At 68.7% G+C, this 114222-nt stretch carries 109 protein-coding genes, 3 tRNA genes and 2 pseudogenes (2 of these 114 running past the window's edge); 57 read left to right on the forward strand and 57 right to left on the reverse strand.

Annotated features, from left to right (window positions below):
• The 3 genes from QE454_RS06045 to sfnG form a co-directional block, all read right to left on the reverse strand.
• Positions 1-529: the start of an ABC transporter permease gene (locus QE454_RS06045; RefSeq protein WP_210075490.1), read on the reverse strand. 545 nt of this gene lie to the left of the window's left edge; the window shows 529 of its 1074 coding nt (coding positions 1-529); it begins with the start codon at positions 527-529; the stop codon falls past the left edge of the window.
• A gap of 119 nt (positions 530-648) precedes the next feature.
• Positions 649-2280, reverse strand: a complete 1632-nt coding sequence (locus tag QE454_RS06050; protein ID WP_307456976.1) for an ABC transporter substrate-binding protein — start codon at positions 2278-2280, stop codon at positions 649-651.
• Between the two features lie 230 nt (positions 2281-2510).
• The gene (gene sfnG, locus QE454_RS06055; protein ID WP_210075494.1) at positions 2511-3641 is read right to left on the reverse strand and encodes a dimethylsulfone monooxygenase SfnG; all 1131 of its coding nucleotides are present in this window, start codon (positions 3639-3641) and stop codon (positions 2511-2513) included.
• 123 nt (positions 3642-3764) lie between these two features.
• Here sfnG and QE454_RS06060 point away from each other — a divergent pair, with 123 nt between their 5' ends.
• Positions 3765-4826: an LLM class flavin-dependent oxidoreductase gene (locus tag QE454_RS06060; protein ID WP_307456971.1), complete on the forward strand. Its 1062-nt coding sequence runs from the start codon at positions 3765-3767 to the stop codon at positions 4824-4826.
• Positions 4827-5337: 511 nt separating this feature from the next.
• On the opposite strand, the gene QE454_RS06065 is transcribed toward QE454_RS06060, so the two are convergent.
• Both QE454_RS06065 and QE454_RS06070 read right to left on the reverse strand, forming a co-directional pair.
• Positions 5338-6651, reverse strand: coding sequence for an O-acetylhomoserine aminocarboxypropyltransferase/cysteine synthase family protein (locus QE454_RS06065; protein ID WP_210075498.1), 1314 nt, complete (start codon positions 6649-6651; stop codon positions 5338-5340).
• Positions 6644-7585, reverse strand: coding sequence for a RimK family alpha-L-glutamate ligase (locus QE454_RS06070; protein ID WP_307456967.1), 942 nt, complete (start codon positions 7583-7585; stop codon positions 6644-6646). The genes QE454_RS06065 and QE454_RS06070 overlap by 8 nt, the downstream gene beginning before the upstream one ends.
• A gap of 102 nt (positions 7586-7687) precedes the next feature.
• On the opposite strand from QE454_RS06070, the gene QE454_RS06075 reads away from it, so the two are divergent.
• The 5 genes from QE454_RS06075 to QE454_RS06095 all read left to right on the forward strand — a co-directional run bounded on the left by QE454_RS06075 (position 7688) and on the right by QE454_RS06095 (position 12079).
• Positions 7688-8518 (forward strand): bifunctional 2-polyprenyl-6-hydroxyphenol methylase/3-demethylubiquinol 3-O-methyltransferase UbiG, encoded by an 831-nt coding sequence (locus tag QE454_RS06075; RefSeq protein ID WP_210075502.1) that lies wholly within the window; start codon positions 7688-7690, stop codon positions 8516-8518.
• 130 nt (positions 8519-8648) lie between these two features.
• Positions 8649-9554 (forward strand): ABC transporter ATP-binding protein, encoded by a 906-nt coding sequence (locus QE454_RS06080; RefSeq protein ID WP_396652982.1) that lies wholly within the window; start codon positions 8649-8651, stop codon positions 9552-9554.
• Entirely contained in the window at positions 9551-10348 is a 798-nt protein-coding gene (locus QE454_RS06085; RefSeq protein WP_307456959.1) for an ABC transporter permease, read from the forward strand. The genes QE454_RS06080 and QE454_RS06085 overlap by 4 nt, the downstream gene beginning before the upstream one ends.
• A gap of 19 nt (positions 10349-10367) precedes the next feature.
• Complete coding sequence (locus QE454_RS06090) at positions 10368-11477, forward strand: sensor histidine kinase (RefSeq protein WP_307456956.1); 1110 nt, start codon at positions 10368-10370, stop codon at positions 11475-11477.
• Positions 11474-12079 (forward strand): response regulator transcription factor, encoded by a 606-nt coding sequence (locus tag QE454_RS06095; protein ID WP_307456953.1) that lies wholly within the window; start codon positions 11474-11476, stop codon positions 12077-12079. Before QE454_RS06090 ends, QE454_RS06095 begins: the two co-directional genes overlap by 4 nt.
• 353 nt (positions 12080-12432) lie before the next feature.
• On the opposite strand, the gene QE454_RS06100 is transcribed toward QE454_RS06095, so the two are convergent.
• From QE454_RS06100 to QE454_RS06130, 7 genes are all read right to left on the reverse strand, one after another.
• Entirely contained in the window at positions 12433-12825 is a 393-nt protein-coding gene (locus QE454_RS06100) for a DUF779 domain-containing protein (RefSeq protein ID WP_307456949.1), read from the reverse strand.
• 160 nt (positions 12826-12985) lie between these two features.
• Positions 12986-14536: an aldehyde dehydrogenase family protein gene (locus QE454_RS06105; protein ID WP_141377086.1), complete on the reverse strand. Its 1551-nt coding sequence runs from the start codon at positions 14534-14536 to the stop codon at positions 12986-12988.
• Positions 14537-14812: 276 nt separating this feature from the next.
• The gene (locus QE454_RS06110; RefSeq protein ID WP_307456945.1) at positions 14813-15337 is read right to left on the reverse strand and encodes a hypothetical protein; all 525 of its coding nucleotides are present in this window, start codon (positions 15335-15337) and stop codon (positions 14813-14815) included.
• 78 nt (positions 15338-15415) lie between these two features.
• Positions 15416-16702 carry a GAF domain-containing protein gene (locus QE454_RS06115; protein WP_307456941.1) on the reverse strand — a complete coding sequence of 429 codons (1287 nt, stop codon included), beginning with the start codon at positions 16700-16702 and terminating at the stop codon, positions 15416-15418.
• A 123-nt stretch (positions 16703-16825) separates the two neighbouring features.
• Positions 16826-17386 carry a hypothetical protein gene (locus QE454_RS06120; protein WP_210075515.1) on the reverse strand — a complete coding sequence of 187 codons (561 nt, stop codon included), beginning with the start codon at positions 17384-17386 and terminating at the stop codon, positions 16826-16828.
• A gap of 200 nt (positions 17387-17586) precedes the next feature.
• Complete coding sequence (locus QE454_RS06125; RefSeq protein ID WP_307456934.1) at positions 17587-19014, reverse strand: CCA tRNA nucleotidyltransferase; 1428 nt, start codon at positions 19012-19014, stop codon at positions 17587-17589.
• A 49-nt stretch (positions 19015-19063) separates the two neighbouring features.
• Complete coding sequence (locus tag QE454_RS06130; RefSeq protein WP_307456931.1) at positions 19064-20578, reverse strand: methyltransferase; 1515 nt, start codon at positions 20576-20578, stop codon at positions 19064-19066.
• A 107-nt stretch (positions 20579-20685) separates the two neighbouring features.
• On the opposite strand from QE454_RS06130, the gene QE454_RS06135 reads away from it, so the two are divergent.
• The 4 genes from QE454_RS06135 (at position 20686) to trxA (ending at position 25974) form a co-directional block, all read left to right on the forward strand.
• Entirely contained in the window at positions 20686-22932 is a 2247-nt protein-coding gene (locus QE454_RS06135; protein ID WP_307456929.1) for a DUF6049 family protein, read from the forward strand.
• The gene (gene murJ / locus QE454_RS06140; RefSeq protein WP_210075523.1) at positions 22929-24527 is read left to right on the forward strand and encodes a murein biosynthesis integral membrane protein MurJ; all 1599 of its coding nucleotides are present in this window, start codon (positions 22929-22931) and stop codon (positions 24525-24527) included. The genes QE454_RS06135 and murJ overlap by 4 nt, the downstream gene beginning before the upstream one ends.
• Before the next feature lie 74 nt (positions 24528-24601).
• A complete protein-coding gene (gene trxB, locus QE454_RS06145) occupies positions 24602-25588 on the forward strand; it encodes a thioredoxin-disulfide reductase (protein WP_210075525.1) in 987 nt (328 codons plus the stop codon).
• A gap of 62 nt (positions 25589-25650) precedes the next feature.
• Positions 25651-25974, forward strand: a complete 324-nt coding sequence (trxA, locus tag QE454_RS06150; protein ID WP_056225032.1) for a thioredoxin — start codon at positions 25651-25653, stop codon at positions 25972-25974.
• Between the two features lie 252 nt (positions 25975-26226).
• On the opposite strand, the gene QE454_RS06155 is transcribed toward trxA, so the two are convergent.
• The 3 genes from QE454_RS06155 to QE454_RS06165 all read right to left on the reverse strand — a co-directional run bounded on the left by QE454_RS06155 (position 26227) and on the right by QE454_RS06165 (position 28543).
• The gene (locus QE454_RS06155) at positions 26227-26574 is read right to left on the reverse strand and encodes a tryptophan synthase subunit alpha (RefSeq protein ID WP_210075527.1); all 348 of its coding nucleotides are present in this window, start codon (positions 26572-26574) and stop codon (positions 26227-26229) included.
• Between the two features lie 80 nt (positions 26575-26654).
• Positions 26655-27626, reverse strand: a complete 972-nt coding sequence (locus QE454_RS06160; protein ID WP_210075530.1) for a ParB/RepB/Spo0J family partition protein — start codon at positions 27624-27626, stop codon at positions 26655-26657.
• A complete protein-coding gene (locus QE454_RS06165) occupies positions 27626-28543 on the reverse strand; it encodes a ParA family protein (protein WP_307456925.1) in 918 nt (305 codons plus the stop codon). The genes QE454_RS06160 and QE454_RS06165 overlap by 1 nt, the downstream gene beginning before the upstream one ends.
• A gap of 2689 nt (positions 28544-31232) precedes the next feature.
• Here QE454_RS06165 and QE454_RS06170 point away from each other — a divergent pair.
• The gene (locus tag QE454_RS06170; RefSeq protein ID WP_307461143.1) at positions 31233-31607 is read left to right on the forward strand and encodes a VOC family protein; all 375 of its coding nucleotides are present in this window, start codon (positions 31233-31235) and stop codon (positions 31605-31607) included.
• Between the two features lie 141 nt (positions 31608-31748).
• Positions 31749-31868 (forward strand): annotated as a pseudogene (locus QE454_RS17250) (transposase); the annotation flags it as partial.
• Positions 31869-32128: 260 nt separating this feature from the next.
• Here the strand turns inward: QE454_RS17250 and rsmG are convergent.
• Genes rsmG through rpmH form a run of 6 tightly spaced genes read right to left on the reverse strand, consistent with a single transcriptional unit; the run spans position 32129 to position 35199 of the window.
• Positions 32129-32758, reverse strand: coding sequence for a 16S rRNA (guanine(527)-N(7))-methyltransferase RsmG (rsmG, locus tag QE454_RS06180; protein WP_210075536.1), 630 nt, complete (start codon positions 32756-32758; stop codon positions 32129-32131).
• Between the two features lie 8 nt (positions 32759-32766).
• The gene (locus QE454_RS06185) at positions 32767-33270 is read right to left on the reverse strand and encodes a R3H domain-containing nucleic acid-binding protein (protein ID WP_307456922.1); all 504 of its coding nucleotides are present in this window, start codon (positions 33268-33270) and stop codon (positions 32767-32769) included.
• 15 nt (positions 33271-33285) lie between these two features.
• Positions 33286-34359 (reverse strand): membrane protein insertase YidC, encoded by a 1074-nt coding sequence (gene yidC / locus QE454_RS06190; protein ID WP_210075540.1) that lies wholly within the window; start codon positions 34357-34359, stop codon positions 33286-33288.
• Between the two features lie 2 nt (positions 34360-34361).
• Positions 34362-34718 carry a membrane protein insertion efficiency factor YidD gene (gene yidD, locus QE454_RS06195; protein WP_307314125.1) on the reverse strand — a complete coding sequence of 119 codons (357 nt, stop codon included), beginning with the start codon at positions 34716-34718 and terminating at the stop codon, positions 34362-34364.
• Positions 34715-35053 carry a ribonuclease P protein component gene (gene rnpA, locus QE454_RS06200; protein WP_115916435.1) on the reverse strand — a complete coding sequence of 113 codons (339 nt, stop codon included), beginning with the start codon at positions 35051-35053 and terminating at the stop codon, positions 34715-34717. The genes yidD and rnpA overlap by 4 nt, the downstream gene beginning before the upstream one ends.
• Before the next feature lie 8 nt (positions 35054-35061).
• A complete protein-coding gene (rpmH, locus tag QE454_RS06205; protein WP_013584598.1) occupies positions 35062-35199 on the reverse strand; it encodes a 50S ribosomal protein L34 in 138 nt (45 codons plus the stop codon).
• A 295-nt stretch (positions 35200-35494) separates the two neighbouring features.
• On the opposite strand from rpmH, the gene dnaA reads away from it, so the two are divergent.
• The 9 genes from dnaA to QE454_RS06250 all read left to right on the forward strand — a co-directional run bounded on the left by dnaA (position 35495) and on the right by QE454_RS06250 (position 45651).
• On the forward strand, positions 35495-36916 hold the full coding sequence (dnaA, locus tag QE454_RS06210) for a chromosomal replication initiator protein DnaA (RefSeq protein ID WP_210075544.1): 1422 nt from the start codon (positions 35495-35497) through the stop codon (positions 36914-36916).
• Positions 36917-37367: 451 nt separating this feature from the next.
• Positions 37368-38519 (forward strand): DNA polymerase III subunit beta, encoded by a 1152-nt coding sequence (gene dnaN, locus QE454_RS06215; RefSeq protein WP_141377057.1) that lies wholly within the window; start codon positions 37368-37370, stop codon positions 38517-38519.
• A gap of 47 nt (positions 38520-38566) precedes the next feature.
• On the forward strand, positions 38567-39721 hold the full coding sequence (gene recF / locus QE454_RS06220; protein ID WP_307456916.1) for a DNA replication/repair protein RecF: 1155 nt from the start codon (positions 38567-38569) through the stop codon (positions 39719-39721).
• Complete coding sequence (locus tag QE454_RS06225; protein ID WP_246078171.1) at positions 39714-40202, forward strand: DUF721 domain-containing protein; 489 nt, start codon at positions 39714-39716, stop codon at positions 40200-40202. Before recF ends, QE454_RS06225 begins: the two co-directional genes overlap by 8 nt.
• 119 nt (positions 40203-40321) lie before the next feature.
• Complete coding sequence (gene gyrB, locus QE454_RS06230) at positions 40322-42361, forward strand: DNA topoisomerase (ATP-hydrolyzing) subunit B (protein WP_210075551.1); 2040 nt, start codon at positions 40322-40324, stop codon at positions 42359-42361.
• Positions 42362-42397: 36 nt separating this feature from the next.
• Entirely contained in the window at positions 42398-45028 is a 2631-nt protein-coding gene (gyrA, locus tag QE454_RS06235; protein WP_307456913.1) for a DNA gyrase subunit A, read from the forward strand.
• Positions 45025-45426, forward strand: a complete 402-nt coding sequence (locus QE454_RS06240) for a DUF3566 domain-containing protein (RefSeq protein WP_103207439.1) — start codon at positions 45025-45027, stop codon at positions 45424-45426. The genes gyrA and QE454_RS06240 overlap by 4 nt, the downstream gene beginning before the upstream one ends.
• Before the next feature lie 65 nt (positions 45427-45491).
• Positions 45492-45565 (forward strand) — tRNA-Ile (locus tag QE454_RS06245).
• Between the two features lie 13 nt (positions 45566-45578).
• Positions 45579-45651: transfer RNA gene (locus QE454_RS06250), tRNA-Ala, on the forward strand.
• 60 nt (positions 45652-45711) lie between these two features.
• On the opposite strand, the gene QE454_RS06255 is transcribed toward QE454_RS06250, so the two are convergent.
• A complete protein-coding gene (locus QE454_RS06255) occupies positions 45712-46974 on the reverse strand; it encodes an acyltransferase (RefSeq protein WP_307456911.1) in 1263 nt (420 codons plus the stop codon).
• Positions 46975-47050: 76 nt separating this feature from the next.
• Here QE454_RS06255 and QE454_RS06260 point away from each other — a divergent pair, with 76 nt between their 5' ends.
• Positions 47051-47482 carry an NUDIX hydrolase gene (locus tag QE454_RS06260; protein ID WP_210075556.1) on the forward strand — a complete coding sequence of 144 codons (432 nt, stop codon included), beginning with the start codon at positions 47051-47053 and terminating at the stop codon, positions 47480-47482.
• Positions 47483-47485: 3 nt separating this feature from the next.
• Here QE454_RS06260 and QE454_RS06265 read toward each other — a convergent pair whose 3' ends face one another.
• On the reverse strand, positions 47486-47959 hold the full coding sequence (locus QE454_RS06265) for an aminoacyl-tRNA deacylase (RefSeq protein WP_210075559.1): 474 nt from the start codon (positions 47957-47959) through the stop codon (positions 47486-47488).
• Positions 47956-48528 (reverse strand): hypothetical protein, encoded by a 573-nt coding sequence (locus QE454_RS06270; protein ID WP_056225083.1) that lies wholly within the window; start codon positions 48526-48528, stop codon positions 47956-47958. Before QE454_RS06270 ends, QE454_RS06265 begins: the two co-directional genes overlap by 4 nt.
• 100 nt (positions 48529-48628) lie before the next feature.
• Between QE454_RS06270 and QE454_RS06275 the strand changes: the two genes are divergently transcribed.
• Together QE454_RS06275 and QE454_RS06280 are read left to right on the forward strand one after the other, a co-directional pair.
• Positions 48629-49186 carry a peptidylprolyl isomerase gene (locus QE454_RS06275; RefSeq protein ID WP_210075561.1) on the forward strand — a complete coding sequence of 186 codons (558 nt, stop codon included), beginning with the start codon at positions 48629-48631 and terminating at the stop codon, positions 49184-49186.
• An 18-nt stretch (positions 49187-49204) separates the two neighbouring features.
• Positions 49205-50131 carry a rhomboid family intramembrane serine protease gene (locus tag QE454_RS06280; protein WP_307456907.1) on the forward strand — a complete coding sequence of 309 codons (927 nt, stop codon included), beginning with the start codon at positions 49205-49207 and terminating at the stop codon, positions 50129-50131.
• Between the two features lie 51 nt (positions 50132-50182).
• Here the strand turns inward: QE454_RS06280 and QE454_RS06285 are convergent, their stop codons facing one another.
• Positions 50183-50422, reverse strand: a complete 240-nt coding sequence (locus tag QE454_RS06285; RefSeq protein ID WP_210075563.1) for a cell division protein CrgA — start codon at positions 50420-50422, stop codon at positions 50183-50185.
• 54 nt (positions 50423-50476) lie between these two features.
• Here QE454_RS06285 and QE454_RS06290 point away from each other — a divergent pair, with 54 nt between their 5' ends.
• The 3 genes from QE454_RS06290 to QE454_RS06300 are packed head-to-tail and all read left to right on the forward strand — an operon-like array spanning position 50477 to position 52079.
• Positions 50477-51271, forward strand: coding sequence for a class E sortase (locus tag QE454_RS06290; protein WP_307456902.1), 795 nt, complete (start codon positions 50477-50479; stop codon positions 51269-51271).
• Positions 51271-51426, forward strand: a complete 156-nt coding sequence (locus QE454_RS06295) for a hypothetical protein (protein ID WP_210075565.1) — start codon at positions 51271-51273, stop codon at positions 51424-51426. Before QE454_RS06290 ends, QE454_RS06295 begins: the two co-directional genes overlap by 1 nt.
• Complete coding sequence (locus QE454_RS06300) at positions 51423-52079, forward strand: aminodeoxychorismate/anthranilate synthase component II (protein WP_307456899.1); 657 nt, start codon at positions 51423-51425, stop codon at positions 52077-52079. The genes QE454_RS06295 and QE454_RS06300 overlap by 4 nt, the downstream gene beginning before the upstream one ends.
• Here QE454_RS06300 and pknB read toward each other — a convergent pair.
• From pknB to QE454_RS06335, 7 genes are read right to left on the reverse strand one after another with little or no spacing between them, the layout of a single operon-like run.
• Positions 52051-53751 carry a Stk1 family PASTA domain-containing Ser/Thr kinase gene (pknB, locus tag QE454_RS06305; protein WP_210075569.1) on the reverse strand — a complete coding sequence of 567 codons (1701 nt, stop codon included), beginning with the start codon at positions 53749-53751 and terminating at the stop codon, positions 52051-52053. The genes QE454_RS06300 and pknB overlap by 29 nt on opposite strands.
• A gap of 32 nt (positions 53752-53783) precedes the next feature.
• A complete protein-coding gene (locus QE454_RS06310; RefSeq protein WP_267788848.1) occupies positions 53784-55559 on the reverse strand; it encodes a protein kinase domain-containing protein in 1776 nt (591 codons plus the stop codon).
• Complete coding sequence (locus QE454_RS06315; RefSeq protein WP_307456893.1) at positions 55556-57010, reverse strand: penicillin-binding protein 2; 1455 nt, start codon at positions 57008-57010, stop codon at positions 55556-55558. The genes QE454_RS06310 and QE454_RS06315 overlap by 4 nt, the downstream gene beginning before the upstream one ends.
• Before the next feature lie 49 nt (positions 57011-57059).
• Positions 57060-58463, reverse strand: coding sequence for an FtsW/RodA/SpoVE family cell cycle protein (locus QE454_RS06320; RefSeq protein ID WP_307456890.1), 1404 nt, complete (start codon positions 58461-58463; stop codon positions 57060-57062).
• Positions 58460-59698, reverse strand: a complete 1239-nt coding sequence (locus tag QE454_RS06325) for a PP2C family serine/threonine-protein phosphatase (RefSeq protein ID WP_210075575.1) — start codon at positions 59696-59698, stop codon at positions 58460-58462. Before QE454_RS06325 ends, QE454_RS06320 begins: the two co-directional genes overlap by 4 nt.
• 9 nt (positions 59699-59707) lie before the next feature.
• A complete protein-coding gene (locus QE454_RS06330) occupies positions 59708-60247 on the reverse strand; it encodes an FHA domain-containing protein (protein ID WP_309668555.1) in 540 nt (179 codons plus the stop codon).
• Positions 60244-60981 carry a DUF3662 and FHA domain-containing protein gene (locus QE454_RS06335; protein WP_210075579.1) on the reverse strand — a complete coding sequence of 246 codons (738 nt, stop codon included), beginning with the start codon at positions 60979-60981 and terminating at the stop codon, positions 60244-60246. The genes QE454_RS06330 and QE454_RS06335 overlap by 4 nt, the downstream gene beginning before the upstream one ends.
• 154 nt (positions 60982-61135) lie before the next feature.
• On the opposite strand from QE454_RS06335, the gene QE454_RS06340 reads away from it, so the two are divergent.
• A tRNA-Leu gene (locus QE454_RS06340) sits at positions 61136-61219 on the forward strand.
• A 62-nt stretch (positions 61220-61281) separates the two neighbouring features.
• Here the strand turns inward: QE454_RS06340 and QE454_RS06345 are convergent.
• Positions 61282-62691, reverse strand: coding sequence for a ferric reductase-like transmembrane domain-containing protein (locus tag QE454_RS06345; protein ID WP_307456886.1), 1410 nt, complete (start codon positions 62689-62691; stop codon positions 61282-61284).
• Between the two features lie 226 nt (positions 62692-62917).
• Between QE454_RS06345 and QE454_RS06350 the strand changes: the two genes are divergently transcribed.
• Together QE454_RS06350 and QE454_RS06355 are read left to right on the forward strand one after the other, a co-directional pair.
• Positions 62918-63184 (forward strand): GlsB/YeaQ/YmgE family stress response membrane protein, encoded by a 267-nt coding sequence (locus QE454_RS06350; RefSeq protein WP_210075605.1) that lies wholly within the window; start codon positions 62918-62920, stop codon positions 63182-63184.
• An 83-nt stretch (positions 63185-63267) separates the two neighbouring features.
• Positions 63268-64266 carry an endonuclease/exonuclease/phosphatase family protein gene (locus QE454_RS06355; protein WP_307456882.1) on the forward strand — a complete coding sequence of 333 codons (999 nt, stop codon included), beginning with the start codon at positions 63268-63270 and terminating at the stop codon, positions 64264-64266.
• Here the strand turns inward: QE454_RS06355 and QE454_RS06360 are convergent.
• From QE454_RS06360 to QE454_RS06380, 5 genes are all read right to left on the reverse strand, one after another.
• Positions 64253-64585 (reverse strand): hypothetical protein, encoded by a 333-nt coding sequence (locus QE454_RS06360; protein ID WP_307456879.1) that lies wholly within the window; start codon positions 64583-64585, stop codon positions 64253-64255. The genes QE454_RS06355 and QE454_RS06360 overlap by 14 nt on opposite strands.
• 214 nt (positions 64586-64799) lie before the next feature.
• Entirely contained in the window at positions 64800-65477 is a 678-nt protein-coding gene (locus QE454_RS06365) for a response regulator transcription factor (protein ID WP_307456875.1), read from the reverse strand.
• Positions 65474-66778 (reverse strand): sensor histidine kinase, encoded by a 1305-nt coding sequence (locus tag QE454_RS06370; RefSeq protein ID WP_307456872.1) that lies wholly within the window; start codon positions 66776-66778, stop codon positions 65474-65476. The genes QE454_RS06365 and QE454_RS06370 overlap by 4 nt, the downstream gene beginning before the upstream one ends.
• Before the next feature lie 4 nt (positions 66779-66782).
• Positions 66783-67211, reverse strand: coding sequence for a GNAT family N-acetyltransferase (locus tag QE454_RS06375; RefSeq protein ID WP_210075616.1), 429 nt, complete (start codon positions 67209-67211; stop codon positions 66783-66785).
• 49 nt (positions 67212-67260) lie between these two features.
• Positions 67261-67869: a GntR family transcriptional regulator gene (locus QE454_RS06380; RefSeq protein WP_210075618.1), complete on the reverse strand. Its 609-nt coding sequence runs from the start codon at positions 67867-67869 to the stop codon at positions 67261-67263.
• A gap of 320 nt (positions 67870-68189) precedes the next feature.
• Here QE454_RS06380 and QE454_RS06385 point away from each other — a divergent pair, with 320 nt between their 5' ends.
• On the forward strand, positions 68190-68396 hold the full coding sequence (locus QE454_RS06385; RefSeq protein ID WP_056225145.1) for a cold-shock protein: 207 nt from the start codon (positions 68190-68192) through the stop codon (positions 68394-68396).
• A 63-nt stretch (positions 68397-68459) separates the two neighbouring features.
• Here the strand turns inward: QE454_RS06385 and QE454_RS06390 are convergent, their stop codons facing one another.
• From QE454_RS06390 to QE454_RS06410, 5 genes are all read right to left on the reverse strand, one after another.
• Positions 68460-70523: a bifunctional lysylphosphatidylglycerol flippase/synthetase MprF gene (locus QE454_RS06390; RefSeq protein ID WP_307456867.1), complete on the reverse strand. Its 2064-nt coding sequence runs from the start codon at positions 70521-70523 to the stop codon at positions 68460-68462.
• A 52-nt stretch (positions 70524-70575) separates the two neighbouring features.
• Positions 70576-71769 carry a hypothetical protein gene (locus QE454_RS06395; RefSeq protein WP_307456864.1) on the reverse strand — a complete coding sequence of 398 codons (1194 nt, stop codon included), beginning with the start codon at positions 71767-71769 and terminating at the stop codon, positions 70576-70578.
• On the reverse strand, positions 71762-72466 hold the full coding sequence (locus tag QE454_RS06400; protein WP_210075624.1) for an HAD hydrolase-like protein: 705 nt from the start codon (positions 72464-72466) through the stop codon (positions 71762-71764). Before QE454_RS06400 ends, QE454_RS06395 begins: the two co-directional genes overlap by 8 nt.
• Positions 72467-72509: 43 nt before the next feature.
• Complete coding sequence (gene nucS / locus QE454_RS06405; RefSeq protein ID WP_103208530.1) at positions 72510-73205, reverse strand: endonuclease NucS; 696 nt, start codon at positions 73203-73205, stop codon at positions 72510-72512.
• Positions 73206-73406: 201 nt separating this feature from the next.
• Complete coding sequence (locus QE454_RS06410; protein WP_307456857.1) at positions 73407-74648, reverse strand: sugar MFS transporter; 1242 nt, start codon at positions 74646-74648, stop codon at positions 73407-73409.
• Between the two features lie 77 nt (positions 74649-74725).
• Between QE454_RS06410 and QE454_RS06415 the strand changes: the two genes are divergently transcribed.
• From QE454_RS06415 to mnhG, 7 genes are all read left to right on the forward strand, one after another.
• Positions 74726-75775: a LacI family DNA-binding transcriptional regulator gene (locus QE454_RS06415; protein ID WP_307456855.1), complete on the forward strand. Its 1050-nt coding sequence runs from the start codon at positions 74726-74728 to the stop codon at positions 75773-75775.
• 95 nt (positions 75776-75870) lie between these two features.
• Positions 75871-78798, forward strand: coding sequence for a Na+/H+ antiporter subunit A (locus tag QE454_RS06420; RefSeq protein WP_210075630.1), 2928 nt, complete (start codon positions 75871-75873; stop codon positions 78796-78798).
• Entirely contained in the window at positions 78795-79376 is a 582-nt protein-coding gene (locus QE454_RS06425) for a Na(+)/H(+) antiporter subunit C (protein ID WP_210075632.1), read from the forward strand. The genes QE454_RS06420 and QE454_RS06425 overlap by 4 nt, the downstream gene beginning before the upstream one ends.
• Entirely contained in the window at positions 79373-80929 is a 1557-nt protein-coding gene (locus tag QE454_RS06430; protein ID WP_115916378.1) for a Na+/H+ antiporter subunit D, read from the forward strand. Before QE454_RS06425 ends, QE454_RS06430 begins: the two co-directional genes overlap by 4 nt.
• On the forward strand, positions 80926-81540 hold the full coding sequence (locus tag QE454_RS06435; protein WP_210075634.1) for a Na+/H+ antiporter subunit E: 615 nt from the start codon (positions 80926-80928) through the stop codon (positions 81538-81540). Before QE454_RS06430 ends, QE454_RS06435 begins: the two co-directional genes overlap by 4 nt.
• Positions 81537-81803 (forward strand): monovalent cation/H+ antiporter complex subunit F, encoded by a 267-nt coding sequence (locus QE454_RS06440; RefSeq protein WP_103207366.1) that lies wholly within the window; start codon positions 81537-81539, stop codon positions 81801-81803. Before QE454_RS06435 ends, QE454_RS06440 begins: the two co-directional genes overlap by 4 nt.
• The gene (mnhG, locus tag QE454_RS06445) at positions 81800-82180 is read left to right on the forward strand and encodes a monovalent cation/H(+) antiporter subunit G (protein ID WP_115916374.1); all 381 of its coding nucleotides are present in this window, start codon (positions 81800-81802) and stop codon (positions 82178-82180) included. The genes QE454_RS06440 and mnhG overlap by 4 nt, the downstream gene beginning before the upstream one ends.
• Positions 82181-82187: 7 nt before the next feature.
• On the opposite strand, the gene QE454_RS06450 is transcribed toward mnhG, so the two are convergent.
• Positions 82188-82730: an SRPBCC domain-containing protein gene (locus QE454_RS06450; RefSeq protein WP_115916372.1), complete on the reverse strand. Its 543-nt coding sequence runs from the start codon at positions 82728-82730 to the stop codon at positions 82188-82190.
• A 410-nt stretch (positions 82731-83140) separates the two neighbouring features.
• Here QE454_RS06450 and QE454_RS06455 point away from each other — a divergent pair, with 410 nt between their 5' ends.
• Positions 83141-83542, forward strand: a complete 402-nt coding sequence (locus tag QE454_RS06455; RefSeq protein ID WP_210075638.1) for a hypothetical protein — start codon at positions 83141-83143, stop codon at positions 83540-83542.
• A gap of 155 nt (positions 83543-83697) precedes the next feature.
• Positions 83698-84255, forward strand: coding sequence for a hypothetical protein (locus QE454_RS06460; RefSeq protein WP_307456850.1), 558 nt, complete (start codon positions 83698-83700; stop codon positions 84253-84255).
• A gap of 47 nt (positions 84256-84302) precedes the next feature.
• Here QE454_RS06460 and QE454_RS06465 read toward each other — a convergent pair whose 3' ends face one another.
• The 3 genes from QE454_RS06465 to QE454_RS06475 all read right to left on the reverse strand — a co-directional run bounded on the left by QE454_RS06465 (position 84303) and on the right by QE454_RS06475 (position 87025).
• The gene (locus tag QE454_RS06465; protein ID WP_210075642.1) at positions 84303-84491 is read right to left on the reverse strand and encodes a hypothetical protein; all 189 of its coding nucleotides are present in this window, start codon (positions 84489-84491) and stop codon (positions 84303-84305) included.
• A 328-nt stretch (positions 84492-84819) separates the two neighbouring features.
• A complete protein-coding gene (locus QE454_RS06470) occupies positions 84820-85527 on the reverse strand; it encodes an ABC transporter ATP-binding protein (protein WP_210075644.1) in 708 nt (235 codons plus the stop codon).
• A gap of 31 nt (positions 85528-85558) precedes the next feature.
• Positions 85559-87025, reverse strand: a complete 1467-nt coding sequence (locus QE454_RS06475; protein ID WP_267788881.1) for an ABC transporter permease — start codon at positions 87023-87025, stop codon at positions 85559-85561.
• A gap of 133 nt (positions 87026-87158) precedes the next feature.
• Here QE454_RS06475 and QE454_RS06480 point away from each other — a divergent pair, with 133 nt between their 5' ends.
• A complete protein-coding gene (locus QE454_RS06480; RefSeq protein ID WP_267788883.1) occupies positions 87159-87881 on the forward strand; it encodes a response regulator transcription factor in 723 nt (240 codons plus the stop codon).
• Complete coding sequence (locus QE454_RS06485) at positions 87881-89323, forward strand: cell wall metabolism sensor histidine kinase WalK (protein ID WP_307456841.1); 1443 nt, start codon at positions 87881-87883, stop codon at positions 89321-89323. The genes QE454_RS06480 and QE454_RS06485 overlap by 1 nt, the downstream gene beginning before the upstream one ends.
• Positions 89324-89395: 72 nt before the next feature.
• Here QE454_RS06485 and QE454_RS17255 read toward each other — a convergent pair.
• From QE454_RS17255 to QE454_RS06520, 5 genes and pseudogenes are all read right to left on the reverse strand, one after another.
• Positions 89396-91335, reverse strand: a pseudogene (locus QE454_RS17255) (YhgE/Pip family protein).
• Positions 91332-91946 carry a hypothetical protein gene (locus QE454_RS06505; RefSeq protein WP_307461140.1) on the reverse strand — a complete coding sequence of 205 codons (615 nt, stop codon included), beginning with the start codon at positions 91944-91946 and terminating at the stop codon, positions 91332-91334. The pseudogene QE454_RS17255 and the gene QE454_RS06505 overlap by 4 nt, the downstream one beginning before the upstream one ends.
• The gene (locus QE454_RS06510; RefSeq protein WP_309668558.1) at positions 91943-92548 is read right to left on the reverse strand and encodes a helix-turn-helix domain-containing protein; all 606 of its coding nucleotides are present in this window, start codon (positions 92546-92548) and stop codon (positions 91943-91945) included. Before QE454_RS06510 ends, QE454_RS06505 begins: the two co-directional genes overlap by 4 nt.
• A 181-nt stretch (positions 92549-92729) precedes the next feature.
• Positions 92730-94172, reverse strand: coding sequence for an argininosuccinate synthase (gene argG / locus QE454_RS06515; protein ID WP_210075656.1), 1443 nt, complete (start codon positions 94170-94172; stop codon positions 92730-92732).
• 84 nt (positions 94173-94256) lie between these two features.
• On the reverse strand, positions 94257-94844 hold the full coding sequence (locus tag QE454_RS06520; protein WP_210075658.1) for a TetR/AcrR family transcriptional regulator: 588 nt from the start codon (positions 94842-94844) through the stop codon (positions 94257-94259).
• A gap of 65 nt (positions 94845-94909) precedes the next feature.
• On the opposite strand from QE454_RS06520, the gene QE454_RS06525 reads away from it, so the two are divergent.
• Complete coding sequence (locus QE454_RS06525) at positions 94910-96148, forward strand: alpha/beta hydrolase (RefSeq protein ID WP_307456832.1); 1239 nt, start codon at positions 94910-94912, stop codon at positions 96146-96148.
• Between the two features lie 48 nt (positions 96149-96196).
• On the opposite strand, the gene QE454_RS06530 is transcribed toward QE454_RS06525, so the two are convergent.
• Entirely contained in the window at positions 96197-96868 is a 672-nt protein-coding gene (locus tag QE454_RS06530) for a peptidylprolyl isomerase (RefSeq protein ID WP_307456829.1), read from the reverse strand.
• Between the two features lie 40 nt (positions 96869-96908).
• Positions 96909-97661 (reverse strand): DeoR/GlpR family DNA-binding transcription regulator, encoded by a 753-nt coding sequence (locus QE454_RS06535; RefSeq protein ID WP_307456826.1) that lies wholly within the window; start codon positions 97659-97661, stop codon positions 96909-96911.
• Between the two features lie 114 nt (positions 97662-97775).
• On the opposite strand from QE454_RS06535, the gene QE454_RS06540 reads away from it, so the two are divergent.
• The 6 genes from QE454_RS06540 to QE454_RS06565 are packed head-to-tail and all read left to right on the forward strand — an operon-like array spanning position 97776 to position 103392.
• Positions 97776-99014 (forward strand): extracellular solute-binding protein, encoded by a 1239-nt coding sequence (locus tag QE454_RS06540; RefSeq protein ID WP_307314236.1) that lies wholly within the window; start codon positions 97776-97778, stop codon positions 99012-99014.
• Entirely contained in the window at positions 99014-99961 is a 948-nt protein-coding gene (locus QE454_RS06545; protein WP_307456823.1) for an ABC transporter permease, read from the forward strand. The genes QE454_RS06540 and QE454_RS06545 overlap by 1 nt, the downstream gene beginning before the upstream one ends.
• Positions 99961-100782: an ABC transporter permease gene (locus tag QE454_RS06550; RefSeq protein ID WP_307456820.1), complete on the forward strand. Its 822-nt coding sequence runs from the start codon at positions 99961-99963 to the stop codon at positions 100780-100782. Before QE454_RS06545 ends, QE454_RS06550 begins: the two co-directional genes overlap by 1 nt.
• Positions 100783-100793: 11 nt before the next feature.
• Positions 100794-101864, forward strand: coding sequence for an ABC transporter ATP-binding protein (locus QE454_RS06555; RefSeq protein WP_307456817.1), 1071 nt, complete (start codon positions 100794-100796; stop codon positions 101862-101864).
• Positions 101861-102583: a glycerophosphodiester phosphodiesterase gene (locus QE454_RS06560; protein ID WP_307456814.1), complete on the forward strand. Its 723-nt coding sequence runs from the start codon at positions 101861-101863 to the stop codon at positions 102581-102583. The genes QE454_RS06555 and QE454_RS06560 overlap by 4 nt, the downstream gene beginning before the upstream one ends.
• A complete protein-coding gene (locus QE454_RS06565; protein ID WP_307456811.1) occupies positions 102580-103392 on the forward strand; it encodes an inositol monophosphatase in 813 nt (270 codons plus the stop codon). Before QE454_RS06560 ends, QE454_RS06565 begins: the two co-directional genes overlap by 4 nt.
• Positions 103393-103421: 29 nt before the next feature.
• Here QE454_RS06565 and QE454_RS06570 read toward each other — a convergent pair whose 3' ends face one another.
• Positions 103422-104168, reverse strand: coding sequence for a Pr6Pr family membrane protein (locus tag QE454_RS06570; protein ID WP_307456808.1), 747 nt, complete (start codon positions 104166-104168; stop codon positions 103422-103424).
• 191 nt (positions 104169-104359) lie between these two features.
• On the opposite strand from QE454_RS06570, the gene QE454_RS06575 reads away from it, so the two are divergent.
• The 4 genes from QE454_RS06575 to QE454_RS06590 all read left to right on the forward strand — a co-directional run bounded on the left by QE454_RS06575 (position 104360) and on the right by QE454_RS06590 (position 108283).
• A complete protein-coding gene (locus tag QE454_RS06575; RefSeq protein WP_307456805.1) occupies positions 104360-104902 on the forward strand; it encodes a hypothetical protein in 543 nt (180 codons plus the stop codon).
• Positions 104903-104905: 3 nt separating this feature from the next.
• Complete coding sequence (locus tag QE454_RS06580) at positions 104906-105490, forward strand: TetR/AcrR family transcriptional regulator (RefSeq protein ID WP_307456802.1); 585 nt, start codon at positions 104906-104908, stop codon at positions 105488-105490.
• 304 nt (positions 105491-105794) lie between these two features.
• Complete coding sequence (locus QE454_RS06585) at positions 105795-107081, forward strand: adenylosuccinate synthase (RefSeq protein WP_210075679.1); 1287 nt, start codon at positions 105795-105797, stop codon at positions 107079-107081.
• Positions 107081-108283: a beta-propeller fold lactonase family protein gene (locus QE454_RS06590; protein WP_307456799.1), complete on the forward strand. Its 1203-nt coding sequence runs from the start codon at positions 107081-107083 to the stop codon at positions 108281-108283. The genes QE454_RS06585 and QE454_RS06590 overlap by 1 nt, the downstream gene beginning before the upstream one ends.
• Before the next feature lie 537 nt (positions 108284-108820).
• Here the strand turns inward: QE454_RS06590 and QE454_RS06595 are convergent.
• On the reverse strand, positions 108821-109945 hold the full coding sequence (locus QE454_RS06595; RefSeq protein ID WP_307314252.1) for an AI-2E family transporter: 1125 nt from the start codon (positions 109943-109945) through the stop codon (positions 108821-108823).
• Between the two features lie 80 nt (positions 109946-110025).
• Here QE454_RS06595 and QE454_RS06600 point away from each other — a divergent pair, with 80 nt between their 5' ends.
• From QE454_RS06600 to QE454_RS06615, 4 genes are all read left to right on the forward strand, one after another.
• Complete coding sequence (locus tag QE454_RS06600) at positions 110026-110331, forward strand: chorismate mutase (RefSeq protein WP_210075684.1); 306 nt, start codon at positions 110026-110028, stop codon at positions 110329-110331.
• Positions 110332-110716: 385 nt separating this feature from the next.
• Positions 110717-112036 carry a glycine betaine/L-proline ABC transporter ATP-binding protein gene (locus tag QE454_RS06605; RefSeq protein WP_307456795.1) on the forward strand — a complete coding sequence of 440 codons (1320 nt, stop codon included), beginning with the start codon at positions 110717-110719 and terminating at the stop codon, positions 112034-112036.
• The gene (locus tag QE454_RS06610) at positions 112036-113040 is read left to right on the forward strand and encodes a proline/glycine betaine ABC transporter permease (RefSeq protein WP_210075688.1); all 1005 of its coding nucleotides are present in this window, start codon (positions 112036-112038) and stop codon (positions 113038-113040) included. Before QE454_RS06605 ends, QE454_RS06610 begins: the two co-directional genes overlap by 1 nt.
• A gap of 137 nt (positions 113041-113177) precedes the next feature.
• Complete coding sequence (locus QE454_RS06615) at positions 113178-114083, forward strand: glycine betaine ABC transporter substrate-binding protein (RefSeq protein WP_307456791.1); 906 nt, start codon at positions 113178-113180, stop codon at positions 114081-114083.
• A gap of 118 nt (positions 114084-114201) precedes the next feature.
• Here the strand turns inward: QE454_RS06615 and QE454_RS06620 are convergent, their stop codons facing one another.
• Positions 114202-114222: the 3' portion of a YqjF family protein gene (locus QE454_RS06620; protein WP_307456788.1), read on the reverse strand. It continues 711 nt past the right edge of the window; only the last 21 of its 732 coding nucleotides appear in the window; its start codon lies off the right edge, out of view; its stop codon occupies positions 114202-114204.

The following is a 114222-nucleotide window of genomic DNA, read 5'->3' on the forward strand; positions in this document are numbered from 1 at the left end:
ACACCGAGAAGACGAGCTTGAGCAGGAGCCCGACGAAGAAGATGGGCGTCGCATACCCGAGGATCGCCCCGATACGCAGGGTCGCGTCGGGCCAGCGGTCTCGCTTGTAGGCGGCGAGCAGGCCGAACGGGATGCCGATGAGCAGCGCCACGAAGAGCGCGTAGATCGCGAGCTCGAGAGTGGCGGATCCGTACTGCAGCAGAATCTCGATCACCGGACGGTTGTCGGTGAGCGTGGTGCCGAAGTCGCCGCGGAGGATCCCGCCGATGTACTCGAAGTACTGCACGATCAGCGGGCGGTCGTACCCGGCCTGCGCGATGCGCTCCGCGAGCTGATCGGGGGGAAGACGGCCGCCGAGGGCGGCGGTGATCGGGTCGCCGGTGATGCGCATGAGCACGAACACCACGGTGACGAGGATGAACACCGTCGGGATGATCAAGAGCAGACGGACCAGGATGTATCGCCAGAGTCCTCCGCCCTTGGGAGCGACGGGTTTGGCGATGTCGGCAGCGTCGACGGCAGTGACCATACGGGAGAGACCTCACTCACAGGGGGAACGGCGCCTCATCGCTCCGCTCTCGCCCGGCGACCGAGGGTACGTGACCCTCGGTCGCCGGGCGCGCGATCGCGCGAGGCGCCGCTTCGGTCTTACTTGTGCAGCGGTGCGTAACGGAACTTGAAGGAACCGTCGAGGACGGCGCCCTCGACGCTCGAGCCCACGATCGCGACCTGCTTGCCCTGGAGCAGCGGCAGCGTCGAGAGGTCGGCGGCCACCTTGTCCTGGATCTCGCCGATCTCCGACTCACGCGTGGTCTTGTCGGTCTGCGTCGCCTGGTCGACGAGCAGCTTCTGGACGTCCGCGTTGTCGTAGTGGTTCAGCAGGAAGTTGTCCTTGGAGAAGAACGGTGTGAGGTAGTTGTCGGCATCCGAGTAGTCGGGGAACCAACCGAGCTGGTAAGCGGGGTAGGCGTCCGCCTTGCGGTCCTTCGTGTACTGCACCCATTCGGTCTGCGCGAGGTTGACCGTGAACAGGCCGTCCTTCTCGAGCTGTGCCTTGACCGCGGCGTACTCGTCACCCGACGAAGGGCCGTAGTGGTCGCCGTTGTACTGCAGGTTCAGCGTGACGGGCGTCGTGAGCCCTGCGGCCTCGAGGGTCGCCTTGGCCTTGGCGGCGTCGGGCTTGCCCTGGCCGTCGCCGTACATGTCCTTCAGCGCCTCGTTGGCACCCGCGAGACCCTGCGGCACGTAGGAGTACAGCGGCGAGTACGTGTCTTTGTAGACGTCGGTCGCGATGGCCTGGCGGTCGACGAGGTCGGCGGCGGCCTGGCGGATCGCGAGCGACTTGGCGGGGTCGGCGTCGGCCGTCTTCGTGCCGTACGGCATGGTGTCGAAGTTGAAGACGATGTAGCGGATCTCGCCGCCGGGGCCGTCGACGACCTTGACCGCGTCGTCCTTCTGCAGGTCGGCGACGTCGGTCGCGCTCAGGCTGCGGTAGGCGACGTCGATCGCACCCGACTGCACGTCGAGCTTGAGGTTCGAGGAGTCGGCGTAGTACTTGGTCGAGATGCCGCCGTTGGCGGCCTTGGGCAGCGACCCCATGTAATCGGCGTACGGCTTGTACGAGATGAGCTCGTTGGGCTTGTACGAGTCGATCGTGTACTGACCGGCGAACGCCTTGCCCTCGACGATGGTGTCGTCGGAGGTGACGGCGGTGGCCGAGAAGACCTCTTCGTCGACGATCGGCGCGGCGGGGCTCGAGAGGATCTGGGGCCAGACCTGGTCGTTGCCGTTCTTCAGGGTGAAGACGACCGTGGTGTCGTCGGGGGTGGCGACGCTGTCGAGGTTGCCCAGCAGCGATGCGGGACCGTTCGGGTCGTTGATGGCGACCTGACGGTCGAACGAGAACTTCACGTCGGACGAGGTCAGGTCATGACCGTTCGCGAACTTCAGGCCCGACTTGAGCGTGACCGTGTACTCGGTCGGCGAGGTGAACTCGGCCGACTCGGCGATGTCGGGAGTGACCTCCGACGTGCCGTACTGGCTGTTCATGAGGAAGGGGTAGATCTGCGTCATGACGGCGAACGAGCCGTTGTCGTACGAGCCGGCCGGGTCGATCGAGGTGATCTTGTCGGTGGTGCCGATGACGAGCGGGTCGGTCGAGCCGCCGTCGGAGGAGCCGCCTCCGGTCGTGGTCGTGCAGCCTGCCAGGACGAGGGTCGACGCACCGAGCGCGCCGAGAGCGAGGCCGAGTCGGCCGCGGCCACTGTTGTGCAGTGTCATGTTGTACCTCTGCTCTGAAGTGTTGATTGCGACAAATGCCGCATTCCTTCGGACATCTAAGTCCGATTCCCGCCACTCACAAAGCCCTTGCGCGCATATTTACGAGACCGAAACTCAACGAACGTGCGACTGAGTTCCGGCCCGCGGGGAAAAGATGCACTCATCGCCTCGCCGCCGACCCCGTCACCCACCGTGACGTCCAGCGCCGTATACGCCTTACGGAATACGCGTTATCGCGCCGCGGTCACGGGGTCGCCGCTCCTGATCAGATCCGCCTCGAGCTCGCGCACGATCGGGATCACGGTCTCGCCGAAGAGCTCCAGCTCCTCCTGGAAATGAAGGAACCCCAGCAAGAACAGGTCGACGCCGCGCTTCTTGTACTCGATGATCCGCTCAGCGATCTGCTGCGCGTCGCCGAAGAGCTGCGTGCGGAAACCGTCGTTGTACTGCACGAGGTCGTCGACGCTCGAGTCCGCCCACATGCCCTTCTTGTCCGCGGTAGCGTTGCCCGCCTCCTGCACGCTCTTGCGGAACCCCTCGACCGCGCCCGAATCGGCGTGGGCGATGATCTCACGCAGCTGCGCCTCCGCCTCGGCACGGCTGTCTCGCTGAATGACGAACCCGTTCAGGCCGAACCGGGTGCGCCGACCGTGTTCCGCCGCGATGCGGGTGACGTCGTCGTACTGCTCGGTGAACCCGTCGAAGTCCTTGCCGTTCGAGAAATACCAATCCGAGAATGCGCCACCGTTGAAGCGAGCGGCCGTGGAATTGCCGCCCTGGAAGATGTCGGGGTGCGCCCGGCCCGGCACCTCGTACGGGAACGGCCGCAGCGTGAAATCGGTGATGTCGTAGTACTTGCCGTGGAACGAGAATTTCTCCTGCGTCCACAAGCCGCGAAGCACCTGGATGAATTCCGCCGCCCGCTCGTAGCGCTCGTCGTGCTCGAGCCACTCGAGTCCCAGGTCGGTGTACTCGTCCTTGAACCACCCGCTGACGACGTTGACGGCGGCCCGGCCGTGCGAGAACTGGTCGGCGGTGTTGATGAACTTGGCCAGAACCGCCGGATGCCAGATGCCCGGGTGGATGGCCGAGATGACCTTGAGCTTCTCGGTCGCGAGCAGCAGAGCGAGGCTGATCGAGGTGGACTCGTGCTGCTGAGCAGCGCCGTAGCTCGAGGCGTAGCGCACCTGACTGAGGGCGTACTCGAATCCCACGCGCTCGGCCGTCTGCGCGAGCTTCACGTTGTAGTCGTAGCCCCAGTCGGTGCGCTGCTCGATCGAACTGATGACGAGCCCGCCGCTGACGTTGGGCACCCAGTAGGCGAACTTCAGCGGCTCGTGGGTGGGAGTGGAATCGGTCATGGGGTCCTCCTCGCGGATCGGAACCCGGCCAACCTCGCATCGCTTCGGGCATCGGTCAACGACATATGACGGACCGTTTCGTCGCGTGACGCCGGGCGACGGTCGCCGGGTGAGGATGGAGCCATGACCTCCCCCCAGCGCGTGCGTTTCGGCTACTGGACCCCCATCTTCGGCGGATGGTTGCGCAACGTCGACGACGAGCAGACCCCCGTGTCGTTCGCCCACATCGCCGAGATCGCGCGGGCTGCGGAAGAGGGCGGGTTCGACCTCACGCTCATTCCCGAGCTCAACCTCAACGACATCAAAGGCGTCGAAGCTCCGTCGCTCGACGCGTGGGCGGTGACGGCGGGACTGGCCGCGGTCACGTCGTCGCTGGAGCTCATGACGGCCGTGCGTCCGGGTTTCCACAACCCGTTCCACACCGCGAAGCAGGCCGCGACGATCGACGAGATCAGCGGCGGCCGTTTCACCCTCAACGTCGTGTCGGCGTGGTGGGCAGAAGAAGCCAAGCAGTACGAGGGGCTCTTCAGCGCGCACGACGACCGGTACGCCCGCACGATCGAGTGGGTGGAGGTGCTGCGCGGTCTCTGGTCGCAGACGCCCTTCGCGTACGAGGGGGAGTACTACCGCACCGAGGGCACGTACACCGAGCCCAAGCCGCAGGTGCAGCCGCGCTTGTACGCCGGCGGCGAGAGCGAGGCCGGCCGCACCGCGATCACGCGCTTCGCCAACGCGTACCTCACGCACGGCGGAACCCTCGAGGAGCTCGAGACGAAAGTCGCCGACATGCGCCGCCGGCGCGCCGAGGCCGGAGCGACGCCATTCGAGGCCTTCGGCATGGCGGCGTATGCCGTGGTGCGCGACACCGAAGACGAGGCGCAGGCCGAGATCGACCGCATCACCGACGTGCGCGGGGGAGCGGCCTACGGCTCGTACCAGGACTTCGTGAGCAAGTCGAAGCTCGACACCCAGGTCGACCTCAAGGAGTACTCGGTGTCGAACCGCGGCCTGCGCCCGAACCTCGTCGGCACGCCCGACCAGGTCGCCGAGCGCATCGTGGAGTTCGCAAACGTCGGCGTCTCGACGCTGCTGCTGCAGTTCTCGCCGCACCTGCCCGAGATGCAGCGGTTCGCCGCCGAGGTGATTCCGCGCGTGCGCCGGCTCGAGGCGCAGCGCGACGCCTGACGCGGGGGCGTTACGGCGCGAACGTCCGGCGCAGGTCGGGCGGGGCCTGGCGCGGGCCGGGCCCGGGTCTGCGCACCCCCTGTTGAGTGTCCAAAACACCCGGACGGATTCGAAAAACCTCCGGGTGTTTTGGACATTCAACCCGGTGGAGGTGGCGCATTCCGTTCACCGTCCCTGCCCGGGCTTTGCTCGGCGGGCGATGCCGACACGCCCGCACCCCGTGGGTTGGCACGCCGCCCCCGCACGTCGGCGCGGCAATGCGTCGGCGCGCCCGTGCGTCGGCACGCCGGGCCGGCACCAGGCCGCCGGGCATGTGAGTGTCCAAAAGACCCCGAGCGCGCCGGCGCCTTCGCGGGGTGTTTCGGACACTCGAGGGGAAAGTGCACCGCCTGGGATGGCCGCACGCCTGTTGAGTGTCCAAGAAACCCGGACGGATTCCGAAACTCTCCGGGTGTTTTGGACACTCAACGGGGCAGACGGATGGATGCCGTCACCCGCGCGACCGTGCGATCTACGCCACGGCGCGAAGGGCCTGCTCGAGATCGGCGATGAGGTCTTCCGCATCTTCGAGGCCGATCGACAGGCGGATGAGGCCGTCGCCGATGCCGAGGCGGTCGCGCGTCTCTTGCGTGAAGCCCAGGTGAGTGGTCGTCGCGGGGTGGAGCGCCATCGACCGGGTGTCGCCGATGTTCGTCATGCGACTGAAGAGGCGTAGGGCGTCGAAGAAGCGCTCCGCGGCGGGACGGCCGCCACGCACGGTGAACGAGAACACCGAGCCAGAGAGACCGTCGTAGTCGCGCACGGCGAGCGCGTGCTGCGGGTGAGACGGGAGTCCGGCGTAGTCGACGCTCTCCACCTCCGCGTGACCCTCGAGCCACTCGGCGATCGTGCGCGCCGTGGCGAGGTGCTGGCGCATGCGCACCGACAGCGTCTCCATGCCCTGCTGCAGCAGAAAACCGTTCAGTGGCGAGAGCGCGGGGCCGGTGTCGTTCGCGATGCCGAACCGCAGTGACAGCTCGAACGCACGCGGCCCGAATGCCTCGACGAACGAGGCGTGACCGGCGATGGCGGTGTCGGTGAGGGCGGGGTACGAGCGGTCGGATGCCACCCAGTCGAACGTGCCGCCGTCCACAACCGCCCCCGCGAGGTTGGCGCCATGCCCCGAGAGGAACTTCGTCGCCGAGTGCACGACGATGTCGGCCCCGTGCTCGATGGGGCGGATGAGGAACGGCGTCGCGATGGTGTTGTCGACCACGAGAGGGATGCCGTGGCGCCGCGCGACCCGGGCGACGGCGTCGATGTCGACGACGTCGTTCTTGGGGTTCGGCAGGGTCTCGGTGAAGATCACCTTGGTCTCGGGGCGGATGAGGGCGTCCCACTCCGCTTCGTCGGTGGGGTCCCAGACGTACTCGACGGTCACGCCCATGCGGGCGAACGTGCGGTCGAAGAGCACGCGGGTGCCGCTGTAGATGCTCGCGGTCGAGACGATGTGCTCGCCGCTGCCCGCGAGACCCAACAGGGCGATAGTGATCGCCGCCTGGCCTGAGCCGACGACGATCGCGCCCGACCCGCCCTCGAGGGAAGCCAGGCGGGCTTCCGCTACCTGGTTGGTCGGGTTCGCGTTCCGCGAGTACAGGTGGCCCAGATCGGCGCCGGCGAACCGATCGGTCGCCTCCTGGAAGGAGTCGAATCGGTAGGCCGCCGACAGGTGCACCGGCGTGATGCGCGAGCCGTGCGTGAGGTCTTCGATCTCGCCCGCGTGCACCTGCCGCGTGGCGAAGCCGAAGCCGTCCCACTCGGAGTGCGGGGGAGCGGCCTCAGCCACGCGAACCGACCACTTCCTGCGGGAGCAGCGAGCCGAGCCAGCGAGCGATCTCGCGCGGTCCGGAGCGAGGCGCGGTGGCCTCGACGTCGGGGTTGTAGTTCGTGTTCGTATTCACGTCGTAGGTCACGGTGCGGCCGTCGCGCGTCTCGATGAACTCGATACCGGCGATACCGACGCCCTCGGCCGCCAGGAAGGCGAGGAAGCGATCGATCAGGACGGGATCGACGTCGTCGCGACGGCGGAACAGCGGCTCGGGCTCGACTCCGTCGGCACCCGGAACCGCGCACGCCTCGGCGGGGCACAGCTCGAAGCTGCCCGCGCTGGTGTCGACCCGCACGGCGTAGACGAATTCGCCGGCGACGAACTCGGCGCGCGTGATGAACGGGGCCTGGGCGACCAGCAGCTCCTGCAGCAGCGTGATGCCGTCGGGGGAGGGCTCGAAGTCGGAGCTGCCGACCCACGCAGCGAACTCGTCGACCGAATCCCAGCGCCGCACGCCGAGGCCCTTGCCGCCCTGATTGTGCTTGCTGATGAAGGGCTCACCGAAGTCGCGTGCCGTGGCAACGAGGTCGTCGGTGCCGAACACGGCGACCGTGCGCGGAACGTCGATGCCGGCGTGGCGGAGAGCCGCATGCTGAGCGACCTTGCTGACCTCGAGCTCGAGAACGTCTGCGCCGTTGATCACGGTCCGATCCCACGATGCCAGCCAGCGCAGAACGGCGCGGCCGAACTCCTTGCTGTGCGCGTGATCGCGCGTGTGCGCCGATGCGCTCAGACGCGACCAGAACACGCCCTCGGGAGGCTCGACCGCGAGGTCGATCGACCCGTCGGTGAGGAGCCACTCCTCGAACGGCACCCCTTCTGCCTCGAATGCCGCCGCGAACGGCGGGATCCACTGGGGATTCTCGTGGATGACATAGACCTTGCCCGACATGCCGCCAGGCTAACCCGCACCCCCGACATCGCGCCCACTCCGCGTCACGTAGCGACACCGGGTCGTGGCATCCCTAGGCTCGTCTCTCGGAAAGGGGATGCCATGACCTCCGACTACATCGACGCCAACCGCGCCAACTGGGACGAGCGCGCGACGCTGCACGCTGCCCGGGATGGCTCAGGATACGGAATCGCACGCTACATCGACGACACCGAAGCGCTGTCGGACGTGGTGCGTTTCGACCGGCCACTGCTGGGCGACATCGCGGGAAAACGAACGGTGCACCTGCAGTGCCACATCGGCACCGACACCCTGTCGCTCGCCCGCCTCGGCGCGAAGGTGACGGGACTCGATTTCTCCGAGAACGCCGTCACCGAGGCCCGTCGGCTGGCCGCTGAGGCGGGCGTCGAGGTCGATTTCGTCCGATCGGATGTTCGGGATGCCGCTGACGTCCTTCCCCGTGGAGCCTTCGACCTCGTCTATACGGGCATCGGCGCTCTGTGCTGGCTGCCGTCGATCTCCGAGTGGGCCGGAGTCGTGGCCGACCTGCTCGCACCGGGCGGGACGCTCCACATCCGCGAGGGGCACCCCGTCCTGTGGGCGATGAACGAGGACCTGCCGGGCTTGTCGCTGGCGTTCCCGTACTTCGAGCAGGCCACCCCGTTGGAGTGGGACGACGACAGCACGTACGTCGAGGTGGCCGCACCGCTCACGTCGACGAAGACCTACGAGTGGAACCACGGCCTGGGCGAGATCGTCACCGCGCTGCTCGAGCGCGGCCTGCGCCTCGACACCTTGGTCGAGCACGACAGCGTGCCGTGGGAGGCGCTTCCCGGCCGCATGAACCAGCGCCCCGACGGCGAGTTCGCGTTGACCGAGCAGCCGTCGGTCGTGCCGCTGAGCTACACGATCAGGGCCACGAAGGTGGCGTGACCGCTGGTGCTGGCGAGAACGCCACCCATGACGAACGTCACCCCCGAATAGTGACGGGCGACGGAAGTGCCGCGGACCGCCCGAGGTCAGCATGAACACATGACCTCCTCCACCCCCCACCCCCGCCGCGATCAACGCGCGGGGCGTCGTCAAGAGCTTCGGCTCCGTCCACGCCGTTCGCGGCGTCGACCTCACCGTCCGACCGGGCGAGATCGTGGCATTCCTCGGCCCGAACGGCGCGGGCAAGACCACCACGATCGACATGATCCTGGGACTGACCGATCCCGACGCCGGCAGCATCGAGGTGTTCGGTCACACCGCTCGCGGCGCCGTCGCCCGCGGTCTCGTCTCGGCCGTGCTCCAGTCGGGCGGACTGTTGAAAGACCTGACCGTGCGCGAAACCGTCGAGCTCACGGCGAGCCTGTTCGCCGAGAAACGTCCCGTCGACGAGGCGCTCGAGCGTGCCGGCATCCGGAATCTGGCACGACGCAAGGTGGGACTGTGCTCGGGCGGCGAGCAGCAGCGACTGCGCTTCGCGATGGCGCTGGTGAGCGACCCGGCCCTGCTGATCCTCGACGAACCGACCACCGGCATGGATGTCGAAGCGCGCCGCTCTTTCTGGAGCGCGATTCGAGCGGATGCCGCGCGCGGACGGACCGTGATGTTCGCCACGCACTACCTCGACGAGGCCGACGAGTACGCCGACCGCATCATCCTCATGCGGGGCGGTCAGATCGTCGCCGACGGCAGCACCACCGAGATCAAGAACCTCGTCTCGGGTCGTGTGGTTCAGGCGACGCTTCCGGATGCCGACCTCACGGCGCTCGCGGCGCTGCCCGGCGTCGACTCGGTCGAGGCCAACGGCGAGCGCGTCTCGGTGCGCACGCGGGACTCCGACGCCCTCGCCCGCCACCTGCTCAGCACGACCACGGCGTGCGATCTGGAGATCACCGCGCAGAACCTCGAGAGCGTCTTCTTGACTCTCACCGCCGAGCCCTCGGCATCCGACCTCGCCTTGAATGGACCACTTCGATGACCGCCATCGCCCTCGACCGCCCGGTCCCCGCCTTCGGCGGCTTCACCCTGACCTATCTGCGCATCGAGCTGGTGCGCAAGCTGCGGAATCCTCGGAGCATCCTCTTCACCGTCGCGTTCCCCGTGCTGATGTTCTTCATCGTCGGGTTCCAGACGCTCGACGTGCCCCTCACGGACACCCCGCTGGCGGCCGGGGGAGTGTCGGTGGCCGCGTACATCATGGTCTCGATGGCGATGTACGGAACCATGATGTCGGCGACCCAGACCGGGGCATCGGTCGCGGTCGAGCGCGCGCAGGGCTGGTCGCGCCAGCTGCGGCTCACGCCCCTCAACCCCGTCGCGAACGTCGTGGTGAAGATGCTCGCGGGCATGATGTTCGGCCTCATCGCCGTGATCGCGACATACGCGGTGGCGGCGGGCGCCGGCGTGCAGCTCGCCCCGATGCAGTGGATCGTCACGGGCCTGGCAGCCTGGGTGCTCGCCGGCGCCGTCTTCACGACGCTCGGTCTCATGGTCGGGTACATGGTGCCGGGCGAGAACGCGGCGCAGATCACGAGCCTCGCGGTGGTGCTGCTGTCATTCCTCGGCGGTCTGTTCTTCCCGCTGTCTTCGATGCCCGACTTCCTCCAGGTCATGGGCAAGCTGACGCCGGTGTACGGCATCGGCGAGCTCGCCCGTTCGCCCCTCACCGGTGACGGATTCGATCTCGGCGCCCTGATCAACGCGGTGGTGTGGCTTGCGGTGTTCGTCGCCGGAACCGTGTACTTCTTCCGTCGCGACACGCGTCGCGGCTGACGCGCCTAGGGTGAACGACGTGAGCACGACGACCGGCCCGGAACGCACCCGCGTTCCGGGCCGCCGTCCGTTCCGACGGGGCTGGTTCATCGGGGCGTCGATCTCGTTGATCTGGACCTTTCCCGTGCTCGTCGAACTGTGGGAGGGTCCGAGCGTCGCGGGTCACCTCGTCGGCACCGCGATCGTGGTCGTGTTCGCGGCCGCGTTCATGGCGACTGTTCCCTACGCCCGTGTCACCGCGTCGCGCCTGCGTCGGGTGGCGCCGACCGTGGTGCTGTTCGCACTCAGCCTCGCGCTGCTGCCGTGGCTCGGCGCCGACATCCGTTGGATGTGGACGTTCGTCGGCGTCGCGTTCGCCGTCTCGGCGATGGGCCGACGGACGACCTGGCTGTTCGTCCCGGGCCTCAGCGCTCTGTCGTTCGTCGTCGGCGAGGCGATGGACGCCGACGCGTTGTCGAACGTCGTGAACTCGGCGATCATCCTCTCGATCTCGATCATGATGTTCAGCTTCGTCGAGAACATCTCGACCCTCGAGCGTCTCCGCGACGCGCAGGAGCAGATCGCCGAACTCGCCGCCGAGCGCGAACGCGGACGGGTCGCCCGCGATGTACACGACATCCTCGGACACTCGCTCACCGTGATCACCGTCAAGGCCGAATTGGCGGGACGACTAGTGGATGCCGGCTCCCCGGCCGCCCGTGACGAGATCGCGCAGATCGAGGGTCTGTCTCGCGGCGCCCTCGCCGACGTTCGCGCGACCGTGCACGGCTACCGCGGGGTGAGCATCAGCGGCGAACTCGCCGCGGCGCGAGCGGCTCTCGAGAGCGCGGGGGTCTCCGCAGACCTCCCCGGCTCCACCGATCAGGTCCCCGCCGACCGGCGCGAGCTCGCCGGATGGGTCGTGCGCGAAGCGGTGACCAACGTCGTCCGCCACTCCGGCGCGACCGCGTGCCGGGTGCGCCTCGATGGCCGGTCGATCGAGGTCGCCGACGATGGGTGCGGCCCGGCGTCCACGGCATCCACGGGCTCGGGACTGACGGGGCTCCGCGAACGCGTCGAGACCTCGGGGGCGCGGTTGACGATCGGTCGCAGCGACCTCGGGGGGTTCAGAGTGAAGGTGGCGTGGTGATCCGACTGCTCATCGCCGACGATCAAGCTCTCGTGCGCGGGGCCCTCGCCGCCCTCCTGGGACTCGAGCCTGACATCGAGGTCGTCGCCCAGGTCGGACGCGGAGACGAGGTCGTCGAGGCCGCGCGGTCGTCGGACGCCGACGTCGCCCTGCTCGACATCGAGATGCCCGGCCTCGACGGGATCGCTGCGGCATCCCTCCTGCGTTCGGAGGTCCCCGGATGCCGCGCCCTCATGGTCACGACCTTCGGGCGCCCCGGGTACCTGGCGCGGGCCATGCAGGCCGGCGCCTCGGGCTTCGTCGTGAAGGACACCCCCGCGGCCGAGCTCGCCGATGCTGTGCGGCGGGTGTCGCAGGGGCTGCGCGTGGTCGATCCGCAGCTCGCGGCGGAGTCGCTCGCCCAGGGCGACTCACCGCTGACCGAACGCGAGACCGACGTGCTCGCCGCGGCCCGTGACGGCGGTTCGATCGCCGACATCGCGCGGACTGTTCACCTCTCGGAGGGAACGGTGAAGAACCACCTGTCAAGCGCCATCGGCAAGACCGGCGGGCGGAATCGGGCGGATGCCGTGCGGGTGGCGGTGGAGCGGGGGTGGCTGTAGCGGGCCGGGCCGCGACAGGACGGGTGAATACCGTCCGCCCGAAGGTGATTCTCCCCGCCGAGGACGGACACGGTATGCCACATTGACCTCTCCACGGACCTGGAGAATCCACGTGCACGAGACCCCCGACCTCAGTCTTATCGTCACCGTCTTCGCGGCTCTGCTCGGAATGGGCTGGGGATACCTCATCGACCCGGCTCGGCATTCCACTCACTGGATCGCGGTGGCTTGCGCTTCGGCAACGGGGTTTCTGGTGTCCTACCTCGTTCCGGACGCGGTGCTCGCCGTCCCGGTTCTCGTCCTGACCCTTGCCTCGGTGACGGCCCTGCGTGACAAGCGCTGGCGGGCAAGCCTCATCCGGACGGAGTGCCCACCCCGAACGCCACCGCCTCCTCCTCCGTCAGCATCCGGGAGCGAATGAGGAACCGCATGCCCGTCGGGCCCTCGACCGAGAAGCCGGCCCCGCGTCCCGGAACGACATCGATGGTCAGGTGCGTGAACTTCCAGTACTCGAACTGCGACTCCGACATGTAGACCTCGACGGGGTGGTCGAGTCCGACCTCGATGTCGCCGAGGTGCACGTCGCTAGGACCGGTCAGGAACATGCCCACGGGGTAACACATGGGGGAGCTGCCATCGCAGCACCCGCCGGACTGGTGGAACATCAGCGGCCCGTGCTTCACCGTCAGCTCGCGCAGCAGCGCGGCAGCGGCATCCGTCACGTCCACGCGGGAGAGTTCTGGCATCCGTTCCCGTCCTTCGTTGAGGCCTGTCCCACTTCGTGCGGAGATCGGGGACCCGATCCGCACAAAGTGGGACATGCATACCGTCCGCCACGCCGCGTGTCCCACTTCGTGCGAGTTCAGTCCGTCGAGCTCGCGCGAAGCGGGACATTCCGGAGGAAGCTCAGAAGAAGCCCATCGCCCCGTCGGCGTACGACACGAGCAGGTTCTTCGTCTGCTGGTAGTGGTCGAGCATCTTGAGGTGGTTCTCGCGGCCGATGCCCGACTGCTTGTACCCACCGAACGCCGCGTGCGCGGGGTACTGGTGGTAGGTGTTCGTCCAGACGCGCCCGGCCTCGATGGCCCGGCCCGCGCGATAGGCGGTGTCGCCGCTGCGGCTCCAGACACCGGCGCCCAGGCCGTACAGCGTGTCGTTGGCGATCGAGATCGCATCATCGAAGTCGTCGAACGACGTCACCGACAGCACCGGCCCGAAGATCTCCTCCTGGAAGATGCGCATGTCGTTCGTGCCCTCGAACACCGTCGGCGCGACGTAGTACCCGCCCGAAAGGTCGCCGCCCAGGTCGACCCGCTCGCCGCCCGTGAGCAGCTTCGCACCGCCCTGCTTGCCGATGTCGATGTACGACAGGATCTTCTCGAGCTGGTCGTTCGAGGCTTGCGCGCCGATCATCGTCTCGGGGTCGAGCGGGTTGCCCTGGCGCACTTTCTTGACGCGCTCGAGGCCGTCGCCGAGGAACTGGTCGTAGATCGACCGCTGGATCAGCGAGCGCGAGGGGCACGTGCACACCTCACCCTGGTTCAACGCGAACATCGTGAAACCCTCGAGCGCCTTGTCGTAATAGGCGTCGTCGTTGTGCAGAGCGACGTCTTCGAAGAAGACGTTGGGGCTCTTGCCTCCGAGCTCGAGCGTGACGGGGATGAGGTTCTGCGAGGCGTACTGCATGATCAGGCGGCCGGTCGTGGTCTCGCCGGTGAAGGCGATCTTGCGGATCCGCTTGTGCTGGGCGAGCGGTGCTCCCGCCTCGATGCCGAAGCCGTTCACGATGTTCACGACACCCGCCGGCAGGAGGTCGCCGATGATGTCGAAGAGGAACAGGAGAGATGCCGGGGTCTGCTCGGCCGGCTTGATCACGACGCAGTTGCCCGCGGCGAGGGCCGGGGCCAGCTTCCACGCAGCCATGAGGATCGGGAAGTTCCACGGGATGATCTGACCCACCACACCCAGCGGCTCGTTGAAGTGGTACGCCACGGTGTTCTCGTCGAGCTGGCTAAGCGATCCCTCCTGCGCCCGCAGCACGCCGGCGAAGTAGCGGAAGTGGTCGACGGTCAGGGGGATGTCGGCCGCGAGCGTCTCACGTACCGGCTTGCCGTTCTCCCACGTCTCGGCGACGGCGATCTTCTCGAGGTTCTCTTCGATCCGATCGGCGATCTTGTTCAGGATGACGCTGCGCTCGGCCGGGGTGGTCTTCTTCCACGACGCGAACGCCTTCCACCCCGCCTCGACCGCGCGGTCGATGTCGTGCGCGTCGCCGCGAGCGACCTCGCAGAACGGCTTGCCGGTGACGGGGGTGATGTTCTCGAAGTACTCGCCGCTGTGCGGTTCGACCCACTCGCCGCCGATGTAGTGCCCGTACCGCGAACGGTACTCGGCGACGGCCCCACGGGTTCCGGGAGCGGCGTAGACGCTCGAGACGCCTTCTTCGACGATGGTCATGCGTGTCTCCTTCGACGGTCATGAGTCGCCGCGTCGGCTTCGGGCGGCGATGCGCCGACGGTACGCCGGGAGAGGTTGCATCGGGTTGCACGGGGTCGTCGTGGCCGCGGAGGGCGCGAGATCACGTGACCTGGACGAAAACACACGACAAGACGGGTGATGTCGGCGAGATCACGTGATCTCGCGACCTCACCGCACCCCGCGAAACGACGGATGCCACGACCCCGAGGCCGTGGCATCCGTTCTGCGCGTCGAAGACTAGGCGCAGCCGCGCGACTACGCGTCGGCGTCGGCGAGCACCGAACGCAGCGGCGGGACGTTGACCTCGTGCAGGTCGACGTCGTCGAGGCGCTCGATGCTCTGCACGCGTGGCGCGATCGCGCGGTCGTCGGCGACGATCCAACTGCCGACGAGGAGGAAGCGGTCGTTGCCCACGGTGATAGGACCCGTCAGCGCGAAGGTCTGGTGGGTCGGGGTGAGAAAGGTCACTCGCACCGGCGTGCCGTGGGGGAGCGTCGAGGGGTCGACCACGTCGGCCTCGAGCGCGGGCTGCGGGGCCTCGATGCCGAGGTCGATGCGCTGGATCTCGGCGCTCGTGGCCAGGATGACGTCGCCGACGAGCGGCTGCCCGCCGACGCCGATGCGCACAGTGCCCTCAAGCGCGTAGAGCCCGTAGCGGGGCGAGCGGACGATGACGCGGGCGACGTCGCCCGCCTTGACCTCGGCGAGTGCCTCGCGGATGCGCCCCACGTCGCGACGGGCGCGAGCTGCCGAGAAGATGTCGAGAGCTTTTTCGTCCATACGGTCAGCGTAACGAGGGCCTCCGACATCGGGGAGGCTCTCAGCAAATCCCCTGGTGGCGCGGGGGAGCACGGAGTGTCACGCGCTTTCGAGGCTCGCCAGCCGGGCCACGAGACCCGCGCGTTTGGGTGAGCGGGCAGGCACCAGCTTCAAACACAAGCGCAGCACCTCCTCGTCGTCGCGCGCGTCGGCGGTCTCGGCGTAGGTGAGCAGCACATCCACCCCCGCTTCGGCGATCAGCGCCTCACGCAGCGTCGAGCGCACCGACTCACGCACCTCGACCACCCCCGGAGCCTCGGAGTCGGGGAGCACCGAGCCCGCATAGGCCGCGAGCGCCACCCGGTGCGCCCCGCGATCGAGCAGCGACAGCACGTGCTGCGCGTCCGTCTCGAGGCCCACAGGAAGCCGGTAGGGCCGCGAGGTGGGGACGAGGCGCGGCGCCACCGGGGCGAGCACGCGCCGCAGCCTCACCATTTCGGGCCGCAGCGTCTCGACGGCAGCGTGGCCGTACACCGCCTCACTCAGTGCCTCGGCGGACAGACCCTCGCGGTGGACGGCGAGCAGTAGCAGGATCTCCGCGTGCCGCGCGCTGAGTTCGACGGACGCGCCGCCGACCTCCAACAGGGCACGGTCTCGACCCAGGATGCGCAGCAGGGCCCTCGCCGGCGCCGATCGACGCGGGGGAGGAGTCTGCCGCGCGCGCAGTCTCGCCACGAGGATCTCGCTCTCGATCGCCCGAGCCGTGGCATCCACCAGTAACTGGGCTTGAGGAGTCACCGCCTCGGGCCCTCCGGTGACGTCGATCACGCCGAGCAGCCGGCGCGTCTCGGGGTCGTGGACGGGCGCCGCGGTACACGACCAGGGCTGCACGAGCCGGTTGAAGTGTTCCGCGCCGCGGATCTGCACCGACCTGTCGAGGGTCAGGGCCGTCCCCGGGGCCGAGGTGCCCACGGCATCCTCCGCCCAATTCGCCCCCGCCACGAACCCCATGTCGCCGGTCAGGGCACGGATGTGACGATCGCCCTCGACCCACAGCAGCCGGCCCGCGGCGTCTCCCACCGCCACGACCACTCCCGATTCCTCCGCAGTCCCGGGCAGGAGCAGCGAGCGCACCATGTCCATGACCCCGGCGAGCGGGTGAGCGCGGCGGTACGCGTCCAGCTCGCCGCTGGGCAGATCGAGCGGCGGAAGACCCTCGGGCCCGACGAGGGATGCCAAAGACCTTCGCCACGACTCCTGCACGAGCGGTCGAACGTCAGCGAGTCGGCGGTCGTCATTGCCGGCGATGAGCTCCTCGTGAGCACGCGCGATCAGCAGCCCCGAGGTCTCGGGGGATACGGCCGGTCGCGACCACGGAGAGGGCACGGGACTCCCATCGGCGGTGACGGAGGTGTGTCCCAGTGTAGGTCGGGTGGTCCGCGATCGGGAGGGTCCGATTCAGGGGGGCGCGCTCGATCCTCCGGGGCGGTCGTCGAGTGCCCCGCCCCGTTACGGCGCCATCTCCCACGACACGAGGTGCGCGCGATCTAGCGGAACCGGCCCCGGCGCCAGGACATGCGGGATGCCATGAAACCACGCCCCGCTCACCCCTCGGCGCGCGCATTCCTCGAGCCAGGCGCGATTCTTCCGGGTCGTCGTCAGAGCAGCTCGATGGGACGCACGATCGAACGGCAGGACCTCACGCGGGTCGATCGGATCGCCCGTGGCGGTGAGCGTGCGGTCCACCACGACGCTGCCCTCGGGGAGATCGGCGGCCGGAATGGCCCAGAACTCCGCCGGCGGCCGACGACGACCCCGGATCTCGAGCCAGGCCTGCCAGATCGCATGCGGGTGGACGGGGGAGAGGAAGACGACCTCTGTCCACGTCCGGTCGAGGCCGGGAATGACGGTGTCGCGCAGCCGCTGCCGCTCCGCGGTGTCGTCGTACTTCGCGAGGGCGTCTCGGTGAGCCTCGGGGGCGATCTTGGCCAGATCGCTCAGCGGGAGGAGCGTCGAAGTCCCCTCCGCGAGACCTACCCGCGCGTGGAACACGTAGCTCGTGGCATCCATCGCTCCAGCCTGCCGAGGGAAACCGTCCCCGACGCCCGGAAAACGCCGTCAATCCCAGAGGAACGGACGAGTCGCCCGCGGCCCGCACCGTCGCGCGGACCGCACGACCGACCCGCCGCCGGCGGTCCGTCGCCGTCGGCGTGTCACCGACGAACTCCGCGCGACGGTCCCGCCCACCGGCGAAAACCCCGAACGCGGCTTCAGCCCCGCGCCGCCCACCACTCCCGCAGGCGCTTCTCGGCCTCGGCCTCGCCGAGCACGCCCTCGTCGAGTCGCAGGTCGAGCAGAAAGCGATACGCCTCGCCCACCTCGCGACCCGGCTTCAACCCGAGCACCTCTTGAATGCGGTTGCCGTCGAGCTCGGGGCGGATCGAGTCGATTTCCTCCTGCTCGCGGAGCGCCGCGATGCGGGCCTCGATGTCGTCGTACGCGGATGCCAGGCGCTGGGCCTTCCGCTTGTTGCGGGTGGTCACGTCGGCACGCGTGAGGATGTGCAGACGCTCGAGCTCATCGCCCGCGTCGCGCACATAGCGGCGGACCGCGGCATCCGTCCACGCCCCCTCGGCGTAGCCGAAGAATCGCAGGTGCAGCTCGACGAGGCGCGAGACGACGGTCGTGGTCGCGGCGTCGAAGCGCAGGGCCTGCAGGCGCTTGCGTGCCATGCGCGCGCCCTTGATGTCGTGGTGGTGGAAGGTCACACCGCCGCCCGCCTCGAGTCGTCGGGTGGCGGGCTTGCCGATGTCGTGCAGCAGCGCTGCCAGGCGCAGGGGCACGTCGGGCGCGGCATCCGGGTGTCGTTGCTTCTCGAGCGCGATGGCCTGGCGCAGCACCGTCAACGAGTGCTCGTAGACGTCCTTGTGGTGGTGGTGCTCATCGACCTCGAGGCGCAGCGCGGGCACCTCGGGCAAGAACTCCTCGATCAGACCGGTTTCGACGAGCACCCGGATGCCGCGGACCGGATCATCGGTCTGCATGAGTCGCACGAGTTCGGCCTGTACCCGCTCGGGACTGACGATCTGCAGGGAACCGCGCAGCTCGCGGATGGCATCGAGGGTGTCGGGGTCGACGGCGAAGTCGAGCTGCGACGAGAAGCGAGCCCCGCGTAGCATGCGCAGCGGGTCGTCGCCGAAGCTCACGGCCGGGTCGATGGGGGTGCGCAGGCGCCCCGCGACCAGGTCTTCGACGCCACCGGTGGGGTCGACGAGCGTGCGGGCGGGAACCCGCAGGGCCATCGCGTTGACCGTGAAATCACGACGGCTGAGGTCGGCCTCGAGGGTGTCGCCGAACTCGACGGTGGGCTTGCGGGTGACGCCGTCGTAGCTGTCCGCGCGGTAGGTGGTGATCTCGACCTGTTCGCCCTTCACCCGGGCGCCGATCGTGCCGAAGGCCCGGCCCACGTCCCACTGCACCGACGAGACGGGCTTGACCAGCGCGAGGATCTCGTCGGGGCGGGCGTCGGTCGTGAAATCGAAGTCGTGGGTGACGCGGCCGAGCAGGGCGTCACGCACGGGACCCCCCACGATGGCCAGATCACGACCGGCCTCGGCGAAGACGCGAGCGAGCGTGGCGACCACGGGATGCGCGGCGAGCTCCTCGAGGCGCGCGAGACCCTCAGCCATGTTCAGCATGCCTTCGAGCCTATCCGGGGCCGCGGAACGCCACCGAGCGGGGGCCGGATCAATCGTCGGCGAAACCCAGGAAGCCCGTCACCAGCAGCTCGCGCACGCGCGGCAGCAGATCCGCGCGCAGGGCCACGGCATCCACCTCCATCAGCTGGGCGATCGCGTCGATGAGGGAGCCCACCGGCAGGTCACCGTCGCAGGCGCCGACGAGCGCCGCCAGACCCGGGTCGACCTCGAGCGTGCGCGCGAAGCCGCCGCCCTGACGCAGCTCGATGACCGACGGGTCCTCCTCGCCCGGGCGGTGGTGGCGTGCCTCGGTGACGTCGGGGGCGACGCGCAGCACGCTCGCCGCCAAACCCTCGTCGTCGAGCAGCGCAGCTCGGTCGTGCGCGGCGAGGGATGCCGACAGGTGCGGCCCGAACGCCGATTCCCCCCCACCCGAGACGCGCTCGTAGCGCGCGAGCGTGGGTCCACCGGCGAGAGGTCTGCGCAACAGCACGTACCCGAACCCGACACCCGTCACCCCGCGACTCGCGAAGTCCTCGAGCCACGCGTCGATGAGCCGCGCGTAGGCGGGGGTCCCGGGCACCGTACCGCCGTCGCGCACCCACAGCTCGGCGTAGGCGAGGGGGTCGAGCACCTCGCGCTCGATGACCCACGCGTCGAGCGACGGTCCGACCCATCCGCGCACGCGATCGAGCCCCGACTCGCCCCAGCGGTACTCCCAGTTGCCGAGCGATTGCGCCACGGCGCCGGGCGCGAGATGCTCCCCGACGCCCGAGATGACGGACGCGACGAGCGAGTCGCCCTCCATTCCGCCGTCGCGGTACTCGTACGCGGGAACCCCGGCGACACGCGGTGTGATGACGAACGGGGGATTGGATGCCACCCGGTCGAAGGTCTCGCCGGCAACGGGATCGAACAGCGATCCCCGGCGGGTCTCGATCCCGTCCACACCGTTCACGAGGGCGTTGAGCCGGGTGAAGCGCAGGGCGCGCTCGGAGATGTCGGTCGCGACGACGTGGTCGACGAGCCGGCGAAGGCGGAGGGCCTGGATGCCGCAGCCGGTGCCGATGTCGAGGGCCGTGCGCGCTCGACGGGTGAGCTGGAGGCGCGCGACGGTCTGGGACGCCCCGCCGACACCGAGCACATGGTCCTCGGGAAGGGGACCCTCGAGGGCCGCCTCATCGAGGTCGCTGGCGATCCACCACTCGACCTCGCCCTCGTCGTCGGCGAAGGCCTGGGGCCGCACGAGCGCGGCGGGGGTCACGGCATCCCCCGAGATCTCCAACAGCCCGAGAGCCGCCGCGCCGTCGACGCGAAGAGTGGGGAGGGCCGCTTCGGCGTCTCCGCGGGGTACCGGCAGCCCGAGACCCCACAGGCGCCCCAGCACCGCGAGGGCGTCACCGCGCTCGCCCAGAGCCCGAGTGGCGGGGCGGCGGAGCCCGCGGGCGACGGCGTCGTCGGCCTGCACCCCCCACGCGTCGCGGAGGGCCGCACTGGTGTAATCCGCCGCGCGAAGGTCGTCGGCGAGGGCCTGGCACAGCTGAGGATCGGGTTCGGGAAGCACCGGTCCATTCAATCGTCTGCGCGAGGCTATCGGGGGGCTTGTAGGTACGCGGGCCTAGACTCGCAGGCGGTGCGAGGCCCCCTCGTTCCGCCGACGCTCGTATGACCGTGACCTCCCAGCCTTCGGGCGCACCCGTGCCGCGGCGCTCCTTCACGCGCCGGCTCCTGGCGACCCTGGCCGCCGGGGCCCTCGTCGCGGGCATCGCACTCCCGGCCACCGCCGCCTCCGCGGCCACGCCCAGCCCGTCGCCGTCGGCCTCGACCTCTCCGTCGGTGCTCACCGCGGCGCCCTCGGCGAACGGCATCCTGCGCCCCGGCGATGCCCTGTCGGTCGTCGTCACCGTCGCGGCCGGCACCTCGCCCGCAACCGCCGGGCCCGTCACCCTCTCCCTCGGGTCCGCCCCCCTCGCCGACGACGCGTCGATCGACCGCTGGCTCAGCGGTGATGCCTCGGGCATCGCTCTTCAGCAGATCGCCGTGGGAACACTGGATGCCACCGCCTCCGGCGCCCAGTCGACCACGACGCTCACGGCACCGGGCACCGATCCGGCTCTCGCCAACCGCGGGGCGGGGGTCTACCCCGTGCTGGCGACCAGTGCGGGACTGACCGCCCCCAGCGTGGTCGTCGTCCCCGCCGAGGCCGGCGCGCAGACGCCGATCGCGCTCGTCGTGCCGATCACCGCGGCGCCCCTCACCCGAGGGCTGCTGACGGCGAACGAACTGGCCGAGCTCACGGCCGTCGACGGCGCTCTGTCGGCGCAGCTCGACGCGGTCGACGGCACCGCCGCGACCCTGGCCGTCGACCCCGCCATCCCCGCCGCGATCCGCGTGCTGGGCTCGGCGGCCCCGCCCACCGCGGTGTCGTGGCTGCAGCGACTGCTGGCCCTGCCCAACGACCGGTTCGCCCTGCAGTTCGGCGACTCCGATGTCGCGGCCCAGCTGCACGCCGGTCTGACGGCCCCGCTGACGCCCACGTCGCTGCAGAACTACATGGCCGCAGCCGACTTCGTGCAGCCGGCTCCGGCCGTCTCGGCGGTATCGACCCCCGCACCGGCTGCGAGCTCGACACCGGGTCAGCCGACGTTCCCGTCGCTGTCGACGCTGCTCGACATCGGGGTCGCCACGCCCAACGTCTACTGGCCCGCCACCGGATCCGCGGGTTCGGACACCGTCGCCGCCCTCGGCACCCTCGGCAGCGCCGACGACCCCGCCCACGTCCTCGTCCCGTCCACCAGCGTCTCGGGAGGCGGTCGTCAGGCCTCCGCCCGCGTCGGAGGGGTGTCCACCCCCGTCTACGACGCCGAGGTCTCGCGCGCCCTCGCCGACGCGGCCGGACAGAACGACAGCACCCGCCGCGGCGCCTCGCTCGCGGCCGCCCAGGCGTACCTCTCCATCGCGCGCGCCGCCACCGGCGATCAGCCGGTCCTGGCCGTCCTCGACCGGGGCACCGATCGCTCTCGCGTCAGCCTCCGCGCGACCCTCGGCCTCGCGGCGACCGCCCCGGGCTTCACCGCATCGACTCTGCGCGCGGTGGTGGCCCTCCCGGCATCCGAGGTCTCCCTCAGCGCCCCCACCATCGACACGGCTCGGGTCGACGAGGTCCGCGATCTGCTCGTCGACGAGCAGAGCATCGACCGCTTCGCCTCGATCCTCGATCAGCCCGAGCTCCTCACCGGCCGCGAACGCGCCGAGCTCCTCCAGGTCACGAACGTGTCCTGGACGGGGGATGCCGCCCGTCAGGCCGTCTCCGATCACCGCGCCGCGACGCGCACGACGCTCGACTCCGTCGGCATCCTGTCGTCCGACTTCCGGCTGGTGAGCTCCAGCGCCCCCCTGCGCCCGTGGGTCCGCAACGATCTGCCCTGGCCGGTCACGGTCGTCATGGCGGTGCGCACCAACGACGTGCGCCTGCGCGTGCAGGATCACACGACCATCGACGCCCAGGCCTCCGCCAACACCCGCGTCGAGGTCCCCGTCGAAGCCCGCATCGCCAACGGAGAGGTCAGCGTCGACCTCCAGCTCTACAGCCCCACGGGCGTACCGATCGGCTCGCCCCAGGCCGTCGACGTCGAGGTGCGCGCCGAGTGGGAGAACATCGGCATCGTGGTCGTCATCGCGCTGATCGTCGGCTTCCTCAGCCTCGGGGTGATCCGCACCATCGCCCGTCGACGCCGGCTGCGTGCCGAGGAGGCCTCACCTCAGACCTCTCACGACGACGAGCCCGCGGACGGGATCGTCCTGAAAGATCCGGATGCCGACGGCCGCAGCCCCGCGGAGGACGCCGACGACAACGAGACCGACGAGCAGACACCCCGCGCGATCGCGTCGGACACCGAGCAGGAGACACGCCCGTGAGCAGCATCGGCCGAGCCAGCGTGCTCATCGGAGCCGGGACCATCGTGTCCCGCGTCAGTGGCGTGCTGCGCACCGTCGTGCTCGTCGCGGCCATCGGGTCGATCAGCAGCGCGGGTGACGCTTTCGCGGTCGCCAACCAGCTGCCGAACAACATCTACGCGATCATCTCGACCGGCCTGTTGACGGCCGTCGTCGTCCCGCAGATCGTCAAGGCCGCCGCGCACGCCGACGGGGGACAAGCCTTCATCTCGAAGCTGTTCACGCTCGGAACCGTCGGACTGCTGGGCGCCACCGCTCTCGCCATGATCGCGGCGCCTCTTCTGGTGCATGTCTACGCGGGCAAGTTCACCGACGACCAACTGGCCCTCTCGACCGCTTTCGCCTACTGGTGTCTGCCGCAGATCTTCTTCTACGGCCTGTACGCACTGCTGGGGGAGATCCTCAACGCTCGCCGCGTCTTCGGCCCGTACACGTGGGCGCCGATCGTCAACAACATCGTCTCGATCGCCGGATTCGGAGCGTTCGTCCTGCTGTTCGGCGGGCCTCAAGAGAACGTAGACGCCTGGACGCCGTCGATGATCGCCCTCCTCGCGGCCACCGCCACGGGCGGAATCGTCGTCCAAACGGCTGTCCTGATGTTCTTCTGGCGACGGGCGGGCCTGACGCTCCGACCCGATTTCCGCTGGAAAGGTGTGGGGCTCCGGCACATCAGCCGGCTCGCCGGCTGGACATTCCTGATGGTCGTCGCCGGCCAGCTCGCGGGCATCGTGCAGTCCAATGTGCTCTCGGGTGCATCCGGCGACGACCCCGCCATCTTCGCCTCGCAGAACGCCTGGCTGCTGTTCATGCTGCCGTACTCGATCATCGTGCTCTCGATCGGGACGCCCTACTTCACGCAGCTCAGCGAACACGCCGCCGCGGGACGAGACGACGAGGTACGGGCAGACATCACGCGCAGTATCCGCACGCTCGGGTTCTTCATCGTGGCGGCCACCGCCGCCCTCGCCGTGGCCGCCGTTCCCGCGAGCCGGATCTTCACGAAGAGTCCCGAACAGGCCCTCGCGGCCGCACCCGTGCTCTGGTGCTTCCTGGTCTGCCTCGTGCCCCTCGCCGTGCTGTTCGTCGTACAGCGCACGTTCTATGCCTACAACGACACGCGCACCCCCTTCTTCTTCACGCTGCTGCAGTGTGCGCTCGTCGCGGGCGGCGCCATCGCGGCAGGCGCGGTCATCGACCGGTCGGAGCTCGCCGCCGGGGTCGCCCTCACTCAGTCGTTCGCGAGCATCGTGCAGGTGATCGTGGCGACGGTCCTGCTGCGCCGTCGGCTTTCGGGAATCGGCACCGGTTCCTGGCTCCCGGCGCTCGGGCGTTTCGCCCTGGCCGCGATTCCCGCGGCGGCCGCCGGATGGGGAGCCCTGATCCTTCTGGGCGGACCCGAGGGATGGATGACGAGCAGCGTCCCGGCGGGAATCGCCGGTGCCGCGGTGCTGGGCATGGTCGTCCTCGCCGTGTACATCGGCATCCTGGCCCTCTTCCGCACCCCCGAACTCGCACCGGCGCTCGCGCTCGGTCGGCGGTTCCTCCCCAAGCGCTAGCCCCGGGGGCTGCGGAATACCCCGCGGCTACCATGGGTTTCATCCGACGGAATCAACGAGAGGAAGGCGCAAACGTGCGTCACGTCATCATCATCGGATCGGGCCCGGCCGGATACACGGCCGCCATCTACGCTGCCCGAGCCAACCTCGAGCCCCTCGTCGTCGCGAGTTCCGTCGAAGCCGGCGGCGATCTCATGAACACGACCGAGGTCGAGAACTTCCCCGGGTTCCCCGACGGCATCCAGGGTCCCGACCTCATGGCCAAGATGCAGGCGCAGGCCGAGCGCTTCGGCGCCCAGGTCCTGTACGACGACGTCGTTTCGCTTGAGCTCGACGGCCCCGTCAAGAAGATCACCCTCGGTAGCGGCAAGGTCGAAGAGGCCGTCTCTGTCATCTACGCCACCGGATCGGCCTACCGCAAGCTCGGCCTCGAGGGCGAAGACCGCCTGTCCGGCCGCGGCGTCTCGTGGTGCGCCACCTGCGACGGCTTCTTCTTCCGTGACCGCACCATCGCCGTAGTCGGCGGTGGCGACTCCGCGATGGAAGAGGCCAACTTCCTGACGAAGTTCGCGTCGAAGGTCTACATCATCCACCGCAAGGACTCCCTCCGCGCCTCGAAGATCATGCAGGAGCGCGCGTTCGCGAACCCGAAGATCGAGTTCATCTGGAACAGCGCCGTCGACGAGATCCTCGGCGACGAGGCCGTCAACGGCGTGCGCCTGCGCTCGACCGTCGACGACTCCACGCGCGAGCTGCCACTGGACGGCCTGTTCGTCGCGATCGGAAACGACCCCCGGACGCACCTCGTCCACGACAAGCTGCAGCTGACCGACCAGGGCACCATCTGGGTCGACGGCCGTTCGTCGCGCACGTCGGTCGAGGGTGTCTTCGCCGCCGGCGACGTCATCGACCCGACCTACCGGCAGGCCATCACGGCCGCGGGCAGTGGAACCGTCGCCGCACTCGACGTGGAGCACTTCCTCGCCGCGCGCGGTGAGGCCGGCGAGCCCGCCGTCGCCGAGAGCCCCATCGAGGGCCTCCCCGACGCCGCGGTCGTCTGAGGAACAAAACCGAGCTCACCGGCGTTTTCACCAACTGACGCTTTCATCTAAGGAGAAATGCAATGACTGCCAAGGCGACGACCTCCGCAACGTTCGAGCAGGACGTCCTGCAGGCCGACGGACCCGTTCTCGTGGACTTCTGGGCCGAGTGGTGCGGACCGTGTCGCATGGTCGCCCCCGTTCTCGACGAGATCCAGAACGAGAACGCGGGCAAGATCACCGTTCTCAAGCTCAACGTCGATGAGAACCCCGACCTCGCGATGAAGTACCAGATCACCTCGATCCCCGCGATGAAGGTCTTCCAGGGCGGCGAGGTCAAGACGACCATCATCGGTGCGAAGCCCAAGTACGCGCTCGAGCAGGATCTCGCCGCCTTCCTCGGCTGAGATCTCTCGTCTGAACGTCCCCGGCGCCTTCTGGTGTCGGGGACGTTTGCGTTATGGGTGCAGGGTTGTCGAAGAAGGGCGCCTGTAGCAGGGGCATCGAGCGTTCAGACGGCGAGACACGACACTCACACCGCTGCGGGTCGCCGCGCGATCACCCTCGGACGAGATCAGGATGCCAGGACTCCTGGGGTGCGGAGCACGTCCGCGTGGGTCAGATGATGGGTGCGGCCCACACGGGCGCCTGAGCGCCCCTCAGGAGGCGTCGAGACGGGCGCTGGCATCCCAGCGCCGATGCGGCTCTTCATCGCCCAGGATGCGCCACACGGCCTTCGTGAGAGCGGGGTAGTCGAGAGCGATCTGCCGGAGCACACGGTAGTTGCGTGCGCGGGTCGGTCGGACGCCGCCGTTCTCCGAGATGTTGTCAGCCCGCAGAATGAGCACGACCAGCTCGTCGACGCTCGGTAGGTCTTCCATGAAGTCCCACGGGTCTTCACCCCCGCGCAGGCGCTCGTGGATCAAAACCGCGAGTTCGTCGGAGGCCTCCGCGCGCAGAAGCTCGAGGCTGGCGCGACGGCGCGGGTTGTCGTCGTTCGCTGTCACCGTTCCAGCGTACGTCGAGCCGCTGACATCGGGCCTCGGAACCCGTTCGCTGACCGCGAGAGAAGCACCCGAGCGAGCGCTCAGCCCGTGTAGCCCTCTTCGCCCCACGTGGAAAGAATGCGATTGAGATCCTGAATGCTGGCAAAATCAATGCTGATCTGGCCTTTTTTTGCACTCAGCGAGACCCGCACCTTGGTATCGAAGCGATCACCGAGCCGATCGGCGATGGCGTCCAGACCCAGTTGCTGCGACCCGGCCCGGGGCTTCTGGCGCACGGGTGCAACACCGGGCATCTTGGCCGCGGCTTCGGCCGCCCGCACCGAGAGATCCTCGTTGACGATCTTGTCGGCGAGCTTCTGCATTTCTTTGGGGTCGTCCAGCGAAAGGATGGCACGAGCGTGCCCAGCGCTCAGGACACCCGCAGCGACGCGTTGCTGCACGGGCACCGGCAGCTTCAGCAGACGGATGGTATTGCTGATCTGCGGGCGGGAGCGACCGATTCGCGTCGCGAGCTCCTCCTGCGTGATGCCGAAGTCCTCCAACAACTGCTGGTAGGCGGAAGCTTCTTCCAGCGGATTGAGCTGCGACCGGTGGAGGTTCTCCAAGAGGGCATCGCGGAGGAGGTACTCATCCTCGGTCTCGCGCACCACAGCCGGGATCGTCTCGAGCCCCGCCTCGCGAGACGCTCGAGTACGGCGCTCACCCATGATGAGTTCGTAGGTGCCGTCGCCCTTGTCCCGCACGACAACGGGCTGCAGAACTCCGAACTCACGGACGGAGTGGATGAGCTCCGCCAGATCGTCGGCGTCGAAGTGCGTACGTGGTTGGCGCGGGTTGGGAACGATCGACTTCGGGTCGATGTGGACGAGGCGCGCACCGGGCACCGTGACGAGGGACGAGTCGGACGTCTGATCGCCGACGGTCTCAACGGGGGCGTCCTTCCCTTTGACGTTCCCGTCGGGGAAGAACACGTCGACGGGACGCGCCTCCGACGGCTCCATGGTGGGGATGAGGGCGCCGATACCGCGGCCCAGACCGGTCCTCTTGGCCATCAGGAACCCTTCTTCGTGGTGTCGCGAGCGACGATCTCCACCGCGGCCTCGCGGTAGGCAATGGCGCCCGCTGACTGGCCATCGTACGCGATGACGGTCTGTCCGAAACTCGGAGCCTCCGAGACGCGTACCGAGCGGGGGATGACGGTGTTCAAGACCTCGTCCGTGAAGTGCGAGCGGACTTCCTCGGCGACCTGTTGCGCCAACCGAGTTCGTCCGTCGTACATCGTCAACAGAATGGTCGAGACATGTAAGCCCGGGTTCAGATGCTTCTGGATCATCTGCACGCTACCGAGTAGCTGACTGAGTCCCTCGAGCGCGTAGTACTCGCACTGGATGGGAATCAGAACCTCGTCGGCGGCCGTGAAGGCGTTGATGGTCAGGAGCCCGAGAGATGGGGGGCAATCGATGATCACGAAGTCGAGGTGACTTTCGTCGCGATCGAGGTAATCACGTAGTGCTCCGCGGAGGCGATGCTCTCGCGCGACCTGCGACACGAGCTCGATCTCGGCGCCGGCGAGATGGATAGTGCTGGGTGCGCACAAGAGGTCGGGGGACTCTGGGCTGGTCTGAATGATGTCCGCGAGAGGGAACTCATCTATGAGCACGTCGTACACGCTCGGAGTATCGGCACTATGCGCAACGCCGAGTGCCGTCGACGCGTTGCCCTGAGGATCGAGGTCGACGACCAGAACACGAGCTCCGACCGACACCAGTGCCGCCGCGATGTTAACAGCCGTCGTGGTCTTACCGACCCCGCCCTTTTGATTCGACACCGTGAACACGCGCGTACGACCCGACAGCTCAACGGACGTCTCTTCGAGAGTCCGTCGACGGGCGGAGAGATTCGCGATCTCTCGTGCGATCGGGGAGTCGTCGAACGAAGACGACGCGGGCGCCTCATCGGACTGTTTCACGTGAAACGCACCTCTCCGTCGGCAACTCGCCCAGTCTACCCGCGCGCCCGGTGTGTGATGGCAGGGGCGGGGACTAGAGATCCCGGGCCCTTCACCGCTGCACGTCCACCCATCAGTCCCGGGGTCCTCGTCTCGCGAGCTCACGAGGGGCGCTCGGTGCACGACATCCGTTCTTAGCGCGATTTCCTGCCACACGGTGTCGTCATGTTTCACGTGAAACACTGAGTCCGTCCTACTCGTCCAACGTTTCGCGCCATCCGGGTCGGTGACGAGAGTCGTCTGAGGGTAGTTCAGGCTTCTGCCGACTCGAGTTCGTTGCTGGGTCAGCTAGCTACGCTTCAGCCGCTTACGCTCCGCCGCCAGGGGCTAGCGGTTGTGTTTCACGTGAAACCGTCCCACGAAGATGCAAGCGGGCTCAGCGCGTGTCCACGCCCCAGTGATGCGACCCTGGGAAGTTCGCCGCTCACCAACGACGCACCGAAACGAAGGCTGATCATCGAATGGCGGCGCTCGCGGGCGGTCCAAGATGCGAACTAGTGCGTCATAGCACCATCCCACGAGCCGGTGGTCGGAGGGTCTGCATGACTGCGCAGCTGGCGTGCGCGCACCCCTCAGCTGGGGCGCGCTTTGAAAGTAAGGACCAGTCTCAGGACTGCATTGGATCGACTGGGGACCGAATGCGCACGGGCGTCGGCGAGCGAGACAGGGGAAACGGGAGACGATACCTCTTCGTCAGTGATTGATCGAATGACCGCACTCGTCCGCTCCCGCTCAACTCCCGCCCCAACCGGCGGCGAATGACTGACCAACCGTGCGCACCCAGCTGTTCAGTCCACACATGCGCGCTCCGCTCACCCCTTAGTGCACAGTGAAGGACGCAGCGCCGCCCACCCCTCTGTAACGCCCCCGCGGTCGGCCCTCTGTCGCTGGACCCCCAAGGCACCGTCAGAGCCGCAGCGGTTGCCGGGTCAGGTTCTGCATACCAGCGAGATTGCGGATGGAAGCCCCTCCCTTTGGCGGCGGCGCAGGAACAACAGCCGGATAGCCACACGGAAGACTCCCGCAGTCACCAGCGAGTGCCGGCAGCCCGCGCACACCGCTACTCCCGCGGCGACTCCCGGCGAAATGCGCATCCGCCTACGCCTACGGGACTTTGCGCGAAATCGTAAGCGCCGCATCTACGGAACATTCCCGTCAAACGTGCATATCTTTGACAACTGTCGGGGCATCCGACCGCCATGGTCGACCGCAGGGGAATGACCCGGTGGTCCCCATCGATGACCGGACGCCATCCTTCCCAGGGCAACCGAGCAGCATGTCGAACTTGTGTCACCGCCGCGGAGCTCGTTCGATGTGTTCGCTTGCAGCAGCCTCGGCATCCTCTTTCGAACGCGTCACCCGTCCCTGCAGAACCAGGGCGATGACCAGTTCTCGGAACGGGATCCGATGGCGCTCGAACCTCCCTCACGGCAGCTCCGCGCTCTAACTCCACGCGTATTGCAGCAATCCGTGCGGGCGTCGGGTTCACGAGCCCACTGCCCTGATCACACGGCCTGTTTCACGTGAAACATCTCCGAGGAGTTGCGACGCGGTGAACTCAGCGACAACCTGGCGGGGGAGGGGGAACCGGGCCACCGCCCGTAGTGTTGCAGTGCACCGTCGGTGACACTGCTCGCGATCACAGCTCTCGTTCGGCACCGTGAGTCGACCCCACGAACGAGTTACACCGGATTCCCGCTACCCAGGTGCGGCGGTGCCGATGTTTCACGTGAAACAGCGCGAAAGAGTGGGGCCGTCTGATCAACTCTTCCATCCGCAGTCAGCATAGAAACTCGATGTAGAAGCCAAGCACTGGAGCGGAGTGAGCGAACGCACATGCCACGAATGGCGTGGAACCTTCACTCAGCCGAACTATAAAGACGGACAACCCCGCGATCTCCATCTCACCGCTCATAGCCAATCAGGTCCAGCTGACGTTTCACGTGAAACACCTTGCGCGCCTCAAGCACCCCGATCCTCTCCCGGATACGTCGGGTCAGATCATGGCGCGCCAGTGACCCTGCACCGCACCTGGCGGCACCTCGCCACTTCCGCGGTGCTACCACCTAGCGCCCACTGCCATACGTACCAACCACTTAACGTGACACCAAACGACACCGGAGCATCGGAAAGTCCGACCGACCGCGCGCCGGGGGGGGGGGAGCCCGCTTCGCCGCAGTATCGCAATCCCCGCCGTCGACCACCGATAGCCTCCGAGTCCGAGCCAGGCTGCTGCTACGGGTGGGGGCGACTCGCCTGCCCCATACGAATCGTCGCCGAAACCAGTCAATGGCCCTTTCCCTCACCCACGGAGGGGCTTGAGCCGATTCACCCGAGCGGGTCGAATGGCCCAGCTCCTCACCCGAGGAGGCGCGACGGGTCGGCGTGGCTGATGCCGATCGCACGCCCTACGCCTCGTTCCCGCAATCGCCGCCGGCTGCGAACCATTTGCGGCGCCGTGAAGAGGCCGCCGGACACAATGGCAGGCAGATTGCCACGGCGTGGCGGCCGCTCTCTCCGCGACAGCGGCAGAGGAACCGGTTGACGACGAGGGCGGGTCTGATAGGCGTTTCGCGGTGCGGCATCGGGTGGGCGCCTCCGTGCGATCACGCTCGGCCAGCGCCTGGTTGCTTCCACTATGGTCGTGGGCATGACCAGGGTTCACGTAAGAGCGACGTACGTTGAGATCCCGGCAGAGGATTTGGAACGTGCGGAACGCTTCTACCGCGGTCTCTTCGATGCCTCGGTGCGGCGGACGGTCGTTGACGGTCATCAGTGTTGCATCCTCGATGACGATTCGGACGCAGCGGGCGCGGTCATCGCTTTGATGCAGGGCAAATCGTACGTTCCATCCATCGATGGCACTCGCGTCTACGTGTCGGTGGACGACGTCGAAGCAGTGGTAGCGAGAGCGCAAAAGCTCGGTGGATCGATCCTGTACCCCGTTACAGAAGTCGCAGACGGCCTGATTGTCGCAGAGCTGGCTGACAGCGAGGGGAACCGAATCGCCCTCAGCAACCAGTAGTGCGGCGTGACGTATCGGTAACGGGGCGAGCCCATCGCGATCCGTTGGGGATGTCTGAGACCCTCGGCTAATGTCGCGGACTCACGTGCTTTCGGATGCTCTGTGGTCGTCGATTGAGGACATGCTTCCCCGCCCCGCCGGTCGGCCGGGCGGAAGTTCTCCGACGCGAGGCTGATGGTCGAGGCGATCATCTACCGGTACCGGTGCGGGATCGCCTGGCGGGACCTATCGCAACTGTTCGGCTCATGGCAGACAGTGTGAACCTGGCATCATCGGAGGGCTGCCACCGGCACCTGGGACACCGATAAAACGAGAACACCGCGGAACCCAGACGACCCCGCAAGCAAGACTTCGACCGTCATTCACCTGCATCTACTCGCGGCGCAAACGCACACGACACGGACGAGACAGCCGGCGGAAGTCAGGCCGCCGGTGAGGCGAGAGGGCAAGTATCCATAGGATTTACATAGGAAACAGCATGAGCCGATGCCGCTCGCTGAGGTGAATGACGAACTGGAAGGTCAGCGACTGACGGTGGCGAGAAAGACCCGGGTCGGCTCCTCGAGGACACCCTCGCCGACGACTTCGACAGAGACATCGCTGAGGCCGTACTTGCGCACCTGCTTCGAGGCGGCCTCGACCTCGGCACCGACATTGGCGCCCTTGAGAAAGACCAGACGACCGCCGGGACGCACCAGGGGAGCGGTGAACGGCAAAAGGGTCCGCAGAGCGCTCACCGCACGGGCTGTCGCGACGTCGAACACTCGACCCTCAGCCCACTCCTCGCCGCGCATACGCGCGACGGTGACGTTCTCCAATTCGAGCTCGGCCACCTGCTCCGACAACCACGCCGTACGGCGCTCCATGGGCTCGATGAGCGTCCACTCGACGTCCGGTCGGGCGATGGCGAGCACGAGCCCGGGCAGGCCGGCACCAGAGCCCACGTCGACGGCACGACCCTCGAAGAACGGCGCCGCGATAGCGCTGTTCAGAATGTGACGCGTCCACAGTCGCGGCACCTCGAGCGGGCCGATGAGCCCACGTTCCTCGCCGTGGACCGCGAGATTCTCGGTGAAGCGACGAGCCTTCTCGAGATTCACACCGAAGAGCGTCGATGCAGCACTCGGCTCACTTTCGAGCTGTTCCGGCATCCTGAGGCTCAGCCGCGGCGGAGCACGGTGTGACGATCGGCGCCCTCACCGAAAGACTCGGACGAGAAACCGCGATCGGCCGCGATGTCGTGCACCAGCTTGCGCTCGTAGCTCGACATCGCCGGGAGCGATGCCTGAGACGCACCCTCGTCGAGACGAGCGATCGCCCGATCGACGAGGTTCTCGAGCTGACGCTGGCGCGCGTCCCGGGATCCACCGATATCGAGGATGAGCCGTGAGAACCGGCCCGTCGCATTCTGCACCGCGAGACGCGTGAGCTCCTGAAGAGCCTGCACCGTGTCGGGGTGCGAGAGGGTCGACAGAGCCGCCGCATCCTCGGCCTCGACAGAGACGTAGGCGCGTCCTGCGCGCACGTCCATGGCGAGGTCACCGTCGATATCGGCGATGTCGAGAAACCCCTCGAGGTAGTCGGCGGCGATGTCGCCTTCCTGCTCGAGCTGTTCCTCGGTGGCGGCAGTCTGCTCGGGTGCGATCTGATCGGACGTCGTCATCGTGATCTCCGGTTCTCAGGAGGCGGGTGCGGAACCGGCGTTGCCAGCGGATCCACCCGCGGCGCCGGTGTTCTTCGTGGACTGCTGCTTCTTCGCGCGCTGCTTGCCCACCGGCTGCTGGCGCTTCGGCTGGGCGGCACGAGCCTTCTCGGTCTCTTCGAGCAGTCGCTGCTGCTCAGCGCGGTACTTCTCGATGGGAACGACCTTGCCCGACGAATCGATGGCCTTGCCCTTGCGTGCCAGGCGCTCCTCGCGAGCCTTCGCGGCGTCGGAACCGGGAGTCGGCATCTCGCGGATGACCACGAACTGCTGAACCATCGTCCACAGGTTGCTCACGAACCAGTAGATGACGACACCGAGCGGGAAGAACACACCCGAGAAGATGAACGCCAGCGGCAGGATGTAGAGCATGATCTTCTGCATCTGGTACGCCTGACCGGTCTTGGCCTCGGGCGACAGGTTCTTCGAGATGATCTGCAGCTGCGTGAAGAACTGCGAGCCGATCATGAGCACGACGAGCGTCAGCAGAATCGCGACAGTGACCTGGCCATCGGCCTGCCCCCATGCGGTGACCAGGTTGACGTGCATGGATGCCACATCGAACAGGCGCGCGTCGTAGAACTCGGTCGTGAGTTCGGGAGTCAGCAGACCCACACCGCCGATACCGCTCGCGGCGTGCTTCGACACGTCGTTCAGCACGCTGAACAGCGCGAAGAAGATCGGCATCTGCACGAGCAGCGGCAGGCAGCTCGAAACCGGCGTCGTCCCGTGCTTCTTGTACAGCGCCATGGTCTCGCGGCTCATCGCCTCGCGGGACAGCTGGTCGCGCTTGCCCTTGTACTTCTCCTGCACCTTGCGCAGCTCGGGAGCGATCTCCATCATCTTGCGCTGGCTCTTGATCTGCTTCACGAACAGCGGGATCAGTGCGGCGCGCACGATGAGCACGAGGCCCACGATCGACAGAACCCAGGTGAGGCCGGCCGCGGGAGCCATGCCCAACGCGGTGAAAAGGGCGTGCCACCCCACCAGCACGAGTTCGACCACCCATTTCAGTGGCCAGAGGATGGTCCCAATGAGATCGAATTGCACGATCAGTCCTTTCGGGAGGGCACGACGAATCCGTGCCGAGTGAGTTCGTGGCGGAAGGCCCGATGAGGACGGACGTCGTCGATGCCACCCTGAGCCCAGGGATGACAGCGTGCGAGACGGGCCGCGGTGAACGCGATGCCCTTCACGAGTCCATGCTGCTGCACGGCACCCACCGAATAGGCGGAGCAGGACGGGTAGTACTTGCACACGTCGCCGTAGACGTGCGAGATCGTCGCTCGATACGCGTGCAACAGCGCCAGCCCCGCATTGCGGGGGAGGAGCGGGATGGATGCCATGACACCGTCGGCCGTGAGCCGACCGGCCCCGGTGGACGAGGTCGGGAGAGTCGAGGCACTCATACCGATGCTTTTCGTTCGAGGCATCGCACCACTTCGGCGCGGAGCGTCGGATAGTCGACGGTCGCGGCCGAGGGCAGCGCACGGATGACAATCGAGGCGCCCCCGCGAACAGACGGGAGCGCCTCGGCGCACACCGCCTTGAGGCGGCGGCGAATGGTGTTGCGGGTGACTGCGGAGCCGACCTGTCGACTCACGATGAAGCCGAACCGGGGCGAATCGGTCTCAGCCGAGGTTCCGACGTAGGTCACGGTGTGCGCTCCGGCACAGCGAGTGCCCCGTCGGACCGTGGCTTTGTAGTCCGATCCGCGGGTGAGTCGGTTCGGCTTCGCGAGCACCGGGTCCGTCAGGCCGAGAGCTCGGTGCGGCCCTTGGCGCGACGAGCGGCCAGGATGCCACGGCCGGCACGCGTACGCATGCGGGCGCGGAAGCCGTGCTTCTTGGCGCGGCGGCGGTTGTTGGGCTGGAAGGTGCGCTTGCTCATGGGTCACTCCGGAGGTGATGTCGCCCGATGCTCTTCTGCCGGGGACGGGGGTCGGGACTGCCGTATAGGCATAAGTCAACCGACTAAGGCTACGTCGAGCGCGGCGTTAACTCAAACCGAGAACGCGACCGCCCATTATCCCCAGGCGTTGTACACAAGCGTGGAAAAGACACGCGGCCGCGTCCTACAGTGGATTTTGCTCCGACAGGGCCTCGAACTAGCGTGGCCCCGGAAGTTATCCACAGGTTCGACGCGACACGTCGATCACCCGTCGCGTCAAGACCCCGGAGGGGCTATGTCTCTGCACGAAGCACCGGATGTACCCGTCTGGTCATCCGTGTTGGACCAGCTTCTCACCGACGACCGCGTCACCCCGCAGCTGCACGGCTTCCTGAACCTCGCCGTTCCGCAGGGCGTCATGGGGGGCACCCTCTATCTCGACGTGCCGAACGACCTCACGGCAGCCCAGTTCAACAAGCGCATGCGCACGCCGATCCTCGAGGCACTCGCCCACGTGCAGGGAGAAGATCCTCAGATCGGCACGTTCCGCGTCGTCGTGAACCCCGATGTGATCGAGACGCAGCGCAGCTCCTCCGCCGCTCCGCGAGAAGAGCGCCCGCAGGCGGCACCCGCGCTCTCGACCACCAACGAGCAGGCTCCCGAGCCGATCGTCCCGGCGTCGCGGAACGACACCCGCCTCAACCCGAAGTACACCTTCGACAACTTCGTCATCGGGCAGTCCAACCGTTTCGCGCACGCCGCGGCGGTCGCTGTCGCCGAAGCGCCGGCCAAGGCGTACAACCCCCTCTTCATCTACGGTGACTCGGGGCTCGGCAAGACGCACCTCCTGCACGCGATCGGCGACTACGCCGCGAGCATGTACGCCGGCATCCGGGTCCGCTATGTCTCGAGCGAAGAGTTCACGAACGACTTCATCAACTCGATCGCCAACAACCGGGGCTCGGCTTTCCAGGCGCGCTATCGCGACGTCGACATCCTGCTGATCGATGACATCCAGTTCCTGCAGGGCCGCGCCGAGACGCAGGAAGCCTTCTTCCACACGTTCAACACGCTGCACGACCATGACAAGCAGGTGGTCATCACGAGCGACCTGCCGCCGAAACAGCTGACCGGCTTCGAAGACCGCATGCGCAGCCGCTTCGAGTGGGGTCTGATCACCGACGTCCAGGCGCCCGACCTCGAGACGCGCATCGCGATCCTCCGCAAGAAGGCGCAGAGCGAACGACTTCTCATTCCCGACGACGTGCTCGAATACATCGCCACGGTCGTCTCGTCGAACATCCGCGAGCTCGAGGGCGCCCTCATCCGTGTCTCCGCGTTCGCCAGTCTGAATCGCTCGACGCTCGACATGTCGCTCGCCCAGACGGTCCTTCGAGACATCATCGACCAGGACGACGCGAACGTGATCTCGCCGACGGACATCATCACGGCGACCGCGCAGTACTTCAAGCTGTCGGTCGACGACCTCTACGGTTCGAGCCGCTCGCAGGCGGTGGCCACCGCGCGTCAGATCGCGATGTACCTCTGCCGTGAGCGCACGAGCCTCTCGCTCCCCAAGATCGGGCAGCTGTTCGGGAACCGCGATCACACGACCGTGATGTACGCGTACAAGAAGATCAGCGACCTCATGAAGGAGCGTCGATCGATCTTCAATCAGGTTTCGGAGATCACCAGCCAGCTCGGCCGCATGCGCTGAGCGCCTGTCTCCCGAAGGGGCCCGACCACCACCGGTGGCTCGGGCCCCTTCGCTTTTTCTGCCCCTGACCGGGCGTGGAGCGTCTCTCACGGGGTGTTTCCGGGGTGGTTCTACACAGTGTGGAAAACCTGTGGATAACTCGATTTTCCTCGGGATGATCTGTGCACTGAGGCGTTAACGCTGTGGAGGAGCAGGAGACGGTCGTCGCGACGACCGGGTGTTAACTCGACAGGCTCTCCGCAGCTCGTCCACAGTTAACAGACCCTGGTTCCCTGCTGTTAACAAGCGTGTCGCGAGTTATCCACACTCTCCACAGCTGTTAACAAGATGAAGATCCAAGTTCTTTGTTAAGAGAGATTCGATGACCTTGCCGTGGGGACGTCGCTCGGCGGGCGTCACCGCAAGGGGGCACTAGCATGGGTAAGCCATACCCGCCGTCAAGGGAGCACCCGTGAAGTTCCACGTCAATCGCGATGTGTTCAGCGAAGCCGTCTCGTTCGTGGTCAAGCTCCTGCCCCAGCGAAACCCGCAGCCGATCCTGGCCGGTGTGCTCATCGAGGCCAACGAACAGGGACTGACCCTGGCCGCCTTCGATTACGAGGCTTCGGCGCGCACGACGATCGAGGCGACCGTCGACGAGCCCGGCACGATCCTGGTGCACGGCCGACTCCTCAGCGACATTGCGAGCCGTCTGCCCAACGCTCCGATCCAGATCACGGTCGACGACGACGGTGGCATCCTGCTGACCTGCGGCTCCGCGCGCTTCACGCTCGCCTCCATGCCCGTGCAGGAGTACCCGGCCATCCCCGAGGTCACGGGCGAGTCCGGTCTCGTTCCCGCGGACGAGTTCGCCACGGCGATCGCACAGGTCGCGTTCGCGGCCTCGCGCGACGACGTGACCCCCGTCCTCACCGGCGTGCAGCTCGAGGTCTCCGGTACCCGCTTGAGCCTGGTCGCAACCGACCGCTACCGCGTCGCGCTCCGCGAGATCCCGTGGGATGGCGGAGCCGTGGCATCCGATGAGACCACTTCCGCTCTCGTGCCCGCGCGTACGCTGCAGGAAGTCGGCAAGACCTTCGCTCACAGCGGCGACATCTCCATCGCCTTCTCGGGGTCGGGCGACCGCGAGATCATCGCTTTCTCGTCGGGCAACAAGACCGTCACGTCGTTGCTCATCAAGGGCAACTTCCCGCCCGTGCGCCGGCTCTTCCCCGCGCAGACCGAACACCACAGCGTGGTCAACACCGCCGAGCTCGTCGAAGCGGTCCGTCGCGTGGCCCTCGTGCTCGATCGCTCCGCGCCGCTGCGTTTCACCTTCGGCCCCGACGGTGTCTCGATGGACGCGGCCGGTACCGAGCAGGCGCGCGCGACCGAGTCGGTCGACGCGACGCTCGTGGGCGACGAGGTCACTCTCGGCCTGAATCCGCAGTACCTCATCGAATCGCTCGGTGCCGTCCGCAGCGAGTTCACGCGCATCACCTTCACCTCGAGCGACAACGCGAACAAGCTCAGCCCCGTGCTGGTCACCCCGCAGACGTCGGTCGAGAAGGGCGGCGAGGGGACGTTCAAGTACCTCCTGCAGCCCAACCTGCTGTTGCGCTGAGCGGCAACCCACGCTGCCGTGTCGGAGGCGGCGGGTAGTCTGACTCGGTGATCGTGGAGCAGCTCGGACTGAAGGACTTCCGCAATTACGCGGAAGCCGATGTCCTGCTCTCCCCGGGGGCCAACGTGTTCGTCGGCCGCAACGGCCAAGGCAAGACGAACCTGGTCGAGGCGGTGGCGTATCTTGCGACTCTCGGCTCGCACCGCGTCTCCAACGACGCCCCTCTCGTGAAAGACGGGACGGATGCCGCGATCGTGCGCGCCCGGCTCGCCCACGGTGAGCGCAGCGTCCTGCTCGAGCTGCAGCTCAACCGCCAGGGCACGAACAAGGCCCGCGTCAACGGCGTCAACGTCCGCACTTCCGAGCTCCCCCGGTACGCACAGGTGGTCCTCTTCGCCCCCGAAGACCTGCAGATCGTGCGAGGCGACCCCTCCGCCCGCCGCCGGTTCGCCGATCAGCTCATCGTCCAGCGCACCCCGCGCATGGCCGGAGTCCTCGGCGACTACGATCGCGTTCTCCGCCAGCGCAGCGCCCTGTTGAAGTCGGCGCGCGCTCGGGGACTTCGCGGCGAGGCGCTGAGCACTCTCGACGTCTGGGACGACAAGCTCGTCACCCTGGGCACCGAGGTGATCGAGGCGCGAAGCGCGCTGGCATCCGACCTCTCCGATCCCGTGGCCACGGCCTATGCGGCGATCGCCGGCGCCGACCACGAACCGCGGCTGTCGTGGGCGCTCTCCGTGGGCGGCGGCGACCCCGAAGAGGGGGATGCCGTCGACGGCGCGCGATCGGGCGAGCCCCTGGCCGATCAGTTCCGAGCAGCCCTCGCGGCGAAGCGTTCGGCCGAGCTCGAGCGCGGTCTGACCCTCGTGGGCCCGCACCGCGACGATCTGGTGCTGCGCGTTCGGGGTCTGCCGGTCAAGGGCTACGCCTCGCACGGGGAGTCGTGGTCGGTCGCGCTCGCTCTGCGCCTGGCATCCGCCGAACTCCTCCGCGCCGAGTCGCGTCTGGGCGACCCGGTTCTCATCCTCGACGACGTGTTCGCCGAGCTCGACGCCGGCCGCCGCACCCGACTGGCCGAGCTGGCCGGTGGCTACGAGCAGGTCATCGTCACCTCGGCCGTCGAAGAAGATGTGCCCGATGTCCTGCGGGCACACGTCGTCCGCGTCGAGGCGGGCCGCATCGAGGAGCCCCGCGGTGAGTGACGACGCCGAGATCCCCGAAACGATGTCGACCTACTTGCGGCTTCGTGGGCTCGAGCCCTCTCCGTACCGCAAGAAGAAGCGTCGTCGTCGGGCGGACGACGGCGAGAACGCTCCTTTCAGCCCGGGCCGCGACCCGCGCGGTCTGGGGGATGTGATCTCGGCGCTGACCCAGTCGGCGGGGTGGGAGCCCCAACTCTCGCGTGAGGACCTCGTGCGCACCTGGGATCAGGTAGCCGGAGCCGACACTGCGGCACACACGCGCCCGGTGGCCCTCGAGAACGGAACGCTCACCGTTCAGGCCGATTCGACGGCGTGGGCCAAGCAGTTGCAGTTCATGCGCGCGCAGATCCTGTCGGAGATCCTCCGGCGCTTCCCCGAGGCCGGTGTCGAGGCGATCCGGTTCGTAGGCCCGGACGTCCCCTCTTGGAAATGGGGGCCCAGAGCCGTTCCAGGCCGCGGTCCGCGCGATACCTACGGCTGAGTCATGGTCGATCCCGGCTCGACGCGATTTATCCCCGCGTAGGGGCGTACAAGCCATTTCGAGAGCCCTTCCGCGATAGGATGGGAGTTCCGACGAATCGATCTGGAGCGCGCGTACCTATGACGTCCGAAAACCCCGACAGCGTTTCCGAGGAACCCGAAGTCCCCGCCGCGGCGAAGAAGGTTCCCAACGAGTACGGGGCGGACGCCATCCAGGTGCTCGAGGGCCTCGAGGCCGTTCGCAAGCGTCCCGGTATGTACATCGGCTCCACGGGTGAGCGCGGTCTGCACCACCTCGTGCAAGAGATCGTCGACAACTCCGTCGACGAGGCGCTGGCCGGCTACTGCGACACGATCCAGGTCACGATCCTCGGTGACGGCGCCGTGCGCGTGGTCGACAACGGCCGCGGCATCCCGGTCGACATGCACCGCACCGAGGGCAAGTCCACCGTCGAGGTCGTGCTCACCGTGCTGCACGCCGGCGGAAAGTTCGGCGGGGGCGGCTACGCCGTCTCGGGCGGTCTGCACGGTGTCGGCTCGTCGGTCGTGAACGCCCTCTCCACGCGCCTCGAGGTCGAGGTCCGGCGCCAGGGGCACGTGTGGCGTCAGTCGTTCCGCGACGGCGGTGTGCCGCTCGCTCCGCTCTCGAAGGACGAAGAGAGCGATGAGACGGGAACGACGATCACCTTCTGGCCGGATGCCACGATCTTCGACACCATCGACTTCGACTACGACACCCTGCGCACGCGCTTCCAGCAGATGGCCTTCCTCAACAAGGGCCTGCGCATCAGCCTGCGCGACGAGCGTCCGCAGTCCGTCATCACGGAGGGCGAACCGGGCGAAGAGGTCACCGAAGCCCGTCACGACACGTTCCTCTACGAGCGTGGGCTCGTCGACTACGTCGAGCACCTCAACCGCGTGCGCAAGGCCGACGTGGTCAACGACGAGATCATCGAGGTCGAGTCCGAGGACACCGATCGAAAGATCGCCCTCGAGCTCGCGATGCAGTGGACGACCGCGTACACCGAGAACGTCTTCACCTACGCGAACACGATCAACACCCACGAGGGCGGCACTCACGAAGAGGGTTTCCGCGCCGCGCTGACGACGCTCGTGAACCGTTACGCACGCGCGAACAACCTCCTCAAAGAGAAGGACGACAACCTCACCGGCGACGACATCCGCGAGGGTCTCACCGCGGTCATCTCGGTCAAGCTGTCGGAACCGCAGTTCGAGGGTCAGACCAAGACCAAGCTCGGCAACACCGAGGCGCGCGCTTACGTGCAGAAGGTCGTGGGCGACAAGCTCGGCGATTGGTTCGACCGCAATCCGGGTCAGGCCAAGAACATCATCCGCAAGGCGATCGACGCCGCGACCGCGCGCCTCGCCGCGCGCAAGGCACGCGAGACCGCTCGCCGTAAGAGCGTGTTCGAGTCGGCCGCGATGCCCGACAAGCTGAAGGACTGCACCTCGAAGGATCCCTCGATCAGCGAGATCTTCCTCGTCGAGGGTGACTCGGCCGGTGGCTCCGCGGTGCAGGGTCGCGATCCGCACACGCAGGCGATCCTGGCGCTGCGCGGCAAGATTCTGAACGTCGAGCGCGCGCGTCTCGACCGCGCTCTGGGCAACAAGGAAGTCCAGGCGATGATCCAGGCCTTCGGCACGGGCATCGGCGAAGACTTCGACATGGCCAAGGCGCGGTATCACAAGATCGTGTTGATGGCCGATGCCGACGTCGACGGTCAGCACATCACGACGCTGTTGCTCACGTTGTTGTTCCGCTACATGCGCGGGCTCATCGAGGCCGGCTACGTCTACCTCGCTCAGCCGCCGCTGTACCGGCTGAAGTGGTCGAACCACCCCCACGAGTACGCGTACAGCGACCGAGAGCGCGACGCGATGCTGATCGACGGACAGGCCTCCGGTCGCCGCATCCCCAAGGACAACGGCATCCAGCGCTACAAGGGTCTCGGCGAGATGAACGATCACGAGCTGTGGGAGACCACGATGGACCCGCAGACGCGCACGCTGAAGCAGGTCACGATCGACGACGCCGCCGCAGCCGACGAGATCTTCTCGGTGCTCATGGGCGAGGACGTCGAGTCGCGACGCAGCTTCATCCAGCGCAACGCCAAAGACGTCCGCTTCCTCGACATCTGATCTCGCACGACGCATTCATCACGGAACTGAGAAGACATGGCTGACGACATCACGCCCGAATCCGACGACGTCCGCGGCGAGCCGGCGCACGACCACGGGAAGATCGACCAGGTCGACCTCCAACTCGAGATGCAGCGGAGCTATCTCGACTACGCGATGAGCGTCATCGTCGGGCGCGCTCTGCCCGATGTGCGTGACGGCCTCAAGCCCGTGCACCGCCGTGTGATCTACGGCATGTACGACGGCGGTTTCCGTCCCGACAAGTCGTTCTCGAAGTGCGCCCGTGTGGTCGGCGAGGTGATGGGTCACTACCACCCGCACGGTGACGCCCCCATCTACGACGCCCTCGTGCGCCTCGTGCAGCCGTGGTCTCTGCGCTACCCCCTCGCTCTCGGTCAGGGCAACTTCGGTTCGCCCGGCAACCAGGGTGCGGCCGCGCCCCGATACACCGAGACCAAGATGGCTCCTCTCGCGCTCGAGATGGTGCGCGACATCGAAGAAGAGACCGTCGACTTCCAGGACAACTACGACGGTCAGACCCAGGAACCGACGGTCCTGCCCGCGCGCTTCCCGAACCTGCTCGTCAACGGTTCGGTCGGCATCGCGGTCGGCATGGCCACGAACATCCCCCCGCACAACCTGCGCGAGGTCTCGGCCGGTGCCCTCTGGGCCCTCGAGAACCCGGATGCCACGCGCGAGGAGCTGCTCGAAGCGCTGATGGAGCGCATTCCCGGCCCCGACTTCCCGACGCGTGCGCAGATCCTCGGCACCCGCGGCATCAAGGACGCGTACCGCACCGGCCGAGGCTCGATCACGATGCGGGCCGTCGTCAACATCGAGGAGATCCAGGGCCGCACGTGCCTCGTGATCACCGAGCTGCCCTACCAGGTGAACCCCGACAACGTCGCCGTCAAGATCGGCGACCTCGCTCGCGAGGGCAAGATCACGGGCGTCGCCGACATCCGCGACGAGAGCTCGGGGCGCACCGGTCAGCGCTTGGTGGTCGTGCTCAAGCGCGACGCCGTCGCCAAGGTCGTGCTGAACAACCTGTACAAGCACACGCAGCTGCAGGAGAACTTCGGCGCGAACATGCTCGCGATCGTCGACGGCGTGCCCCGCACCCTGTCTCTCGACGGCTTCATCAGCCTGTGGATCGACCACCAGGTCGAGGTCATCGTGCGTCGCACGCAGTACCGCCTCCGCAAGGCCGAGGAGCGCATGCACATCCTGCGCGGCTACCTGAAGGCGCTCGACGCGCTCGACGACGTCATCGCGCTCATCCGTCGGTCGCCGACGGCTCAGGATGCCAACGAGGGACTGCAGAAGCTCCTCGACATCGACGACGTCCAGGCGCAGGCCATCCTCGACATGCAGCTGCGTCGACTCGCGGCCCTCGAGCGTCAGAAGATCGTCGACGAGGCCACCGAGCTCGAGGCGCGGATCGCGGACTACAACGACATCCTCGCCACCCCCGCCCGTCAGCGCACCATCATCCGCGACGAGCTCACGGCGATCACCGACCGCTTCGGCGACGACCGTCGCACCGAGATCCTGCACGGATTCGACGGCGACGTCTCGATCGAAGACCTCATCGCCGAAGAGGAGATGGTCGTCACCGTCACCCGCGACGGCTACATCAAGCGCACACGCAGCGACAACTACCGCTCGCAGCATCGCGGCGGCAAGGGTGTGAAGGGCGCGCAGCTGCGCGCAGACGACGTGGTCGAGCACTTCTTCGTCACCACGACGCACCACTGGCTGTTGTTCTTCACGAACAAGGGTCGCGTGTACCGCTCGAAGGCCTACGAGGTCCCCGAGGCCGGTCGGGATGCCAAGGGTCAGCACGTCGCGAATCTCCTCGCCCTTCAGCCCGACGAGGAGATCGCGCAGATCCTCGACATCCGCGACTACAACGTCGCGACGTACCTCGTGCTCGCGACCCGCAACGGTCTCGTCAAGAAGACCCGCCTCGACGAGTACGACACCAACCGACAGGGCGGTGTGATCGCCATCAAGCTCCGCGGCCAGGTCGCGGAAGAGGGCGACGAGGCGGAACAGGGCGGTGCGGACGAGCTGGTCAGCGCCATGTTGGTCGACGAGGGCGATGACATCCTGCTCATCAGCCGCCTCGGACAGTCGCTGCGGTTCTCCGCCACCGACAGCGCGCTGCGACCGATGGGTCGGTCGACCTCAGGCGTGAAGGGTATGGACTTCCGCGAGGGGGACAGCCTGCTCTCGGCATCGGTGGCGAAGGACGACGAATTCGTCTTCGTCGTGACCGAGGGCGGATACGCCAAGCGCACCGCGGTCACCGAGTACCGCATGCAGAACCGCGGTGGTCTGGGCATCAAGGTTGCTCGTCTGACCGATGATCGCGGCGTTCTCGCGGGCGGAATGATGGTGTCGGAGGGCGACGAGGTCCTCGTGGTTCTTGCCAGCGGCAAGGTGGTACGCTCTGCCGTGGCCGAGGTCCCCGCCAAGGGGCGCGACACCATGGGTGTCGTGTTCGCACGAGCCGGAGGTGATGACAGGATCATCGCCATCGCCCGAAACGCAGAGCGGAACCTGACCGAGACGACGGAGACGACCACGGAGCCCGCCGCTTCTCCCGCGGACGAGGCCGACGCCTCCTCCTCCGAGACCCCCGAGGAAAGTACTGACGCATGAGCACGGTAGCCGACAAGCTCGCCAAGAAGTCGACTCACAAGACCCCCGCCAAGCAGGTCCGACTGCGCCTGGTGTACATCGACTTCTGGTCGGCGGTGAAGCTGTCGTTCCTGGCGGCGGTCGCCCTGGCCATCGTCACGGTGGTCTCGTACTTCCTGATCTACCTCGTTGTCTCGGCGACACTGCTGACGAAGCTCGATGAGTTCTTCACCAGCTTCACCGACGGCGGTGCGACCCTGTCCCAGTACGTCGGCCTTCCCCAGGTGATGGCGTTCGCGGCCATCATCGCCATCTTGAACCTCGTCATCGTCACGGTGCTGGGCGCCGTGATGGCGGGCATCTACAACCTGGCGGTCAAGGTCACCGGCGGCCTTCTCGTCGGGTTCACCTCGAACTGACGTCGATTCGTCAAAACCTCGCGAGTCCGGTAAAGTCTTCGAGGTTGACATCACGTCAGCGAGACGGGGCTATAGCTCAGGCGGTTAGAGCGCTTCACTGATAATGAAGAGGTCCCAGGTTCAAGTCCTGGTAGCCCCACCCCTTCCCTCGCGGGGCCTTAGCTCAGCTGGTAGAGCGCCTGCTTTGCAAGCAGGATGTCAGGAGTTCGAATCTCCTAGGCTCCACAATCGAGAAAGAAGAGCCGGTCCATCGGGACCGGCTCTTCTTCTATTCCGCCGTCGCTCTCACGAAGCTCGTCGTCGTCGCCCTCTTCGGAGCAGAACGACGGATGCCGTGTACAGGACCGCTCCGCCGACCGCGAGGACCGTGTTCATCCCCTGCAGCGTCACGGCGAAGGGCGGGAGGAATGCGCAGGACCACGCGATCGCCAGGATGACCGATCCCGGTGCCGGCGGAAGGTCGCCCAGCGCCTCGAATCGGATCAGGACCAGCGAAAGCAACCCGAGCACGATCGCCGTCGCCAGGAAGACCAGGGGGCGCGTCGCCCACCACTGCGGGCTCGCGGGTGCGGGAGCTGCGCCGGGGATGAGCAGGGCGATCCCCGAGATGATGAGGATGACGGGCAGGTGCCACAGGTACACCGTCATCAGGCGGGATCCGACCGCGAACACCACCCCCTGCGCGAGGCGCGTGCGCATGAGCGCGGTGAGCGCGGGCTTCGCCAGACGCAGCAGACACGCCTGAGCGAGACCGAACAGCACGAGGGGAAGAGTGGGCGGGTTGAGATTCGCCAGCATGTTGTCGGAGTAGGGCCCCCACACGACCACGGCGCCGACCACGAGGTAACAGGCGGTCGCGAGGGCGAGGAGAGATACCGCCGAGCGGCGATCGAACCACCCGTCGCGGTACCAGAATCCCAGCTGCTGGATGAGGGGCCAGACGAACAGGAGATTGAGGTAGCCCAGTTCCTCCACCCCGGAGAGGAATCGCAGGGCGTCCACCGTCACGACCGCGGCCAGAAGCAGCACGAGGGTTCCCCGAGGGGCCCGCGCATGCCACTGAGCGGCGAGGGGAACCACCGCCTGGCACAACAGGTATGCGGCCAGGAACCACAGCGGCATCCCGACTCCGACGACGGCGGCGGCGACCAGCGACGGATCGACCCCGATGGCTGTGGCGGCGACCAGGACGACCGCGACGAAGAGGAACAGGGGCAGAGCCGGTTGCGCCAGCCGCAGCGTCCGCGAACGCACGAAGCCGAGGGCATCACCGCCGCGGGTCGTCCACGTCGCCCACCCCGCCGCGGACGCGAATCCGCCGACGACGAAGAAGAGCGGCATGATCTGACCGAACCAGGTCGCGGTGTCGAACCAGGGCTGCATCTCTGCGGGCCGTGAGGTGACGAGGGAGCCGTCGGGGCCCCACCCCACCCCGACCTGCAGCAAGTGCACGACGACCACGAAGCACACGGCCGTGACGCGGGCGAGATCCAGAGTCAGATCGCGGCGCGAGACATCCGGCGTCGTCGTCGAGAGCGCTGTATGCATGGCACCATCGTGGCGGGTACCGGTCCCTCACCGTCAACTCCGACACGCGGGTGAGCACCCTCGCTAGAGTTCGGTCATGGACATGCGCGTGGCCGCGTACGCCGTCGTCACCGACGCCGACGACCGTGTGCTGCTCGCCCACTGGATAGACGGCCGGCGAGGGGCGTGGACCCTTCCCGGCGGGGGTCTCGAGGACGGCGAAGACCCCGCCCACGCGGTGCGCCGCGAAGTGCGCGAAGAAACGGGGTTCCGCGTGGTCGTCGACGACCTGCTCGGCATCCATTCTCGGGTGATCCCGGCCGAAGCCCGGCTTGCGGGCGGAGCCACGGGTCCGCTGCACGCGTTGCGGATCGTCTACCGCGCGCGCGTAGTGGGCGGCCGGCTGAGATTCGAGACCGACGGATCGACCGACCGGGCCGAGTGGTTCACCCTCGCGGCCACGCGGAAGCTTCGACGTGTTCAGCTGGTCGACGTCGCCCTGCGGATGGCAGGCCTCCTCGGCTCCTGAGCGTCAGGCGCGCTCCACCGTGATGTCGGCGACGGTTGCGCCGTAAGAGGCGATGAGCTCATCGGCCTCGACGAACACGCTGTAACCGTGCGCTCCGGCCCCCATGGCGATGCGCGTGCCCACGATGCGTTCGTCGGCGAAGACCGGCCAGTCGGTCGTGCTGCCGATGGGGACGATGGTGCCTCGCTCGTAGCCGGTGGCGGCGAGGGCGAGCTCGGGCTCCGGGAGGCGCAGCTTGTTGACCCCGACCACCGCACGCAGCTTCGGCCAAGAGATGGCACGGTCACCGGGCACGAGAGCGAACAGGTACGTGTCGTCGGATCGCTTGACGACCAGCGTCTTCACAATGGATGCAGAGGGGATGCCGAGCAGCTCGGCCGCCTCGTCGAGGCTCGACGCCGCCGGACGCTCACGCACATCGACCGAGAGGCCGCGCTCTCGCGCGGCCTCTCGGACTCTGATGGTGGGATCGCTCACGCGTCGGGTGCGCGCAGCGGGTCGTCCGCCACCCACAGCTCATCGTCAGCGCGCAGCGTCTGCCACGCGGCGTAGGCGACGCCCGCGGCGGCGACGACACCGAGGATGATGGCGATGACGCCACCGGCACCGATGCCGTCGTGCTGCGAGGGAAGCTTCTTGGCGAGACGCTTCGACGCCTGCTTGCCGTACTTCTCGGCGCGCTTGGCGTACTTGTGCGTGTCGAGCTCGAAACCACGGCCCTTCGCGAGGCGATCACGGGTGTCGCCCGCGGCGTCCCACACCGACATCGCTCCGCCGACGACGGCACCGGCCGCGGGAACGACCTTGTGGCTGAGGAAGCGATTGCTGTACTTCACGCTCTTGTCGACGTACGGAGCGGCGTACTTGTTGTACCCGTCCTGCACGGCGGGGACGAGATCTTCGCGGCTGAAGCGACCGAGCTGGTGGCCGGCTTCTCGAGCGACCTTCCCGCTCTCGCCCAGCAGCACCTGCTGCGACTCCCACACCTTTGCGGCGTGCTTCTGGAGCTTGCGCAGTTCCTTCTTGCTCTTGCGGCTGAGGCCCACGGCTCATCCTCCCTGTCGATGGGATGTACGTTCGTTCATCTTGCCAGAACGGGTCGCCGGCACCGCCGACCCTTGCAGATAACTCTGAGAGAATGTACCCATGGCCAACCACACCGCCGTCGCGACCCTGCACACCAACCACGGCGACATCGTCGTCAACCTGTTCGGCGACCACGCTCCGCGTACCGTCCGCAACTTCGTCGGACTCTCCGACGGAACACAGGAGTGGACGAACCCGGCGACGGGCGCCAAGGGCGAGGGCCCTCTCTACAAGGACGTCATCTTCCACCGGATCATCCCCAACTTCATGATCCAGGGCGGCGACCCGCTCGGTCAGGGCATCGGTGGACCCGGCTACAACTTCAACGACGAGATCAGCCCCGAGCTGGACTTCACCCAGCCCTACAAGCTCGCCATGGCCAACGCCGGTCTGCGCCGCAACGCCATCACCGGCCAGCCCGAGGGCACCAACGGATCGCAGTTCTTCATCACGACCGACCCGACTCCGTGGCTCCAGGGCAAGCACACCATCTTCGGTGAGGTGGCCGACGAGGCCTCGAAGGCCGTCGTCGACAAGATCGCCGCCGTTCCCACCGCTGCGGGCGACCGCCCGATCGAGCCCGTCGTGCTCCAGTCGGTCGACGTCGTCTCGGTCTGACCTTCCAGGCGGCGGCGGGTGTCCACAACTGACGAGTTCCGTCGTAACAGCGACAACTTCTGTTATCGGCATCCCGACCGGCAGAGCTTCGTGCTGTGCCAGCGGTGCCTGCGCACCGTGTGCTCGGAGTGTCGTACACCCGCCGCCGTCGGCGTCATCTGCCCCGAGTGCATGGCGCAGCAGCGCGCCTCGCAAACCCCTGCTCAGAAGAAGGCCCAGCGCCGCTGGGCATCGCGTCCCGTGTCGGTGGTCGCGTCCGGCAGGCCGCAGATGACGCTGGGCATCATCGCCGTCACCGGACTCGCCTACGTCATCGGTCTGATCCCCGGTGTGGGCGGGGTCGTGCGAAATCTGCTCGCGTTCAACAGCCTCTACCTCGTGCCGCAACTGGGTGTCCTGGAGCCGTGGCGCCTGCTGACGGTCGCCCTCGTCCACAGCGGCTTCTTCCACGTGGGCCTGAACATGCTCGCGCTCTGGTTCATCGGGCGCAGCCTCGAGCCCCTGCTCGGCCGTGGCCGTTTTCTCGCACTCTATCTGATCGGCGCACTGGGCGGATCCGTTGCGGTCGCGCTTCTCGCCCCCGGCGTGTCCACGGTCGGTGCCTCGGGCGCGATCTTCGCGTTGTTCGGTGCCCTCCTGGTGATCGGAAGGCACATCGGGGCGGACATCCGCGTCATCGCCCTGCTCATCGCCATCAACTTCGCCTGGCCGTTCGTGATCGCGGCCATCGGTGCCATCGGGTCGGGCGACTTCGCCGGATCCCTCGCGGCGGTGGGCATCTCGTGGCAGGCCCACCTCGGCGGTCTCGTCACCGGAGCGGGAGTGGGGCTGATCTATGCACGCACCCGTGCGGCGGCGCAGAAGCGCGTGCAAATCGGTCTGCTGGTCGGGTTCAGCGTTCTGCTGATCGCCCTGCTGGCAATCCCGGCTCTCTTCTACGTCTGAGAGTTATCCACAGCCCCGTCCACAGGTGGGGATGAATTACACGCGTGTAAGTCAGCGCCACTTCGTGGTCATGAGGAACCCGACGAAGGCGATGCCGAAGCCGATGACGAGGTTCCACGGACCGATACCCGGGATCGGGAACTGCGAGTTGCTGAGATAGAACACCAGCACCCACACGAGGCCGATGAGCATGAGGCCGATCATGATGGGCAGGAACCACACGGGGTTCGGAGCCGATCCGCCTTCGTTGCGCTCAGCGATCGGGTCTTCGCCTTTGCCAATTCGAGCCATGCGGGACAGTCTAACGGTCAGGCACGCGTGATCCCGCGGAACTAGACTGCCCCCGTGCAGACCGTCGACCAGCCGCAGACCCGTCGGGGATCACGGCGCGGGAGCGCGCCGCGTCGCCGGGTGTCCGTCATCGGGGTGATCGGCGATGTGTTGGTCACCGCCGGCGTCCTCGTGCTTCTCTTCGTCGTGTGGCAGCTCTGGATCGGCGACGCCATCATCGGCGCGCAGTTCAAGGATCAGGGCAAAGAGCTGAGCGAGCAATGGAACGCCGATCCGCCGCCGCCCGCCCCCTCTGCTACGACGACGACTCCGGCGCAGCCGGCAGCACCTCCCACCGCGGACCCGCCCGCCCTGGAGCAGCCGGGAGACGCGGAACGCTTCGGCGTGGTCTACATTCCGCGTCTCGGACCCGACTACCACTTCACCGTGGCCGGAGGAGTCAGCTCCTCGCGCACGCTCGACCCGATCGGTCTCGGCCACTACCCCGACACCGCGATGCCCGGACAGGTGGGCAACTTCGCCATCGCCGGCCACCGCGGCAGCCACGGCGCGCCCTTCGCCGATCTTCCTTCGCTGCGTATCGGTGACGCCATCGTCGTCGAGACCGAGGTCGGCTGGTTCACCTACCGCTTCCGAAACATCGAGTACGTGCGCCCCGACGGTGTGAATGTCCTGCTGCCCACGCCGCAGCAGCCGCAGATCGAGGCGACGGACCGCCTCATCACCATGACCACCTGCAGCCCGCGCTACGGCTTCTCGGAGCGTGCGATCGGCTACGGCGTCTTCGAGTCCTTCACCCCGCGGACCGACGCCGGTCCGCCGGCTTCCCTGACCTCTGGAGCATCCTGATGTACGGAGCCCTGTGGCGCGTCCTCCCCGGTCCCTGGTGGGTGCGTTTGTTGATCGTCCTGGTGCTGGTCGCGGCAGTGCTCTACGGCCTGTTCTTCTACGTCTTCCCCTGGGTGAGCGACCTCGTGTACCCCCAGGAGGTCACGGTCGAGTGAGGCCCTGGCGCGTCGTCGTCGTCGACAACCGCGACAGCTTCGTCCATACCCTCGCCGGCTACCTTCGCGACCTGGGCGCCGAGACCCTCCTCCTCGATTCACGAGAGTTTGGGCTGCCCGAGCGCGCGGTGAGGAAAGCGGACGCGATCCTCGTCTCCCCGGGGCCAGGGCACCCCGACGACGCCGGGCACTCCATCGCCGTGGTCCGCGCGGCGTTCGGCGCCGGCATCCCCCTGCTCGGGGTCTGCCTCGGTCATCAGGCCATCGCGGCGGCTTTCGGTGCGCGTGTGGGGCATGCGCCCGAGCTGTTGCACGGGATCACGAGCGTCATCCGGCATCGAGGCCAGGGCGTCTTCGAGGACCTCCCCGCGGGATTCGTTGCCACGAGGTATCACTCCCTCGCGGTCGAGCCGGACTCGCTCCCGGCCGAGCTCGAGATCACCGCGCAGACGGACAGCGGAGTGGTGATGGGTGTACGCCACCGAACCGCGCCGATCGAGGGGGTGCAGTTCCACCCCGAGAGCGTGCTCACCGAAGGCGGCCACCTCCTGCTCGGCCGCTGGCTCGAGAACGCCGGATTACCGGGAGCCGCCGCGCGCGGCTTGCTGCTTCACCCCCGCGGGGTCAGGAACCCGAGCACACCGTCAGCGTGATCTCGCTGTGCACGGGAACCTCGCCCGGGGCCAGCGACTGCGTCTTGACCGTCGGCGGCGTCGCCGCCTTGCATCCGGGATCCTGCTGAGTCTTCACCGTCAGCTGCTTCGAGTCGGACTCCAATTCGCGCTGCGCAGCCTCGAGGGTGTAGCCGGTGTAGTCCACGATCACGACCTGACCGCTCGCGACCACGAGGTTGACCGTGGTGCCCTTCGCGACCTCGGAGCCCGATTGGACGCTCGACGAGATGATCGTTCCCGCGGCCAGGGCGGGGTCGTCCTGGCGTCGTATCGAACCAACCGTGAGACCGGCCTTCTGCAGGGACGTACGCGCCTCGCTCTCGGTGATCCCGTCGAGCGTCGGCACCTTCGCCGTATCGGGGCCGGTGGAGACGTACACCGTGATCCGTTGACCCGAGGTGACGTTGGTTCCGGCCTCGGGAACCGTGCTCACGACGTTTCCGGCAGCGACCTTCTCATCGGACTCGTTCACACGGCTGGTGGTCAACTGCTGAGCTTCGAGTGTCTCGACGGCACGGTCGTACGACATGTCGACGACGTCGGGAACCGTGTAGGCACTGGTGGGGACGTCGTTGCTCGGTTGGATCTGCATGACCCAGATGAGCACCGCCACCAGCAGCACCGCGAGGACGGTGACGCCCGCCCAGATCCAGGCCACCGGAGGACCGGGTTGGGTGCGACGCATCGTCGTGTCGGTGCTGAGCTGTCGCAACGAGCGGGCCGTCTCGGCCGCCTGACGCGGGTTGGGTCCGTACAGCTCGTTGGACAGCGCCGACATCTGGCGCTTCGTGGGTCCCTTGCCGTCGACCGTCTCGTCGAGTGCTTCGCGGAAGCTCGCGGCGTCCTGCGGACGCTGGAACGGATCCTTGGCCAGGGCGCGGAGCACGATGGCATCCAGAGCCCGAGGAACCGTCTCGACGATCTCGCTCGGCGGGACGGGGGCCTCGCTGACGTGCTGGTAGGCCACGGCCACCGGGGTCTCGCCGCGGAACGGCGTGCGCCCCGTGAGCAGCTCGTAGAGCACCACGCCGGTGGAGTACAGGTCGGCGCGCGCGTCGACGGACTCGCCCTTGGCCTGCTCGGGCGAGAAGTACGCCGCGGTCCCGACGATCGCCGTGGTCTCGGCGACCGTCGACGACGAGTCGGACACTGCGCGGGCGATGCCGAAGTCCATGACCTTCACACGACCGGAGTCGGTGATCATGACGTTGCCGGGCTTGATGTCGCGGTGGACGACACCGGCGCGGTGCGAGTACTCGAGAGCCTCCAGGATGCCGTCGACGTATCGCAGGGCGTCGTCGGTGGGGACGGGGCCCGCGGCGATGACGTCCTTGAGCAGGCGACCGTGCACGAGCTCCATGACGATGTACGGCACCGGACGCTCGTGGCCGTCCGCCCCGGTCTCGACGTCTTCGCCCGCGTCGAACACACGGACGATCGTCGGGTGAGCCATGCGCGAGGCCGCCTGCGCCTCGAGACGGAAGCGCGTGCGGAATGCCGCATCGCCGGCCAGGTCGGCTTTCAGGACCTTGATCGCGACCGTGCGGCCGAGTGTCTGGTCGTACCCGCGATAGACGCTGGCCATGCCGCCGCGACCGATGAGGTCGTCGACGCGGTAGCGCCCAGAAAGGACGCGCGTCTCAGTGGTCACGGGTGGAGCTCCTGGCGTGGGGGGATGGGTGATCAGGGCTTGACGGTCGGAACGGCCGCGGGCGTCGCCGTCGGCGATGCCGAGCTGCCGCCCGAGATCGTCGCGGAGGCCTCGCCGGAGGGACCGGCCGTCCGGTCGGTACCCGAGCAGCTGACGGTGTACGTCACGCGGAGGGTCTGACCGGGGGCGTTGCTGACCGTCAGCTTGGCGTTACGCGCGTCGGGCGCGAACGACGCGGTGGACTGACCGTTGGTGTCGAAGGTGCCGTTGGTCGCGGTGAAGTTGTACGACGTGACCGATCCGGTCCCCGAGGGGCAGGAGTACTGCTGCCACGAGATCTGGATGTCGCTGCCGGCCGTGACCGAGGTACCGGGCAGGGTCGGAGTGCCGGGCGTGGAGAGCGGTGTCTCTTCGCCGTAGACCGTGACCTCGATGTTGGTGCCCTGCGGGTTGCGACCGGTCGGGTCGACCACGTAGATCTTGCCCACCTGATCGGCGCTCGCTGCGGCGTTGCCGGTGGCGCAGGTGGCGCCGAGGTTCGCGTCGCGCAGAAGCTCCCGGGCCTCATCGCAGGTCTTGCCGATGAGGTTGAGAGCGTCGACGTCGACGAGAGTGTTCGAGGGCGACGGGGCAGGCGAGGGCGACGACGGGCGAGGTACCGGGGTCGAGGCCGAGGCTGAGGGACTCGCCGGAACGGCATCCGGATCGCCCTGATTCGACAGCAGCGTGAAGAGCGTGCCGATGAGAACGAGAGCGAGCAGCGCGATGAGCGCGACCAGCGGCCACGTCCAGGGGCTGCGCTTCTTCTTCTGCGGCGCGGGGTCTTCTTCGGTGTGCTCCTCGGTGAGGAGAGAGGTCGCGGCCGCGGAGGCGGGCATGAGGCGCGTGGTGGCGGAGGTCTGTCCGCCGGCCGTGAGCAGTTGCGTCGCGTCGTCGGCGAAGGCAGCGCCCGTCGCGATCGCCGGGACGGCCGCGGCGGCCGCGGCGAGGTCGCCGCGACGCAGGGCCGTGGCGGCGCGCGAGACGGCGGCGGAGGAGGCCGGACGGTCGTCGGGCTTCTTGGCGATCATCGCCATCACGAGATTCTGCACCGGCTGCGCCACGGTGGGCGGGAGCGGAGCGGGCTGCTCGTTGATCTGCGCCATCGCGATCGCGACCTGCGACTCGCCCGTGAAGGGGCGCTTGCCGGCGAGGGATTCGTAGGCGACGATTCCGAGCGAGTACGTGTCGGTGGCCGGCGACGCCGGGTGACCGGACGCCTGCTCGGGCGAGAGGTACTGCACCGTGCCCATCACCTGGCCGGTCGCGGTGAGCGGCACCTGATCGGCGATGCGCGCGATGCCGAAGTCGGTGATCTTCACACGACCGTCGGGCGTGATGAGCAGGTTGCCGGGCTTGATGTCGCGGTGGACGAGACCCGCGGCGTGCGCGGCCTGGAGGGCGGCGGCCGTCTGGGCGACGATGTCGAGAGTCTTGTCGGTCGAGAGAGAGCCGTCGCGCTCGAGGATCGTCGACAGGGCTTCGCCCGGCACGAGTTCCATCACGAGGAAGGCGCTGCCGTCTTCCTCGCCGTAGTCGAACACGCTGGCGATGCCTTCGTGGTTGACGAGGGCGGCGTGGCGGGCCTCGGCGCGGAAGCGCTCGAGGAAGCCCGGGTCGCCCATGTACTCGTCTTTGAGGATCTTGATCGCGACGGTTCGTCCGATGACGTGATCCGTCGCCTCCCAGACCTCGCCCATACCGCCGATCGCGATTCGCGAATCGAGCTCGTAGCGTCCTCCGAAGGTCACACCTTGCGTCGGTCTCATTTACCCAGCACCGCCTCCATGACCTTCTTCGCTATCGGGGCGGCGATCTCGTTGCCGCTCCCGTTCTGCCCCTGGCCTCCACCGTTTTCGACGACCACGGCGACGGCGACCTTGGGGTCGTCCGCCGGTGCGAAGCCGGTGAACCAGAGAGTGTAGGGACGGGAATCGTTCTCCGCCGTGCCGGTCTTACCCGCCACTGCGACCCCGTCTATTCTTGCATTCGATGCTGCGCCGTCCTGGACGTTCGCCGTCATCATGGTGACCATCTGCGCGGCGATCGAGGGTTCGAGAGCCCGCCCGAACTCACTGCTGCTCGCCTCGTCCTTGACCGACAGGTTCGGCTCGATCACCCGGTCGACCATGCGCGGGTTCATCACGACGCCGCCGTTGGCGATGCCGGCCGAGACCATCGCCATCTGCAGGGGCGTCGCGCGCACGTCGCCCTGGCCGAAGCCGCTGAGCGCGGTCTGCGGGGCGTTCGGCGAGGCCGGGTAGGTGGAGGGGGTGGACTCGAGCGGCATGCTGAACGACTTGTTGAAGCCGTACTTCTCCGCCTCGGCGCGGATGGCGTCGTCGCCGAGTTCGACGGCGAGCTCGGCCATGGGGATGTTGCAGCTCAGCCGCAGAGCGGTTGCGATCGTCACGGTGTCGCCCCCGCCGCAGGTGCCGCCGCCGGCGTTGCTGACGACGTTCGTCGACTGGGGCAGCGTGTACGCGGCGAGGTTCGGGAACGTCGAGTCGGGCGTGTAGCGACCGGATGCCAGGGCGGCAGAGGCCACGACGAGCTTGAAGGTCGAGCCCGGGGGGTTGAGGTTGCCCCCGATGGCACGGTTGTCCAGCGGCTTCGAGGGGTCGGCCACGAGCTGGTCGTACGCCGCGTTCACGGCATCGGTGTCGTGCGAGGCGAGCGCGTTGGTGTCGTAGCTGGGCTTGGAGACCATGGCGAGGATGCGGCCGGTCGACGGCTCGATCGCGACGACGGCGCCCTGGAGATCACCCATCGCGTCCCAGGCGGCCTTCTGCACGTTCGGGTCGAGCGAGAGCTCGACGTTCGAGCCGCGTGGAGCCTGACCGGTGATGGCCCGGTCGATGCGGGAGAAGAACTGGTTCGAGTCGGAACCGCTGAGCACGCTGTTCTCAGCGGATTCGATCTGGGTCTTCGCGTCGAGCACGGGGTTCATGTAGCCGGTCACGGGAGCCCACATCGCGGCATCCGTGTACTGACGCTGCCAGCTGTAGACGTCGTCGGAAGGCACGGACGAGGCGATCGCGGTGCCGCCGGCGATGATCGATCCGCGCTGGATCTGGTACGAGTCGTAGAGAGCGCGGGTGTTGCCCGTGGTGTTGGTCAGCGAGTTGGCCTGAGCGACCTGGATGATGCTCGTCGAGGCGAACAGGGCCAGGAACATCGCCAGCATCACGATGCTGAGGCGTCGGAGCTCTTTGGTCACGGTGCCTCCTCCAGGATCGGGGCGTCGACGGCGGTGGACGGGCGGTTCATCAACCGATCACCACCCGGGGGCGGCTGCGTACCGCGTCGGAGATGCGCAGAAGGAACGCCACGATGATCCAGTTCGCGATCAGCGACGAGCCGCCGGCCGCGAGGAACGGGGTCGTGAGGCCGGTCAGCGGGATCACGCGGGTGACGCCGCCGACCATGATGAACACCTGCAGGGCGATGGTGAACGAGAAGCCCGTGGCGAGCAGCTTGCCGAAGTCGTCTTGACCGGCCAGGCCGATGCGGATGCCGCGGCTGGTGAACACCATGTAGAGCGCGAGGATCGCGAACAGGCCGACCAGGCCGAGCTCCTCGCCGAGGCTCGGCACGATGTAGTCGCTCTGCGACAGCGGGGTGATGTAGGGACGACCCTGGCCGAGCCCGGTGCCGAACAGGCCGCCGTGCGCGAGGCCGAAGATGCCCTGCACGAGCTGGTAGCTTCCGCCGTCGCGGTTGATGACCTCGGGGTCGAAGGCGTTCAGCCAGTTGGCGAAGCGGCCGTTGACGTAGGGGAGGACTCGGGATGCCAGGAACGCGCCGCTCGCGACCAGCACGAGGCCGATCAGCACCCAGCTCGTCTTGCCGGTGGCGACGTAGAGCATCGCCACGAACATGCCGAAGATCAGCAGGCCCGTACCGAGGTCGCGCTGGAGCACGATGATGCCGAGCGAGGCGAGCCAGATGATCAGCACCGGGCCGAGCTCGCGCGCGCGCGGCCAGGTCATGAAGAGGAATCGCGTGCCGGTCGAGGTGAGGCTCTCCCGCGTGCGCACGAGGTACCCGGCGAAGAAGATCGCCAGGCAGATCTTCGCCAGCTCGCCCGGCTGGAACGACACGAAGCCGAGCGACACCCACACGTCGGCGTTCTGGTCGGTGCCGAGGCCCGGCACGAACGGCAGCAGCAGGAGCAGGATGCCCACGAGGCCGAAGAGGTAGGTGTAGCGGAACAGCACGCGGTAGTTGCGCACGAAGATCAGCACGGCGAGGGCTGCGACCATCGCGATGGCCGCCCAGGCGATCTGGCGGTTGCCCGTGGCATCCCACCCGCTCGCCTTCTCGGCGAGGTCGATGCGGTAGATCATCGCGATGCCGAGACCCGTGAGGACGGTGGCGATCGGCAGCACGAAGGGGTCGGCGTCGCGGGCGCGCAGGCGCAGCACCACGTGCATCACGAGGGCGAGCACGGCCGGGATCGCGGCGATCGTGAGGTAGCCGGTCTCGACCGTGTTGTTCACGCCGAGCTGGACCAGCACGACGGCGCCGCCGTAGACGATGATCGCGAACAGGAGCAGACCGAGCTCGCGATTGCGCTGCTTGGCGGGGATGCGGATCTTCTTCAGCGCGCGCATGACCGCCGTGTCGGTGGACACGGAGTCACCGGATCGGGTGAGCTTCTGATCGGTCATCCGCTTCCCTCCGCCGCGGGACGCAGGCGTTCGACGATCTTCTCGGCGTCTCCGAGTGACGGGGCCGAGATGGTGGCTTTGACGGTCTGCCGATCGAAGTCGGACAGTCCGTCCAGCGGGATGTTCGTGTCCTGGTAGACCGTCGACAGCGAGATCGGGCCGATGGACTGCTGGATACCGCGATAGATCACGACCGAGTCGCTGTCGGCGCCGACGTAGTAGAGGGTCTGCGTCCAGTTGTACCCGGCGAACAGGCCGACGCCGATGGCCGCGAGGACGAGGATCAGGGCGGCGAGCCAGCCGAAACGGCGCCGGCGGGCACGACGGCGGTCCTCTTCGATGAGCTCCTCGAGGAACTCGGCCGCCGGCTCGAAATGCGTCGGCTCGTTCGCGACCTGACGGGCGTGGTGGAGCCAGCCGGAGCGGCCGGGACGCGCCGCGGGGACGACCACTCCGCTGGGGTTCGAGGCGGAGCCGACGATGGTCGGGGTGCCGATGAAGACCGGGTGCTGCCCGCCGACGTCGACGAGGACGACGGTGACGTTGTCGGGCGCACCGCCGTCGAGAGCCTGCTTGAGCAGAGCGTCGGCGGTCCGAGCGGGGGGCAGTCCGAGAGCGAGGGTCTTCGCCGTGTGCGCGTCGTCGACGACGCCCGAGAGACCATCGGAGCACAGGAGCCAGCGGTCGCCGTCCTGCGTCGGCATGATGAAGCTGTCGATCTCGGGATCGGGATCCATGTCGCCGAGCACCCGCATCAGCACCGATCGACGGGGGTGGTACCGCGCCTCTTCGGGCGTGATGCGACCGGAGTCGACCAGGCGCTGCACGAAGGTGTGGTCGGCCGTGATCTGCGTGAGCGTGTCGTCCCGGTACAGGTAGATGCGCGAGTCGCCGATGTGGCCGATGACGGCGTAATCGTCGACCATGACCAGAGCACTCACCGTGGTGCCCATGCCGGCCAGCTCGGGGCGGCGCGCCACGGTGTCGATGAGCTCCGCGGCCGTGTCGGCGAGCGAATCGCGGATGGCGTGCTCGGCCTGGGCGGGGGAGCCGAAGGGCTGGTCGAGCTCGGTCAGACGGCCGATCGCCAGGCTCGAGGCGACGTCACCGCCCGCGTGACCGCCCATGCCGTCGGCGACCACGAAGAGGTTGGACCCGGCGTAGCCGGAGTCCTGGTTGTTGGAGCGCACCTTGCCCGTGTGGGAGATGGCGGCGCTCGAGCCCTGGAAGACCATGGGGGAGGGTTACTTCCTCAACTCGAACGTCGTGGCGCCGACCTTGATCGGAGCACCCACCTTGACCTGTACCGGCGCTGCCACGCGGACGCCGTCGTGCGAGGTGCCGTTCGTCGAATCGAGGTCTTGCAGCATCCACTGCTCCCCCCACAGCACGAGGCGGGCGTGATGGCTGGAGGTGTAGTCGTCGCGGATGACGAGACCCGACTCGCTGGAGCGGCCGATCGTCAGCGGCTCGGTGCCCAGCGGCAGCTCGAGCCCGGCTTTGGGGCCGCTCGTGATGACGATGCGCGAGACCGCCGACGTGGTCGCGAGCCCCCCGGCGGGTACGGGGGTGGGAGCGGCGGGACGCTTGACCTGCGTGGTCACCGCGTCGGGCGAGGAGGTGGGAGCGGCTGCCGCCGGGACAGCGGATGCCGAGGGCTCGGGGAGCTTGCGCACCTTGACGCCGAAGAGGTCGGCGCGCAGCGAGTACACGACGCCGAACACGAAGAACCACAGCAGGACGAGGAAACCGCCCTGCAGAAGGAGGAGAGTCAGCTGACTCATGAAAGGGGTCCCCGTTCCCGGACGTCGAAGATGCTCGTGGCGTCGGACGCCGAAGAGCGTCGCGGCGGCTGGGCCTGAGCGACCACACGGAACACGATATTGGTGCGTCCGATCGAGATCGTCGAATCGGGCGGAAGGGCGGCCTCGGAGACCTTGCGACCGTTCAGGGTCGTGCCGTTGGTGGAACCGAGGTCGCGCACCATGGCGCGTTCGCCGTCCCACAGGATCTCGACGTGCTTGCGGCTCGTCCCGGCATCGGGGATCGTGATGTCGGCGTCGCTGCCGCGACCGATCACCGTGCGGGCGGATGTCAGCGGGTGACGGGTGCCGTCGATGTCGACGACTCCGCGCCAGGCGACCTGGCCTTCGGTGGTCTGCGAGTCCACGCGCAGCGTGCCCGTGGACAGGGAGCCGTCGCGCTCGATCGAGATGGCGACGGGGCCGGCGAACGAGTAGCCCTGCGTGCGGGCGTGCTTCTTCACCAGGGTGTCGAGCTCGGCGACCAGGGTCGAGCCGAGCGCGCTCATCTTCTCGTCGTCGGCGGGGGAGAGGCTCACCGCGAAGGTGTTCGGCGCGAGGATGCGCTCACGCGTGACGACGACGGCCTTCTTGTCGAGTTCGCTGCGCAGAGCGGACGCGATCTCCACCGGCTGGATGCCACTGCGGAAGGTCTTGGCGAACGCACCGTTGACGGCGCGTTCGAGACCCTTCTCAAAACTGTCGAGTAGCCCCACGAGACTCCTTCAGGCAGGCAGACCAGTAGGCACATCGTAGTCAGCGCGGCTGGGGAGGTCATGGACGCGGGCTTCGGGGCCGCGTTTCGTGACCTGGCGGCCGCCGTGATATTCTCGGGAAGTTGGTCGCGTGGCATCCTCGATGCCCCGCAACGCGCGAGTGGCGGAATAGGTAGACGCGCTGGCTTCAGGTGCCAGTGCCCGCAAGGGCGTGGGGGTTCAAGTCCCCCCTCGCGCACACAACGAAGAAGGGCCTCGGATTTACTCCGGGGCCCTTCTTGCGCGTTCGGGGCGTGACGATCACACGAATCTCTCGACATGGATCCGCCGGTCTTTCACGCCTGCGGCCTTCGCGTCGCGGACGACCAGATCCGCCCATTCTGCGGGCCCGCAGATGAAGAGGTCCGACTCCTGCAGCTCGGGGAAGACCGAGGCGATGGTCGCCCCTCGCTCGATCGCCTCGAGCGGCATCCACGACGATTCCTCGGCGGGCCGGCTGCCGATCATCTCGATGACCGCGCCGCCGGCGTCCTGGACGAGGCTTCTCGTCTCGTCCCAGAGGAAGGTCTGCGAGCGGTCGGTCGCACGCAGAACGACCGTCGCCTCGCCCGGGTGCAGTCCGGTGTCTTCGAGCAGCGCACGTGCGGGGGTGACGCCGATCCCGGCGGCGACGACGGCCAGGCGCGGGGCGGTGCGGGCGGCATCCGTGAAGATCCCGTACGGGCCAGCGACGGAGACCTTCGTTCCGGGCCGCAGCTGAGCGAGACGCTCCGTTCCGCGGCCGAGCGCGCGCACGGTGAGGCGGGCGCTCGTGTCGGTCGGCACCGCGGAGAACGAGATCGGGTGCGCGTGCCACCATGTGCCGCGACTCCAGAAGCGCCAGATCGCGTACTGCCCACCTCGGGCGCCCAGCCGCGACAGGTCGCGGCCGGAGAGATGGATCGAGAAGACGTCCGGGGTGAGGGTCTCGACGCCGGTGACGCGAAGCTGGTGCTCTTCCGTGGCGAGCAGCGGGGCGGCGAAACGGAACCACGCGATCGAGCCGAACGCCAGAACGTAGAGGCAGATCCAGTACACGCTCTGCGGCGTACTGCCGGAGAGAACCTGGCCGGCTGAGAGCTGATGAGGCACCGCCACCAGAACGGCGGCATAGCTGACGAGATGGATCGCGTGCCAGGCCTCGTACGCGAGTCGGCGACGCACGACGACGAGAGAGGTCACGACGACGAGCACCAGAAGGCAGCTGCCGAGCAGCGCCAGGAGCATGTCGGCCCCCGAATAGAGGGACAGCGTCTGGTGCCAGAGCGACAGACCGTCTCGGAGGGAGTAGCCCACGGTGAGCAGCGCGCCATGGCCCAGGACGAGGTACACCGCGGGCTTGCCGAGGCGGCGGTGCAACCTCATCGCGGCGTCTTGCCCGAAGGTGCGGTCCACCCAGGGGATGCGGGCGGCGAGTACGAGCATGAGCAGCAGCAGGTCGGTGCCGATGAGGCCCGTCACGATCCCCGCGGCCGTGACCGCGCTCGCGAGATCGGTCACCTGCGCGGGTCGCCCGGACCCCAGGAACAGCATCACGGCGACGACGACGGAGACCCAGCAGAGGGCGATCAGAGCGAGCTCGGCACGCTCTCGTCGGCGAACGGAACGGTCGCGGTCCCGTTGCGTCGTGCCGAGAGACGGTGAACCATCCGGTCGGGTGGTGCTGCTCATGGGGCGTCCTCCGGTCGGGACGGGGCGCGCCGGCCTCTTCCAGTCTCGCATCCCGTGCTCGATCGATCGCCGGCCGGACGACGCCGTTCGCGCGGACGCGCGACTGCACCAGAAATGCGCGTCTTACGCAACCCACCCCCTGAATCTCGTTCCTGAGAGGAAGCTGGATGCAACGAGAGTCCCGCCTCGAGCGGGCATCGGTTCACACTCGCGAAAGGAACACATCATGGGATTCTTCGGATTTCTTCTCCTCGGCCTCATCGCCGGCGCCATCGCCAAGCTGATCCTCCCCGGCAAGCAGGGTGGCGGCTGGTTCATCACGCTGCTGCTCGGCGTCGTGGGCGCTCTGCTCGGCGGGTTCCTGGGTGGTCTGCTCTTCAACGCTCCGCTGCAGGACTTCTTCTCGATCCAGACGTGGCTGCTCGCGATCGGCGGCTCGATCATCGTTCTGCTCATCTACGGCCTCATCGTGGGTCGTCGCGCCGCGCGCTGACCTTGCAGCGAAAGGCCCGGGGCGATTGGACCGCGCCCCGGGCCTTTCCGCGTCTTCGGCCGTCACCCGCTTTACTGGGCAGGATGCCGAAACACCGCCGCTTCCCTTTCCTCCTCGCTCTCGCGGGGGGATCGGTGGCGGCGTTTGTCGTGGTGTGGCCGCAGGGGGTCGGCATCCATCGCCTGCCTCTCGTGGCCAACGCGATCTCGCTGCGCGCATTGCTCGCTCTGGGCTTCGGGGTCGCCGCCCTGCTGGTCGCAGGCGTCGCGGTCTGGCGTCGGCGATGGGGAGTGGCCGCCGCCCTCTCGATCGCGCTCGCCGTGGCGTCCGTGGGCAACGGGGCGGTGCTGCTCGCTCGCGGCGGGGGAGCGCCCGTGCAGCCGGGGGAGCTCACGATCGCGGCCTGGAACACGTACGGCGGTTCGGTCACGCCCGAGACCATCGCCCGCATGGTTCGGGAGACCGGTGCCGACGTCGTCAGCCTCCCCGAGACCGATGCGGTCGCGGCGGCCGAGGTAGCCGGCATCCTGGATCTCGAGGGCATCTCGATGGCGCACGACACGGTCGCGGCGGCACCGGACGGCGAGGTCATCCCCACCTCGATTCTGATCTCCCGCGCTCTCGGTGAGTACGAGCTCGACGCCGACGCGGGTTCCACGGTCGGCCTGCCGAGCGGGGTGTGGAGGTCGGTCGACGGCTCGGGTCCGATCCTCGTCGCGGCCCACCCCATGCCACCCCTGCCGGGCGTCACCGATCGCTGGGAGCTCGGCCTCGGATGGATCGCGGACAGGTGCACCGACAGCGACGTCATCGTCGCGGGCGATCTCAACTCCACGGTCGATCATTTCGCCGGCCTCGGCGTCGACGGAGGGACCATCGGCGGATGCCGTGATGCCGCCGCCGAAGCGGGCTCGGCCGCCGCGGGAACCTGGCCCGTGCGACTGCCCGTCGGCCTCGCCGCGCCGATCGACCATGTGCTGGTCGGCTCGGCGTGGAGGGTGAACGGCTTCGCCGTCCTCGACGGTTTCGACGACGCGAGCAGTGATCACCGCCCCATCGTCGCGACGCTCACGCGGCAGTGACACCTCGGTCCACACGGGAATTGTGGACGGCGACCGAGATCGCGTAGGGGGCGACGAAAACAACGGCGAAGAACGCACCCGCCAGGACCGCGGCGGTCCAGGGCCCCGTGTCGACGGCGCCCGTTGTCATACCGGCCCCGAACATCGCGAGGCCCGTTCCGAAGGCACGGGCCGCGACGGCGCGACCCGGAGCATTGCGGGGATTCGCCCACATCGGCAGGCGTTCGTCGCGGTAGGCCCGCAGCGTCAGCCGGATCGACCAGAACCACAGGATCGCGCCGACGACGATGAAGATGCTCCACACCCATTCGTTCGTCATCGCTCCACCCCAACACGGCATCGCCGCGAGGTCAACGATCGACGCGAGCCGCGCGGGGCCGCCCCCAACAACCCCGACCCCGCGCGGAATGCGGCAGCGGAGTCCCCTCACGCTGTGCCCTCAGTGTGCCCCCGATCGACATCGGGCGCTCGCCGCGGCCGGCCCGGGCACACGTGGCGGAGGGGAAGGGGTCCGGCGATTTCATCCGATCGGACTATGCGCCGGCGCGCGGCAGGCCGTTGCGCACTCCCCAGAGGGCGAGCTGCGTGCGGTCGTCGAGATCCAGCTTGCGCAGCGCCGAGGCGGTCTGACTGCGGACCGTGTTGACCGAGACGCTCAGTCTCTTCGCGATGTCGTCGGTCGAGGTGACTCCGCTGCTGAGCAGCCCCACGACCCTGCGTTCCGCGGCCGTCAGCAGAGCCACCTGCTCCGGCTCGGCGGGAGCGCTCCGCGCTTCGCGCAGTTCGCGGATCAGCCTCGGCGCGACGCGGGGAGAGATCGTGGCCGTTCCGGCCGCCGCCCCGCGGATGACCGGCAGCAGCTGATCGCTGTCGTGCCCCTTCAGCAGGTAGCCGCTCGCGCCGGCTTCGATGGCGTCGACGACGAATGCGTCGGAGACCTCGCTCGTGAGCAGGATCACGCGGCATCCGCCCTGCTCGTCCGCCGTGATCAGGCGCGTGGCCTCGATTCCGTTCATGCCGGGCATGTGCAGGTCCATGAGCACGACATCGGCGCGCTCCGCGTGGGCGAGCACCACGGCGTCGCGGCCGTTGGACGCCTCGCCCGCGACGCGGATGCCCGTGGCGTTCTCGAGCCGGAGCCGGATGCCGCGGCGCACGGTGCGGTTGTCGTCGACGATCAGGACCCGGATGTCGTTGCCGGCCGTCGTCACGGCGTCAGGAGGGGGGTCGTGGGCTCGTAGGCCGTCAGAGGTGCCTCCATGATGACCGCCCATCCACCCGTCGAGACGGGGCCCGCGGTGAGGGAACCGTGCAGGAGGTCGACGCGCTCGGCCATTCCCGTGAGGCCCCACCCGAGTCCGGCGGGGAGATCGGAGGGCGCGGAGGCCCGGCCGGCCTCGTTGCCGACGGCCACCCGGATCGATGTCGGCGAGACGCGCACGTCGACCGACACGGGCGCGCCGGGGGCGTGCTTGCACGCGTTGGTCAGGGCTTCCTGGACGACGCGGTAGGCGGTCGTGGAGACCATCGCGGGGAGGTCATCGACGGCCGCGTGGACGCGGGCGACCACGTGCATCCCCCGCGACGACCAGTAGTCGATCAGCTCGTCGAGAAAGCGGAGGTCGAGGGTCGGTTCGGCGCGCGCGTCGCTCTCGGCGCGCAGGTCGCGCAGCGCCGCATAGAGGCTGGCTGAGGCGAAACGGCCCTCTGCGCGCATCTCGGCGATGAGGGTGGCGGCCTGAGCGGCGTCGAGCACGTCGATGTCGACCGCCGCGTCGGCCAGGGAGAGGAGACCGGCGAGATGCTGACCGGCGACGTCGTGCAGCTCTTGGGCGATGCGCGCCCGCTCGCGCATGCGCGCCCTCTCGAGCTCGGCCTCGTGCTCGGCTGCGGCGGCGGCGAGTTCTGCGCGCGCTCGCCGCAGGCTGTTCATGCGCCGAGCCCACCAGATTCCGAGTGCTGCGGCACCGGCCACGGGGGCGGCGAAGGCGAGCCCGGAACTCAGGACGAAGCTCCACGCCACGGCGGGCGGCGCCCCGGTGGACGTCGACCAGAGGGACAGGATGCCGATAGCTGCGCCGATCACCGCGAGCGTCCACCCGATGGCCGCCGCGGCGCGCCTCTGGGCGGCGAGGAGGAACACGGCCACGCCGACGACGAGGGGGAGGGCGCCGAGCCAGCGCGGGATCTCGAGCCCGGCGACCAGAGCGAGGTAGCAGGCAGTCGTCCCCAGCACGGCGACGAGGGGGAACCGGGCGGACAGGAGCAGGAAGGCGCTCTGCGCAGCGCACCCGGCGATCACGAGCGCGATCACCACACCGAACGGGATGCGGTAATCCCAGACGATGTCGCCCTGGAGGACGGCGGAGAGAGGGTCGGACAGCGCCTGGACGACGGTGACGAGGAACACGATGACGACGAAGGCCACCATCGCCCGGGGACGGTTCAGGACGCGGGTGAAGCCCTCGGCATCCACCATCCGGGGGTTCGCATCTTCGTCACTCGTCGGCACCGCGTCACTCTAACGTCGGCGGCAGCACGTAGACCACGTCGTCGCCGTCGCGCCCGTGCTCGACGAAACCGATGCGGGCGAGGACGGCGTGCGAGGGTTCGTCGTCGGCGGACACGCACGCGTAGAGGGGGCGTTCCGCCTCGCGGGCCGTGAGCAGACGCAGGGCTTCGGTGGGAGCATCGCCGTGCGCGGAGGGAGAGACGGCGAGGAGGATCTCGCGGTCGCCGTCGACGTCGAGCGCCGCGGCGACCCCGACCACGGAGCCGTCCTCGACGACGACGTGTGCGTCGACCTTGTCGTCTGCCGCCCATGCGTCGAAGGCCTCGCGATCCGCGAACGCCGCTCGGGGCCACGCGGAGGTGCTCGCCGACACCGCCTGGAAAGCGGCATCCCGATCGTGGTTTCGAAGGTCTCGCAGCTCGATGTGGGGCATGGCGTCACGCTAACGGGCGCGGGCGGAGTCGGTCGCGGCTCTTGTGCGGTCAGGCGAAACCGTGCAGGGCGAGGAACGTCCACGTGGCGCCATTGGTGTCGCGGCGCGCGACCTGGTCGTGGAAATGGCGGAAGAGCGTCTCGCGGGTGCCGTCGGAGACGCTCGTCCACCCCTCGAGGTTGCGGCGGAGGACGAGATCGAGCTGCAGGAAGGTCTTCTGGAAGACGACATTGCGCGAAACGGCCACGAGGTGCGAGGCCAGATCCATGACTGCGCGCACGTACTGCTCCGAAGATTCGGCGGAACGCATCTCTTCGACGAAGCGTGCGGTGTCGAGGAGCTCTTCATCGGTGCATCGGGGGAGGGCGACGTGCATCGCGGCCGCGATGGTGTGCGCGGCGTACTCGCGCATGTCGTTGCGGGCACGGTCGGTGAGGGCCGCAACCCGTGTGTACCTGTTGGCCGCGACCTCGACGAGCCCGATCCGCTCGAGCCGCTGGAGTGCCTCGCGCACGGGGGTGCGGGAAATCCCCATCAGGGTTGCCAGTTCGACGTCGCGCAGGCGGTCGCCGGCCTGGAGTCGACCATCGACGATCGCCTCGCCGAGGGCCCGGTAGGCCTCGTCGACGAGGGCGGAAGCACGCCGACGACTATCCATCAGCCGGATTTTAGGGCCTCCGGTTACCACAGCACATGGGAAGAAGTTGCTGATTCTTCGTTTTCGTGTCGCGCGCGGGCCCCCGCGCCGGTAAAGTGATCGCCGTCACGCCTCGCGTGACATATCCGGGGGGATCCGTCGACGCCCGGGCTTCGAGCCTTGCTCAGCCCGGGCGTCGTATGGGCTTACGGCGTGTTTCGCGTATCTCGCGCCTCGCAACGTTTGTGTCACGGACCCGTGCGAGAACAGACCCCGGCGGTTACCGTGGGGGCACAGACCGGCGCGCTCGGCGCCGGCTCAAGCGGAAAACGGCAGAACGAATGAGCACGCAGGGCACGGTCAAGTGGTTCAACTCGGAAAAGGGCTTCGGCTTCATCGCGCCCGATGACGGCAGCCAGGACGTCTTCGCGCACTACAGCGCGATCCAGTCGGGCGGCTACCGCTCACTCGAAGAGAACCAGCGCGTCGAGTTCGAGGTCGCCCAGGGCCCCAAGGGCCTGCAGGCGGAGAACATCCGCCCCCTCTGATCCTCCGCCGGCTCCGGTCGGTCCGGCCCCGGTCGTGCGCGTTCCGCGTGTCGGCCGGGGCCTTCAGTGTTCGTGACGCACGAGGTCGACGCCCGCGGCGGCGAACTGCCCCAGCGTCGCGTGCGGAAGGAACGCCCGCGTCAGGGCGGCACCGATTCGCGTGAGATCGGCCTCGTCGCGGTAGAGCAGGTACATCGTCTCGTAGCGCGGGTGGAACTTCTGCTTGAACCGGTGCAACGAGGCGAAGCCGTAGACGGGCTCGAGCATCGCGGCCATGCGGTCCTGCAGGTCGGCGATCGCGCCGGCATCCGCGGGATACTCGTGGGCCAGCGGGGCGCCGGACAGGGACATGACCTGGGCTCCCTCGGCGGAGAACTCGCGGGCGGATGCGCCGATGAGGTACTCCATGACCGGCCCGAAGCCGCCGTCGCGGCGGCGCATCAGATCGAGCGTCCAGCCGCGGATCCCGTCCTCGCCGTAGATCGGCAGCCACGACAGGAAGCCGTCGACGTCGCCCTGCGGTGAGACCGCCAGGGCGATGCGCACCTCGGGATCGGCCGCTTCGTGCAGGGTGCCGAGGGTGAACCCCATCTCGGGCAGGCCCTTGTCTCCGACCCAGCTCTCCGAGATCGCACGCAGTTGCTGTCGCACTCCCCACGTCTCGTCGCTGAGCCTCGAGAGGCGGAAGGTCATGCCTTCGCGCTCGCCGCGGTTGAGCGAGGTGCGCACCGCGCCCCAGGCCTTGCCGGTGAACTGCAGGCCGGGCAGATCGACCACCGTGTCATCGGCCACGACGATGCGTCGCCATCCGTCCGGCACGGCCCCGGCCGTCGCCTCGCCCGCGCTGAAGAAGCACGGTGCGAGCCCCGCGGCCTCGGCCGCCTCGATGAACGAGCGGACGGTCTGAGCGCGGGTGCCGACGGGCCCGAGCGGGTCGCCCAGGACGAGCGCGACGCCGGAGCGACGCTGATACGCGACGAGGCCGCGGCCGAAGCGCGCGTACGACAAGCCCTCCCACGTCGTCATCCACGACAGCGTGCCTCCGCCGCTCGTGTGCAGCTCTTTCTTCACCTCGGCGACCGACGGAGCGGGGGAGTCGCCGAGCGCTGCGCGCGGACGGGCACGGAAGGCTGCCCGCACCAGGAAGAAGTAGACGGATGCCACGAGCCACAGCGTCGAGGAGGCCAGGACGCTGGTGAAGTCGGCATCCAGATCCGCTTCGATCTCGGTGAGACCCTCCAGGAGCAGGACGCCGAAGAGCAGAAGAACCAACAGGAGGTTCAGCGCGCTGTAGAGCATCACGACCACCCAGGCCCATCGTCGACCGCGGCGGAGGGCTGTGGCGACCACGAGGACGACGAGCGTGTTGACCGCGACGTCGACCCACGATCCCGAGGTCGCCGCCGACGAGCCGAACGGACCGGTCATCGGGGCGAGGTAGCCGAGGATCTCGAACGCCCCGAGGGCGCACAGCACGACGAAGGCGATCAGGCGTTGTTCGCGCACGCTCACGCGCTGCGGGCGCAGCGACCTGTCGACGCCCAGCACGAGGGCGACGGCGAGGACGCGCTCGAGATCGGGGAGCGAGCCGTAGTAGAGGAAGGTGAGGGCGAGACCCGCGATGAGGACCGTCCACGCGCGAAGGCGCCACGGGGAGGGCAGGAGCGCGAGCGCCGCCGCCACGCAGGCGAAGACACCGCCGGAGGGACCCACATCGAGCGTCATCGCCTGTGCCTGCGCCCAGGGCCACGACAAGAAGGCCGCGAGCCACAGGACGAGGGATGCGGCGAAGATCGAGAACAGCTGGCCCACGGCGAAGTACGCACTCGCGACGCGCGTGCCGCGACGGACCTCGAGGAACCCCATCCCGACGAGGGTCGGGAGGCCGACGAGGTACAGCCACGGTGCGCTGATCACGAAGGTGCCGGTGATCGGCGTCCACCACCGACCGGCTTCGAGGGCGGGCAGGCCGTACGCAAGCGTGTCGAAGGCGTCGGAGGCGGTGAACGGTTGCCAGAGCGCGCCGGTCGCGACGCCTGTGGCGAGCAGGATGCCGACCAGCATGATCGTGGCCGGCAGGCGGCGCGCGAGCTGCGGCACCCGTCGGCGCATCGTGTTCTGCCCCATGCCGCTCACGATAGGGCACGGGGGTCGCGCGACGGCGGACCGGGGTCGGTGGTCAGCTCTGCCGGGACACCGAGTGCCACGCGGCGCGTGCGTGGGCGAGAGCCTGCTCGGCATCGGTCGCTGCGCGGGCGGCGGCGAGGTGACGGCGGGCGTCTTCGAGCCGGAGACGATCGGCGATCGGGGCCTCGGAGTCGCGCGCGTCGGCGACGGCGAGGGCGGCGCGGGCGCAGGCCAGGGTTCCCGGCAGAGCGGCGCGCGCGGCTTCGAGGCGTTGCCGCGGGGTCATCGCCTCGCTCAGCGCCTCGTCTCTTCGCTCGCGCACCCGGGCCACGATCGCGATGGCGCGCCGGGGTCGCCGGGCCGTGTCGGTCGCCGCGGCTTCGAGGTCTCGTGCGGCGGCGTCCAAGCGCTCAGCGGCGTCGGGTGCCGCCTCGGCGGGCCGGCGAGACGCCAGTTGCGTCGCTGCCGCGATCTCGGCGCGCGCCGCGGTGATCTCGGCCGCCGCGTTCTCGGCGGCCTGCATCGCGACCCGGTGCGCGTCCTCGACGGCGCGCAGCTGTCTTTCGGCGCGGGCGAGGGCGGCGGAGGCGTCGAAGAGGTGGCGGCCGTCCGGCTCGGAGGCGGCGCGCTCGATGGCGTCGTCGGCGTCGCGGAGCGCGTCGGATGCCGCCCGCCCGGCCGCCTCGGCATCGTCGCGGTCTTCGGGGGCGAAACGTTCGCGCAGCACGAAGAGGAGCGGCTCGGGATCGCCCGTCGTCTCGATCAGTCGTGCGCGGCGGCCGCGGGCGGCGGCCAGGAGCGCGGCCGCGCTCCGGTGCGTGCGTGCCCACTCCTCGAGCTGCGTGCGGGTGCGAGCGACGCGTTCGCTCTGGTCGTCCAGCTGGGCGCGCAACCGGCGGGCCTCGTCGCGTCGCCGGACAGCGAGACCGGTGTCGGTCTCGAGGCGCGAGAGGTCGGCGAACCCGCGATCGCGCGTGCGGAGGGCGGCGGCCCGGGCGCGGTGGAGCTCGGTCGGTTCGTCGATGGCATCTACCGCGTCCGCGGCCCGGAAGGCCAGCTCCAGTGCGATGACGGCGTCGTCGAGGCGAAGCAGCGCCTCGGCGGCATCGCTCACGGACTGGGCGGCCGCGGCGCGAGCACGGGGCGATCTGCGCCGGAGCCGCACGGCGATGACGATGGCCGCCACGGTGACTGCGGCCGCCAGCAGGGCGATCGCCGCGGGGGCAACCCCCTCGAGTTCAGACACCGACGGAGGCGTCCGGTCCCGACGAGTCGTCGATCAGCAGAAGAGCACGCAGTTCGTCGATGTCGTCGACGGCGGCTTGCGCGCCGTCCGCCTCGTGGGGCCAGCTGAAGCCCCACCGGACGAAGATCACCGGCACCCCGGCATCCGCCCCTCCCTCGACGTCGTGGTGTCGATCGCCGATGAGGACGGGGCGTGAGGTGTCGGCCCCGGCGGCTTCGAGACGGCGCAGCGCCTCGCGCACGACGTCGGCCTTCGTGCTCAGGGTGCGCTCGTCGAGGGTGGCTCCGACCATGGCCTCGAGTGACGGAGCGAGGCCGAAGTGGTCCATGAGGGCGACCACCTGTACCTCGGGCTTGGAGCTCGCCGTCGACTGCGGGATGCCCGCCGCGTGCAGGTCGTGCACGAGCTGTTCGACGCCCGGATACAGGCGCGCGCTCACCGTGTAGCCCTCGCTCTTGTTCAGCCCGCGGTAGAAGGTGACGGCTTCGGTCGCCTGCTCGGGAGTCATCCCCACGTTCACCTGGAACGACTCGAACATCGGCGGACCGATCCAATGCGACAGCTCTCCGCGCACCGGGGGCGTGCGTCCGAAGTGCTCGAGTGTGATCGTCAACCGGCGGAGGATGCCCTCCGATGCGTCGACGAGGGTTCCGTCGACGTCCCACAGGACGCAGGAGAAGGGAGAGCGTGCAGGCATGCGTCCACGCTACCGGCGCTGCCCGCGCGCGGCGCTCGCCGCGTCAGAAGAGCCGCGGGGCGCCCGACTGCACGCCCTTCATCTCGTCGTAATCGAGGACGAGGCACCGGATGCCGCGGTCGGTGGCGAGCACGCGCGCTTGGGGCTTGATCTCTTGCGCGGCGTAGACGCCGGTGACCGGGGCGAGCAGGGGATCGCGGTTGAGCAGCTCGAGGTAGCGGGTGAGCTGCTCGACGCCGTCGATGTCGCCGCGACGCTTGACCTCGATCGCGACGGTGCCGTGGCCGTCGTCGTTGCGCAGCAGCAGATCGACCGGGCCGATCGCGGTGGGGTACTCACGGCGCACGAGCGTGAGGTTCTCACCCACCACCGACACCTGCTCGGCGAGCAGACGCTGCAGATCGGCCTCGACGCCGTCCTTGATGAGCCCGGGGTCGAGGCCCAGGTCGTGGGCGGTGTCGTGCATGACCTCGTGGATGCGCACCAGCAGTGCGTCGCCGCTCTTCGCGTGCGTCACGCGCCAGCGTTCGATCACGCCGTCTTCGATGTCGGCCTCGTCGGGCTGCTCGAGGGTGAGCGAACACGGCGGGCTCATCCAGTTCAGGGGCGCGTGTTGGACGTCGCGATGGAACGCGACGGTACCGTCGGCCTTGACCATGATGAGTCGGGTCGCGAGGGGGAGATGTGTCTTCAGGCGACCGGTGTAGTCGACGGAGCAACGAGCAATGACGAGGCGCACGACTCCATTGTCGCAACTCGAGACGATCGTCACACCGCCGTCGAGAGAGGGTGCCGTGGATGCGGTGCGCCGCCGTCCCCGGATAGCCCGTCCGACGGGTCGCGTCACCCCGAGTGTTCCGCGCCGTCGTCGCGACGGCGGGATGCGCGTCGAGGTGGCCGGAGTCATCGACGCAGCAGCGGCCGCTGGGGGCCGTGGCGCCTAATCGCGCCGCGCCGGCTCGGCGGCCCGCTCGCTCTCGACGGCGAGCGGCTTGGCCGCGCCCGAGAAGAGACCGGATGCCACGATGAGCCCGACCACGATGAGCAGCGTGTTGAGCAGGCCGATGTGGTCGCCGATCCACCCGAGGATCGGGGGGCCGCACAGGAACGCCACGTAGCCGATGGTCGCCGCGGCGGCCACGCGGGAGGCGGCCTTGGCGGGGTCGTCGGCGGCGGCCGACATGCCGATCGGGAACCCGAGCGAGGCACCGAGGCCCCACAGAGCCGCACCCACGAAGACGAGGGGACCGTAGGGCGCGAGGATGAACAGCAACAAACCCGCGGCGGCGGTGCCGGCGAGCACCCGCAGCACGAGCACACGGCCGAGGCGGTCGACGACGGGGCCCCCGGCGATGCGGCCCACGGTCATCGCGACCGAGAACACCGCGAGCACGGCCGGCCCCGCTTCTTCGGGGGCTCCGTGGCCGTAGACCACGGCCGAGGGGAGCCAGTCGTTGGCGCTGCCTTCGGCGAACGCCATGCCCAGCATGATCACCCCGAGCGTGTACGTGCGCGGCTCGCGCCAGGCCTGCAGCGAGACGGCGAGACGCTCGCGCCAGTGGGCGCGCTCCTCGGCGGCGGGGGCGTCCATCGCGACCTCGGCCCGCGGCACGTTGGCCACCGACACGAAGGCCATCACGATGATGACCACGCCCATCGCCGCGCAGTGCGCGACCACGGGGATGCCCAGGCTGACGGCGACGAATCCCAGACCCGCGCCGATGACGGTGCCGAAGCTGAAGAAGGCGTGCAGCAGCGGCATGATCGTGCGCCGGGTGGCCTTCTCGAGCGCTGCTCCCTCGACGTTCATCATCACGTCGACCGTGCCGTTGCCGAACCCGAACAGGGCGAGGCCCACGAGGGCGACCCCGAACAACTGCAGCGAGTCGGCCCCGAAGCCGATGATCATGAGGCCGATGCCGACGAGCAACAGGGCGACGAGCATGCCGGTGCGCGCGCCGATGCGGGCCATGACAGCCGGCGCGATCGAGAGACCGATGATGGATGCCACGCCCATGCCGAGCAGGAGCAGCCCGACGCCGGAGTTCTCGATGCCGAGCGATTCGCGGATGGCGGGTACCCGCGACGCCCACGTCGAGATGCTCAGCCCGCTCGCGAGGAAGATGGCGCAGATCGCGATGTGCCAGCGGACGAGCTGGGACCGGGTGAGCGTCGAGTGCATGCGGCCACTGTACCGAATCGATTCGACACGCATCGAATCGATTCGGCGACGCCCGCGTCGGCGAGTACGATCGGCCCGTGAGCAACCGTCGCGCGACCATCAGCGACGTCGCCCGAGAGGCCGGCGTCTCGGCGTCGACCGCGTCCGTCGTCTTCAGCGGCAAGACGCCGACTTCGCAGGCGACCCGCGCGCGAGTGCTCGCGGCGGCCGAGAGCCTCGGGTACACCGGGCCCGACCCGCGCGCCGCGTCCCTTCGTCGTGGACGCTCCGGCATCGTGGGCGTGGTCTTCGACCAGCACCTCGGCACGGCGTTCCTCGACCCGGTCACGACCCACATGATGGACGGTCTGGCCGACGGCGTCTCCCGCCTGGGGGCGGCGCTGCTGCTGCTTCGCGACGACGGCGAGACGGTGAGCGAACCCTCGCTGCACACCGCTCCCATCGACGCCGCGGTGCTGATCGGCTGCAGCCCGCGCATGCGCGACTCCCTCGAGATCGTGAAGGGCCGCGGCATCCCGGTCGTCGTGGTCGAGGGCGATGCGGGCGAGGGCGTGCCCCAGGTGCTGCTCGACAACACCGAAGCGCAGCGCGAGGCCGCGCGCCACCTCGAGGCGCTCGGTCACCGAGACGTGGTGATCGTCACCCTGCCCACCGACACGGCTCGGCGCCGCGGCTGGATCTCCGACGACGCCGTCGTCCGGGTCGACGTCACCGCCGACCGGCTGACCGGGGCCCGGGAGGTGTTCCCCGACGCTCCCGCCGTGGCCGCCGCCACCAGCTCGATCGACGAGGGGAGCATCGCCGGTCGAGCGATCTTCGCCGATCCCGACCACCGCCCGACGGCGGTCATCGCCCAGAGCGACCTGCTCGCGGCCGGGGTCATCCGCGCCGCCGAGGAAGCGGGTCTGCGAGTGCCCGACGACGTGAGCGTGACCGGGTTCGACGGGGTCGTCGTCGACGGCCTCGCCCCGCACGTGCTGACCACCCTGGTGCAGCCCGCCACCGCGAAGGGCCGCGCTGCCGGTGAGGCCGTGGCGGCGATGCTCGAGGACGAGACGCCCTCAGGGCTCGACCTGCGGTGCGCCTTCCGAGAGGGAACGACGACCGGCCCGCCGCGTACCACATGACGCCGCGGATGCTGGGACTCCCATGCTCCGCATAGAATAGTCACGACACCCCGAGAGCCCGGGCATCCGCCCGTCGACCCCGAGGAGGCCCGACCGTGCTGATCTTCCTCGGCGCCTTCGCGGCCGTCCCCCTTCTTCTGCCGTGGCTCGTCTCGCGCATCGGCGCCCGCGCGTTCTACGTCGCCGCGGTGCTCCCCGCCCTTGCCTTCGCCCACGCCGTGGTCCTTGCCCCCGCGGTCTTCTCGGGCGATATTCCTTTCGAGGAATACCGGTGGATCCCCGCGCTGAACGTGTCGCTGTCGATGCGCATGGATGTGCTGGGGTGGCTCCTCACCCTGGTGGTCACCGGCGTCGGGGCGCTCGTCATGCTCTACTGCCGCTGGTACTTCCGCGGCAAGACGCGGGGCGTGGGGCAGTTCTCGGCGGTCCTGCTCGGGTTCGCCGGTGCGATGTACGGCTTGGTCCTCACCGACGATCTCGTCGTCCTGGTGATGCTGTGGGAGGCCACGAGCGTCCTGTCGTACCTGCTGATCGGTTACTACCACAGCCGTTCCGCGAGTCGCCGTGCCGCGCTGCAGGCGCTGCTCGTCACGACCCTCGGTGGGCTCGTCATGCTCATCGGCGTGGTGCTCATGGTGGTCCAGTCGGGCACGTCCAGCCTGTCGGCGATCCTCGCCGACCCGCCCACGGGCGCGGTCGTCGACATCGCGGTCCTGCTGCTGCTGGTCGGCGCCCTGAGCAAGTCCGCGATCTTCCCGTTCCACTTCTGGCTCCCCGGCGCCATGGCCGCGCCCACCCCGGTCAGCGCGTACCTGCACGCTGCGGCCATGGTGAAGGCCGGCATCTACCTGATCGCCCGTCTCGCCCCCGGCTTCGCCGACACCCCGTTCTGGCGACCGACCCTCATCGCGCTCGGGGTCTTCACCATGTTGCTCGGTGGTTTCCAGGCACTGCGCGAACGCGACCTCAAGCGCATCCTCGCCTTCGGCACGGTGAGTCAGCTGGGCTTTCTCACGGTGATGCTGGGATACGGAACGAGAGATGCCGCTCTCGCCGGCGTCGCGCTCCTGCTCAGCCACGCCCTGTTCAAGTCGTGCCTCTTCCTCGTCGTCGGCGTCATCGACCGCCAGCTCAACACCCGTGACATCGGCCAGCTCTCCGGCCTCGGCCGCCAGGCGCCCGTCATGGCCACGGCGTCGTTCGTCGCGATCTTCTCCATGGCGGGTGTCATCCCCACCCTCGGATTCGTCGCGAAAGAGACGGCGCTGACCGCTCTGCTGCACGAGGCCGAGGGGGGAGCGGTGTGGGGGATCGTCGCCCTGGTCGGCATCGTCCTGGGCTCCGCGCTCACGGCGGCTTACGGCATCCGATTCCTCTGGGGTGCGTACGGGACCAAGCGCGACGTCGAGACGACCGAGTGGCCGGACCCGCCCATCGGGTTCTTGTCGGCTCCCGTGCTGCTGTCGGCGACCACGCTGGCCCTCGGGTTCCTCGCGCCGATCGTCGACCACTGGCTCGCTCCCTACGCCGACGGACTCCCCGAGGCGACGGCCGGGGTCGATTCGCCCGAGTATCCGTACCACCTCGCCCTCTGGCACGGACTCGAGCCGGCGCTGTTCATCTCGCTCGGCACCCTGGCGCTGGGCGCGGGCGTGTTCTGGGTGGTGCGTAAGACACAGCTGCACAAGCGTCCTCGTGTGCTGCCCTTCACGGCCAACGACGCGTACAACGGCACCCTCCGCGCGATCGACCACACCTCGGAGTGGGTGACCGCCCGCTTCCAGCGCGGTTCGCTGCCGTTCTACGTCGGCACGATCTTCGTGGTGCTCGTGGTCGCCGAGGGCACGGCCCTGCTGGCCTCGCGCGAGTGGCGCGCGCAGCTCGACGCCTGGCAGTCGCCCGCGCAGCTGATCTCGGCACCTGTCATGATCGCCGCCGGCATCTTGGCCGTCCGCGCCCGAAAGCGCTACACCGGGGTCGCGCTCGTCTCGGTGACGGGGCTCGGGATGGTGGTGCTCTTCGCGACCAGCGGCGCCCCCGATCTCGCTCTGACCCAGGTGCTCATCGAAACCGTGACCCTCGTCGTGTTCGCGCTGGTGCTGCGGCGCCTCCCCGCCCGCATGGGGGAGCAGAACGAGTCGGTGGCCCCGATCGCCCGAGCGATCCTGGGCGCGGGCGTGGGGCTCACCATGGCCCTCGTCGCGATCGTGGCGACCGGAGCACGTCAAGACCTCCCCATCTCCCTCGAGTGGCCGCCCCTCGCCTACGAGATCGGCCACGGACGCAACGTCGTCAACGTCGCGTTGGTCGACCTGCGCGGCTGGGACACGATGGGCGAGCTCTCGGTGCTGGTCCTCGCCGCCACCGGCGTGGCATCCCTCGTCTTCATCACCAACCGCAGCGACAACCTCGCGCGCCGATCGGGCACCGCGCGCTCTCGCGTCGGGCTGGGCCGCCGTCGCCCCCTCGTCGAGACCGACAGCGGCGTGCGCGCTCGACGCGTGGGCGAGACCGGCGCCCCGCGCGCGTGGCTGATCTCGGGCTCGAAGGTGCAGCCCGAGAACCGTTCGATCCTGCTCGAGATCATCATCCGGGTGCTGTTCCACTCGATCATGATCGTGTCGCTGTACCTGCTCTTCGCCGGCCACAACCTGCCCGGCGGTGGCTTCGCCGGAGGCCTGGTCGCGGGAATGGGCCTGGTCATGCGCTACATCGCCGGCGGCCGCTGGGAGCTCGGCGCCGCCGCGCCGACCGACGCGGGACGCCTGCTCGGTGCGGGCATGGCCATCGCCGTGCTGTGCGCCCTGGTGCCGATGGTGTTCGGGTTCGCGCCGCTGCAGAGCTTCACCTTCGAGGGCGAGCTGCCGATCATCGGGCACTGGGAGTTCGTCACCAGCACGATCTTCGACGTCGGCGTCTACCTCGTGGTGATCGGTCTGGTGCTCGACGTGCTCCGCAGCCTCGGCGCCGAGGTCGACCGGCAGTCGCAGCACCCGGAAGATGCGGAGATGGCGCCCTCATGACCATCTCCTTCGTTCTCGTCATCGTCATGGCCGTACTCTTCGCGTGCGGTGTGTACGCGATGCTCGAGCGCAGCCTGACCCGCGTGCTGATCGGCTTCCTGCTGCTCGGCAACGCCGCCAACCTCCTGCTCCTCATCGTCATGGGCGCGCCCGGCCGGGCCCCCTTCTACGACGGCGGGCAGACGGATGCCGCGGACATGTCCGACGCGCTGCCCCAGGCCCTGACGCTCACCGCGATCGTCATCACGTTCGGCATCTCGGCGTTCCTGCTCGCGCTCATCTACCGCTCCTGGCAGCTCGGTCAGGCCGACACGGTCATCGACGACGCCGATGACGTGGCTCTGCGCACCCGCGCGGCCGACGAGCCCGAAGACGCGATGGACGAAGAGGCCCGTTCCGACGACGAAGACGTCACCACCGACTTCGTCGGCGATGTGGCCTCGCCCATCCGCGTGCTGCACCAGGGCGATCTCTCGCAGCTGGTCGACGACGCTCCGGTCGACCGGGTCGCGGTGTCGCGTGAATCGGAGCCACCGCTCGACGCCCCCCGCGACCCCCAGGACGGTGATCGCTCGTGAGCGCCCTCGTGCCCCTGCTCGTCGGCATTCCGCTCATCGGCGCCGCGATCAACCTCATCTTCGGACGACGCAAGAAGACGCAGATCGTCGTGTCGGTCGCCTCCCTCGCGGCCGTCCTCGTGCTGGGTGCGGTCCTGCTCGTCACCGTCGACACGAGCGGGCCCATCGCGGTGGCGATAGCCGCGTGGGACATCCCGTTCGGCATCGTGCTCTACGTCGACGTGCTCGCGGCCCTGCTGGTGGTCGTCACGAGCATCGTCCTCCTCGCGGTCCTGCTGTTCTCCATCGGCCAGGGCGCGGCCGACAACGACGAGGACACCCCGGTCTCGATCTTCTACCCGGCGTACCTGATCCTCGGCGCGGGCATCTTCAACGCCTTCATCGCCGGAGACCTGTTCAACCTGTACGTCGGTTTCGAGATCCTTCTCGTCGCCTCGTACGTGCTCATCACCCTGGGCGGCACCGAATCGCGCATCCGCACCGGCGTCGTCTACATCGTCGTGTCGCTGGTGTCGTCGATCCTCTTCCTCGCCGCGATCGCGATGGTCTACGGCGCGCTCGGCACGGTCAACATGGTCCAGATCAGCGAGCGGATGTCGCTGCTGCCCCAGGACACGCAGACGATCCTGCACCTCATGCTGCTGCTCGCCTTCGCGATCAAGGCGGCGGTCTTCCCGCTGTCGTTCTGGCTGCCCGACTCGTACCCGACGGCTCCCGCGCCGGTGACGGCGGTGTTCGCGGGCCTGCTGACCAAGGTCGGCGTCTACGCGATCATCCGCACCGAGACACAGCTGTTCGTCGACAACGACCTCAACTTCCTGCTGATGATGGTCGCGCTGTCGACGATGATCGTCGGCATCCTGGGGGCGGTCGCGCAGGCCGAGCTCAAGCGCATCCTGTCGTTCACGCTGGTGAGCCACATCGGGTACATGATCTTCGGTCTGGCGATCAACACGCCACTCGCGGTGGGGGCCACGATCTACTACATCGTCCACCACATCATCGTGCAGACGACGCTGTTCCTCGCGGTGGGCCTCATCGAGCGCCGGGCGGGGAGTACCTCGATCCTGAAGGTGAAGGGCCTGATGCGCGCGGCGCCACTGCTGGCGGTGCTCTACTTCATCCCGGCGATCAACCTGGGCGGCCTGCCTCCGTTCTCGGGCTTCATCGGCAAGTACGCGCTGTTCGACGCCGCGGCTCAGGTGGGAACACCCGTGATGATGGTCCTGATCGTCGGCGGTATCGTGACCTCGATCCTCACGCTGTACGCGCTCATGCGCGCGTGGAACCTCTCGTTCTGGCGCGAAGACGACGACTCGGCCGAGACGACCGAGCGCATCGCGTACCTCGGCAACGCGCCCGCCGCCGCCATCTCGACCGAGCGGCGCACGACGCCGAAGATCATGACGCTCGCCACCGTCGGCATGGTCGCCGTCACCGTGTCGCTCACCGTGTTCGCCGGACCCCTGCTCGACATGTGCTTGCGGGCGGGCGTAGACATCACCGACGGGGTCAGCCTCGTCCAGGTCCAGGAACAGGCGGGTCAAAGATGAACCCGTCCCGCCGTTCGCAGGTGTCGCTCTTCCTGCACCAGCTTCCGTTCCTGGTCTGGCTGGTCGCGCTGTGGATGCTGCTGTGGGGCCAGTTCACCTGGCTCGCCTTCCTCACGGGGCTCGTCATGGCGGTCTTCGTCACCCGCGTCTTCCGCCTTCCTCCCGTCGAGCTGTCGGGTCGCATCAACCTCTGGTACGGCCTCGTCTTCGTCGTCACCTTCCTCGGCGCCGTCATCAAGGGCTCCCTCATCGTCGCGTGGCAGGTGCTCGATTTTCGGCGGCAGCCCGGTGCGGCCATCATTGCCGTGCCCCTTCGGGTGGACGACGATGTGATCATGGCGCACACCGCCGTCACGGCATCGCTCATCCCGGGCTCGCTCATCGTCGACGTCGATCGCGAGAACCGCACGCTGTTCCTGCACACCATCGGGGTGCGAAGCGACGCGGATGCCGAGCACCAGCGCCGCGTCGTGCTCGGGTGGGAAGCCCGCATCACGCGTGCCGTGGGCTCGAAGGAAGAGCTGCAGGAGCTGCGCGCCAAGATCGCCGAAGCGGACGTCGATGCCCGTCACGGGGCCGAGACGCCGCGCGATGGGAGGACGCTGCTGTGAACATCCTCGTCGTGGTCATCCTCGTCGTCTTCGCCGTCGCCGCGGTGCTGGCGCTGATCCGCCTCGTGATCGGTCCGTCGATCCTCGACCGTGCGGTCGCCGCCGACGTGCTGCTCACCGAGGTGCTCTGCATCCTGGGCGCCGACATGGTCATCAATCACCACACGCGCTCGCTGCCCGCGATGCTGATCATCGCGGCCGTGGGGGTGTTCGGCTCGATCGCCGTGGCCCGCTTCGTCGCGCGGAAGGAGAACCCGAGATGACCCTCGACGGCGTTCTCGACACCGTGGCGCTCGTCCTCGTGCTCCTCGGTGCGATCCTCTGCCTCACCGCGACCATCGGCCTCCTGCGGTGGCGCGATGTGCCCACGCGCCTGCACGCGGCGACCAAGCCGCAGGTGCTCGGCGTGCTTCTCATCGTCTCTGCGGTCGCGCTAGCGACGGGCACGTGGGAGGCGCTCGCTTTCGGCATCCCGATCGTGCTCATCCAGTTCGCGACGGCGCCCCTCGCCGCGCACATGGTCGGACGGGCGGCCTACCGCAACCGGACGACCGATGAAGAGAATCTCTACATCGACGAACTGCACCACAGCACGGAGCAGCCCGGCTCGACCGGGGCGGAGTCCCGCCCCGAGAGCTGAGTCCCGCTCAGATCCCCGCTTCGCGGACGTCTTCTTGCGCCTGCGGCGAGGCCGTACCCTCGGCGGGTTCCGGCGTCTCGGTGCGGTGGTCGAGCTCGCGCGCTTCGCGCTCTGCGCGGCGCCCCTCGGCCAGGAAGGCGAGGCGGTTCAGGCACTCGTGGTTGCGCGCGACGAGCATCGGCTTCCACAACAGGCCGGGCAGGTACGCCGCGGCCCCGGACACCGGTTCTTCGACGATGGTCACCGCCGTGCCGTCGCCGTGGGGGCGGGCGTCGATGCGGATGACCCCTCGACCCAGGATGCCGGCCTCCGGCCTCAGGCGCAGTCGACGAGGGGGATCCCACTCCACGATCTCGGTCTGATCGTGGATCATCACGGGCCAGACTCCCAGCGAGTGGTGGATGCGCGATCCCTCGCGCGGCCACTGTTCGTCCACGTCGCGCATGCGCGCGGCTCCCACGACCCAGACGGGATACAGCCACCCGTCGGAGAGGACGGCGAACAGGTCGTCGGGCGTGCAGCGCATCAGGCGCGTGTTGCGGGCGGCCATGGCATCCTCCGGTCGGCGTGCATCCGACTGTAGGCCGCCGCGGGATTCTGCCCCGCGCCCCTTGACGTGCTGCGCCCGCGGGAGGGGCCGGAAATCATTGCCGGGGCACTGTCCCGGCCACGATTCTCGGCCCCTCGCGCCGGTGGACGCACACCGAAGCCGACCTCCACGACTCCACCACCCTCATCGCGATCGGCTGGCTATCCCAGCGCTCCGGAGCCCGCGACGTCGCCGCCCCGCTGCGCTCCCTCGCCGGCGTCACCTCCACCACCGTCGACCGCTCCGTCCGTCGCCTCAAGGCCGCCGGATGGATTACCCGCGTCCGTGAAGCAGACGGCGCCGACGGAGCCGTCTGGCGGGTCTCGGAGAAGTTCTCCACAAGCGGTAAACAAGTCGGGCCACTTCACGACATGACCGCCCGCCCTCCGGCCCAGCTTCTCGATGCCAGAGCCGCCTTGCTCAACGACCAAGAGAGCCGCCTCGAAGCCGGCCGACACGATGTCTTCACCCGCGGCGGGCTCGGACCCACAGCCCGCCGTTTCTACGAAGCCCTCACCCGCCACGGCACCGACGACGACCAGGTGAGCAACCGTGCCGGCATGGCACCCTCCCGCACGCTACGTGGCCTCAGCACGTCGGTTCGTTCCGGTGGGGAGGAACGCGCCGGCCCCTCGTTCTTCATCGGTGGTGCTGGGCGCGTTCGGGCATATGCCAGCAGCCCCCACCGTCACCGCCACGTGCGAGGACTCTTCGACACCGACTGCGTCTTCTCGCGCAGCATCACGATTGGAGTCGTCGCTCCCATGCGCTGACGCCGCGCCTGGCGGTCATTACGACCGCTCGTTACTGCCTACCGGACGTCACGATTTTGCGCTCTTGGGGTCTACTGGACAGATTGCGAAACGGAACCTCATTGCGCTTTTCTGTTCATGTGCGGCATAGAGTCGCACCTCATCAAGGGGGAAGCGTGAAGAAGAAACTGGCTGTGATCGCCTGCACGGTCTCGTTGCTCATCTCATTGACAGCCGGAGCCGCGCATGCGGACGACGCCGAAACGGACGAACTCGTGTTCGGCACGGCCTCTGCAACGACAACTGTCGTTCCGAAGACCATGTCCGATCAGGAAATCAGCGCATACGGGGGCAGCGGGTTTCGTGCGATGGCCGCTGGCGACTTCTGCAACATCGTTCCGGGGCAGATGTGGAAGCGAACCTCGGGCAGCGGGTACCGGTTCGGCACCGTTGGTGGGAAGCCTCGCATGGCCAACTGCACCAGCGGCGTCAGATCCACCAAGCTCGAAAGCTATGTTTACAAGAGGGTTGGCTGGGCGCAGTGGACTCAGGTCGCTGGACCGTTTGTGAGCCGCGGGGCGGGAAACATGCAGCAGCTTTCCGTTCAGTACATCTGCAAGGGGCTCGACCAGAACGCTTTCCAGATCATCATCATCGGGACGGGAACGAATTCGCGCGGCCAGAGCTCTGTGGGCAGGGATTCCACAGGTTCATACACCCTGAACTGCAGCTGACTTAGGGTGTCTGCTGCCGACACTGGTATCGGCAGCAGACACCTGCCTCACATCGCGATAGTTGTTGAACGGTCAGTGATTCTCCACGGGACTTCAAACTCGGAGAACTTCAATCCAGTCGGCGACATCTCGCTCACTTCTTCGGCGTACTCTTCCGCATCGACGGCGTTGTCAAAGACGCCGAAGATTCCAGCTGTGGGTCCTTCGTCATCGAAGACGATCCAGACTTTGTTCATAAAACGAAACTTTAGTCCGACGCCCCCAACCGCCGCGTTGGCAGTCGCGACGTACGTGTCGGGCCACTTCACAACTCGACCGCCCGCCGGGTTCCTCTCCAGCGGCCGCTGACCGTCAACGCCATAATGGACGGACCCCAGGCCATGGCGCCGGTGTGCGCCCACAATGGGCACGGCCGAGCTCCCGCCGGCTCGCCCGCACCCAATGTGGATGACACCCCCACAGTCCCCACTTGAGACGAGGGGCGTGTGCCCCTCGAACACCCCCAGAAGGGCCTGCGGCCCTTGCTCGCCCCCGCCGAACCCTCATCCGAGCGGTACGGGGCTCTCAGCCGCGGGTGATGTCGGTCACGGTGCCCTGGGCCAGGCGCAGCCGACGGCGGGCTCGGCGGGCGACGGCCGAGTCGTGCGTAACCACGACCAGGGTCAGCCCCTCGGCGTTGAGCTGTTCGAGCACGTCGAGGATCTCGTCGCGCATGCGTTCGTCGAGGTTGCCGGTGGGCTCGTCGGCGAGCAGCACGCGAGGCCGCTTCGCGACGGCCCGGGCGATCGCGACGCGCTGCTGCTGACCGCCCGAGAGCTCGCCGGGGCGGTGATCGGCGCGATCGGCGAGGCCCACGCGGGTCAGGGCTTCGGTCACCCGGCTGCGGCGCTCGTCGCGGCCCAGACCGAGGGGCTCGAGGCCCATGTCGACGTTCTCGGCCGCGGTCAGCGTCGGAATGAGGTTGAACCCCTGGAACACGAACCCGATCTCTTCGGCGCGCAGCTTCGCCAGCTGCGCGTTCGACGCCCGCGCGATGTCGAGCTCGCCCAGCACGATCGACCCGCTCGAGGGCCGGTCGAGGGCCCCGAGCATCTGCAGCAGCGTCGACTTGCCGCCGCCGGTCGGTCCCTGGATGGTGACGAAGTCGCCCACGGTGATCTCGAGGTCGACTCCGGCCAGTGCCTGCACCGTGCGATCGCGTTGGCGGTAGGTGCGGGTGACGCCGTCGAGTCGGTAGGCCGTGGCCACGGAGGGGGGAGCGGTGAGGGTCATGATGTCTCTTTCGAAAGATGGGTGATGCCGCTCACGCGACGGATCTGAGGGCGGCGGCGGGGCTGAGGCGAGCGGCTCGCCATCCGCCGAAGGCTCCGGCGAGCACCCCGCCGAGAACGGCGATCCCCACCGCCGCGACCACGACCACCGGGGTGACGGGAGCACTGAGCACGATGTCGGTGGCCTGGGCCGCGGCCTGGCCGAAGCCGCCGGGGCCTGGGCCCCCGGGTCCGCCCTGGCCGCCGGGACCGGTCGTCTCCGCGGCCACCGAGATCGTGGGCGCGATGACGTCGATGAGCAGGATGCCGCCGAGACCCAAGAGCAGTCCCACGGCCCCGCCGATCAGTCCCTGCACGAGGGACTCGCCCGCGACCTGACGCACGATGCGGCCGTTCGACCAGCCGATCGCCTTGAGCGTTCCGAACTCACGGGTGCGCCGCGCGACGCCCGAGATGGTGAAGAGCACCGCCAGGGCGAGGGCGACCAGCAGCACGACGACCGACAGCCAGGTGCCGAGGTTCGTGATCATGGTCGATGCGCTCGAAAGCGATCCCGAGACGCTGGAGGCGAGCTCTGACTGCGAGCTGACGGTGGCCTCGGGCAGCGCGGCCGCGATCTCGCTCTGCACGGCGTCGATGGCATCCGCCGACGCGGCCTGCACGTACACCGTCGAGACGACATCGCCCGTGCCGGCGAGGGTCTGTGCGACATCGAGGGGGAGGTAGACGTTCGCGGCGGTGTCGGCGTCAGCCGAAGCGGAAGCGACGATCCCGACGACCTGCATCGCCGTGCCCGCGACCTCGACCGTGCCGCCGACGGAGAGCCCGGCGCTCGCCGCGTAGGTCGCGTCGACGACAGCGACGTCGGTGCCGGCGTCGGCCGAGGTGAGCGCGCGGCCCTCGGCCACGGTGACCGAGGAGAGCGGGCCGACGGATGCCGCGGGGTCCACACCGAGCACGCTGAAGGAGTCGACGCCGAAGGCGCTGCCGCCGTCGCCACCCGGTCCGCCCGCGGGAGGAGCGCCCATTCCGCCCGTGCCCTGCCCCGGGCCGGATCCGGTGCCCGACTGCGCGCTGCGATCGGGGACCTGGCCCGAGAAGGTCGTGTTGGTCAGTGCCAGTGCACCGGTGGCGGCCGACACCCCCTCGAGGCTCGAGACCGTGGATACGGCGGTGGCGTCGAGCGTGCCGCGGCGCATGTCGGTCATCAGCCGCGACTGGCTGAGGGTGGTGGTGCCGTCGGCGCTCGCTCCCTCGCCGGCGCCGAAGTCGAAGCGCGAGCCGCCGCCCTGGCCCGGCTCGGACTGCGCGCCGGTCACCGTGAGGTCGGTGCCCACTCCGTACACCGACGACAGCGCCTGCGACTGGGCATCTCGGACGCCCGCAGAGAGGGCGTTCACGACGATGACGAGGGCGATCGCGATCGCGAGCCCGACCGCGACGATCACGGTCTGTTTCTTTCGGCCGGCGAGCTCGCGCCGCAGGTAGGTGCCGTACATGCTTCTCCTTCCGGACGCGGGGTGCGGCCGTTGCGTCGACCGTAAGAACGGCACCCTCACCGCTGCCTCACCGTTCCTATGAAGGAGATATGTCGCGCGACGACGGCGTCTCGAAGCGTGCATGCTGGCTGTCATGGCATCCCGTCCCGCGCCCCTCACCCGCCCCGACGGCTCCCCCGTCCGGGCCCTGATCGTCGACGACGAGGCCAACCTCAGCGACCTGCTGCGGATGGCGCTCGAGAACGAGGGGTGGGACGCCCGCACCGCCGCGAACGGTCAGGAAGCGCTCGGCACGATCCGGGAGTTCGGCCCCGACCTGCTCGTGCTCGACATCATGATGCCGGGGCTCGACGGCATGGAGCTGCTGACCCGTATCCGCGCCGCGGGCAACGACGCTCCCGTGCTGTTCCTCACGGCGAAAGACGCGGTGGAGGACCGGATCGCGGGCATCTCGGCCGGGGCCGACGACTACGTCACCAAGCCCTTCAACCTCGAAGAGGTCGTCGTGCGGCTGCGGGGAATGGCCCGCCGTCACGTCGCGGTCGTCGCCGACGCCGATCCGCGGCTGCGCGTCGGAGACCTCACGCTCGACGAGGAGTCGTACGAGGTCGAGCGCGGCGGCATCCCGATCAAGCTCACCGCGAGAGAGTTCGACCTGCTCCGCTACCTCATGCAGAACCCGCGACGCGTACTCAGCAAGGCGCAGATCCTCGACCAGGTGTGGAGCTACGACTTCGGCGGGAACGGCAGCGTGGTCGAGATCTACATCTCGTACCTGCGCAAGAAGATCGACACTCTCGGCGACCCGCTGATCCACACCGTGCGCGGTGTGGGGTACTCGATCAAGACCGTCTGATGCGCGTTCGATGGACGCTGCGGCGCACCCTCGTCGTGGGGACGAGCGTGCTCGTCGGCCTCGCCTTCCTGGTGATGAGTGTCGCCACCGTCGTGGCACTGCGCTCCTTCACTCTCGACCGGCTCGACCAGCAGATGCGCGAGGGTCTGTCGTTCGCCGTGGGGCGCGACGGCTCGGGCGGGCCCTTCGGCGGGGAGCGTCCCCCTCAGCGGGATGCCGGTGCCCCGGCGCCGCGCATCGGCACCCTGCAAGCGGTGGTCGACGGTGCGGGCGGGGTCCTCGTCTCGAGCTACACGCGCTCGGATGGCACGGTGGTCGCGCTGACGGACGAACAGGTCGCGCTGCTGCAGTCGGCGGTGCCGACCGACCGGACCCCGACGACCGTCGACCTCGGGGGCGACCTCGGGGCGTTCCGCGTCGCCGCGGCCGAGAACGACGGTGCGACCGTGTTCGTCGGCAGCTCCCAGGCGGATGTCACCGCGACCACCTCGGCGCTGACCGTCATCCTCGTCGCGGTGTCAGCCGTCACGCTGATCGTCGCGATCCTGGGGCTGTCGCTCTTCGTGCGGCGGAGCCTGCGACCGCTCGACCGTGTCGCCGCGGTCGCGCAGCGCGTGTCGACCCTGTCGCTCAGCGCGGGCGCGGTCGACATCCCCGATCGGGTCGCTCCGGCGGATACCCGCGTCGACAACGAGGTGGGACGCGTCGGCTCGTCGCTGAACGACCTGCTCGGGCACGTGCAGTCCTCCCTCGCGGCGCGGCAGCACAGCGAGGACCAGCTGCGACGCTTCATCGCCGATGCGAGCCACGAGCTGCGCACGCCCCTGGCGAGCATCCGCGGTTACGCGCAGCTCTCGCTCGGCGAGGACGCACCCATGACGCCGACCCAGGCCCGCTCGTTCGACCGGATCGAGTCGGAGGCCGAGCGCATGGCATCCCTCGTCGACGACCTTCTGCTGCTGGCGAGACTGGATGCCGGCCAGCCCCTCCGGCGCGAAGAGGTCGAGCTGACGCTGCTCGCCGTCGACGCCGTGAGCGACGCGCAGGCGGCGGATGCGGCGCACGAGTGGCGTTTGGATGTCGCGGGCGACGACCTCATCTCGGTCACGGGCGACGAGAACCGCCTGCGACAGGTCGTCGCGAACCTGCTCCGCAACGCGCAGACGCACACGCCGGCGGGCACGACGGTGACGTTGTCGCTCGTGCGCGAAGGTGCGGAAGCCGTGCTGCGCGTGACCGACACCGGCCCGGGGATCGATCCGGGCGTCGCCCGGCGGCTGTTCGACCGCTTCGCACGCGGCGACGACTCCCGCAACCGCGATGCCGGGAGCACGGGCCTCGGACTGTCGATCGCGGAAGCCATCGTCACCGCCCACCGCGGGTCGATCTCGGTGGAGAGTCGGCCGGGGCGGACGGTGTTCGAGGTGAGGCTTCCGGTGTGAGGTCGGGCGCCGGGGCGAGGCAGGTGGTCCCGGGGTCACATGGCGTGCCCCTCGACGGGTTCGCGAGACGCGTCAGCCGATCAGGCTCGGCTGCAGGTCGCGCAGCGTGCGGTGGTGCGTCATCCGCGTGACGCCGATCGCCGCGATCAGCATGCCGCCGACCATCCACGCGCCGAGCACCAGCAGGTCTTGGCCGACTCGCGAGACGTCTCCGCCGTACATGACCTGCCGCATGGCATCCACGACGTATCCCATCGGCAGCACGTGGTGCAGGGCGGCGAGGGGCCCGGGCAGGGTCTGCCACGGGAACGTGCCTCCGGCGGTGACGAGCTGCAGCACCATCAGCACGAGGCCGAGGAACTGCCCCACCGACCCGAGCCAGACGTTCAGCGCGAGAACGATCGCCGCGTACGTCGCCGAGGCGAACAGCAGGATGCCGAGGGCCGCCCAGGGATTCGCGAACGAGAACTGCAGCGCGAAGGCGAGGATCGTGAACAGTCCCACCATCTGCAGGGCGCCGAGCCCCGCGGGCGTGAGCCAGCCCGCGAGAGTCACGCGGAAGGGCGAGCGCAGCGCCGTGACCGCGCGCTTCGACACGGGCTTGACGATGAGGAACAGCGCGTAGATGCCGATCCATCCGGCCAGGGCGGCGAAGAACGGAGCCAGGCCCGCGCCGTAGTTCTGCGCCTTGGTGACCGAGGTCGAGCCGACCGCGACGGGGTCGGAGATGGCCGAGGCCTGCGCCTGGCGAGTGGCCTGATCGGAGTCCGGGATCTGGTTCACCCCCGCCGCGAGGCCGTCGCGCAGCTGCGTCGCACCCGTCGAGAGCTGGGCGATGCCGTCGTCGAGCTGGGTCGCGCCGTCGCGGAGCTGGGCGGATCCGTCCCGGAGCTGGGAGGCTCCGGATGCCGCGGTGGCGGCGCCGTCGGCCAGCGTCGAGGCGCCGTCGGCGGCGCTGGCGGCACCGGTGGCCAGGGTGGCGCTTCCCGAGGCGACCTGGCGTGCGCCCTCGTCGAGCTGGTCGATCTGCGTGACCGTGTCTTGCACGCGCGAGTTGGCGGCCGTGAGGCGCTCTCCGACGGGGTCGAGACGCGCGAGGATCTGGTCGATGCGGGCCTGGTCGAGCCCCGCGTCGGCCAGGGCCTTGGCGATGTCGGTGCGCGCCTGGGGGAGCTGCGACGCCGCGTCGCCGGCGACGGAGCCGACCTGGCGGGCCGCCGCGTCCAGGCGGTCGACGCCCCCGGCCACCTGCTGGGCGCCGTCGGCGACGCGGGCGGAGCCGTCGCGCAACTGTGCGGTTCCGTCGCGCGCAGCTGATTCGCGCCCGCCGACAACTGCGCGTTGCCGTCGGCCAGCTTCGCGGCGCCGTCGGCGAGGGTGGTCGAGCCGGTCGAGAGCTGCGACGAGCCGTTCTTCGCGCTCGCGAGACCGTCGACGAGTTGGGTCGCTCCGTTCGTGGCATCCACGAGCTTCACCCGGATGGTGTTCAGGGCGTCGAGCAGCGTCAGACCGGCCTCGTCGACGACCTTCTTCGCCACCGACGACTGGATGCGGGCCACGGCCTGGGTGCCGATCGTGGAGGCGAGGTAGTTGTTGGCGTCGTTCGTGCGCAGCTCGATGTCGGCCTGACGGGGCGTCGAGCTCGAGAGCGAGGCGACGGCCTCGGTGAAGTCGGCCGGCAGGGTCACGACGAAGTCGAAGTCGCCCGCCTGCAGGCCGGCGTCGGCCTGGTCGGAAGACACACGGTGCCACTCGAAGGTGTCGCTGTCGAGCAACTGCTCGGCGGCCTCGTCGCCGAGATTGCGCTGCTGACCGTTGACGTCGGCGCCGTGGTCGTCGACGACGAGGGCGACGGGGACGTTCGACAGGTTGCCGTAGGGGTCTTGGTTGGCCCAGAGGTAGAGGCCGCCGTACAGGATGGGGACCGCGAGCAGCGCGATGAGGGCGATCACCGACATGCGGGTCGAGGTGAGGCGGCGCAGCTCCGCCGTGATCATCTGCGGGATCTTCATCGGGCGGCCTCCACCGTCTCGTCGAGGGCGTCGATCATGGTCTTCGAGGCGTGGCCCGCGACCACGAGCACGGCGTATCCGCGCTCGGCGAACTCCTCGGCGATACGCCACCAGGCGAGCGGTTCGCCGCCGTGGCGGTCGGGGGCGACCAGGACGAGCCCCTCGACGTCTTTGCGGAGGGCTGCGAGTTCGAGCAGCAGGCGCACCCGGGCTGCGGGCTCGACGTTGCCGATGGCCACGTTCGCGAGCGACTCGAGCCCGATGCCCTCGAGCCAGCGCGCGGCGGAGAACGGATTCGGGGCGTGGCCGGCGAACATCAGCTCCTCGGCGACCACGCCCGTGACGGTGACGTTCGACTCGGGCTCCGAGACCACCGGGGCGTCGACGAGCGCGACGCGGCGGCGAAGGGCCGAGGAGTCGGCCCGACCGTCGATGGTGACGCTGCCGCTGTCGATCTTCATGCGACCGGATGCCACGAGGCCCAGCACCGTGGGTCGCTGCTCAGTCTCGGCGACGACGAGTGTCGCGCGTCCGGTCTCGTACGCGGTCGAGGTCTCGGGCAGGGCGCTCTGCGCGCGGCCCTTCGTGACGGCGTTCAGGACGATCTTCACGGGGTCTCCAGATCGGGGTGCTGCTCCAGCAGAGCGCGGGCTTCGGTCCACGACAGGCCGGCGATGCTCAGGACCGCGCACACGGCGATCGAGCGGGCCGTCGCGGAGCCGGCATCCACCCGCGCGACCACCATCCGGCCGGTCTCTTCGAGGAGGCGTGCGAGGGTCGGGGCGGGCAGATCCGTTCGCAGCTCCCCGGCCTCCTGCCCGCGGCGCACGATGCCGTCGATGCGGCGGCGCAGCGGCGCGAGGGCGTCGGAGGTCTCGGCGAGGTGGGCGTCGTCGAGGGCGAGGGCGGCCGCGGCCTGCACGTGAGCGGCTTCGCGCCAGAGCTCGGATGCCAGGCGCGCGAGCGCCACGCGGGAATCGGCATCGTCGATACGGGCCGCGATGTCGTTGAAGCGGGCCGCTCCCGCGGCGATGACCTCGCGCACGATCGCGTTGCGGTCGTCGAAGTGGCCGTACAGGGCGCGGCGCGAGAGGCCGGCGCGGCGGGCGATCGTGTCGATCGAGGCGCGCGGGTCGTGGCCGATGGCGGCCGTGGCGGCGTCGAGGATGCCGGCGCGGTTCTCGACGGCGTCGCGGCGGGTGGGGGTGCTCACGGAGACGAGTGTACGCCGAAAGTGCACGCACGTGTGCAACTTACTATCGTTGGCTCTCGCTCACGGGAGCGGCCTTGTACTCCGCATCGCGGTCCCTCGCTCGCTGCGCGGCGGAAGGGGGCGGCCGAGAACGAGAGCCCGCGGCGCCGAGGCGTCGCGGGCTCCGTCGAGGTGGTGCGTGTCAGTCGGTGCCGGAGTCGAACGCGGCGGCCTCGCCCGCGGCATCCGTCGCCTCGGCCAGGCGCTCGCCGGCCGCGTCGAGCGGGGCGGCCGACTCGATGATGCCCTGCGCGCCACCGGCGGCGACATCGCCCACGAGCTCACCCGTGGGACCGCCCAGCAGGCCCATCGCGGCGTACTGCTCGAGACGCGCGCGCGAGTCGGCGATGTCGAGGTTGCGCATGGTGAGCTGACCGATGCGGTCCACGGGACCGAAGGCGGCATCGCCGACGCGCTCCATCGAGAGCTTCTCGGGCGAGTACGACATTCCGGATGCCACGGTGTCGAGGATCGTGTAGTCCTCACCGCGGCGCAGGCGCACGGTGACCGAACCGGTGATCGTCGAACCGACCCACTTCTGGATCGACTCGCGCAGCATGAGCGACTGCGGCTCGAGCCAGCGACCCTCGTACATGAGGCGACCGAGGCGGCGCCCCTGCTCGTGGTACGTGGCGAGGGTGTCTTCGTTCAGGATGCTGTTGACCAGGCGCTCGTAGGTCAGGAACAGCAGCGCCATGCCTGGAGCTTCGTAGATACCGCGCGACTTGGCCTCGATGATGCGGTTCTCGATCTGGTCGCTCATGCCCAGGCCGTGGCGGCCACCGATCGTGTTCGCCTCGCGCACGAGCTCGACGGGATCGGCGAAGCGCGTGCCGTTGATGGCGACCGGGCGACCGGCCTCGAACTCGACCGTGACGTCTTCGGTCTCGATCTCGACCGCGGGGTCCCAGAAGCGCACGCCCATGATGGGCTCGACGATCTCGAGCGAGACGTCGAGGTGCTCGAGGGTCTTGGCCTCGTGCGTGGCGCCCCAGATGTTGGCATCCGTCGAATAGGCCTTCTCGACGCTGTCGCGGTAGGGGAAGTCGTGAGCGACGAGCCACTCGCTCATCTCTTTGCGGCCGCCGAGCTCGGTGACGAAGTCGGCGTCGAGCCAGGGCTTGTAGATGCGCAGGGCGGGGTTGGCGAGAAGGCCGTAGCGGTAGAACCGCTCGATGTCGTTGCCCTTGTACGTGGAGCCGTCGCCCCAGATGTCGACGCCGTCTTCTTTCATCGCGCGCACGAGCAGCGTGCCCGTGACGGCGCGACCGAGCGGCGTGGTGTTGAAGTACGTGCGTCCGCCCGAGCGGATGTGGAACGCGCCGCACGCCAGGGCGACGAAGCCCTCTTCGACCAGTGCCGTCTTGCAGTCGACGAGACGCGAGACCTCGGCACCGTACTGCGTGGCGCGACCGGGGATCGAGGCGATGTCGTCCTCGTCGTACTGACCGAGGTCGCCGGTGTACGTGCAGGGGATGGCGCCCTTGTCGCGCATCCACGCGACGGCTACCGAGGTGTCAAGACCTCCCGAGAAGGCGATGCCGACGCGCTCGCCGACGGGAAGGGACTGCAAGACCTTGGACATGCCCTCGATTCTATTGGGGACGGATGCCACGCCCCGACTCGACCGCGAGGTGGTCGTGGCCGGCCTCGAGGACGATCTGCGAGGTCAGTCGACCTGCGGCATCGTCGCGCCGCGCGCTGCGCGCCGTGCGAGCTGCGCCACGTCGCCGTCGGTCAGATCTTGATGCATCACCGCGCGTCGCCAGAAGACCGCGCCCGTGATGTCGGCCATGGCGTCGGCGGGATCGGGATCGCCGCGTCGTGCGGCCCGCTCGTGCAGCGCTTCTCTCGTGGGTCCCAGGACTGCCACGACCGCGGCGGTGAGGGCGGTCGAGAAGTCGGCGTCGCGCACCCCGACCGAGACGAGGTCGGCGATGATGCGCGGGTCGTGCAGCCACCGGTCGACCGACGCCGCGAAGAGCGTCAGGTCGCTCTCGAGGTCGTCGGCGTCGAAAGCCAGGTCGGGGCGGAGGATGCGCGTGAGCTCTTCGACGACGGCCACCACCATCGCGGCCCGGTCGGGCCATCGGCGGTACAGGGCGCCTTTTCCCACGCCGGCGCGCCTCGCCACGCTCTCCATCGACAGCGCGTGATACCCGCGTTCGGTGAGCTCTGCCACGCAGGCGTCGCGGATCGCATCGGTGGTCGCCGCTCGGGGCCGCGCGGCTCCTCTGATCTTCACCGCCTGGTCCACGCGCCCACTCTAGCGACCGTTCGCATTAATGGAACGGTACCGTCTCGTTCTGCTACGGTGAATCCGTGACGACCTCCCGCGAGCACGGAGTGCGGTCCCGTACCGCCCGCGTCATCCTGACCTGCCTCGCCTTCCTCGCGATCGGCTACACGGTTCTGGCGCAACTGCTCGCGATCGTCCCGGTGCCGTGGACCATCTGGCTGCTCCAGACGGAGCTGACGCAGTACGTGGTGCTCGTCTTCGGGCTGCTGCGCGACACGCTCGGCATCTGGAACCTCGTCGTCGCGCTGGTCGGCCTCGTGTGCGCGGTCGTCCTCTGGCGGTCGCGGCCCGGCATCCGCCGCCTTCCGTTCTGGCTGACCGCCACCGCAACCGCGGGGACGCTCGGCGTGGTCGCGACCACAGCGCTGCTGGCCGTCTCGATCGGCTCGCTCGGGCTCGGGGTGAGCCCACTGCTGCCCGCGCTCCCGTTCACCGGGCTCGACAGCGGCCCGAGCCGCACCGTCACGCTCGGAACGGCGGGCAGCACCACCCTCCAGGCCGATCTCTACCTTCCGCCGGGCGCGGCACCACGGGCGGGGTGGCCCGTCGTGGTCTCGATACACGGAGGCGGGTTCTCGACCGGCACCCGGGGGCCGAACGCCTACACGGGCTACCTTCCCGAGCACGGCTACGCGGTGCTCGACGTCGACTACCGTCTCGCTTCGTCGACGTACCACCCGTGGGACACGCAGGTCGACGACATCGGCTGCTCACTCGCCTGGATCGCCGGCGACGGCCGCACACAGAATCTCGATCCCGATCGCATCGCGACGCTGGGGTTGTCGTCCGGCGGCAACCTCGCGGTCAACGCCGCGTACATGTCGGCAGACCACACCCTCGCGTCGAGCTGCTCCCCGCCGGGGACTGCGCTGCCCACCGTGCGTGCCGTGATCGCCGGGTACCCCGCGGTCGATCTCACCGGGATCGGGGATACCACCGCGATCGCTCGCCAGGTCGAGCAGTGGTACGTGGGAGGTCCTCCCGCGCAGTACCCCGACCGCTACCGCTTCACCGATTCGGCGACCCACGTCACGGCGGGATCCCCGCCCACCCTGATCTATCAGGGCACCGGTGACCATCTCGTGCTCGCCGACCGCACCCGGGTCTTCGCCGAACTGCTGACCGAGCGTGGCATCACGAACCGGTACGTCGAGTACCCGGGCCTGGAACACGGCACCGGCGACACCACGGGCACCTTGACCGCCTCGGCCGAGGCGAGTCGGCAGCTCGCGCTGGACTGGCTCCAGCGTCACGACGGCTGACCCGGCCGACGCACGAGAGCGCCGGTGGGCCGCCGGTGCCCGACGGCCTCAGCCGATCGTCACGCCGGAGATCTTCACCGCTGTCGCCGGGGCGCCGTCGGCGCCGCCGCCCGAGACCCCGGCCTGCGCGATCTTCGAGACGACCGCGAGGCCCTCGGGCGAGAGCGTGCCGAAGACGGTGTACTTCGCCGGCAGCGGCGAGTCCTTGTAGACGAGGAAGAACTGCGAACCGTTCGTGTTCGGGCCGGCGTTGGCCATGGCGACGGTTCCCGCCGGGTAGGTCTCGGTGCCGTCGAGCTCGTCGCCGAACCGGTAGCCCGGGCCGCCCATGCCGGTGCCCGTGGGGTCGCCGCACTGCAGTACGTAGATACCCGACGTGGTCAGGCGATGGCACGTCGTGTCGGTGAAGTAGTTCTGCTGGGCGAGCGACACGAAACTCTCGACGGTGCAGGGCGTGCGCTCGCCGGTGAGCGTCATCGGGATGTCGCCCGCCGAGGTCTGCAGCACCGCGCTCACCGACGCGGCCGGACGGGCGTCGGACGGCGGCGCCGTCGCGGGCGCGGCGGCCTGGCCCGACGCCGTGTACGCGCAGCCGGCGGTCGTGGGTGACGGGGTGCTCACCGAGGCTTCGGTCGCGGGCGCCGTCTGGGCGCTCGCGCAACCGGTGAGCAGGAGGAGGGCGGAGGCGGCGAGGGCCGCCGAGATCAGTCGGGTACGCACGCGACCAGGGTAAGGGTTCGAGCCGGACTTGCGCTGCGGGTCACGCCCGGACGATCTCGACACCCGCACGAGCGGCGGCGGCGAGGGTCGTGGCATCCGCCCGGTCGGTCGTGACGATCGCATCGAAGTCGGACAGCGACGCGATCCGGTACGAGCCGCTGCCGGGGAACTTGGACGTGTTCGCGACGAGGATCGACCGGTCGGCGACCTCGCGCATGCGCCGCTTGATGCTGGCCTCGTGCGTCAGGTCGGTCACGACCGCCCCCTCGGGCTTGATCCCGGTGCTGCTGATCACGGCGACGTCGGCGTGCACACGGGCCAGCGCCTCCTCGGTGAGCGGGCCGATGAGCGTCCGCGTCTTGGCGCCGATCATGCCGCCCAGCAGCACCAGTGTCACGACGTCGTCGTCGCGCAGGGCGTCGAGCACCGCGAGGCTGTTCGTGATGACCGTGACCGGTCGCCCGCGCAGGTGCCGCGCCAGTCGCAGCGTGGTGATGCCGATGTCGAGCAGCACCACCTGACCGTCGGCGATCGAGCCCGCCGCGGCGCGCGCGATGGCCTCTTTCTCGCGGGTGTCGTCGTCGAGCTCGCCGTCCGCGTCCGGCTCCCGGGTGCGGGCGACGGTCGCTCCGCCGTGCACACGGCGCAGCCGGGCGCCCAGCTCGAGACGTTCGAGATCGCGACGGATGGTCGTCCCGCTCACGTCGAGCAGGCGGGACAGCTCGTCGACGGTCACGCTCCCGACGGCCTCGAGCCGTTCGAGGATCGCCGCCTCGCGTTGATGGGTCAGCACAGCACTCCTTTTGAGGTCGATCACACTCTCTCGATGCTCATTTGCGCTCACATTAACGCCGATTGAACGGCTGCGGATGCTCATATGAAACCTCCCCGCGACGCTACGCCACAAATGAGCGGCCGAGTTAGCGTGACACCGTTCGTCCTCGCCACCGACGGGACGACGCACCCGAACCCCTTCCTCTCACAGGAGAACCCCGTGAAAAGTCCTCGCCTGATCGCCTCCCTCGCCGCCGTCGCGGCCGTCGGGCTCGCCCTGGCCGGTTGCAGCCAGAGCGGCTCGAACGGCTCGTCGTCCGACGGGTCCGACAAGACCCTCACCGTCTTCCTCAGTGCCGACACCAACATCCAGGACCTCTGGCAGAAGACGCTCATCCCCGCGTTCGAGAAGGACAACCCCGGCTACACGGTCAAGGTCGACTTCGACCTGCACGGCGCACACGACCAGCAGACCGTGGCCAAGCTCACCGCCGCGACGGTGCAGCACCAGGACCCCGGCTACGACCTCGTCGACGCGGGCTTCGTGACCCAGGTCGCGGCATCCGGTCTGCTCACCCCCGTGACCGCCGACCAGGTGCCCGCGCTCTCCGACGTACCCGCAGCTCTCGTGCAGGCCGGCGGCAACGGCGGCGTGCCCTACCGGGGATCGAGCGTCGTGCTCGCCTACGACACCAAGACGGTCGCCACCCCGCCGAAGACCCTCGCCGACCTGCTCGCGTGGATCGCGGCCAACCCCGGTCGCTTCACCTACTGCGCCCCCAGCACGGGCGGCAGCGGCGCCTCGTTCGTGACGACCGTGCTCGACCAGAGCATCTCGGCGGACGACCGCACCAAGCTCGCCACCGAGGCCGCCCCCGATCTGGAGAGCGAGTGGAGCACCGGGTTCGCCACGCTCGCCGGCCTGAACGCGTCGGTCTACCAGAAGGGCGTCTACCCCAACGGCAACAGCCAGGTGCTCGACCTGCTCTCGAGCGGGCAGATCTCGATGGCGCCCGTGTGGAGTGATCAGTTCGTGACCGGCGTGAAGAACGGCCAGATCCCCTCGAACATCGCCTACACCCAGATCTCGGACCCCTCGTTCACCGGCGGCGCCAGCTACCTCGGCATCCCCGCGGCGTCGCCGCGTCAGGCCGATGCCCAGAAGCTGCTCGCGTGGGTGCTCTCGCCCACGGCTCAGGCGCTCGTCGCCGACAGCATCTCGGGCTACCCCGTGATCTCGCTCGACAAGCTGCCGGCGTCGGTGCAGTCCACGTTCGCGAACGCCGACATCGCGAACCTGCGCCCCGGGTACTTTGCGGCCAACGCGGCCGACATGAACAAGGCGTGGGCCCAGAAGGTCCCCGGCAAGTGATGACCGCCGCCACCGCACAGCGGGTGGCGCGCCCCGCCGTCCGTCGAGCCCATCCGGCTCGGCGGGCGGCGACGGCCGGCTTCCTGCTCGCGCTTCCCCCGGTGCTCGTGATCGCCCTGTTCGTGGGCGTGCCGGTGATCACGGCGCTCGCGTTCAGCGTCGGGTTCACCGGTGGTCTCAACACGGTCATCGCCGCGGTGGGGCAGAACGTCCACCGCGGCGACGGCGCCATGCCCACGCTGGCCGCCTACGGCGACGTGTTCGGCGCCGACGACTTCTGGCAGAACCTCGGCCTGACACTCGGCGTCACCCTGGCCAGCACCGTGATCGTGCTCGTGCTCGCCGGCGGCATCGGCCTCTTCCTGCGCCTGCACGGCGGGTTCCTGGCGCGGCTGCTCTCGGCGGTCGCGATCGTGCCGCTGTTCATCCCCGTCGTCATCGCGTCGTGGGCGATCCTGACCTTCTACTCGGCCGACGGCTTCTTGACCAGCCTGTTCGCGGCGGTCGGCCTCGACGCGCCGGTGTGGGCGTACACCCCGGTCGCCGTGGTCATCGGCTCGGCGTGGACGTCGCTGCCCTTCGCCGTGCTCATGATCACGTCGGGTCTGCAGTCGATCCCGGATGCCATGATCGAGGCGGCCCGAGACGCCGGGGCCGGAACGGTCCGCATCGTGCGGACCGTCCTCGTGCCGATGAGCGCGGTGCCCATCGTCATCGCCGTGACGTTCACCGCGATAGGGGTGATCGGCTCCTACACGGTGCCGTACTTCACCGGCCCCAATGCCCCGACGATGCTCGGGGTGGCGCTGGCGAACTCGTTCACGTCGTACAACGAACCGCAGCAGTCGATCGTCATGGCCTTCGTCGTCTTCGCCGCGGCATCCGGAATCGGCGCCCTGTACGTGTGGGCAAACTTCCGCACCGCCCGTCGTGAGGGGAAGGTCTGATGCCCCGCGTGCTCGCCGCGGCCCTGCGCACCTCGGCCGCCGTGCTGTTCGCCGTCGTCCTGCTGGTCTTCGTGCTCGGGCCGCTCGTCTGGCTCGGCGCCCACGCCTTCGCCGACACGTGGACGTATCCGCACCTGCTGCCGGACTCATGGACGCTGCGCTGGTGGTCGACCGTGCTGACCGACCCGCAGCTCGCGTCGTCGATCCAGAGCTCCCTCGCCATCACCCCGATCGTGGTCGTGGTCGCGGCGGTGATCTGCCTGCCGGCGGCGTACGCGTTCGCGCGGTTCGAGTTCCCCGGGCGGCGGCTGTTCCTGATCGGCCTGTTCGCCACGAACGCCTTTCCGAAGATGGGCCTGTTCGCCACGCTCGCCTCGCTGTACTACGCCCTCGGGCTGATGAACACGGTCGCGGGGGTGGTGGTCGTGCAGCTGCTCGGCACCATCGTCTTCATGACGTGGATCCCCGCCGCAGCGTTCGCGTCGGTGCCCCGGTCGCTCGAAGAGGCGGCGCGCGACGCGGGCGCCTCGCGGGTGCGCGTCTTCCTGACCGTCACGCTGCGGATGGCTCTGCCCGGCATCCTCGTGGGCTGTGTGATGGCCTTCCTCGCCGCCTTCGACGAGGCCCAGGGCACCTATCTCGTCGGTGCCCCCGACATCGTGACGATGCCGACCGAGATGTACTCCCTCGTCCTCAACTTCCCCAAGCAGGTCGCCGCCGTGTTCTCGATCCTGCTCGCCATCCCCTCGGTGGTGCTGCTGCTCGCCGTGCGCAAGCACGTGATGGGCGGTCAGCTGGCCGAAGGATTCCAGCTCAAATGAAGGAGCATGCTGTGACCATCGCGGTCGATCCGACCTCTGTCGCCCCCGCGGGCGCCTCCGACCCCTCCGAGGGGCTGCGTCTCACCTCGCTGCGCAAGACCCTGGGCGGGCGGACCATCATCGACGACCTCGATCTCACGGTGCAGCGGGGCGAGCTCGTGTCGTTGCTCGGGCCGTCGGGATGCGGCAAGACGACGACCTTGCGCATGATCGCCGGCTTCCTCGCCCCCGACGCGGGCGGCATCGAGATGGCGGGCCGCGACGTGACCCGGCTCGGGCCCGACAAGAGACCGAGCGCGATGGTGTTCCAGAACTACGCGCTGTGGCCGCACATGACCGTGGCCAAGAACGTGGCCTATCCGCTGCGGCTGCGCCGCCTCGCGCGCGCCGAGATCGCCGAGCGCGTCGACGCCGTGCTGCAGCTGGTGAACCTGCTGCATCACCGCGACTCGCGCCCGCCGCGCATCTCGGGCGGTGAGCAGCAGCGCGTCGCCCTGGCTCGTGCGCTCGTGCAGGAGCCCGAGGTGCTGCTGCTCGACGAGCCGCTCAGCAACCTCGACGCGAAACTGCGAGTCAAGGTGCGCGAAGAGATCCGCGACCTGCAGCAGAGGCTCGGCATCACCACGGTCGTCGTGACGCACGACCAGGAAGAGGCCCTGTCGATCTCGGATCGCGTGGCCGTGATGAACGCGGGTCGCGTCGAGCAGTTCAGCGCGCCCGGAGAGCTGTACCAGCGGCCCGTGACCGAGTTCGTCGCCACCTTCATCGGATCGCTCAACCGGATCGAGGGCGAGTTCGACGGCGTCGGCATCGTCGAGGGGTCCGCCGTCGTGGGAGTGCGGCCCGAAGACGTCGTCTTCACACTCGACGCCCGGCCCGGCGCGCGGCCGGCGCGCGTCGAGCGCGTCGTGCCGCACGGCCACTTCCACCGGGTGCGGCTGCGCCGCGACGACGCGACCCTCGACGCCTTCGTGCCGGGGGTGCCGCCCCAGGTCGGAGCGGGCGGGTACGCGTCGATCGCCTCGGCGCTCGTGTACCGCGACGGTCGTCTCGTCGAGCGCCGGGCGGGGGTGTCGGCGTGACGCGTCCCGCCGGGCCCCGCGCCTGCGCGCACCGCGGAGACTCGTGGACCCTGCGCGAGAACACCCTTCCGGCGGTGCGGTCGGCCCTCGCCAAGGGCGCGGCCGTCGTCGAGATCGACGTGCGGCTCACCGCCGACGGCGACGTGGTCGTGCTGCACGACCCCACCCTCGCCCGGCTGTGGGGAGACCGGCGCGAGATCGAGACGGTGCGCACCGCCGAGTTGGAGGCCTTCGGCGACGCCGACCACCGCCCGCCCCTCCTCGCCGAGGTGCTGCCGCTGTTCGTCGACGCCGACAGCCGCCTGGTGATCGACATGGATGCCGTGCGCCCGGCCGCCGCGGCCCATGCGGTCGTCGCGGCCTCGGGCGTCGTCGTCGACTGGTGCGGCGACCTCGCGGCCATGCGGCTGTTGCGTGAGAGGGACGCCGACGCGCGTATCTGGCTTCCGTGGGCCCACGAGCAGTCCCCGGTGGCACTCGACCTGGAGGAGTTGTCGCCGGTTCTCATCAACGCGCCGTTTCCCCTCGTCGACCGCCGGTTCGTGGAAGCCGTTCATGACCTGGGCCTGCCGGTGACCGCATGGACGATCGACGACGAGAGCGACCTCGCCCGGGCGATCGAGCTCGGAATCGACACGATCACCACCAACCGCCTCGATCGACTGCAGGCGATGATCGCTGCGCGATCGGCATCCGCAACGAAGGAGCTCAGCCGATGACCCCGTCAGATCTCTCGGCGGCCCACGAACTGGCCCTGGAGCTGGCGCGATGGGCGATCGACCAGACGCGTGCGTACCGGGTGACGGCGGTGCACGCCAAAGCGCATCCGGCCGACCTCGTCACCGAGCTCGATCGCGCGATCGAAAGGAGGGTGCGCGAGGTCGTGCTGGGCCGCTTCCCCGACCATGCGTTCGTCGGGGAGGAGTACGGGGGCAGTGCGAGAACCGGTGTACCGACCTGGTACCTGGATCCCGTCGATGGAACCACCAATCTCGCCAACGGCGTTCCCTGGACCGCCTTCTCGCTCGCGCTCGCCGTCGACGATCAGCCGCTCGTCGGCGTCGTGGCAGAGCCGTGGCAGAACGCGGTGTTCGATGCGGTCGCCGGGCAGGGCGCTCGACGCGATGGCATGCCGCTGCTCCTGCCGGAGCGGGCGGGACTGCGCGGGGGAGTGGTCGGCACCGAGCTGGCGGGCCACGAGCCCTGGCCCGGGATGGACGCCCTCGCGCTCTCGCTCACCGCGGCATTCTGCACGCTCCGCGTCATGGGCTCGGGAACCTTGACGCTCCTCGGGCCGGCCGCCGGCCGCGGATGCGCCGCCCTGGTGCACCGTTTCAGCCCGATCGATCACCTCGCCGCGGTGCTCATCGCTCACGAGGCCGGAGCCGAGGTGCGCGACGAGGATGGTCGTCGATCGCTCTTCCCCCGCCACGGCGGTGTGCTCGTGGCATCCGGGCTCGTGGCCGAAGAGATGTCGGCGTTGTGGTCACGGGCTCTGGCTCTGCCGCGCGCTCACCGTCCAGGCTGATCGTGTCGACCTTCCCGGTCGGACGCTTCTCACCGGCGGCCGGCGGCATGAGGTCCACGGACGTCTGCCCCGACGTCGGAGAGGAGCGGTCTCCGGATGCCGCGTGCCCGACCGATCGCGACGACACCGAAGGCGAGAGCGATGATGGCCACGGCGATGACCACGATGTAGACCGCGACGCTGCCCCATCCCCCGGTACTCGGATCGAGGAACGGGTAGGGGTACCAGAAGGGCGCGCCCGTCGTCGGGTTGGTGATGAGCGGCGCGCGCAGCAGCGTGTACACGATCCAGGCGATCGGGAAGATCGCTGCCGCGAATGCCGCCGACCAGGGCAGGCGCCTGCGGCCGGGTCCGAGGAGCACGTCCAAGAGCAGGAAGAGCGGGCCCCACACGTGCATGATCTCGTTCGACCAGGCGACCGTCTCGGGCTGCAGGGGGATGCCGCGTAGCAGCAGGTTGTAGACGATGCCGGTGACGATCATGTAGGTCGACACGAACGCGAGGGCCGTCGCCAGGGCGGGCGAATCGACCTCGACACGACGGCCGCGCGCGAAGAAACGGGCGCCGAGCCACGCGATCACGATCGCGGACGAGACGTTGGAGAGGATCGTGAAGAAGCTGAAGAAGTTGGCGACCACCGTCGCGACATCGCGGCCGCGCGCAACGGCCTCGGCCGTCGACGATGCGAACTGTGCTCCCACCGCGACGAGGATGAGTACGGCGACGGTCACGCGCGCCGCGTTCCACCCGGTCGCCCATCCGCGCGATCTCTGCATCGCCCCAGGCTAATCAGAGCCCGGATGCCGCGGGGAGGGGTTGCGACGGCCGTCGCGTCTCGGCTCTCGCGGTCCCGCCCCCCATCCTCTGGGGCGTCCGGCCGCACGCCGGCTGCATTGTTCGGGTCGCGAAATGCGCCTTTTATTTAGTACGCTCGTGCTAACAATGCAAAGATGCCGGAAAGGCGCTCATGATTCTGGTGGCAATCCTCGTCTGCGAGGTGGCTTTCTGGATTGCGATCCTCGCGGGCCTGACCGCTCGATACGTCCTCCGCCGCCCCAGGCTCGGAGGAGCCCTGCTGATCGCCGCTCCGATCATCGACGTGGTCCTGCTGGTGCTCGTGACGGTCGATCTTCTCCGGGGAGGAACCGCTTCCTGGCACCACGGCCTGGCCGGTCTCTACATCGGGATATCCATTGCGTACGGACACCGCATGATCGGGTGGATGGATGCCAGATTCGCCGCGCGCTTTCGTGGGGTGCCGCGGCCGGCACCGCTGTCGGGCGCGGCGTACGCGGTCGCCTGCTGGAAAGACGTGGCCCGTACGCTCCTCGCCGTCGTGATCACGGCCGCCATCCTCGGGGGGCTCATCGTCGTGGTCGCCGATCCCGCCCGCACGGCCGAGTTGCTCGGCATCTTCCCCGTCCTCGGAGTCATCGTCGTCGTCGACCTGCTCTGGGCGATCAGTTACTCCCTCTGGCCGAAACGTGCCCGCTCGGCGGAGGCAAGATGAACTATGCCCCGCCTCATCGACCATGACGCCCGCAACGACGAGATCGCGGCGGCCGCGTTCCGGGTTCTGGAACGCGAGGGCCTGACCGGACTCTCGGTGAGGAAAGTCGCAGATGAAGCCGGGATCGCCACCGCATCCCTGCGACGCGCGTTCGCGACGCAAGATGCTCTGCGCCAGTTCTGCTTCGAACGGATACGCCACGCCGTCACGACCCGGCTGAGCGCTGTGACGGGCACCGCCCGAGAGCGCGCTCTGCAGGCGATGAAGGAGCTCCTCCCTCTCGACGACGTACGGCGGACCGAACTCGTCGTGCAGGTGCAGCTGAGCCGGCTGGCCGAGACGGACGAAACCATGCGGGGACATGCGAGAGACCTCCATGACGGTGTCGGTCGCGTGTGCGCGGCGGCGCTGGAAGGCATGTCGGAGGCGGGCCTGCTGGCAACCGACGTCGATCTGGATCTCGAGACGGCTCGGCTCCACGCGCTCCTCGACGGGCTCGCGCTTCACCTGTCGTGGAACGCTTCCCGCGACCCTGGCGACGACGCCGAGAGGGTGCTCGCGCGACATTTCGACAGCCTGGCCGGGTGAAGGCGCGCGGATGCTTTGCGCAAAACGCACGGCTGATGACGAACTCCTGACCGACTACCGGCGGTTCGCGTCCGTGTGACCCCTTCTTGTCGGTGGCTGTGCCTGCGGAGGCCGCGCGATCCGCATCCACGGTGGGACTTTCCTCGTCTTGATGCATGCCCCGGTGCTCGCACCGGCTCCGCGCGCGCGTCGATCGCGTGGCGCGACATCACGCGCACCTCGGGTCCGCAGCTTTCGCGCGGGGCGTGTCGCACCCGCTCGATAGGATGGGGTGTACCGCCGGAATCAGACGCGAGGAGCGCACATGCCCGGAATCGTGATCGTCGGCGTCCAGTGGGGCGACGAAGGTAAGGGCAAGGCCACCGATCTGCTCGGTGAACGAACCGACTGGGTGGTGAAGTTCAACGGCGGCAACAACGCCGGGCACACCGTCGTCATCGGTAACGAGAAGTACGCGCTGCACCTGCTGCCCAGCGGCATCCTGTCTCCGGGGGTCACCCCCGTGATCGGCAACGGGGTCGTCGTCGACCTCGAGGTGCTCTTCAACGAGCTCGAGGCCCTCAACGCGCGCGGCCTCGACACGAGCCGCCTCAAGATCAGCGCCAACGCGCACATCATCACGCAGTACCACCGCACCCTCGACAAGGTCACCGAACGCTTCCTCGGCAAGCGCATGATCGGCACCACCGGTCGTGGAATCGGTCCGGCCTACGCCGACAAGATCAACCGCGTCGGCATCCGCGTGCAGGATCTCTTCGACGAGAACATCCTGCGGCAGAAGGTCGAAGGGGCGCTCGACCAGAAGAACCACCTGCTGGTGAAGATCTTCAACCGTCGTTCGATCACGGCCGACGAGATCGTCGAAGACCTGCTGGCGTACGCCGAGCGCGTGCGTCCCATGGTCGCCGACACGTCACTGCTGCTCAACGACGCGCTCGAAGCGGGCGACGTCGTCGTCTTCGAGGGCGGGCAGGCGACCATGCTCGACGTCGACCACGGCACCTACCCCTTCGTCACCTCGTCCTCTGCGACGGCCGGCGGGGCATCGACGGGTTCCGGAGTGGGCCCCAACCGGCTCGACCGGATCGTCGGCATCGTCAAGGCGTACACGACGCGCGTCGGCTCGGGTCCGTTCCCGACCGAGCTGTTCGACGAGAGCGGCGACTGGCTGCGCTCACGGGGCTTCGAGTTCGGCACGACCACGGGTCGCCCCCGCCGGGTCGGCTGGTACGACGCTCCCATCACGCGGTACGCGACGCGCATCAACGGCATCACCGACCTCGTGCTGACCAAGCTCGACATCCTCGGCGGTCTCGAGCAGATCCCGGTGTGCGTCGCCTACGACGTCGATGGCGAGCGGTTCGACGACCTGCCGGTGAACCAGACCGACTTCCATCACGCGAAGCCGATCCTCGAGTACTACCCCGGATGGAGCGAAGACATCTCCACGGCCCGCACGTTCGACGACCTGCCGCAGAACGCGCAGGACTACGTGCTGGCGCTCGAGAAGATGAGCGGCACGCGCATCTCCGTCATCGGCGTGGGCCCGGCGCGCGACCAGGTGATCGTGCGTCACGACCTGATCGACTGATGCGTTTCTGGGTCGGCGCCTACGCCCCCGACACCGGGTCGGCGGAGGGCATCGGCATCCTGCAGGCGGGGGAGCGCGACGCGCTCGGTGCCGGTGGCCCCCTCGGCATGGTCGCGACCGCGGCCGAGGTACCCGGGTCGCCGTCGTGGGTGGCCGCCCACCCCTCCAACGACGACATCGTGTACGCCGCCGTCGAGTTCGACGGTACTGTCCAGGCATTCCGCCGTACGAGCGATACGCGGTTGACGCCCCTCGGCCCGCCCGTCGAGGCCGGCGGTGCGGTCTGCCACGTCGCAGTCTCGCCCGACGCGTCGTTCTTGATCGCGAGCTGCTGGGGCGACGGACGCATCGTCCGCATGGCGCTGGACGCGCAGGGCCGACCGTCGCGCCCGGTGATCTGCGCCGAAGCTGGCGATCCCCACGGATCCTCGTCCGAGCAGGGCAGCATCTCCACCGGTGCCCGGGTGTCGGGCGCCGTCGTCCCCGACCTCGCGGCGGCCGCTCGCGCGCTCCGAGAGGCCGCGGGCGACGAGTACTCCCACCTCGTCCCGGACTACGACGACGTCCCCCTCACCGACGCGGAGTCCGAAGAGGCCGCCGCCGGGGCACGCGTCTCGCGAGCCCACCAGGCGGTGTTCCTTCCCGGAGGTCTCATCGCGACGACCGACATGGGTTTCGACCTCGTGCGGTTCTGGCGCCAGGTCGACGACGGCCTGCGTCTCGTGCAAGAGGTCGTCCTCCCCAAGGGCAGCGGTCCGCGGCACGGGCTCTGGCATCCTTCGGGTCATCTGTACGTCGTGACCGAGCTCAGCTGCGAGGTCTTCGTCCTGGGGGCCGACCGCGCCGGGCGCTGGCACGTGCTCTCGGGCCAGCCGCTTCTCGGCACCCTCGACACCGACACGGCCGCCGAGCTCTCGGCCAGCCGTGACGGGGCCACGATCTACGCCGGGGTCCGCGGCAGCGACACGGTGGGTGTGCTGTCGGTCCGCGGTCACGGTGAGGAGCTGCAGCTGCTCGCGCTCGCCGAGACGGGGACGCACTGGCCCCGACATCACGTGGTCGTCGACGACACGCTGCTCGTGGCGGGCCAGCTCGCGGACGAGATCGTGTCGCTGCCGCTCGACACCCGCACCGGTATCCCGGGCCGGGTTCGACACCGCACCCCATCGCCGTCGCCGACGCGCCTGCTGCCGATGCGCTGAGCGGGTGCGTGCGGGCCGCGCGCGGATGCGTCCCGCGCGCGAATGCGCCCCGCGCTCGTCTGCGCGGGGTTCGGCGTTCACGAGCGCGGCGTCTCGGCGTGGGGCGTCACGCGGCGAGGGTCCACCGGCGGTGCCCAGCACGCGCATCGAGCACGCATAAACGCGATCCGCGCCCGGAAACGCGAGGACAGCGTGTTTCTGCGCGCGGGGAGCGTTTCTGCGTGGGGGAGCGGTACCGCTGCGCGGCACGGCCCGGCATCCGGGGCTCGGCGAGGATCCGCCGGCGGTGCCCATCACGCGCGTCGAGCACGCATAAACGCGATCCGCGCTCGGAAACGCGAGCACGGCGTGTTTCTGCGCGCGAAGAGCGTTTATGCGTGGGGGAGCGATACCGCTGGGCGGCACGGTCCGGCATCCAGGCCGCGCCGGGTGTCGGGCTTACGAACGCGCATAAACGCGATCAGCGCCCGGAAACGCGAGGGCAGCGTGTTTTTGCGCGCGGAGAGCGTTTCTGCGTGGCGGCGGCGCCGCGCCGCTCTACTTCTTGGCATCCTGTCGCGGGATGACGATCTGCTTGACGATCAGCAGGACCGAGGCGGTCACGGGGATCGCCACGAGCGCTCCGAGCAAGCCGAGCAGCGTGCCACCGACGAGGGCGCCGATCACGACGAGGGCACCCGGGATCGAGATCGTGCGGTTCATCACCCGGGGCGTGAGGAGATATGCCTCGATCTGCATGTACACCAGATAGACGATGGCGAAGATGAGTCCGGAGGTCGGACTGACGATGAGTGTGAAGACCGTCGCGGTCGCCCAGAACAGCACCGAGCCCACCAGCGGGATGAGCGTGATGCCGAACGCGAGCGCGGCGAGCAGCGCTGCGAATGGCTGGCCGAGGATCGTCAGGACGATGAAGGCGAAGACCGCGTTGCACAACGCCAGCACGACCATGCCGGCGAGGTAGCCACCGACCGAGTCGGTGATCTGACCCGTCATGTCGGCGACCGTCTCGCGGCTGCGGGCGGGGGTCAGGCGCACGAGCGAGTTCTTCATCTTCGGCAGGGATGCCAAGAAGTACAGGCTCAAGACGAGAACGATGATCGCGCCCGAGATGAAGGTGCCGATGCTCACACCGACCTGCAGGAGGCCACCGCCGATCGCGGCGATGTTGGCGGGGTTCGTGGCGAAGCCCTGCACCTCCTTGAGGACGTCACCCAGGCTGTCGCCGAAGTTGTTCTCGACCCATCGCACGGCGTCGCTGTCGATGAGGTCGTTCACGAAGGTCGGGATGTCGCCGACGAACTGCTCGATCTGGCGCACCACCGGCGGGATGAGCAACCACAGGGCGCCGGCGAGGATGACGGCGAGTCCGCCGAACACGATCACGATCGACCACGCGCGTGCGAGCCCGCGGCGCACGAGGAAGCGCACGAGCGGGTCGAGGGCCAGGGCCACGAACAGGGCGATCGCGATGTAGACGAGGACCGTCGAGAGGTTCGACAGGGCGAGTCCGAGCAGGATCGCCGTCAAGCCGCCGAGGGTCAGGAAGAACCCGGCGGCGTAGGGGCGTGAGAGTGCGGACCAGACCGGCTTGTCGCGCGAGGTCGCGGCCCCGGCGTCTGCGCCTTCGGCGGTGGGGTCGGGGCGCGTGGATCGGCTCATGCTCACACTGTAGGACTCCCTGAGAGTCGTCCTCGGGCGCCTGCGTCGACCGGTAGGGTCGGAGCGATTGAGGAGGACACATGACCGAGGCCGATCCTTCGACGATTCTGCAGGGGCTCCGCGGCAGTATCGACAACATCGACGCCGCCCTGATCTTCCTGTTGGCGGAGCGCTTCCGCTGCACCAAGCAGGTCGGCGTCCTCAAGGCGAAGCACGGGATGCCGGCATCCGACCCCTCTCGCGAAGAGCAGCAGATCGCGCGGCTCATGCAATTGGCCGAGCAGGCCGACCTCGATCCCGCGTTCGCGGAGAAGTGGTTCAACTTCGTCGTTGCCGAGGTCATCCGTCACCACCGGTCGGCCGCTGCGCAGCCGGACGCCGACTGACGCGTTCCTCCCTCGCCGCGGAGGCGCGCAAGGGTCGGCGACACGCCCGGGCCGGCATCGCGGCGTCGGCCGTCGTGGGTGTCATCAGCGTCTCCCCCACACGCGCACGCGTGCCACAGGGCAACCGAGACCGCAAGCTCACGGGCGATTTGCCAGGGATTCCATCACCGTGAAACGTTGGTGGAGGTCCGATTCCGGACCGCCCACCAGACCAGTCCGCGGTCGCCGGTGACGACTCGGGGGAGTCGGCCCGGCGAGCGTACGGTCGGCGGCCTGAGCGTCGGATCCGATATCCGACGCTGACGTGCTCCACCCCCGGAGAGCGCCGACGGCTGCCACCCGGGCGTGACCGCTGCGGCCACCCGAGGCCGCTGAGGTGCACACAGTGACCCATCCGCCTGCCTCCGCGGCGCCCGCTCTCGCCGCCAAGAACCTCTTCAAGGTCTTCGGACGCGCCCCTCAGGCCGCCGTCGACAAGCTCCGCTCCGGCGCCCGTCGCGAAGATGTGGCCGATGACGGGACCGCCGCCGTCATCGACGCCAGCTTCGAGGTGCTCCCCGGCGAGATCTTCGTCATCATGGGTCTCTCCGGCTCCGGTAAGTCCACGATCATCCGCATGCTGAACGGCCTGCACGAGGCCACCGCCGGCACCGTCGAGGTGAAGGGCGACGCCCTCACCGGCGTCGGCGCCTCGCGCCTGCGTTCGCTTCGACGCGACCGCCTCGCGATGGTCTTCCAACACTTCGCACTCCTGCCGCACCGGACGGTCGCGGCGAATGTCGCGTACCCCCTCGAGCTCCGGGGCGTGGGCAAGGCCGAGCGCCTCGCGAAGGCGAACGAGATCCTCGCGCTCGTCGGCCTCGAGGGCTGGGGCGACAAGCTGCCCTCCGCTCTGTCCGGCGGGATGCAGCAGCGCGTCGGCATCGCCCGCGCTCTCGCCGCCGACACCGACATCCTGCTGATGGACGAGGCGTTCAGCGCCTTGGATCCCCTCATCCGCCGCGAGATGCAGGAGCAGCTGCTCGAGCTGCAGCGGACGCTGAACAAGACCATCGTCTTCATCACCCACGACCTCAACGAGGCGATGTTCCTCGGTGACCGTATCGCCGTCATGCGCGACGGGCGCATCGTCCAGATCGGCACGCCCGAGGACATCCTCACCGACCCGGCGAACGACTACGTCGAGCAGTTCGTGCAGGACGTCGACCGCGCTCGCGTGCTTACCGCCGGCAACGTCATGGAGCGGCCGCGCCCCCGTGTCGACGCCTCCGCGGGCCCTCGCACAGCGCTTCGGCAGATGCGCGACGCCTACATGTCTGCCGTCTACGTCACCGATCGCGATCGCAGGCCGCTCGGCATCATCACCGACCGGGACGCCATCAAGCTCGTGCGTGCCGGCGAGAACTCGCTGCTCGGCAAGCTCAAGCCGCTGCCGCAGAGCGTCGGCGTCGACGACGTGCTGATGAACCTGTTCGTGCCGTCGGTCGAATCGCCCCTTCCCCTGGCCGTCCTCGACGCCGACGGTCGCCTCGCGGGAGTCATCCCGCGCGTGACGCTGCTCGCCGCTCTCGGCCCCGGTCCCACCGCCACCGAGGAGATCACCGTGCTGCCCCAGCCCCTTCCCTCCGCCGAGATCGACGCGGCGCTCGACGGGACCCCCGTCGATGCCGGGGTCCCGGCATCCGAGACCGAGGAGGTGCGCTGATGGATGGATTCCGCATTCCGGTCGGCTCCTGGGTGGATGCCGGTGTGGACTGGGTCCGCGACAACCTCTCGGGCCTGTTCGACGTCGTCGCCCTCATCGTGCGCTTCCTCGTCGGCGGGCTCAGCGACGTGCTGCTCGCCGCTCCCATCGTCGTGGTCATCATCGTCGCGGCGGCTCTCGCGTGGCTCCTGCGCTCGTGGAAGCTCGCTCTCGGGACCGTGATCGGCTTCGCCCTGATCCTCGCGATGGGCCAGTGGGTCACGGCGATGCAGACGCTGGCGCTCGTTCTCGTGGCCACCATCGTGGCCGTGGCGATCTCGGTGCCGTTGGGGATCTGGTCGGCACGCAACGCCACCGTCCGCGCGGTGCTCAAGCCGATCCTCGACTTCATGCAGACGATGCCCGCCTTCGTCTACCTGATCCCGGCGATCACGTTCTTCAGCATCGGTGTCGTACCCGGCGTGGTCTCCACCGTCATCTTCGCTCTGCCCCCGGGTGTGCGTCTGACCGAGCTCGGCATCCGCGGGGTCGACTCCGAGACCGTCGAGGCGGGACACGCGTTCGGGGCCACCCCCGGGCAGATCCTCCGCGGCATCCAGCTCCCGCTCGCGATGCCCACGATCATGGCGGGCGTCAACCAGGTCATCATGCTCGCGCTGTCGATGGCGGTCGTGGCCGGCATCGTCGGGGCCGACGGCCTGGGTAAAGAGGTCGTGCAGTCGATCTCGACGGTCAACCTGCCCAAGGGCGTCGAGGCGGGCCTGAGCGTCGTCGTCCTCGCCGTGTACCTCGACCGGCTCACCGCGGCCCTCGGCAACCGGGCCGACAACCGCGGTTCGCTGCTCGGCGTGCTGGCTCGGCGCCGGGCCGCGCGTTCCGCCGCAGCCGTCACCGCCGGAGCCACTGCGGCGTCGCACGTCGACACCACCTCGGCGGATGCCGCGAGCGAGGCCGAGCGCGAGAAGGCCTCGCCGCGTCGCGCGCCGGTGTCGTCGGGGCGCTGAGTCCCGGCATCCCTCCCTCGTTCTCCGGAGCGAGGGGTCGATTTCGGTCGCACAGGCGAGCTCTCGGCGACATAGAACGACCCCTCACCCGGGGAAGCACCCACGGAATCACATACGAAACGGAAGAGAACACAGCAATGAACAAGCGACACCTGACCTCTGCTCTCGCCCTCGGCGCCGCGGGCGCCCTGCTTCTCGGCGGCTGCGCCAGCGGGAACATGGCCGAAGGCGGCTCGGGCGACGGCGGCGAGAAGGGCACGATCACGCTCGGCTTCCTGCCCTCGTGGACAGACGGCCTCAGCACGGCGTACCTGCTGGAAGACCAGCTCGGCAAGCTCGGCTACAAGGTCGAGATGCAGACCCTCACCGAGGCGGGCCCGCTCTACACCGGTCTCGCCCAGGGCGACGTCGACATCTACCCGTCGGCCTGGCCCGAGCTCACGCACAAGTCGTACATGGACCGCTATGGCGACAAGATCGAGGACCTCGGCGCGTACTACGACAACGCCAAGCTCACGATCGCGGTGCCGAGCTACGTCGACATCGACTCGATCGACCAGCTCAAGGGCAACGCCGCGCGCTTCGACGGCCGCATCTACGGCATCGAGCCGGGTGCCGGCCTTACCACCCAGACGCAGGAGACCATGCTTCCCGGCTACGGTCTCGACGGCGAGTTCGAGCTGGTGACTTCCTCCACCGCGGCGATGCTCACCGAGCTCGACAACGCGATCGCGGCGAAGAAGGACATCGCCGTGACGCTGTGGCGCCCGTTCTGGGCCAACGACGCCTACGACGTGAAGGACCTGGCCGACCCGCAGGGCCTGATGGGCGATCCCGAGGCGCTGCACTTCCTCGGCACCTCGGGCTTCAAGCAGAAGTACCCGGATGCCGCCGAGCTCATCGCCGGTATCCGGCTGGATGACGAGCAGTACGGCTCGCTCGAAGACCTCGTGGTCAACGAGTACGGCGAGGGCCGCGAGGCCGAGGCCGTGGACGCCTGGCTCGAGAAGAACCCCTCGGCGTTCTCGACGCAGCGCGACTGACCTCTCGCTCCACGACGCCCCCTTCGCCCTCGAGGTGAAGGGGGCGTCGTCGTGGGGCACGGGCAGGCGGTGCCGCGAGCCCGTGAGGAGTCGTCGGGGAGGCCCGTTGGCCGGGGGTTCACCCGATCGCGTGAGCCCT

This window comes from Microbacterium sp. SORGH_AS_0454, from assembly GCF_031453395.1.
Classification (GTDB): Bacteria; Actinomycetota; Actinomycetes; order Actinomycetales; family Microbacteriaceae; genus Microbacterium.

Excerpts from the sequence above, each read along its gene's own strand:
- QE454_RS06060 (WP_307456971.1), top strand. The coding sequence starts at position 3,765 with ATGACCTCCCCCCAGCGCGTGCGTTTCGGCTACTGGACCCCCATCTTC.
- QE454_RS06450 (WP_115916372.1), bottom strand. The coding sequence starts at position 82,730 with ATGGCCGCCCGCAACACGCGCCTGATGCGCTGCACGCCCGACGACCTG.
- QE454_RS06085 (WP_307456959.1), top strand. The coding sequence starts at position 9,551 with ATGACCGCCATCGCCCTCGACCGCCCGGTCCCCGCCTTCGGCGGCTTC.
- gyrA (WP_307456913.1), top strand. The coding sequence starts at position 42,398 with ATGGCTGACGACATCACGCCCGAATCCGACGACGTCCGCGGCGAGCCG.
- QE454_RS06465 (WP_210075642.1), bottom strand. The coding sequence starts at position 84,491 with ATGAACAAAGTCTGGATCGTCTTCGATGACGAAGGACCCACAGCTGGA.
- sfnG (WP_210075494.1), bottom strand. The coding sequence starts at position 3,641 with ATGACCGATTCCACTCCCACCCACGAGCCGCTGAAGTTCGCCTACTGG.
- QE454_RS06425 (WP_210075632.1), top strand. The coding sequence starts at position 78,795 with ATGACCATCTCCTTCGTTCTCGTCATCGTCATGGCCGTACTCTTCGCG.
- QE454_RS06310 (WP_267788848.1), bottom strand. The coding sequence starts at position 55,559 with ATGAGACCGACGCAAGGTGTGACCTTCGGAGGACGCTACGAGCTCGAT.
- QE454_RS06595 (WP_307314252.1), bottom strand. The coding sequence starts at position 109,945 with ATGAGCCGATCCACGCGCCCCGACCCCACCGCCGAAGGCGCAGACGCC.
- QE454_RS06295 (WP_210075565.1), top strand. The coding sequence starts at position 51,271 with ATGTACGGAGCCCTGTGGCGCGTCCTCCCCGGTCCCTGGTGGGTGCGT.
- QE454_RS06240 (WP_103207439.1), top strand. The coding sequence starts at position 45,025 with ATGAGCACGGTAGCCGACAAGCTCGCCAAGAAGTCGACTCACAAGACC.
- QE454_RS06120 (WP_210075515.1), bottom strand. The coding sequence starts at position 17,386 with ATGGATGCCACGAGCTACGTGTTCCACGCGCGGGTAGGTCTCGCGGAG.
- QE454_RS06075 (WP_210075502.1), top strand. The coding sequence starts at position 7,688 with ATGACCTCCGACTACATCGACGCCAACCGCGCCAACTGGGACGAGCGC.
- dnaA (WP_210075544.1), top strand. The coding sequence starts at position 35,495 with ATGTCTCTGCACGAAGCACCGGATGTACCCGTCTGGTCATCCGTGTTG.
- QE454_RS06160 (WP_210075530.1), bottom strand. The coding sequence starts at position 27,626 with ATGGCCAAGAGGACCGGTCTGGGCCGCGGTATCGGCGCCCTCATCCCC.
- QE454_RS06540 (WP_307314236.1), top strand. The coding sequence starts at position 97,776 with ATGAGCGGCCGAGTTAGCGTGACACCGTTCGTCCTCGCCACCGACGGG.
- QE454_RS06590 (WP_307456799.1), top strand. The coding sequence starts at position 107,081 with ATGCGTTTCTGGGTCGGCGCCTACGCCCCCGACACCGGGTCGGCGGAG.
- QE454_RS06435 (WP_210075634.1), top strand. The coding sequence starts at position 80,926 with ATGAACCCGTCCCGCCGTTCGCAGGTGTCGCTCTTCCTGCACCAGCTT.
- QE454_RS06575 (WP_307456805.1), top strand. The coding sequence starts at position 104,360 with ATGATTCTGGTGGCAATCCTCGTCTGCGAGGTGGCTTTCTGGATTGCG.
- QE454_RS06610 (WP_210075688.1), top strand. The coding sequence starts at position 112,036 with ATGGATGGATTCCGCATTCCGGTCGGCTCCTGGGTGGATGCCGGTGTG.
- QE454_RS06345 (WP_307456886.1), bottom strand. The coding sequence starts at position 62,691 with ATGAGCAGCACCACCCGACCGGATGGTTCACCGTCTCTCGGCACGACG.
- argG (WP_210075656.1), bottom strand. The coding sequence starts at position 94,172 with ATGTCCAAGGTCTTGCAGTCCCTTCCCGTCGGCGAGCGCGTCGGCATC.
- QE454_RS06455 (WP_210075638.1), top strand. The coding sequence starts at position 83,141 with ATGACCGCCCGCCCTCCGGCCCAGCTTCTCGATGCCAGAGCCGCCTTG.
- QE454_RS06320 (WP_307456890.1), bottom strand. The coding sequence starts at position 58,463 with ATGACCGATCAGAAGCTCACCCGATCCGGTGACTCCGTGTCCACCGAC.
- QE454_RS06260 (WP_210075556.1), top strand. The coding sequence starts at position 47,051 with ATGGACATGCGCGTGGCCGCGTACGCCGTCGTCACCGACGCCGACGAC.
- QE454_RS06615 (WP_307456791.1), top strand. The coding sequence starts at position 113,178 with ATGAACAAGCGACACCTGACCTCTGCTCTCGCCCTCGGCGCCGCGGGC.
- QE454_RS06380 (WP_210075618.1), bottom strand. The coding sequence starts at position 67,869 with ATGGATAGTCGTCGGCGTGCTTCCGCCCTCGTCGACGAGGCCTACCGG.
- QE454_RS06070 (WP_307456967.1), bottom strand. The coding sequence starts at position 7,585 with ATGTCGGGCAAGGTCTATGTCATCCACGAGAATCCCCAGTGGATCCCG.
- QE454_RS06285 (WP_210075563.1), bottom strand. The coding sequence starts at position 50,422 with ATGGCTCGAATTGGCAAAGGCGAAGACCCGATCGCTGAGCGCAACGAA.
- QE454_RS06385 (WP_056225145.1), top strand. The coding sequence starts at position 68,190 with ATGAGCACGCAGGGCACGGTCAAGTGGTTCAACTCGGAAAAGGGCTTC.
- QE454_RS06185 (WP_307456922.1), bottom strand. The coding sequence starts at position 33,270 with ATGACGACGTCCGATCAGATCGCACCCGAGCAGACTGCCGCCACCGAG.
- QE454_RS06585 (WP_210075679.1), top strand. The coding sequence starts at position 105,795 with ATGCCCGGAATCGTGATCGTCGGCGTCCAGTGGGGCGACGAAGGTAAG.
- QE454_RS06400 (WP_210075624.1), bottom strand. The coding sequence starts at position 72,466 with ATGCCTGCACGCTCTCCCTTCTCCTGCGTCCTGTGGGACGTCGACGGA.
- QE454_RS06170 (WP_307461143.1), top strand. The coding sequence starts at position 31,233 with ATGACCAGGGTTCACGTAAGAGCGACGTACGTTGAGATCCCGGCAGAG.
- QE454_RS06470 (WP_210075644.1), bottom strand. The coding sequence starts at position 85,527 with ATGACCCTCACCGCTCCCCCCTCCGTGGCCACGGCCTACCGACTCGAC.
- QE454_RS06565 (WP_307456811.1), top strand. The coding sequence starts at position 102,580 with ATGACCCCGTCAGATCTCTCGGCGGCCCACGAACTGGCCCTGGAGCTG.
- QE454_RS06105 (WP_141377086.1), bottom strand. The coding sequence starts at position 14,536 with ATGACCATCGTCGAAGAAGGCGTCTCGAGCGTCTACGCCGCTCCCGGA.
- QE454_RS06360 (WP_307456879.1), bottom strand. The coding sequence starts at position 64,585 with ATGACGAACGAATGGGTGTGGAGCATCTTCATCGTCGTCGGCGCGATC.
- yidD (WP_307314125.1), bottom strand. The coding sequence starts at position 34,718 with ATGAGTGCCTCGACTCTCCCGACCTCGTCCACCGGGGCCGGTCGGCTC.
- QE454_RS06325 (WP_210075575.1), bottom strand. The coding sequence starts at position 59,698 with ATGGTCTTCCAGGGCTCGAGCGCCGCCATCTCCCACACGGGCAAGGTG.
- QE454_RS06600 (WP_210075684.1), top strand. The coding sequence starts at position 110,026 with ATGACCGAGGCCGATCCTTCGACGATTCTGCAGGGGCTCCGCGGCAGT.
- QE454_RS06390 (WP_307456867.1), bottom strand. The coding sequence starts at position 70,523 with ATGGGGCAGAACACGATGCGCCGACGGGTGCCGCAGCTCGCGCGCCGC.
- rpmH (WP_013584598.1), bottom strand. The coding sequence starts at position 35,199 with ATGAGCAAGCGCACCTTCCAGCCCAACAACCGCCGCCGCGCCAAGAAG.
- QE454_RS06100 (WP_307456949.1), bottom strand. The coding sequence starts at position 12,825 with ATGCCAGAACTCTCCCGCGTGGACGTGACGGATGCCGCTGCCGCGCTG.
- QE454_RS06580 (WP_307456802.1), top strand. The coding sequence starts at position 104,906 with ATGCCCCGCCTCATCGACCATGACGCCCGCAACGACGAGATCGCGGCG.
- QE454_RS06355 (WP_307456882.1), top strand. The coding sequence starts at position 63,268 with ATGCCGAAACACCGCCGCTTCCCTTTCCTCCTCGCTCTCGCGGGGGGA.
- QE454_RS06480 (WP_267788883.1), top strand. The coding sequence starts at position 87,159 with ATGGCATCCCGTCCCGCGCCCCTCACCCGCCCCGACGGCTCCCCCGTC.
- QE454_RS06125 (WP_307456934.1), bottom strand. The coding sequence starts at position 19,014 with ATGCTGAACATGGCTGAGGGTCTCGCGCGCCTCGAGGAGCTCGCCGCG.
- QE454_RS06350 (WP_210075605.1), top strand. The coding sequence starts at position 62,918 with ATGGGATTCTTCGGATTTCTTCTCCTCGGCCTCATCGCCGGCGCCATC.
- mnhG (WP_115916374.1), top strand. The coding sequence starts at position 81,800 with ATGACCCTCGACGGCGTTCTCGACACCGTGGCGCTCGTCCTCGTGCTC.
- QE454_RS06330 (WP_309668555.1), bottom strand. The coding sequence starts at position 60,247 with ATGAGTCAGCTGACTCTCCTCCTTCTGCAGGGCGGTTTCCTCGTCCTG.
- QE454_RS06475 (WP_267788881.1), bottom strand. The coding sequence starts at position 87,025 with ATGTACGGCACCTACCTGCGGCGCGAGCTCGCCGGCCGAAAGAAACAG.
- QE454_RS06255 (WP_307456911.1), bottom strand. The coding sequence starts at position 46,974 with ATGCATACAGCGCTCTCGACGACGACGCCGGATGTCTCGCGCCGCGAT.
- QE454_RS06550 (WP_307456820.1), top strand. The coding sequence starts at position 99,961 with ATGCCCCGCGTGCTCGCCGCGGCCCTGCGCACCTCGGCCGCCGTGCTG.
- QE454_RS06050 (WP_307456976.1), bottom strand. The coding sequence starts at position 2,280 with ATGACACTGCACAACAGTGGCCGCGGCCGACTCGGCCTCGCTCTCGGC.
- QE454_RS06570 (WP_307456808.1), bottom strand. The coding sequence starts at position 104,168 with ATGCAGAGATCGCGCGGATGGGCGACCGGGTGGAACGCGGCGCGCGTG.
- gyrB (WP_210075551.1), top strand. The coding sequence starts at position 40,322 with ATGACGTCCGAAAACCCCGACAGCGTTTCCGAGGAACCCGAAGTCCCC.
- rsmG (WP_210075536.1), bottom strand. The coding sequence starts at position 32,758 with ATGCCGGAACAGCTCGAAAGTGAGCCGAGTGCTGCATCGACGCTCTTC.
- QE454_RS06410 (WP_307456857.1), bottom strand. The coding sequence starts at position 74,648 with ATGCACTCGACGCTCACCCGGTCCCAGCTCGTCCGCTGGCACATCGCG.
- QE454_RS06545 (WP_307456823.1), top strand. The coding sequence starts at position 99,014 with ATGACCGCCGCCACCGCACAGCGGGTGGCGCGCCCCGCCGTCCGTCGA.
- QE454_RS06375 (WP_210075616.1), bottom strand. The coding sequence starts at position 67,211 with ATGCCCCACATCGAGCTGCGAGACCTTCGAAACCACGATCGGGATGCC.
- trxA (WP_056225032.1), top strand. The coding sequence starts at position 25,651 with ATGACTGCCAAGGCGACGACCTCCGCAACGTTCGAGCAGGACGTCCTG.
- QE454_RS06110 (WP_307456945.1), bottom strand. The coding sequence starts at position 15,337 with ATGGACGAAAAAGCTCTCGACATCTTCTCGGCAGCTCGCGCCCGTCGC.
- QE454_RS06485 (WP_307456841.1), top strand. The coding sequence starts at position 87,881 with ATGCGCGTTCGATGGACGCTGCGGCGCACCCTCGTCGTGGGGACGAGC.
- QE454_RS06275 (WP_210075561.1), top strand. The coding sequence starts at position 48,629 with ATGGCCAACCACACCGCCGTCGCGACCCTGCACACCAACCACGGCGAC.